We start from the raw sequence: 115,343 nt of genomic DNA, 5'->3' as shown, positions 1-115,343 counted from the left end.
ACCCCGCGTGAAATTTGCGAGGAACTGGATATTGCTGAAAGCACATTGCGGGATTGGTTGCAGATAGATGTTCCCCACCAAAGAGACAACCGTAACAGGATCTGGATCAACGGGGAAGAGTTTGCCAGATGGGTCAACAACCAACGCAAGCCAAAAGCAGCTAAAAAGCTAACCGAAGATGAAGCCTATTGTTTGCGTTGTAACCAGGCATCCAAATTACTTTCTCCTCAGATTCAACCAATCAAGGGAAACCTTGTCCTAATCAAGGGCACATGTGCAAACTGTGGAGCCGTTATTAATCGTGGAGCCCATCGTGATCGAACGCCAGAACTATCTTAAAGTCAAAGAACATCTCAAGTACCTCGAGGAAGTTCTGCAGTTGAACCAAGCCTCCGTTGAACGCTATCGATTCTATTTGCGTCATCTACTGCTTTGGGCGGACGATCAGAATTTCCGCCAGGCGCAGACGATTCGCCCGACCCTACCGTCCTATCTGGCTTCATTACCAGGTAAGGAGGGAAAAGGAACCCTGGCCAGCGCATCCCAAAAGAAGATCATTGACTCAAGTAAACGCTTTTTCCGTTGGGCGAAGGTTACATATCCTCGTGAAATGAACAATCTTCCTATTTCGTGGATTGATACTTTGCGCCGACCTCGCCAACCGCAGTTATCTTCGGAGAATGTTTTTGTTTCTCTGGATGAGGTACAAAAATTAATCAATACCCCTGTACCCGAAAATAACCTGGCCTTATTACGCGACAAGGCAGCTGCTGCCATGCTCTTCCTTTCAGGCATGCGTGCCAGCGCTTTTACTACATTACCAATAGAAGCTGTTGATCTTGATAATCTCAGACTTCGCCAATGGCCAGAACTGGGCGTTCATACCAAGAATGGAAAGAAGGCGACTACTTTCCTATTGAACATTCCGGATATTCTTGCGCCAGTCCGCCAGTGGGATGCTATTGTTCGAAAGTCACTTCCAGGTTCAAGTCACTGGTATGCACCGATCGCGCATTCCTGGGGAGATCAGTTTCTTTCCCAGGATGAACCTGGAAAGACACGTTCTCAGGCGCTTCAAAAACGCCTGGAGTTGTTGTTTTCCATAGCAAACCTTGATTTCAAATCACCACACAAATTCCGGCATGGACACGCCGTCTACGGGTTACTTCATGCCCAGACTATGGCGGATTACAAAGCGGTTTCCATGAACCTGATGCACGAGAGTATCGAGATCACTGACAGCACTTACGCTCCTATGCTTTCTTCTGATGTTCAAGAGCGTATTGCCGGGCTGTCAGGGAAGGCGACGTCCACGCCGGGTGATGAGCTTGAGGTCTTCCTTAATAATCTTGATAGAGAAAGCCAGAAAAAGGCATTGATGTTTATCGCAGGAAAATTGGCTCAATGAAGATTTCTTGGTTACAGACGCATGTTATCGGCTGGACTGGCTTTACGATGCGCTTGTTCCACATCTACTTCGGCTATCTGGGCATAATGGCGTACCATATCAAGCGATCCATGACCCAGAAGCGATTGGAGGGTAAAAACATCTCCTCCAGAGCGAAGATAGGTGATGGCGAAGGTATGCCTGAATTTATGCGGATATGCTTTCTTGATTTCTGCCCGGTCTCCCAACCGGTTGATCAAGACACGCAAGCTGTCCTTGTTGAAAGCTCGATCCGCATGGCTGATGAAGAGGGGGGCGTCGGGATCGTCCCCATCTTCTCGGCTGGCAAGATAACGCCAAACCGCTTTTCGCGCAACCTTACCCAGGTACACCGTGCGTCCTTTACCGCCTTTTGCTCCACCTGCCACTCCGTGACGAATGGTGACCTTTCCGGTCTTGAGATCCACATCGTTGATGATCAAAGAACACAACTCAGTTGCTCGCAATCCAGTGTCCAGCAACATCAATACAATCGCCTGGTCGCGGTTGGAACTCGGCCGGCGCATTACAAACTTCTTCCTTTCCTCAGTCTGCGATTCGCGGGAATAGACACACGCCTTCAGGATTTTTTCAACGTCTTCTTTGGAAAATGTTTCAACAGGATGTTTTTGAAACTTGGGTGCTGTGATTTCTTTTGCAGGATTGGGGAACTTAAATTCAATTTGCAGCCATCCGAAAAAGGATCGAAACGTTACCCACACATTTCGGATCGATTTGGCGGACAGCGGCTCGGAGCTTCCGTTCCACCGTCTCGGTTTATATTCGGTTCTCAACCAGGCCAAGTAGCCGGTCAGGTCGGAAGATTGAATATCCGATACCTCTCGATCTCCGATGTATTTCAACCAATGACCAAGAGTGAACTCATAGGAGGTAATTGTGCGTTGGCTTAATCCCTCTGCTGTTTTAAATTTTAGGAAGCCGTCGATGGCTTTGGCTAAGGAAAGTGAAACTTTGGATTTTGACGTACCCGGCGAACTGCGGTTCATAAGAAATTCCTCCATTTTTGGAAAAATGTCTACCGCTGTGCGCCAGGCTAACGAAAAACCAGAGCCCGACGGACTCTGGTTCTCTCTCAGTAGCGGGGACACGATTCGAACGTATGACCTCCGGGTTATGAGCCCGACGAGCTGCCACTGCTCTACCCCGCATCAACTTCCATAATCATATACCCGAATGACGAAAATGTCAATCTCTCGGCATATTTCTTTATGACATTGTGCCGAGCGATCTGAGCCGCCAGCTTCATCATCAAGAGATTACTCAGAAGAGTGAATATTGCTCCGGATCGGAAGACTGGCCACCGATCGAATTCGCATCCTCCCGGTCTGTATTTGAAGGAGCCGGTGGAACCACAGCATCCTCAAGATCATTATCTTTATGCTTCTTCACTTTGGTAGCCGTTTCTGGCTCCTCGTCAGGTTCTGTTCCTTTCTCTGCCTTTTCAAGTAACACTAATGAGAGTCCCATCACATTCTGATTGACCATCTTGATGGTTGATTCGAGTTGTCTGGCACGCTTGATCTGTTTTACCGTTGTCAGGCGGATCGGACGAGTCTTTCCCTTTCCATAATGGAGCAAAAGCAATGTTTTTCCGGATTCCAGTTTAACCGCTCCAGCGATGGAATCATCATCCGCCATCCGTATCGCAATGACTCCCTGTCCGTAGCGTCCTTGTTTCGGAAATTCATTGACCGCAATTTTCCCCAATCCCCAGCTGCTGGATACAAAACAGCAATAATCCGTTTCAGTGACCAGGAGCGCTGCAGCAAGTCGATCATCTTCCTTCAGTTTCATCCCGTTGACTCCGGTGGCGATCAGTCCCATCGGGCGCAGGTCCGTCTGATCAAAACGAATCGCCATACCTTTCCGGCTGACCAGCATTATATTACTGGAATTTTCTTCACTGACAAGAACCGTCAGCAGACGATCTCCCGGATTAACCTTGCATAGTGTAAAAGATTGCGTCGAAGCAAACGGTAGCTCCGCAGTAGATGTTTTCTTCAGGATTGCATTTTCTGTTATGGTGATAACAGCTGATTCATCCCCGTTTTTTTCATTTGCCGAAAGCGTGAAGATGGCGCTGATTTTTTCTTCGCTGCTCCAGCCTGAGATCGATCCGAAATCGATGCCGTCTGCAAAAGCATCCACCTTAGGCAGCGTCTCAACGTAAATACCAAAAGCTTTGCCTGTATCGGAGACAATATACACCGTTTTTTGTGTATCGCTGCGAACTATCCAGGGCGGAATGGCAAAATCTTTCTCAGCAGCTTTTGCAGCCTCGCAGCGTCCAATCTTTCCATCTGGCGTCAATCCCACAAAGACTTCATCTGCTTCCACCAGCGTGTTAGCAGTCAGTAGCTCTTTTGAAGATATGCCTTCACCCAACACTGCGATTTGTGTACGGCGTGGATCCGAAAATTTTTTCCTGACATCCAGAAGCTCTTTTTCTAACATCTCTCGCATACGCTCCGGAGAAGCCAGTAAATCCTTCATTTCGGTAATCGACTTTTCCAGTTCAGTATATTCTTCTTGCAGTTTTGAATTCTCTAAATGTGTCAGACGTTTCAACGGCATATCCAAAATCGCCTGTGCCTGTTCTTCATCCAGTTGAAATTTCTGTATGATTTCCGATCGTGCCTGTTTTTCGTCATCGGCATTGCGAATGATGCTAATAATTTCATCCAAATGCTGAATGGCAATCAACAGTCCTGCCAAAATATGTGCACGACGCTCCGCTTTTTCAAGCTCGAAAGTTACTTTTCGACGGATTACTTCTAATTGATGATCAATAAAAACTTTTAATGCTTGCTTCAGATTTAAAACACGCGGACTGTTATCCACCAGCGCCAGTAAAATAATTCCAAACGTCGTCTGAAGCGGAGTATGTTTGTATAATTTGCGCAGAATTTTCTCAGGTTCTCCGGTTTTCGCAATTTCGATGACAATTCGCATACCCTGACGGTCGGATTCATCCCGCAGATCCGATATTCCCTCAATGACATTATCCCGTACCAATTGAGCTATCCGTTCAATCAGTCCGCTTTTATTGACCTGATACGGTATTTCCGTAATGATGAGACGGGAGCGTCCTTTGCCCATATCTTCCAGATGTACCCGCCCACGAACCATCAGCCTTCCACGTCCGGTGGCATAAGCAGAAACGAGCTCATTGCGCGCGTCCTCCAAAACAATAATGCCACCTGTTGGAAAATCCGGCCCTTTGACAAATTTCATCAAATCATCCACGCCAATTTCGCTGTATTCATCCCATTGATGGAGAATGTAGATGATTGCGTCAATCACTTCGCCAAGATTATGCGGGGGAATATTGGTCGCCATACCCACAGCTATACCGCTGGCGCCATTAACCAGCAGATTGGGGATAATTGACGGCAGCACAACCGGTTCGCTCAGTGTGTCATCAAAGTTGCGGGAAAAATCAACTGTATTCTGATCGATATGCTCCAGCATCTCCATCGAAAATTTATCAAGTTTCGCCTCGGTATAACGCATCGCAGCAGGAGAATCACCATCAACACTGCCGAAATTCCCCTGACCATCAACCAGCGGATAACGAATGGTAAAATCCTGTGCCAGCCTCGCCATGGCATCATAGACAGCCGTATCGCCGTGTGGATGATATTTTCCCAAAACCTCACCAACAATTCTGGCTGATTTCTTATAATCAGAATCTGGACGGATTCCCATATCGTACATGGCGTAGAGAATTCTGCGCTGTACCGGTTTTAATCCATCGCGTGCGTCCGGTATTGCGCGAGAAATGATCACACTCATAGCATAATCCAAATAGGATTGCTGCATTTCGTGTTCGATGTCGATTGGTTTTGTCTCTTGTTTATTCATTTAGATTTCCTCCGATTTTTATGTCCGTTGGAATCAGTCCGTCTTTCCATAATTCCGAAATGAGGATTATAGCATTATTTTTTCGCCAGCAATATTCATCCAATGTCATCTCAGTAATTTCAAACAGGAAAATGATTTTTGTTTTTGTATAGTTTTTGTGTGCAGTGTAATAAATCAAAACAACAAGTTTTTCTCGTTAGATTCGAAAAGTAAGTCAATATTTCGATTTATTGCACCCGTTGTGATCAAACTGCAAAAAAAAGAATCGATGATTATAATCATAATCAACTTTTCTGCTGCTTTGCAGAACACAGCGACAGCGATTCGAAATATGGAGAGGATCATTTGTTGATGTGTTGGTACTGGGTAAATCGCAAAACCAACACGTCACCTGCTTTCTCGATTGATTTATATGGTTTGTTATTGTTTCGAATTATCAGAATTTCGAAGTGTAGAGCAACCTTTCAAATAGAGAGAGGAAGATTTATCAAAGAAGGGAAAAATTCTGTGATCACAAATCGCGTTATTTGGATTGTATTGGACAGTGTCGGTATGGGACCCATGCCAGATTCACATGCGTTTGGCGACGAAGAACCGAACACGCTCGGACACATTGCGCAGGCTATCCCCGGATTTTCATTACCGGTTATGGAATCGATCGGTTTAGGAAACATTGATGGAATGGTCGGTTATCAACCGGTTGCAAATCCAAGCGGAGCTTTTGCCAGAATGGCGGAGTTTTCCGCTGGAAAGGATACTACAATCGGACATTGGGAAATGGCCGGAATTCAGACGACAAAACCGCTGCCGACATATCCCAATGGATTTGGTCCAGAGATTATACAGGAATTTGAAGCCCGCATCGGACGTGGGACGCTCGGAAACAAACCTGCATCCGGAACAGCGATCATTGCAGAATTGGGAGATGAGCATGTCGCTACCGGGAAACCAATCATTTACACATCCGCAGATAGTGTCTTTCAAATTGCTGCGCATGAAACAGTCATCCCGCTAATGGAACTCTATCACATGTGCCAGATTGCCAGAGATATGCTGACAGGTGAAAATGGCGTCGCCCGCGTTATTGCACGTCCCTTTGTCGGAACTTCCGGTACGTATGTACGGACTGCTAACCGACGTGATTTTTCACTAAAGCCGGATACAACAGTACTGGATTTGCTGAAAGCTGCCGGTCATTCTGTCGCAGCTGTTGGAAAAATTGAGGATATCTTTGCCGGACAGGGCATTACATTTGCCGTGCATACCCAATCCAATTTGGACGGGATGCAGCAGACAGAAGCATGTATGGAAAAATTTGAAAATGGCTTGATTTTCGTCAATCTGGTAGATTTTGATATGAAATATGGTCACCGGCGAGATGCAGCAGCCTATGCAGCGGGATTGTCTGAGTTTGATCACTGGCTGGGTACGTTTCTCCCCAAACTGAAACCGTCTGATTTGCTGCTCATCACGGCTGATCATGGTTGTGATCCGACGCATAAAGGAACCGATCATACCCGAGAGTATGTTCCGTTGCTCATGTATGGAAAAGATGTTACACCAGGCACAAATTACGGGACGCGCTCGACTTTTGCGGACATTGGTCAGACGGTTGCGAAAGTTTTCAATGTCGGACCGCTGAAAGCCGGAATTGCCTTATTGCCAAAGTAAGGGCGAGGAGGGTGCCAGCCCGACGAGGCAATCTCGTTTTATATGACAATGTTCTCTTAATGGGGTAGGGAGATTGCCATGCCCTTACGGTGTAATAACAATGACAAATGTCATTCATATGAGGCTTTAATGGCAATCTGTCGTTGTGAGAAGAGCAGCTGAATTTCTACCTTTTCTCATAAATAGGTATAGCAGTGAGTCGAAATATAAGTTTTTTTGATAATGTCTTATTAAAAAAAATCGCACAATGAAATGTGCGATTTTTTATCTCCAAAATATTTTATTTATTCGGACGGCAGATTCGAAATAATCGTGCTCTGATCAATTTCGTCTTCAAAAGCAAAACGTCCTGGGATAAAACCCGTTCCAGCCGGAATCAATTTGCCGATAATGACGTTTTCTTTGAGCCCAAACAGCGGGTCTTTCGTTCCTGCAATGGCAGCGCTTGCCAGCACTTTGATAGTATGCTGGAAAGATGAAGCGGAAAGCCAGGAATCGGTGCTCAATGAAGCTTTAGTAACACCCAGTAAAACTTCAACAGCTTTGGCCGGAGTCTTACCTTCTGCTTCCAACTTTTGATTCATCTCACGGAAACGCAGCCGGTCTACGATATCCATCGGCAGATACGGGGAATCGCCGGATCGTGTTACCTGAACTTTGCCGAGAAGTTTTCGAATGATGACTTCAAAATGCTTGTCGTTGATATTCTGTCCTTGAGCTCGATAAACCCGTTGAATCTCGGTCAGAATGTACATCTGGCATGCATCACGTCCGTTCAGTTTCAGCACAGTATGCGGATTGAGAGATCCTTCGGTTAATGGCTGACCAACGGTCACATGTTGGTTATCTTTAATGATCAGGCGTGCTGTCGTCGGGATATCATATTCTTCGCTTTCCTGCTTTTCATAGGTAACGATTATTTTGTTTTCTTCAATTCTGATTTGTCCTGTATGAGCAGCCGTAATGGTAGTCTCGCCATTTTCTGCAAGCACATCGCCCAGATTTACCGACTGTTCGTCGGTAACTTTCCTGGTCCAGCCTTCAGGAATTTCATAAACATCCGAAACCAATTCACTGTGGTCAACACGGATTGTCCGCAAATCGGAATACTTGTCAGACTGGATGATTTTCGCTGTTCCTTCAAGCTGTGTAATGACTGCTTCACCCTTGGGTGTGCGGCGGGCTTCAAAGAGCTCTTCAACACGGGGCAGACCAGTGGTAATGTCGCCACCTTGTGCAACACCACCAGAATGGAAGGTACGCAATGTCAGCTGCGTTCCCGGTTCACCGATGGATTGTGCCGCAACAGTGCCGACTGCCTGTCCGAGTTCAACCATCTTGCCGCGACCTAAATCCAGACCATAGCATTTGGCACAGATTCCATGTTTCAATTCACAGGTCATTGGAGAGCGAACTTTTAATTCCTGAACATTGGAAGCATTGATTTTCTTGGCAAGGGCATGATCAACAATAGCACCCTTCTCAGCAATAATCTCGCCCGTGACAGGATCGACAACACGCTCTGCGGTCAAACGTCCGAATACACGTTCTGAATACGCCTGTTTGGCTACGTCATCCGCACGGCGAATCCAAATACCGTCTTCAGTGCCGCAATCTTCATCGTTGATAATCAAATCTTGTGCCACATCAACCAGACGACGGGTCAGATAACCGGCATCAGCTGTTCGCAGCGCCGTATCAGCCAGACCTTTACGGGCTCCATGTGTCGAAATGAAGTATTCCAACGCATCGAGACCTTCACGGAAGTTCGATTTAATCGGCAGCCGGATAATACGGCCAGATGGGTCTGCCATCAAACCGCGCATACCGGCAAGCTGTGCAATCGGGCCGAAACCACCTTTGGTCGCGCCGGAATTTGCCATCACTGCCATATTTCCCTGTGGATCCATATTGTTGCGAACTTCTTTTGCAATTTTTGCCGTAGTATCCTGCCAGACATCGATTGTACGGTCATTACGTTCCTGTTCGGTTAATAGACCACGCCGCCACTGTCGGTTAATTTGATCTACTTCGTTATCAGCATCCGCCAGCATGGTGTTCTTTGTTTCCGGGATCGTGATATCCGAAACGGCAATTGTTGCACCGGATCGCATGGAAAATTCAAATCCGATATCCTTGATGGAATCGGCAACTTCAGTTGTGACTTCCTGGTCACAGACTTGATAGACTTCAGATATTAAGTCTTTGATCGCTCCCTTATCCAGGATGACATTCTTAAAGCGCATCTCTGGAGGAAGAATATTATTGAAGATTACGCGGCCTACGGTAGTGTCTACCAATCGCATTTCAGGCTGCGGCAATCGTTTTCCGTCAGTGTCATAATATGTTTCAACCTGGAATTTTATCTTTGCATGCAGATCAACCAGACCCATATCATAGGAATACTGAACCTCGTCGATGGAATAAAATGCTCTTCCGTCGCCCTTATGGTCGCCATCCATATCCATAGTCAAGTAGAACACACCCAACACCATATCTTTGGAAGGACTGATAATCGGTTCACCATCTGCCGGTTTGAGAAGATTCTTGGATGCGAGCATTAAAGTTCTTGCTTCTTCCACTGCTTTTTCAGATAGCGGAACATGTACAGCCATCTGGTCGCCGTCAAAATCCGCGTTGAAAGCTGTACAAACCAATGGATGAAGTTGAATTGCATTTCCTTCAATCAGTACCGGTTCAAAAGCCTGAATTCCAAGACGGTGCAAGGTTGGAGCACGGTTCAATAAAACCGGACGTTCGCCAATCACATCTGCAAGCACTTCCCACACTTCCGGACGATTGCGTTCAATAATCCGATTGGCTCCTTTGACGTTGGTAGCATAGCCTTTTTCTACCAGTCGTGAAACGAGGAACGGATGGAAAAGCTCCAGCGCCATTGTTTTCGGCAGACCACATTGATATAACTTTAATTTTGCGCCAACAACGATCACCGAACGACCAGAGTAGTCAACACGTTTACCCAGAAGATTTCTGCGGAAACGACCTTTCTTGCCTTTCAGCATATCGCTTAATGATTTCAATTCGCGGCGTCCGCGGCGTGAAAGCGCTTTACCACGCTGAGAATTGTCGATCAGTGAATCAACCGCTTCCTGCAGCATACGTTTTTCATTACGAACAATCACATCCGGGGCACCCAATTCTAAAAGCCTCTTCAGACGGTTGTTACGGTTGATCACACGCCGGTACAGGTCATTCAGATCGGATGTGGCAAAACGTCCCCCATCCAATTGCACCATAGGCCGCAAATCCGGAGGAATAACGGGCAGCACTGTCAGGATCATCCATTCCGGATGATTCTTGGAAGCACGGAAAGATTCCACCACTTTCAAACGGGAAGTCGCTTTTTTCCGTTTCTGTTTGCTCTTGGTCGTTTTAACTTCATTCCATAAATCGGAAGATAATTGATCCAGATCGAGTCGTTTTAAGATATCATAAAAAGCTTCCGCACCCATATCGGCGCGAAATACCTGTCCCCAGCGTGACTTCAATTCACGGTAGGAGGATTCACTCAGAAAGGTGAAAGGCTGGAGATCCTGCAGTTCATCTCGAAGTTTCGAATTCTGGCTCTGTGATTCAGTGGATTGATCAGCAAGCTGGTTGCGAAGCGCTTCCATTTGCTCTTCCGCTTCAGCTCTCACCTGCTGTTTATCCATATCCAGCCGTTCAATATCACGTTGGAGCTGGCCTTTAAAATCACTTTCAATCGTTTCCAGTTTCTCTTTAACTGCTTTCTGGATTTTAGAAATATGCTGATTTCCGACAGACTCTCCTGCAGCGGCAATCTTAATATTCGCCGAATTGAAATAGACATCTGCCTTCAGAGTCTGACCAATTTTCTCTTGCAGATCTGCTTCCAGCCGTTGTCCTTCTTTCATGACAGGATCTAACTTCTGTGTGATCTGCTCCTCGGCATTTTCCATCAGCGCATTCCGCTGCTCCTGAATTTGAGCAATCTTTTTGTCTCTGCCGGCTTTAACGGCTAAAATTTTCTGGTTGATTTCTTGCGCAAATTCTTTTTCGGTTCCAGAAATTTCATCTTCAAGGCGGCTTAATGCCTTCTGACGGGCATCCTCATCGACATATGTCACAATATACTGCGCAAAGTAAAGAACGCGATCCAGATTTCTTCTGGAAATATCCAGAAGAAGTCCAAGGTAAGATGGAATCCGGCGGGTATACCAAATGTGCGCAATCGGGGTGGCCAATTCAATATGACCTAATCGTTCACGGCGTACTGCCGAGCGAGTTACTTCAACGCCGCATTTATCACAAATAATTCCCTTATAACGGGGATTTTTATATTTTCCACAATAGCATTGCCAGTCGCGTGTCGGACCGAAAATTGCTTCACAAAACAATCCGTCTTTTTCAGGTCGTAAACGGCGATAGTTTATCGTTTCGGGTTTTAATACCTCACCATGAGACCAACTTCTGATTGTCTCCGGTGAAGCCAAACTGATACCTAATGCAACTAAACCTTTGGTTTCCACGAAAATTCCTCCCGATTCTTTATGCTGTTACACTCAATCGATGCATTCAAGCGCATAAAGGATTTGATCCCATGCGCAAAACATAAGTTTCATACTTTTTTGACCCAAAAAGCAATCGAGCCAAACAATCATTATAACATAGAACTATGGTCGATTTTTCATCTTAGAAAAAAAATTACAGATATTAACAGAATAAGGAATCTCTTACCGTGTGGGAAGAAACGAACAATCTAATCATATCAAATTTCTTCAGTAAAATGCAAAATATCAGTATTCCGATTTAGAAATCATCGATTCGCATCGGCCTGTTCAAAAACACAAATCCGGTTTTTGCCTGTTTTCTTCGCCCGATACAGTGCAGAATCTGCTTCACGAAGTAATTTTTCAAGCGAAATCGCCTCCTGATTGTTACTACTGACTAATCCGAAACTTGCTGTTACCCGAACATCATCCGGTAATCCCACATAGGTTAAGTTTTCGAGAAGCCTCCGAAGACGTTCTGCAAGCTGCTTCCCTTTCTCCAGATCTGTCTCAGGCATTAATATTACAAATTCTTCTCCGCCGAACCGACCGACTGAATCGATTTTTCGGAGTTCTTCGAGACAGGTTGATGCAACCTTTTTCAGGACAATATCCCCTGCCAGGTGACCGTATACATCGTTTACTTCCTTAAACGAATCCAGATCAAAGATCATCAACGAGAAGTTTCCGCCATAACGCTCATAGCGGGCTATCTCCTGCTCCACAAGCCAGAAAAAATGATGGCGATTGAAAACGCCAGTCAGGTTATCATGGGAGGCTAAGATTTGCAGCTTGTCTAATAGCTTTTTCTCTTCTGTATAATGATAAAAAGTAATAATTTCTCCGACTGAATGATGATTTTGATCATTCAGATTGGTTTTTTTAACTCGATAAAATTCAGAATTTTCGCTCTCAAGGACTGTGATCTCATTCTGATTCTTTGCTGAATTTTTTATTATCTCCTGCATCATTGTCTGTTGAGAAAACTCATCCAAAGCCATTTTTCCAATCGATTGATTATTCAGATTAGGAAAAATTTTTCTAAGTTGACGGTTAAAATCGATGATCATTCCCAGTTTGTTCAGGACGAGTACTCCATCCCGCATTCCGTCAAAAATCACATCACGTGCTAATGGAACCAGCGTCAGCATGTTCTTTTTGAACAATCCGATAGAAACAATCAGTGCAGTGGCGATGCATCCAAAAGGGGTTAAATCCAGATGCATCGGGGATAATTTGAAGACATACATCAAGCCACTGATCCATGGGATAAAGGAACTTGCCCAAATCAGCATAGACTGCCGCCGCAGTTCTGCTGATGTATTTACAATCAACTTTGTAAATAATAAAGAACTGAAGAGCAAGAGTAAACTGAGATAAGCAATCGAAAGAATCATGAATATTGTTAAGTCATAGAAAAATATGGGGAATGGACCTATCCAGGAAAACCTCGGATTCTTATGCAGAAGATTCAAGCTGCCCAAGGTTTGTGCCGCAATAATTGACAGAACTGGAATGATATATAAAAGAGCAATTCTTCTTTTTGTGATCCATTTTCCATTTCCAGTTTGATGAAGAGAGAAAAGAAACCAGAATGGAGCTGCCAATTGAATTCCGATGTGCTCAAATCGAACCCAAAACATCATCTGAGGTAATGAATTGCTGGATAATTCCAATGCATATCCAAGGCTGTAAATAGTCAACGCCAACAGGCAACCTGATAGAAAATTTGCAGAATTTCCGCTGACTTTTCTGCGAGAATGCGTAATCGCCGCAAAAAAAGCCAGAATTATTGACGATATGATAAGAATAAATATCACAAAGAGCCGCATTATAAAAAAATGCCTTTCTGAACCAATTCTACAATAATTTGAAATATCGGTCGATTTTTTTTATAATCCATCTTTTTTACGCCTAACCTGAAACTTGATGGCTTATAAATAATCATTCCGCATTCAAAAGGTTAATCCAAATTTCGAATTGCTGCTATGCCATTCATTTCTTGAAAAATTCGGGTACAATTGCGTCCAGCTTCTTTTGCTTGATATAATGCCAGATCTGCCGATCGTAATATGTCTTCCAAATTTTCCGAAATCTGGTTTTCATTACTGACAACTCCAAAACTTGCCGTAACATGTAATCCTGTTTGAATTTCGCAAAAATTAATTTTTTCGATTGCCTTTCGTATTCTCTCAGCCATAAAATATCCGTTTTTAAGATTGGTTTCTGGCAGCAGGAAAATAAATTCTTCACCGCCGAATCGGCCAAAAAAGTCGTTTTTCCGTAAAGTTTTCTGACATTCGTTTACGACTCTTCTTAAAACGATATCTCCGTTAACATGTCCAAACTGGTCGTTTATCTTTTTAAAATGATCCAGATCGAAAATAATCAGCGAAAAATTACCGCCGTATCGTTTTATTCGTAATATTTCCTTTTCGGCATTTTGTAAAAAAGAACTGCGGTTGCAGATTCCGGTTAATTCATCGGTGTCAGCAAGTTCTTCTAATGCTTTATGCAAATTTTTTACTTCAGTATAGATTGTGAATTTAATAATTACGCCAACTGACTCATCTTTCGAGTTTTTTAAGATACTTTTTCTGACTTGATAATACTCAGTTTCCTTTTCTCGAACAACAGAAATTTCTGTATTGTCCTGATTTATATTCCCAAGGATTAATTTCATTTGGGGATTATCTTCAAACGTACTGATTGCAGATTTTCCGATAATCGTCTTCTTTTTCAGTGTTGGAAATATCTCAATTATCTGAGAATTCAAATCAATAATCGTTCCATCCCCATTTAATACAAGTACGCCATCTCGCATCCCCTCAAAAATTAAGTTGCGCGCCATTGGCACAATCGTCAAAATATTCAATTTCAGAAAACCATAGGACATCAGCAAAGAACTGATTGAAAAAGAAAAAGGTGTCAAATCCAGATTATATGGGGAATTGCCCGAATTATAAACGAGCCCTGATATGAATGGAATTAATATAGCAATCATAAAAACGATCGATTGTCGTCGTAAAACCGGTGTTGATCCAAACATCATCCGGATGATCAGGAATGCGCTGCCAATCAATAACAAATACAGATAGACTAATGCCAATTTCATCCAGATCGTTTGATGATAATGAAAAATTGGGAATTGTCCAACCCAGACGAAATAGGGATTCGCATGTAAAATATTCTGTTTTCCCAAAGTCATCGCAAAAATGATATTCATGACTGGGATTATAAAAATCAGAAACCGTTTCTTAGGGATCAATTTTTCATTATAAGTATGGTGTAATGTAAATAAGAACAGGAACGGAGCTATCATCTGGATTCCGATATGTTCAAAACGCACCCAAAACATGATTCCTTCCAACGTATTACTGGATAATTCCATCGCGTAACCCAGTGTGTAAATTGAAACCGATGACATACATAAAGAAAGATATATAGCAGAATTACCTGAAATTTTCCATTTGTTAAATGAAATAATCGATAGCCAGACCATGGTTAAAGAAAAAATCCATAGACAAATTATCACTATAAATCGCGTTGTATGCATAATTCACTCTTAGCCGGATACAACTTTTCTATCTGTCTTTTTTGGTTATGTAATGCCAATTTTTTGAATTACGGGGAGGACTATTTGTAGAAATTTCGTTTTTTACTTTATACAAAAGCGAAATTTCTACAATCTTTCTCTCTTCTTAATAATGTTTTACCAAATTTCTACGTATTATTCGTGAAATGCCAGCCAAAACGAACCTGGCATTATAAAAAATTTTGTTTGCTTATATCTGGAAATCTTAGCATAATCATAACACAATAACACGGTTACTGATTAATGTCAGTTATTCGAAATAAAGATTTACCTTTTAAATAAAAATTGGAAATTAATTGTTCCTATGATGTTGCACAATTTGCAAACATCATAGGAACAATTAAATCCTCCTTGAATTCCGCATGCTGGTAATTTGTGTTTTGAAATAAGGAAATGCGAAATTGTAATCATTCAGTGTTGCAAATTACTCTTCTCGACAGGACAAGAACATACGCGATTACGGCCTGTGAATTTCGCCTGATACAATGCCTGATCTGCCGCACGCAGCATTTCTTCCAATTCGATAGAATCCTGGCTCTCATAACTGGTAACGCCAAAACTGGCAGTAATGTTAGTATCAATTCCAAATTCCAGCAAAGAGAGGTTCTGAATGGCAGATCGCATCCGCTCTGCAAAAAACTGTCCATCATCTAAATTTGTTTCAGGAAGCAGGAAAACGAATTCTTCGCCCCCAAATCTTCCAAACACATCCGAGCTACGAAGTCCCTCCTGACAAGTACGTGCTACGGCCTTCAAAACGACATCCCCGGCGAGGTGTCCAAATCGATCATTAATTTGTTTAAAATGATCAAGATCGAAAAGAACCACTGCAAAAAATCGACAGTAGCGAATCGAACGCTTAATCTCAGTCTCAGCTAATTCAATAAATCGACGGCGGTTATTGACACCGGTTAATTGATCATGTGTAGCGAATTCCTCTAATTTATTTACGAGTTTCTTAATTTCTGTATAGAAATAAAATGTGACTACGTAGCCAACTTTATTTCCGCTGCGATCATTTAGCTCAGACTGATTTACCTGATAGAAATGAATGATTCCATTCTGATTTACTGATATCTCGATTTTCGAAATTTTATTACTTTCCAGCAGCGACTGAATTTCCGGATGAGAGGCAAACACATCTGAAGCAAGTTTTCCGACAGCATGATGGTTGACAAACGGGAATATTTTCGTCAGGCGATAATTAAAATCGATTATTTCGCCATTCAGGTTAAGAACAAGGGCTGCATCCCTCATTCCATCAAAAATCAGGCTTCTTGCTAAAGGAACAACTGTCAGAATATTGTATTTGAGAATTCCAATTGAAGCAATAATACCGCTAATGGTGAATGCTATTGGTGCAATGTCAAGATCATAAAGCGAAAAGCCAAAAAAATAAATAAGTTCAGAAATCCAAGGGATAAATGAGCCGATCCACAAGATCAGCGTCCGGGATTTTAACGCCGGTGCAGAATGAATCATGAGCATCGTTAATAACAGAAAACATGTTATTACAAGCAGACTCATATAAACGACTGCCATCGTCATAATTGGAGTAGCGTCGTAATCAAAAATTGGCATACCATGAACCCAATTAATTCTTGGATTCTTGTGCATCCAGTTAAGCCTGCCCAGTGTCTGACTGCAAAAATAGAAAAAAAAGGCTATTCCAAACAGAACCGTCTTGCTGTAGATATTAATCCATTTAGTATGAGCTGTCTGGTATAAAACGAAAATAAACCAGAATGGAGCGAGGAATTGAATTCCGATATGTTCAAACCGAACCCAAAAAATCACTTCTTCCTGGGAGTTGCTGGATAATTCCAGCCCATAACCAAAACAATAGAGCGATATAGCTGCCAGACAGCAAGCTAAATAAATCGCCGATTTCCCGACGATTTTTCGCTTCGAAATAGTAATGATTGCCAAGGAAACAAGAATAATTGTCGAGAGAAACAAAATGGATATCACTATCAAACGGATCATAACTTTATTCCTCTCTTTCTTAAGAATAACGTATCAGTCAGTGTAGAAAATCAGTTATTTGACGGGAAGATACTATGATATCCCTTTTTTATATGGATTAATAAATGGATTCAGCAACTGGTCGATTAATTTAGTAATAAGGAGCCTCGAATGTAAAAGTAGAGCCCTTTCCTAATTTACTTTCAATCTCCAATTTTCCTTTATGCAGCCTGGCAACATACTTTACAAATTGAATTCCATTAATAATGGTCGATTCAGATCCCTCCATAAAAGAAATCGGCTCCTCGGATATTTTTTGCATATCCAGAGGCGAAATTCCTATACCATCATCCTGAACGCTCAGTACCCAGGAATCGATCTGATACTTTAAATCGACTTTAATCGGTTTGCTTTCGGATTTTGAATAACGGATTGCGTTATCGACCAGATTATAAACAGCCATTGTAAGCAGCCAGGCATCCCCAATAATCTTGCCTTTCTGTGATCGGCTGCCTTCAATTTTATCAATTTCAAAAAGTATATCCAGCTTTTTCTTTTTTGCAATAGGTTTTAAGTCATAAATCACTTCTTTGACGATATCTCCAATCAGAATCGTTTCAAAGATCCCTTCTTGAGAATTCCGAAAATGACTGAAATGTTTTTTCTTATATCGTACAACGGTTGAAAGCCTTCTCAGTTCCATTTCTGCCATTCCCCGATAATTCGTTTGAACAAGATTCAATTCACCTGCAGTATTGAGTAAATCCAAAGTCCCGTTGACTTTCTGAATCAGCATCTCAATATATTCAAGTTCATTCGTATTAAATACAATTTGCGAAGTGGTATCTTCCTTTGGATGAAATAGAAAGAGTTTTCCAGTTTTTCCACCAGGGAACTTAATTTCCCGTAATTCACAGTGATACAAATCAAAGAGATCATCAAAGCCGGAATCCGTCGACAATCCTGAACGGATCATCTGGATTACTTTTTCCTTAAAATGCATCGCTTCAAAGAGAGGATTGGAAATGCTGATCTTGTCAGGTTGAATCACGATAAGTGCGGGAGTGTTTAATTGTTCCAAAAAATCAGAATATCGGCTGGCAATAATCTGAATCCCAAAATTATCCCTCAGATCATTGGTGATGATTTCGGTTATCCAGTCTTGGAAATTGCCAAACAAAATCTGTGTTCGTTCATTAAAATCCTTCTCTTCAAAACAAGCCCAAAAACAACCGCAATACCCGAACTCAGATCGAATAGGAGCAAATATTGCAGCCGATTTTTCCACTGCAAGGTTGGATAACAAACGGGATTGTTCCACAGAGGGAATTACGATCGTGGATTGACTTTTCATAATCCGATAAAACTGATAATCAGTCTCTAAAAAAGCCTCGTTATTCTTTCCGATAAACCAGGTCTTGATCTCTTCTTTATTGATCTGACCCGTCATTTCGTTCAAAATTAAACGCATAGAGATCGGGTTGAGAAATTGTGTTGTATCTAAAACAGCCTTTAACTTCTTATCCGTTTCTTTTTCCACGATTTTTTCCCATAGTATGGATTAAATTCTATTCCGGTTGTTCAATTATTGATAGGATTCTTTCAACAACTTGCTCCTGATTGATATAATCAGTGTCAATTAAAATTGCATCTTCGGCAGCTTTGAGCGGAGCAAGCACACGTGTCGAATCGATCTCATCCCGTTTCATTATATCCATCAAAATTTCATGGAAATCGGATGGAATTCCTTTTCTGAGGTTTTCCTGATATCGCCGCTCTGCCCGTTTTTCAGGTGACGCTAATAAATAGATTTTTAACGCTGCGTCCGGCATCACTACCGTTCCGATATCTCTGCCAACCATGACAACATTTCCCAGTAAACCGATTTTCCGCTGCTGTTCCGTCAGTGTTTGTCTGACACCGGGATAGGATGCAACGATTGACACATTTTTGTCAACCTGAGAGGAACGAATCGACTCATTGACCGGTTCTCCGCATAAAAGGACCTCTGTTTCATCATTCTCCGGATTAACCCGAAGCGCAATGTCCATTTCTTTTGTGATTCGTGTAACTTGGTCTTCATCCTCGACACTTCCCAGTTTTTGGAGTGCGACATAGGTAGCTAATCGATACATGACGCCAGTATCAAAAAAAAGATAATCTAATTTTTTTGCCAAAAGTTTTCCAACAGAAGTCTTTCCTGAAGCGGCAGGTCCATCAATTGCAATTTGCTGCGGTTTTCTCATAAAATCCATCCTTTCTATTCTTCTACAATCTCTGTAATCCAGCGAGGTTCCTGCCAGAAAGTCAGCATAAAATGGTTTTCTTTCACTTGACGATACAACATCCATTTTAACCAATCCGTCAATGTAAACGAATTCCATTCATCCTGCACTTTCCATACAAAAGGCGTTCCGATTAAATCCTTTGTAATATCATTGGTATCGATATCGGTTGTTATAACATAAGAAGGCAATTCTGTCTGGTGATTAAGCATGCCAGTCTCTTGTACAGCAGTATTTTTCCGCAATTCCCAGTCCATCATCGGTTCATCTAAATTCAGAATCAGACCTTTAGCGCTTTCTTTAAATCCACTTTGTTTCAAACCGATTTCTTGGATCTGATCCAGAATCATCGAATTCATTTGATGTATTTGCGCACCCAATGCCAATTCATGCCGATTGTGATTTTTACCTGAAGAAAGATCTTCTTGATTATACCGGAAACCTGCAGCTGACCAGGAATTCACCGTCAGACTGAATAACCAGATAAGCAGAATTCCCAAGCCGAAACTGGACCAGATTTTATTAGGGCTGAAATAATTCAGAAGATAAGGGAAAAAAACTCCAAAAATTATGAGACAAATCACAATAATGAATAAATAACCCTGAAATCGAGTTAATGAAAGGGTAATCAGTTGCTGATTCCATCGGAATGAAAGAGGCAGCGATAGATCGCCCATCTGTAATAACTCAGTGATTCGAAAAACAAGGAAGCAATACAGACAAGGCAAAGTTGCAATCGCTAAATATGAATACACACTCTTCTCAATTCGAATCTCATTCGATAATTGAACGAAGATGCCTGAGCAAAAATAAATGAGAGGAATACTGATCCAGGCAAGCACGAGGATTCCCTGTTGAAAAAGCCCCATTAATAGCGCGAAAGTCACAAAAGCTGCTGCCAGAAATACTTCTGATATCTGTTTTGATCGTATCGATTGGACAAATTTCAATAGGATGAGAAGCAACATGAATCCAAAATAATAGAGATAGCCAATCAAGATTGGAAGAAATCTGACTGCTTTCGGATCTCCTGTTTTGTTTACAGCAAAACCAGCCAGGAGACCTTGTCCGATTGTATGCAGTCCGTATGGAAATCGGAAGAATCCGATGCTGAACAGGATGAAACAGATTGTCAGAAGTATCAGATTTTTTACAGAAAAGATTTCTGTCAAATTATCGAAAATCGATTTTCTTCGGGATAATAATTGAAAGAATAAAAAAGATATCAAAATGGCTGCGGCAGGCGGCCAAAATCGTTCTCCGCCCGTCATCGCCAGCGCCAGCAGTATGATGCCAGGGATTGTGCGCTTTCGATAAAATGCAGTGATCGAAAAAAGGAATAGACAAATGACTGGAATTAACGAGTCTGCTGTCTTTGACCAGGCGATTCCAACCGGATCAATTGCCAGCAAAAAAACCAGCAGGCTTGTTTTCGGTAATCCGATTTGATGATGAAACAGAATTGGAAGACAGACTAAAAGCAATCCCATGATTGCCGGAAATACACGCGCAGTAAATTCGTTCGCATCAAAAAATGAAAAACATACCGATGTTATGAAAACATATAACGGTTGTCGAATTTGATAATCAGGTAATCCTTTCATTGCAGACCAAGATTGCATCGCCAGTCGTGCTTCAGATTCCGACAATGGCGCTGATCCAAGCCCGATGAATCGGAAAAAGAATGCTGCCATGAGGAGAAACGTGAGAATGAGAAGATATCTTTTTTGATCGATTGTATTCATTGTTTTGCTTTCAGATGATTCTTAATTAGATACTCGATAAATTCTGCAATCACCTGATTCAAAAACCAGATTCAGATGATTCATAAATTTTTTTTCTTGAATTTCGTAAGCGCTGCGCTCAGCGGATCCGATGAATATATAGCTGACATCATATTTTTCGAGCAGTAATTTCGTGTTTTCCCAACTGCGAGATTCATAAATCTGACGGACTTCATCTTCACGATTCCCAATTTCAATATATCCGCCTCTCCATTGTGATTCATGATTGGTCGGTCCAAGAATTGCCGGAAGCCCCGAAAATGTACTGACGGAATTATCGGATGTATAACTGGCGCCAACTTTTTCGACGACAACGCCAAATTCTGCCTTTTGCAGCCATGTAATTCCAGCCCAGTCATTGGGTCTGCTGCGTTCTAAAAATTCAGCTCCATTCAATGTCAGATGCTGCAAACCTCCTTCGGAGATTGCTTTTTGCTGAAGGGTTTCCAACCTGGTCAGAATACCCCAAAAAGGATAGACGAGTGAGCATAATACCAGGACCATAATTGGAATGAAAATGAGTCGTTTTACTCCGTTCGTCACAATTTGATGAAGTCGAGCCAGAAAATAAGCTGCGGCGATCCCTAATAATATCCAAACCTGATAATAGAATTTGAAAATGGTATTCATACGGGTGCCAAAAAAATCCCGCAAATAAATAAATTCAGGCAGAATAATGAGTCCAAAAGCGATCAATAACACCAAACAACCAAATGCGTCCATGGGATTGACACCGCCAGGATGCAAGTTTTGGTTAATATCAAACGCTTGTTCCGTTTCTTTGATTTTTTTTCGCAGCCCGAAGAGTACAGCCAGCATACATCCAACAGCGCCAAATAAAATGATCATGGAGGGCAGCGTCTGCATTCTTCGGATGAAGAACTGTATCATCGGTGATTCAACCCCAGTAAAACCCTGCACAGCAGCATAAGAGGAACCGGTTAATACCATAGCGCTGCCGATAGCTGAGAGTGATGAATTTGAAGATCCTTGCCAAATCTGACCAATATTTTTCAACAGAACCAAAATACCGAATATCAGAGATTCCAGGAGGAACAGGCAAAGGAAACCGATCACAGCAAATTGAAAACTTTTGAAAATACTTTTCCAATCCTGTCTGCGGACTGCATAAAACAGCCAGGCAAAAAGGATCAGGAAAAAACTCCCAAACATAATCAATAAATGGATAGTTCGAGTCGAAAACACTCCGCTTGGAATCACTCCGCCTGCCTGGGAGGAGAGCCCAATCAGGAAAATTCCGTACAGAAAAACACACGCTATCCCGGAAAAAACCGCAGTGCCCAAAAATACCTGGATGGTTTTCCGATTCCAGCCATTATATCGAAAATATGCCCAAAAAACTGCAATAAGAAACAGGAAAAAATAGAATGGGAAATCCCAAGTATTCATAAAAATGAGAGCGCCAAGACAGAGCGAAAGGATCCAGAAATCTGCATTGTGTAAAAAACGAAATGGGAAGAATTTCAGCTTCAAAGAGTGAATTTCTGCAAATTGAATACCCCAGAAAGGATCATCGGCCTTTTGCTGCAGCAACTGAAGATAAACGTTGAGCGCAATTGCCACAGCCAAAATTACAAAGGGGATACCCAAAACATGCGGATGAAGATCTCCCAGGAAAAAAGAGAAAAATGGGAACTCATCGATAATCTCTTTGGTACTCCCATCCAACCCAAGATCCGATAAGACGCGTGATGCCCTCCACCACCAGATTCCAGGCCGAAAAGTAGGATTCCAGGAGGACAGTGATGCAGGTGGAGTGGTTAATTCTTTTAAGTTGATCCAATTCCAAAAACCGGATGTACCGTCAGGATTCCAAAACAGCCCTTTTGCATAAAGCATTTCAAAAAAACCCTCCAGATTCCCGGCAACCAGTACAAATAGTGGAGAAAAAAAAGATCCAAACCTGATTTTAACTTTTTCAGTGAGTCCTGAATGCCGAAATTCAAGGAGATCATTCACAACGCAAAGAGCGCCGATCGCAGCCATTGCATAAACCGTTGCCAGCATTAAGTTAAATCCTGATTCAGCTGCAACACCGGACAGTTTAATAAGAAGAGCTGTCAAAATATAACCAAAATAATAATAGGAAATTCCATATCCGGAAAGCCAGGAATCGTGCGGAGGAAAACTCTCAGAGCGCAGAATTCCATTGATAAAGGTCATCTCCATCGGTTTCTCAGTGCCAGAGATATTGGGATCAGCCAGACGAAACAAAACGATCAGAGCGAAAGAAATCAGGAAAAGCGATCCGTTTCCCAAAGAGAAATGCCAGTTCAATCGATTCCAGGATCGAATTTCCTGCAAATACTTCTTCCAATAATATGCTGAGAAAGCCGTCCCGAAAACCAGAACGGTAATAATCCCTCCGGAATCATTGCTGATCAAACCCAGGCTGCATAGAATCCAATAAAGATAACCGATAATGATGAAACCTACCGGTAAGGAAAAGCTGAAACCTCTGCTTGGCAAAAAACGCAAAAATCGAAAACAAACAGGATATCCCAGAAAACTCACATATAATAAAACAATCAGCCATTTTAGTATTTCAAATATCCAGTTATACGCCATTTTTTTATCTTCTTACCTGATACAGGATCGTATCGCCATTTTGATAAACTTCATCCCACAAAATTCCATCCATCCGCTCAAATTTATAAAGCCCTTCATAAGCATACATTCCCTCTTCCATCTGCCCGACGACGATATAGCTGACGTTATACTTTTTCAGGAATGCTTTGGCTTCGTCAATATTGATTGTATTATAAAAAGCTTCAATCGCATTTACTCGTTCCCAAACCTGATCAGAGCTGGCACCGCGCTGCTGACGCTGATGGTAATTCCATCCAACCACACCTGGTAATCCGGTGTAAATCGTGTATCGATTACCCCATTTATATTCGGTCGCATTTGCTTCAACAATTACCGGTGACCCTTTAACATGATCCTGAATCCACTGGATTGCAAGATAATCCTGAGAAAGATCCATTAGAAATCCATCCTGGTAATACTCGGAGGTCTTCATAAAATCCATACCATCCAGTGAATGGGGAGCAATGGAAGACATACGGTCGGTGATCTTATCAATAGATGCGGTAACCGTAAATGAAAGTGTACCGATCACAAAAAAGATCAGGAAGCCTCTCCAGATACGCTTAATTCGGGAACGACCTTCGTTTGAAATAAAATGCTCAAGACAGACAGTCAGCGCCCCTGCAGCGGCTATCGATAACAACACCCAGGCTTGTAAATACAGTTTGAAAACCATATTCATACGCCCCAGATCTCCGCGTAGACAAGTCATTTCCACAAAAAGTGTTATGAAAATACCAGTCCCTGTTAAAAACAGCAAAAACCGTTTCCCCGGTGAATTGCCCTTGCGGAACAACAGGAGCGCTGACCAGCACATCATTGGTAGAGCAGTCCAGGCAACTGTCACTTTTTTGATACTGAAAAAAATCATCACAAAGACAAGCAGAAGCGTAGTAACCGCCAGCAGACTCTTTTTTGCACGAAGAAATCCTCTGAAAACAGAAAGTTTTACAGCGGCCATCCAATGGATGGTTTCGATGGTGTAATAACTGATCAATGCAAACAAGAAAAAGCCCCAATGCATCCAATAAGACCAAAGCGGTGTTCGATTCCCCTGCCAAATATCAATGGCTGAATCACGAAAATTCGTTTTTAGATATGGCAAAAACAACAAGAACACAGAGGCACAGAGCAATACTGGAACGAGAAACAAGGAAAGTATTTTCCCCTTTTGCTGATGTTGATCTGAATTTCCCTTCACTAAACCGAAAATCGGAGTATTTAATCCCAAACTTGTCAGCACAATACAAGCAATCAGCAGATAGGTAGGCATATCCCATGTATTGGAAGGGATCAGAGATCCGATGATTAAACCACCGGATAAAATGACAAAGAAGGATACGCCTATACGCATCTTTTTCTGGCTCCGAGTATGGCGAATGACTGCCAGCAGCCAAACCAGTGCCAATACAGTAATAGGCAGCGCAAAAAGATGGGCGTGCGGATCCCCGTATAAAAAGGTAAAAAAGGGAAATTCAGTGATCGGTTCTCCTGGAATTGCTCTGCTGGGAAGCCAATACCAGTCTCCCCGATACATCTGGAAATGCTGTCCTTGAAGCAATTTTATGATTCCAGAAGAAAACCATAGGATGTTTTGAAATCTGGATCCTGCCGCTCCGGCAGCTCCTAATTCCGTCGTTTCGGTTAGAAGTATTTTGATAGTGCCTAAGTTTCCGATTACCTGAAGCATAAAAATTGTCAGAATCCCGCTGAAATTTGCCCATTTTTCAGATTTTTCATCGACAGCGTCAGGTTTCAGCATCGCATAAATTGCTGTTCCGGCTGAATACGCTCCAATTGCCAGGAAGCCGTACCAGGTCGGCAGAATCAGGTTATAGGCAATACTTGGAATCATGCCGATCAGTTTAACCAGTAACCCGGAAAGGAAAAAACCATAGTAGTAATAATTCAAATATCCACCGGCAAACCAGGGGTCGTATGGCGGGAAGATCGTGCTTTTTAAAACAGCATTGAAATATGAAAAATCCATCGGTTTTTCTCCGCCTTTTGCCGGATGCCAGAGATCGGGATTTCCAAGTCGAATTAATAAAAAGAATATAAAAAAAGATAAAAAGATCAGTTCTGAACGGAGCAGAATTGGAAAGTTATTACGGATTTCCTGAGAAATCTTTACTCGGTCAGCCTTAAATAGGATCAGATTAAGCAGCATAAAGGCGCCAATAACCATGATGATCAACTGCCTTGTATATGGAATTCCCATAAATCCGCAGATCCAGACGATATAGCCGATACATAAAATTCCAAAAAACTTTGAAACACCGAATCCTTTGTCACGCAGGGGACCAAATATAATCCGAGTCATCGGGTAAAATATCCACCCGACAGATATGAGGATTAGCAGCCAAACGATGACGCCAAAAAGCTGATTTTCATTGATCCAGGCTGACCGATGGAATAATTCAGACCATGTTCCCCCGGATTGCTGGATTGCAGCTTGCTCTGCAGTTAATAAAAGAGATAGTGATTTTTGCATATTTCTGTATTCTACCGGATTTTTGTTAGATATCTGAGACAAATTCACCGCATTCAATTTTTCTTTGAACACTGATATGTCAAACGATTCCGCTTTTTGAAGAATGATCACCTTCGGATGATCATAAACGGTAAAAGCTTCCTCGGCTGATTGGGTGTTGAATATCGTACCAAAAAACTCAGGTTCTGATTCAAATATGGCTGCAATCTTAAAAAAGCTTCCCGATTGCAGATCATCAGCTGACAATTTAGCGAAACATTCCGTAACAGTCTCTGATTCCGGACAATTGACAAGCTGACGATAAAGAGCTTCCAGCAGTGGGAATTTTTCCCGAATCCTGGCAGCAGCACCATAAATCCGATTGGAACTGATCACCCAATAATCCGCCGCTTCGATTTTTGCGAGAAGTTTCTCTCGCTGCAAAATGTTCTCATCGGCAAACAAATCCAGGTCGATACTGTTCCCATAATATCCGGATGTCACATCATAAGGAAGACGTCCGGTTTCTGACAGCGGAAGTACATCATCCCAACTGGATTCCGAGGCAATCGACGGAGCAGACAATGCAACAACGGAATCAGTATCTGTAGTGGATATCGTGATTCCAATCGTATCACCCTGCTGCATAAAAACCGGAGATTGTGAAAATGCGACAATCATTTCGGAACCGGTCAAAGGATGCGGCAATGGTTTCATTTGGATAGATGAAACAGAAGTATCGCCGCGATCATAATTCGTCGCTTCCACAACCAGGTGCGATGGAGAAGGGATACCGGTTATCACTCGAAAACCGCTCAGCACCAGTTTATCTAAATATCCATCTGCAGCCGATTTGAAATATGCTTCAAGCGGTTCGCCTTCCCGAATCTGGCTGGATAATCCGTTATAAAAAAGATAAGACGATTTCTGTTCTTGAATCTGATAAAGATCATACTGACTGCTGATGCGAAAAGAACAATCGGTACCAGAAGCTGATAATTGCAGAAAAGCAAATTTATTGTGCGAATTGATCACCGCGGGTTTAGGAAAATAGAAAGTCACATCGGATTTACTGGCATCCTTTGAAAGATAAGATTCATCCAAAGGACCGACAGAATCAATCACGTCATTGCAATCCGCATCCGCACATAGCGCAACTTCCAATGAACAGTGATTGCCGGATAATTTCCTTATGGATTGGAATGATACCATTTGAATATCTGCCCCATATTTTGCCTCAAATGGCAACAGAATTGGTTTCGAGTCGGATTTCACTTTTTGAAAAGTGGGAACTCCGACTGATTGCGAAACAGATCCGTTCTCTGTTTTGACGATCGCCTGCAGCGCCGAAGGAATATTCTGATAAATCCATTCGCTGGCTTGCAAACGTGTATGTTTTGAACGGTAGATCGATGAAAAAGCTATGCTCCAACATACTGCAGCGAGGAAGAGAATCACAATGAGAACTTGTTTAATTCTGTCAACTTTTTCAGGTTTCAACGAAATACTGAAAATGGCTCCGGAGATTAGAAACAAAAGGGGAAAAATTGGCAGAAAATACCGCATCATCTTGGAAAATTGCGTCAACTGCCAGATACAGAAAACAAATACACAGAGCATCGCAATAATAAGAAACATCGTCCGGGACGGCAAATCATCCACTCTGTCTTCATTCTTTTGTGATGGATGTTCTGGTGAAATGGATCGGGACATATTGCAAAAAGGAAAACTTTCTTTGAGCAACTCCTCCGCTTTATCCCGTCGTCCAACACCTGATTTTTTGATGAATGAGAAGGAAAAAAACAATCCGGATATCAGAATCAAAGATAATGCAATTCCTGATCCATAGAAGAAAAGATTCCTTAGCGCATAATCAAAAGGCCGGTCTGCCCATTGCCAGGCAGGCGGAAAAGCAACAGAACCGCTGCTCTGCAGGCTAAGTTCTTTCATACTGGCTAGCCAGTTCGCATTCATTGTAAAATTCAGCAAATTTGGTACTTGAAATGCATAGGGTTGAAAAACACGGAAAGTAAGCGCAAACGAAATCAAAAAACAAATAAATCCGAACAAAACGACAAATCGGTTCAGCTTCTTTGTCCATGGGAATTGGATGAAAAGCGCGACAAACAGGAGAAACGGGAAAAGCAGGAAAATGACCGCGCTGATTTTACTGGCAGCAGCGCATCCCATCAAGAAGCCAGTCAGAACGGATTGAAAGATAAAAACCGGGGGACGTTTTTCAATCGACATCAAAAGGACAGATAAGGTTGATATCGAGATCAGGAAGACAACTGTTGTATCAAATGTATAGAAATGGGATTGCTGGATAGCAGCCGTTAATATCGCATATCCTCCCATGGAAAGGAGGACTGATTTTTTATTTTTCCAAAGGATATGACTGGTAATTCCGATGCAACAAACCGTTAGAATGTCAAATAAAGCACTCAGAAAACGTCCGATTTGAACGACAATCTGAGAATTATTCTGAACCCCGAGCAGCGAAGCCGCAGCTTTGTTTATAAATAATGGCAGTGTACCGTAAACAAAAAAATGGAATCCGTAATTCGCCGGATTCAATCTGGATGATGCCGGATTAATCCATTCATCAAAAGAATTCGGTAGCGATCCGGCTTCGGTTACCTGGGTTAAAAATCGTTCGTCTGGATTTAATAAGCGGAAATCATCCCAGTCAAATCCCGAAAAACGAAAACAGATTGCAATGATCACCGGAAGGATCCAATAGAATTTTTGCAGATATTTCATGGAAGTCCTTTTTTTCATTGCAGAAATAGCGATGCGAAATATTGACTTGTTATTTGAATAAAAGGAGAAAAACTTGTTACTGTGATGTTTTTGCGCAGAATATAAAGCCATCACAACAACATAGAATTCTTCCCATATTTATGATTTCTTTTACAGAAAGCGAAAGAACAACGATCCGAAATATTCTCTCTGATCGAAAAAGGTTTTTGAATAATTCGAATTTTTCCCTATTTCGGTCCTTTTAAACAGTTTTTTTATGGCACCAGGAAGCTGTAAAAACTTTTCCCTGGATAAATACTTTCCTGTAAAATTGCTTTTCCATCAGGATAAAGCTGATTGAGAGATTTTGCGGTATCCAGATCATCTTCCTTATAGATAAACAACAGCGGATGTGCAGCATTTCCGACAGAGGAAATCATATCGCGTGCCAGTGCGTAATCCTTTCTGGGAACTCCGGCATTAATTCCCACCAATCGTGTATCAACCCAATACGGATACGGTATTACAAAGGCGCTTTCATAATCACCAACAGAATCCGCGAAACCTTTGATAACCGAACCAATCTGGCGGGTATTCAGCGCATTCCGGTCATAATTTACACGATAATCCTGAAAAACAAGATGGTAATTACTGATACAAATGCCTGTGGTAATCCCGACGACAAAAAGAATCGGAAGCAAAATGGATATTCCAGGACGTCTAATTTTTTCGATGATCGACTCAACCAGATAACAAAATCCGAAGGAAGAGATGATAAAAATCGGGATAACAGCCGCACCAGTACGGTTCAGACAAGGGTTTTCATCCGGAAAAGCAATGGACAGACTGGATGGGAGCATCAGAAAAGGAACACACAACAGCATACTCAAATCCTGCCATCGTTTATTTTTAAGATATCGGAAAAATACAAGGATCGATCCCAGAAAGAAAAGGGGAGCACTAAATACGTCTAAAGCAGGTCGGAAGAGTACGGAATGAACCCATATGCCGCCATTATTCCAAAAAGGCATTACCGCAGCTTTCCAGAAGTTAATCAGGAAAATTAAGATGGCCGGCTTTGTCAACGAAGTTTCAGTTTCTCCAATACGTGTCATGACACGATAGAAAACCGATTCCGGCATGTCCAGAAATACACGAAGAAGCGGAAGTCCTGAAAGAATTGTGAAAAACACCATAATTCCGAAACTGATCGCCATATCTTTCCGGTTGCCGTTGGAAGTTGGGAAAAGGCTCATCATAAAAATGATGGCAATGACAATCGGAACAATCCGCATAGCGCTATACCCTTGCAGTCCAATACCTAAAAAGATTCCACACAGGATGAAATCTTTCCGCGATTTTTGCATCAATCCTTTAAACAGATGGTACAAAGCAGGCGCGGTAAACATCGGATAAAATGCGAATCGCAAAGCGACTCGGCTGATCACATTCGGCCAATATGCCACTCCGCAAAATAACATGGCGAATAAACCGACCCAACGATTTCCAAAAAGTTTCCCGAGTAAATAAATATACGGTAGTGCGAACAATCCTGCCAATACAGTCCCAATTTTTAAACTTAAGAAACTAATTCCGGTTCCGAATAATTTAATGATTAATGCTGTCCAATAAAATTGGAATGCTTCACGGCCGGTGTTACGCACAAAAAAAATGGATGTCTTTCCATCCAGTACATCCATGACATCATAAAGTTTTTCGGCATGGTCGCTGAACATATCGCCTGGAATTTCGTTGATTTGAGAAAAACGGAAATAAACGCAGATACAAAAGACACAAAAAACCAGTATCTGCCAGGGAGAGAATCGAATTTTCAATGCTTGAAAATCCTTCAATCGCAGCCATAGTCTTCTAAAAAAGCGGGAAAGGGATACTCCTGGCAGAAATGAAATAATACCCAGTACGATCGATACAATCCAAAAAAAGAGGTTGAAAATTGTGAAACGGTTGCCGCCAAACAAGAGAAATGCAATGGAAGCTGAAATGGCCGAAGCGGCGAACCATTCCAGTCGAAAGAATCTCTGAACGGGTTCGGAGTTCTTGTCCACTTCTATCAATGAATTTTCATTCGATTCATTCTGAATGTTTGACGAAGGCTGATGCCGATGGTGGAAAAAATTCAATCCAAGGAGAATTACTGACAATCCATACAAGAGAATGGCGGGCAGAGGATTTCGTGTCCCGATAACAACATGCGGTTCCATCGATAATTGAGCCAGTAATGCTGACGTAAAAGCCAAAACCAGCATGATCGCAGAAGAGGCGCTGAATGTAAGCTGCTCTTCTGTTCTTAACATTTGTATTCGTTGAAAAAGAACTTCAACAAAAGAAGATTTTGGAGTATTTTGTTCCGCGAACGAGGTCGTTTCTGTCTGCAGTTCATCCAGTTCAGTGTCTTCGGGGAGAATCTCCCGATTCCAATTCTTCGGATTTAATTTAAATCGAAAATAATCCAAAACGGTTATCTCATCCATTGATATCAGCCTTTTTTACGGGAAATATAAAACGTATAAGATCCAAATTCCTGATTGGCATCTTCATCATAATACTTGCGGCAAATTTTTTCCACCAGCCACAAATTCCAATGATATGGGAACCATATCCACTTTCTGGTCAGAAAATGACAAATCAAGGATGGCAATCCAAAATAATGCCCCCACTCCAGTGTGTGGAAGGCGCCTGGAGAAAAATAATGCCAGTATCTTTCAATCTCAAAATTTGCTTTCTCCAGTCTCTCCTGCCAAATCTGGGGGCTGTCACAATGATGATGGCGTGAAATCGTATTAAAAAAACGTCGATACCAGTCTGCAGCAAAATGCAGATGAATTTTGTCAAAAAAAGCGGAAACAGAAAGGTTACCAAGGAACTGATGATTGGGAACACAAAACAAAAAGGTACCGCCAGGGCGCAGCACTCTGCCTGCTTCAATAATCACCGCATCGACATCGGGTATATGTTCCAAAACAGAATTACTGATGACAGTCTGAAAAGAGCCATCTGAAAAGGGCATTTCACTGCCGATACAGCGAAAAGTCTGCAGATAGGCACCGGATTGTGAGGCTTCTTTCAAAGGCCCAACCCATGGATCGATTCCGGCATCGATCGGGAAATCGAAGGTTCGACTGGCAAAATGTCCATCACCGCAACCCAGGTCCAATACAGGTCGTTCAATGGGGATGTCTTGATAAAACTTGGCTTCCACAGCGCGTAGTAATCCGCGAAAATAGGGCAGCTCCCGAATTTGAATCCGGAGAAAATCTTTTCGTTTCGTTTTTGTTGGTGAATTTTTTTGTTTTTTATTTGATTCCATGGGCTTTAAAGATTCGATCATATTCTGCGGCAATGAATGAAGGAGCATAAAATGTTCTAATTGCAGCAGTTTTTTCTTGATATGCCTGATGAAGGCCGATCTGGTGAATGATGGCATCAGCCAATTTTTGACTGTCACCGATCGGAACAATTTCACCCATACCATGGCGTTGTACAGGAATTCGGATTCCAGGTAAATTCGAGGCAACCACAGGTTTTCCATTCATCATCGCTTCAATTTGCACCAGACCAAACGCATCCGTCCGGTTCAAACTGGGCATCGTGAGAAGGTCGATTATTTGATAAAACTTTGTCATTTCCCAGGGGGAAAGACTGCCAAGAAATTTCCAATGACCGGAATCGATATAATTCTGTAAAATCGGTTTCAGACGCAGATAATACGCTTTTTCCCCCAGAACATCTTCATAAGGTCCGGCAAAGAAAACACAGCAATTTGGATAAATCCGAATAATTTCTGGTAAAGCTTCAAGCAATATTTCGACACCTTTATCCGCAGCAAAACGACATGCCATACCGATAATGGGATGCTTGCCTTCAGAATTTACCCTATTCAGAAATTCTGCGATTTCAGACGGATCAATTTCCGGTAATTCAACAGGAGGCTGAATAATCGATATCTTTTCAGCGAATTTTGGCAAGAAAAAAGAGTGTTTTGCATAATCTTCCGTATATGCAATAATTCTGTCACTGAATCGACCAGCGAGGTCATTCATCCATAAAATTGCTTTATTCGCTATGCGATTCACAAAACCGCCCGGCATTACCAGATCACAATGATAAGTCAGAATTGTGAATGTTTTTGTGATTTTACCAAGCCATGCAACCCATGCTGCATCGAACTGTGGTAAATGAAGATTGACCACATCAGCCCATTTTACAAGATGAATTGCTTTCATCCAAAAAACGGGCATGATGGAACCTTTACTGATACGGAATAATATCGGTGAACGAATTACACGTACGCCTTCAATAACTTCTTCCTTCGGCAAATCGGGAGTATGTTGAGAAGTCAGAACAACAACTTCATGCCCCTCCTTTACCCATGCTCTGGCAATCCGATCTGCGTAGATGGTTAATCCGCTGACATACGGTGTGTAGTATGTTAATGCAACAAGAATTTTCATCCGAAAAGATTCCGATTCGCTGAAGCCCACGAATATAATCGTGTAATTCCCTCTTTAGCAGAAATTGTCGGAGTCCAGCCTAATTCCTGCTTGATCTTCCGAATATCCGAAATATAAATTGCCTGATCGCCTGGACGCCAATCGCCATAAGCGACTTCAATCGGATGTCCGCACAACGATTCCAAAATGGGACCGAAATCTTTCCAGATTGATATGCAATTCTCCGGTCCGCCGCCGATATTATAAATTTTCCCTGCGGAAACCTCCGGATGATCAATCGCTGCGGAATAAGCGCGAACCAGATCTTCAATATACAGAAGATCTCGTACTTGTTTCCCATTGCCATAAATCGTTATTGGCTTGCCAGTCAGAACCGCTATAATAAACCAGGATACCCATCCCTGATCTTCTATTCCAAATTGATGCGGGCCATAGATTGCACTTTGTCGAAAGACTATTGTCGGAATACCATAGATTCGATGGTAATCCCGAACATATTGGTCTCCTGTTCCTTTGGAACAACCATATGGAGAGTGGAAATCGAGAAGCTGATTTTCTGATATACCTTGCGGAAAATCCAGATAGGCATAATCATTTTCACGTTCGATGACTCTGACATTTTCCATTCCGCCATAAACTTTATTGGTCGAAGTATACAAAACGATGGGGTGATTTTTAGATTTCCGAACTGCTTCCAGAACATTTAGTGTGCCCAAAGCATTCACTTCAAAATCCTCTTTGGGATTCATTACCGAGGTTGTAACTGCAACTTGTCCAGCAAAATGTGCAACAACATCCATTTTTTCCATTGCTTTATCCAGCGCATCTGAATCACGGACATCTCCTTCGATGAGTCGGAATGCATCCTGACCATATTGTTCGCGCAGCCAGGAAAGATTCATTTTGGAACCATTACGTGACAGGTTGTCGAAAATAACAACATTCTGATTTTTTTCCAACAAATGCGCAACGAAATTTGAACCAATAAAACCGGCTCCTCCGGTTATGAAATAGGTCTGCGTCATTTTTAATTGCCTTTTTCTGATAAATCTGTGTTTTGTAAGCCTTTGAACACTTCGGAAAATTTCTGCCCCTGGATACTGAAACCGATGATTCCCCAAATCATCGGAGTCAAAATACCAATTGCATGCATGAGTAATCCGAAAGCAAGAGCGCGTGATTGATTGATATTAAACAGACTGAGTGCAAATACATAAGCGCCTTCAACGACACCTAAGCCGGCTGGTGCAGATGGAATCGCACCTCCCAATGCTCCGATGCTTTGCGTGAAAAAGCTTGCCCAAATCGGGAGTTGAGGAAAGAAAAACCGCATTCCAATGATTAATGTGAGCCACCAGCAACACCAGGTCATGAAAATCCAGAAAAGCCATTTATAGAATTTGCGTGGATTCGAAAGAATTTCCATTCCACCTAATAAGGATTGGATTTTCGGCAGCACAAATAAACCAATTTTTGAATCCGGTTTCAAGATTCTGGATAAAAGTTTCAAAAAACTTGCCTGGTTTCTGGTGATCAGAAAAACAACGACTAAGCCAATCAGAATCACAGCAAAAAGAATGTAATATGTCGAAACAGAAAACGAACTGCCAGACAATAAAGGGACGGTTGAAATCAGCATAATCAATGTGATGATGACATCAAACAATCGTTCTAACAGAACCGTTGAAAAAACATAAAAAGGACTTCTACGAACAATTCCGCCCATAATGACAGCTCTTCCAAGTTCTCCGAGCCGCAACGGCAGGAGATTTAAAAGATACCCTTCCGTAATCGTCCAAAAACCTTGTGCAAGAGAGGGTTCACCATCTAAAATCACACGCCAAGCCAGACTGCGAAAAACAAAAGCAATGCTTTGCAAGAGGAATATTTCAACAAGGAGAATCGCAGAGACATTACGAAACGAAGTCAATAATTCGTCAAAATCAACAAAATAAAGTAAAACTCCGATGATGATCAGACTGACAAGAATTCCCGGTAAACTCTTTTTGATCATACTGCCTTTTTGCGAAGTGGAATCAATAGCGAAAGATCCAGTTTTTTTCATAATCCTACTCATCATCCAATTGTAGAATTGCCATAAAGGCTTCCTGCGGAATTTCAACATTACCAACCATCTTCATCCGTTTTTTTCCGCGTTTTTGCTTTTCGAGCAATTTCTTTTTGCGAGTAATATCGCCACCGTAACATTTGGAGAGAACATCTTTCCGCAAGGCTTTTACATTGGCACGTGAAATGACTCTGCCGGACGCGCTGGCTTGAATTGGAACTTCAAATAATTGTCTTGGGATCAGCGCCTTCAGTTTCGTCACAAGCAATTGGCCTTTGTGGTACGCGTCTTCTTTATGAACAATCGTTGCAAGCGCATCCACCGCTTCTCCGCCAACCAGAACTTCAACTTTCACCAGATTGCCAGGTCGATAATCCGCTATCTGGTAATCCATCGAAGCATATCCCTTCGTCCGGGATTTCAATTCATCGAAGAAGTTAACAATAATTTCTGCCAGCGGAATCTCAAAATTCAATTGTACTCGATCCGGCGCAGGATAATCCTGCCCAATGAAAATTCCTCTTCGTTTTCGGATCAACTCCATAATCGTGCCGTAATACTCCGTCGGAGAAAAAATCTGAAGGTGCATCCATGGCTCGTAGATTTCATTTATCAACCCCTCGTCAGGCAATTGCACCGGAGAATCAATGAAAATTTTTGATCCATTATTCAGAAGAACCTGGTATTCCACCGATGGAGCTGTAACCACAATATCCAGATTGTATTCTCTTTCCAAACGCTCCTGAATGATTTCCATATGAAACAGTCCAAGAAAACCGCAACGGAAGCCAAAATTCAATGCTTGTGATGTTTCAGGCTGATAATCTAAAGAAGCATCATTCAATTGAAGTTTTTCCAGAGCATCCCGCAGATCATCATAATCTTCCCCTTCAACCGGATAGATTCCGGCAAATACCATCGGTTTTGCTTTCTTATACCCTGGAAGCATTTCAGGAGCTGATTTTTCAGCGGTTGTAATCGTATCTCCAACCCTGCATTCTCTGACAGTTTTCAATCCTGTGGCAATATATCCGACTTCACCGGCAGATAATCGCTGAACCGGTTTCATCTCCGGAGAAAAAATTCCGATTTCAACCGGTTTTAAATCCGTATTGGTGGCCATCAAGCGTAAATTCGTATTTTGAGAAATGATTCCATCACGAACGCGGATATAAGCGATAACACCTTTGTAAGAATCATAAATGGAGTCGAAAATCAGAGCTCTGGTCGGCATAGAGTCATCGCCTGTCGGCGGCGGCACTAATTTCACTACTTTTTCCAGAACCTGATCAATATTGATTCCTTCTTTGGCAGAAATTCTGGGTATTTCATCTGCAGGAATACCAAGCAGGTTATTTAATTCTTCAGCGACTTCATCAGGGATCGCAGAAGGCAGATCAATCTTGTTGATTACTGGAATAATGACAAGATCAGATTCTAAAGCAAGATACAAATTGGCAAGTGTCTGGGCTTCAATTCCCTGTGTTGCATCCACAACCAGTAAAGCGCCTTCACAAGCAGCTAATGCACGGCTGACCTCGTAATTGAAGTCAACATGTCCCGGAGTGTCAATTAGATTCAGCTCATAAGTATTACCATCGGCTGCCTGGTAATTCATTCGGACAGCGGAGGATTTGATCGTCACGCCTTTTTCCCGTTCCAAATCCATACTGTCTAAAACTTGATTAACCATATCGCGATCGGAAATGGTACCAGTTATCTGCAGCAATCGATCTGCAAGTGTCGACTTGCCATGATCAACGTGAGCGATAATACAAAAGTTACGTATATTTTCTTTCATAATCGGAAAATAAGTATATCATCAATTCTCATATCTCGATTTTTCGTAAGAAATTCAGCAATTTCAAATATGGAAAGAATTCCTTGTTGTTGTGTCGTGTTTGCGCGCTGCGTAAACACGACACAACAACAAGCTTTTTCCCTTTATTGTATAAAGAATGTCCAAATTTCGAATAACTGCAATTTCTGACAGCTATTCAAAATATAAAATGACTTTTCAAATAATTTATTGTCATTTCCTGTAATTTTCCGTATTGACTTTATCACAGTAAAGTGATAACATGTTGTCATGGATGAAAAATTCAACCTTTGATACGATTTTTGAGGAGCATTACGATGAAAAAAAATTCTTTTGCCTTATTTGCACTGCTTTTAGCGGCTGTCGTCCTTTTCAGCTTTACATCCGTTTTTGCTGACGGAAAGACAACTTTCGTTGTGGGTTTTGATCAAGACTTCCCCCCTTACGGTTTTGTCGGTGAAGATGGCGAATTTACCGGTTATGATCTTGAAATGGCTGCAGCAGCTGCCGAGCTCATGGGACTGGAAGTCGTTTATCAGCCGATTGCATGGGACTCGAAGGACATGGAGCTTGATTCTGGTACTATTGATTGTATTTGGAATGGTTTCACAATTAACGGCCGTGAAGATAAATATGAATGGACGGAAGCTTATAAAGATGCAGGGCAGGTTATCCTGGTAAAAGCTGATTCGGATATCGAAAAATTAGAAGATCTTGCAGGAAAAATCGTTGCAGTTCAGACAGATTCCTCCGCTCTGGAAGCATTGGAATCCGATGACTATAAAGATTTAGTGGCTGAATTCAAAGATCTTTTGGTTGTTGCACAGTATAACACTGCATTCATGGATCTCGAAGCCGGCGCTGTTGACGCCATCGCAATGGACCTTGATGTAGCGAATTTCCAAATCCAGGGTAAAGAAGACCAATACCGGATTCTTGACGAAATGCTCCAGGCAGAACAATACGGAGTCGGATTCAAACTGGGTAACACAGAATTGCGCGATAAAGTTCAAAGTGCACTGGAAGATCTTGTTGAATCCGGAAAATTTGCTGAGATTTCAGAAAAATGGTTCCAATACGATTCCTGTGTATTGAGTGTCTGCAAGGATACAAAATAATTCATAAAACAAACATGAATAACAGTGAAACTGAGTGCCAATAAAGACTAAATAACAATAAACGCTGACACTCAATCACTACGAATCATATAATAGAAGAATGGCGGACAAAAGCGCTGGGGTGAAATGTAAATTTCTCAGCGCTTTATCCTTGAATAGGGATCAGTATTTCAAAAAAAAGGGAGAGAAGGTTATGAGTATTTCTGTGATGTTGAGCAAATTGGGCGAGGGAATGATAACTTCGGTTCTTATTTTTACACTGACGTTATTATTTTCGCTCCCGTTAGGTTTGATCGTAGCTCTGGCCAGAATGTCAAAAAACATCATTCTGAAAAATTTCACAAGGATTTATATCTCGATTATGCGCGGAACTCCCTTAATGCTCCAATTATTAGTCGTTTATTTTGGCCCTTATTATTTATTTGGAATCTCCATCTCCTCTGGTTATCGATTTTGGGCAGTCATCCTCGCATTCTCCATTAACTATGCCGCTTATTTTGCAGAAATCTATCGCGGGGGAATCGAATCTATGCCGCTTGGACAATATGAAGCAGCACGTGTCCTGGGTTATTCTGAATCACAGACTTTCATGAAAATCATCCTTCCGCAAGTCATTAAACGAATTATTCCGGCAATAACCAATGAAGTCATCACGTTAATTAAAGATACATCCCTGGCTTTTTCAATCGCGGTTACGGAAATGTTTACAGTAGCAAAAGCCATCGCATCATCAGAAAAAACTATGGTATCGTATGTGGCAGCCGGTATTTTTTACTACGTGTTTAATTTTGTGGTAGCTGTTGTAATGGAATCTATTGAGAAAAAACTTGATTATTACCGCTAAGGAGCGATGGAAATGGAAATCTTCAGTATTAAAAATGCAAAAAAAAGTTTTGAAAATAATCTGGACGTCTTGCAGGATATTTCCATATCAGTCGCTAAAGGAGAAGTAGCAGCCATCATCGGACCATCAGGGTCCGGAAAATCGACGTTGCTGCGATGTGCCACCTTACTGGAAAAAATGGACAGCGGTGAATTGTATTATTCAGGAGAAAAAGCTGCCTGGAATAACGAAGCGGGGAAGACTGTCTATGCAAGTCCTGAAAAACTGAGACAAATTAAGAGCAAATTCGGATTGGTATTTCAAAATTTTAATCTTTTTCCTCACTATTCCGTTTTAAAAAACATTACGGATGCGCCGATTTCTATACAAAAAAGAAAAAAAGATGAAGTAATACAAGAAGGGCTGGTATTACTGGAGAAGATGGGGCTAAGTGATAAAGCGGATGCGTACCCATTTCAGCTTTCGGGTGGACAACAGCAGCGTGTCTCGATTGCACGAGCCCTGGCGATGAAACCGGATATTTTATTTTTCGACGAACCGACCTCTGCCTTGGATCCGGAATTAACCGGTGAAATACTGCGTGTGATCCGCAGTCTGGCAGCAGAACACATGACCATGGTGATCGTTACGCATGAAATTGAGTTTGCCAGGAATGTCGCCGACAGAATTATTTTTATCGCCGGCGGAGTCATTGTAGAGGAGGGAAACGCCGAATCCTTAATCAGCGATCCGCAAAATGATCGAACAAAAGCCTTTTTAAACCGGCTTCAGCGGTAAAATTAGTAAAGAATGGAGGTCCGCATGTACGAAAGCAAAATACAAAATCCGGAAACCGATGAATTGTTTCAAGCCGTTCTCGCGCTGCAATCCGTCGAAGAATGTTACCGCTTCTTTGAGGATCTCTGCACGATTAAAGAAGTCAGCGAAATGGCACAGCGTCTTGAAGTGGCAAAAATGCTGCGTAATGGGATGACGTTTAACGCGATTGCAGAAGAAACAGGCGCCTCAACCGCGACAATCGCCCGCGTTAACAAATGCCTTTTGTATGGAGCAAAAGGCTATACCACAATTCTCAACCGAATCGATCCTAAAGAATAAGTCGAAAAAAATCTGCTAAATTTTAAGATCATTCAAATTATCATTAAGATTCTTTTTTTTTATTAATGATGATTAAGCCTTTGCAATTTCATTTTTTTCATTCCTAGCTATCCGACTTCCGGTTAGCAGATTAAATAATAATAATAATAATAATAATAATAATAATTTGTGTTTTACGAACAATCCGATGGATAAGTAAAAAAAGTAATTCAATAATAATCAAAGCAAATCAGAAATAGTAATTTCTTACTTATTTTTAAAGCAGACAAATTGGTTGAAACCACTTATTGTTACTAAAAGAAATAATGGGAAAGACTATTCATAATTTTTATGAATTGCTTCAATTACTCGCTCTTTAAAGTGTTGCCATTCTCTTTTTTTAAATCCAGAAAATTTTTCTGATATTTTTTCTAATGTGTTCAAAGGAAGTAAGGCGAGTTCAAAATCGCTGAAAGCAGAAAAATTTATAGGATAATAATCTGGCTGATGTTTCTCATCATTAATAATGGCGCATAATTTTCCAAGTAAATCTAATTTTTCAAACTCAGCAATTTTTCGAGCCCGTTCTTCTCTAACCAGAATTCTGTATTCAAGTTTTTTTTGTTTTTCAAGAACGCGTTGTTCACGCAAAATCTGCGATTTTGCTTTTCGCTCTTCTTCAATTAGCAGATTTTCTCTGCGCTTTTCATCTCGGTGCTTCTTTTGTTTTTCATATGCCTCCATTAGAGGATTATCACGTGGAATTTGAAATGGAAATACCCCTTCTGTGATGATTATTAATGGATCATACCATTCAAAAATTGGATGTTTGGCCAACTCATTCTCATTAACTGCGTCAATAATTTGTATCATTGTATCCAATCCAATGATTTGCCCACAAAGGTTGCGAAAAGGCATATTACCACAAGTGGTACAGTAAGGTCTAGTACACATTTCTGAAATTTTTGCATACTCAATCAATTCAAAAAACTCACCTGCTCCAACAAATGGTAATGTAATCATTATGGTACCTTCCACTTCATATTCAACAAAAATTTTTATTGACGTCCATACACGATTATCAATTATTTTTGTTTTTCCCTTAAAAATGAACCATAGACTAGTCAATTGAATAAAGAAAGTACATCAGTTTCATCACAGCAAGATCATATTACTTGCCGAACCCATGAATCAACATCCATGGCTTTGCCCGGATATTGAAACCATGCCAGAAATTCTACGTTTCCCTTTGGGCCAATCAGCGGTGATTTGATCAGACCCTTTGTTTCATAGTTCAAGTCATTTGCAGCGGATAACACTTCTGCCAGCACTTTCTGATGCACCTGAGTATCCCGGATAACTCCTGCGCCCTTTGCAGCTTCTTCCTTCCCAGCCTCGAATTGCGGTTTGATTAATGTGATCAGCGATCCTGTCTTTTCCTGATACCATTTTCGAATGACAGGCAGTAAAATTTTCAAAGAAATAAAGGACGCATCGACAACAACCAAATCGATTGGATCCGGTAGTAAGTTGACATCTCTTGCATTCGTCTTTTCCATTGAAATAACCTTCGGATGATTCCGCATTTTCCAATGCAATACGCCATAACCGACATCAATCGCATATACTTTTTCCGCGCCATGCTGCAAAAGACAATCGGTAAATCCGCCAGTTGAAGCGCCCACATCTGCACAAACCAATCCGCTCAGATCGGTCAAGCCAAACGCTTCTATTGCCCCCAGTAATTTTTCTCCGCCCCGAGATACAAATTGAGGGCCATGATCAATTGTAAAGACATCCTCATCACTGAATGTGGAAGAGGGTTTGATCACCATATTTCCGTTGACCCGCACTTGCCCTGCCATGATCATTTTCTGAGCGAGTGATCGGCTTTCGACAAGTCCTTTTTCCTGTAACAGGATATCCAATCTTTTTTTAATCATGCAATATTTCCATCAGTAATTCGAAATTTGGAAAAGCCTTTTGAGAAAAAAGAGAAAACGTGTTGTTCCGTTATTATTACGCTTCAAAAAAATCCGCGAGACATCAAGTTAGCTTTCTCATAATTCGAATTCGTGTTGTTTGATAAGATTTAAACACCAAAGATTATAATATAGAATTATGAGAAAAAATCCTTACATTCGAGCTCTCAGAATCCGTCAATGGCCGAAAAATGGTTTTATATTGGCGCCGCTGGTTTTTGATGGTCAGCTGACCAATTTTCCCGCACTTCTTAAAACATTCGCAGGATTATTGTTGTTGTGCATCATTTCCAGCGGAATTTATGTTTTCAACGATATTAACGATGTGGAATCAGATCGCGCTCATCCTCGAAAGAAATTTCGTCCCATTGCTGCCGGTGAAATTCCCATCCGAAAAGCCTGGGGTTATGCAGCGGCGCTGATTTTATTCTCACTGATTTGCGCCTGGATCTTGGACAGGGAATTTTTCCTGATATTATGTGCGATTATCCTGATTAATGTCATCTATACGCGTGCTGTCAAACATCTTCCAATTATCGATGTCATGACCATCGGACTTCTCTTCATTTTACGCGTTGCTGCGGGGGCATCTCTCGTCATTGTAAAAATTTTTTCCCCATGGATTTATATCATTACATTTATGCTGGCGTTATACCTTGGATTTGGAAAACGCCGCGCTGAACTGGCAATGCTCGCCGATCATGAAAACCTGACGCGACCCGTTTTAGATGGATACAGTTTGCCGCTTCTGGATCAACTAATTACGATTGTTTCCAGCGTGACCATTATCGGATATACGCTTTATACCTTTTCCGGTCCAACGCTCCCGGAAAACTATCAAATGATGATAACCATTCCTTTTGTAATCTACGGCATATTTCGATATCATTATCTGATTCAAATTAAACACACTGGAGGAGCGCCGGAGGAAGTGTTATTTTCTGATCGCCCGCTTCAAGTAACCATTTTCCTTTACGGTCTGACGGTAATTTATGCAATGTACTTATAAAAGGAAATAATCAAAAATGGGTAAAGGTATCGCACCTGCAAAAACGATCCTTTTTGGAGAACATGCTGTTGTTTACGGTGAACCCGGAATTGCCATTCCTTTATGGGGTATTACAACGACTGCATCGTTCCACCAGCTCCAAAATCTTAACCGTAAGCAGGAATTCCATATCAGCTCTCCATTAATCGGTTTGGATGCGGATTTCTCAGAAATTTCAGTCAACCTTCCACTGAAAAAATTAATCATTTTATTGAAGGACATGCTGCATTTAACTGAACTTCCCACTAAAACCCTTCAAATCGAAACAACCATACCGATCGCATCCGGTCTGGGATCCGGTGCAGCCTGCTCTGTCGCTGTTATCCGTGCATTTTTCGATGAATACCAGTGCGATTTCGATGATGCAGAAGTTTCGGCAATTGCATTTGAGATTGAGAAATACTATCATGGTTCTCCATCCGGTTTGGATAATACGACCATCAGTTTTGGTAAACCTGTCTATTTTCAAAAAGAAATGGGGTTCGAAATTCTTCAATTAGGCACAAAACTGAACTTAATCGTAGCGGATACCGGCATTCAGAGTGTTACTTCGGTAGTAGTGCAAGATGTCAAAACGAATTATTTAAAAAATCAACGATATCTTAAAGAAATTGGACAAATCGCAAAAAAAGCGCGTCCGGCTATTGAGAAGGGCAATATATCCGAAATTGGTCTGTTAATGAATGAGAATCATGAATTACTAAAAAAGATCGATGTGTCTTGTTACGAATTGGATTTAGCAGTAGAGACTGCAAGAAAAAACGGCGCTCTTGGAGCGAAATTGACCGGCGCAGGCCGAGGCGGAAATTTTATCGCTCTGGCAGAAAACCCATCCGACATGGCCAGAATCAAAGAATCATTGAAACAAATAGGAGCAAAAATCATATTGTGATTACTTTTCTGAAACTTGGCGGATCGTTGATTACTGAGAAAGATAAAGCCCGTCATGCAAGACAAGCTACTATCAGACGTCTGGGAATGGAAATTCGCGAAGCAATGGAAGAACGGCCTGACCTTCAAATTATTCTCGGACACGGATCCGGATCTTTCGGTCATATTCCGGCGCATAAATTCAAGACAAGAGATGGCGTTTTTTCTCAAGATGAATGGCTTGGGTTCGCAGAAGTCCATCATGAAGCGCAATCTTTGAATCAGATCGTAATGGATATTTTTTTTGAATGCGGTCTTCCCTGTATTCCTATATCTCCGCTCAGCGCTGTTGAAGCGAAAAATGGCATTGCTGAAAAATGGGATATTTTTCCGATTATTGCCGCATTAAAAAACGGCATGATTCCCGTAGTATACGGTGATACTGTTTTCGATATCATTCGCGGAGGAACTATCCTGTCGACAGAAGATCTTTTCGTTTTCCTGGCAGCGAAAATAAAACAATCCGGCAGAGTCTTATTGGCTGGATGGGAAGAGGGTTTGTGGGAGGATTTTCCTGATCGGACAAAATTGATTTCCAAATTGGAAATTTCTAATTATCCTGATCAAAAAAAAGAATTTTTAAAAGGTTCGCTTTTTACGGATGTAACCGGAGGAATGGCTGAGAAAGTTCATTTAATGGCCAATCTAATTCAAAATGATATCATTCGTTCGGCGTTAATTTTTTCAGGTGAAAAACCTCTGAACTTAAGAAATGCGCTACTTGATCAAATACCCGGAACCCTGTTATATTCAAATAAAGAAGAATGAATTTTTTTTTGTTGATAGAACTATGAAATCGAATTCATCCATTTATTGTCTTCCATCCAAAATTTAGAGTTGATTTTCGGGAAAAGAGAAAAATTTTATTATTGTGATTTTGCGCATTGTGTAAAATCACAATAATAGCCAAAAACTCCTCTCCTATTTCGAATCGCTGGCTTATTGCATTATTAATCTGGAAATTCATTTTTCATTGAATTTCCATTTATTCCTGTTTATTCGGGAGCACAAAGGATGAAATTATGAATTACGCCTCAGCAATGAACACCTACCGCAAAGAAGAAATTGGGATTGCTCCTTATGGGATCCATTCTTCCAACAGCAAAGGACGTCGTTTTCCTGAAGCTGACCATGATTATCGATCCTGTTTCCAGCGTGATAAAGACAGGATTATTCATACTACCGCGTTTCGAAGGCTTGAGTATAAGACACAAGTTTTTATCAATGATGAGGGTGATTATTATCGTACGCGGCTGACTCATACATTGGAAGTCGTTCAGATCGGCAGAACACTCGCCCGAGCTCTCGGAGGAAATGAAGATCTCGTGGAGGCAATTTGTCTTGCCCATGACATGGGGCATCCACCGTTTGGCCATGCCGGTGAATCGACTCTGGCAAAGATTATGTCAGATCATGGTTCATTCAATCACAACCGACACACCATGCGAATCGTGACATTGCTTGAAAAACGTTATCCGGATTTTGATGGATTAAATCTTTGCTACGAAACATTGGAAGGAATTGCAAAACACGAAACCGAATATGACATCGTGGATGTGCAGGAATTCAGTCCAGATCTAAGAGGACACCTTGAAGCCCAAATTGCAAATGTCTCCGATGAAATTGCTTACGGTTCGCATGATCTTGACGATGGTTTACGGTCAGGCATGCTGACAGCAGATATGTGCCAGGATTTGTTAATCTGGAAATTGATTGCAGACGACTTACATTGGGTCGGTCCGCAATTATCTGATCTGGACAGGCACCGGTTTATCAGACAACTGACAAATCTTGAAGTCACAGATGCATTTTATACTGCTCAGGAAAAAATTTCTTCGAGTAAAATACAATCTGTAGATGACCTGCAGCGTTTGCCATACAATGTCGTTGTAAACAGCAGCTTATGGTTGTCTCAAAACCGGGAATTAAAGGATTTCTTATTTCACAAACTATATCGTCATTATCGTGTAGTTCGAATGAGTCTGAAAGCTGAAATGATCATATCCCGTTTGTTTGAAGCATTTCTTAAAGAACCGAGTTTGCTGCCGAACCATATACAAAAAAACATTGAGGAGAGAGGTCGGGAAGCTGCGATTTGTGATTATATCGCAGGAATGACAGACCGTTATGCGATTGATCAATACAACAAACTTTTTGAACCCTCACTCTTACCATAAAGGAGACAGAACAGAAAAATGTCAGATACAACCTATTTAACCGCGGAAGGTGCGGAGAAATTAAAAGAAGAATTAGCATACTTAAAAGGTCCAAAACGTGAAGAACTTGCCAAACGCCTGCGAACGGCGATTGAACAGGGTGATTTATCTGAAAATGCGGATTATTCTTCGGCAAAAGAAGATCAGGCATTTGTCGAAGGCAGAATTCTGGAAATTGAAAACATGCTGGCCAATGTGAAGATCATCGATAATCTGGAACGCGAACATGGCGTCGTCAATATCGGATCGATAGTAACCATCCAGGAAGGTTCCTATGAACCGGAGGAATACATGATTGTTGGTTCGGAGGAAGCAGATCCGTTTGACGGAAAAATCTCCTTTCGATCCCCGATAGGTTCTGCGCTGTATTTAAAACACGAAGGTGATTGCGTAACGGCAGACACACCCAACGGACAAATCAAGTTCAAGATTATCAGCATCCGATAACAAGCAAAAAAATTCCCGCTGTATAACGGCATGACATTCGATATTTTCAAAATGTTGCTCAGAATGAATCGCACGAATTACAGCGGGAATTTTTTTTATTTCTTTATTACACAAACATCAAACAATACTTTCGTAAAATAACTGTTTTTCTCAGCGCTTTCCGTACCGTATTCAACTGCATTGATCTTAACGGTCATTTGCAGAGATTGAGATTCCAAGAGGTATTCTTTCCCCTCTGAAATCTTATCAAATCCGCCTTTATTCTTCAGTCGCGAGACAATTTCATCGTTGGAATATGCAAAATCACTGAGCAGAAAATGGGTTGGAGTGTGAATATCTTCTCGATCAAAAAGCCACATTTCAAAAGCAGTCACAGCTTTTGGCTCGGTATTATTGATTGTTTCCGCAATACCGATCCCGCATTCTCCTAAGAAGCGATCATCTTGTTCATCCAACGAGAAGGTTTCATCAAAAAGGTCATCGCCAAGTTTATAAACAGTCTGATAATGAATCAGTAACGGCGATTCATTTAAATTTTTCTCCGGTGTTGAAATGTCTGTTTCTGGATGATCAGGAATCGGGATAGTGTCCGAAGCCTCCATTTCTTCCTCATTGTCATCGTTTATCTCAGCCAAATCATCATCATCCGATTGATTTTCGGATTCTGTTTCATCCATCTCATCCGTTTCATCCATCTCAGCATCATTGGTTTCAGGATCTTCGATATTCAGTTCTTTATTCGAGACCACATTCTCAGGAACGTCTGTTTCAGTTTCTTCATCATCATCAGTAATTTCTTTAAAACGATGATTGGAGAACTCAGCGGTAATCATTGAATCGGTTTCATCAAGAAAATCGGAAATCTCATTTTCTTCGGATGATAAATCGGTTTCTTCTGGGAATCGATTGATAATCGAGCCAATATCAAAATTTGAATCTTCACGGATTGCCCAGGATGTCGGTTCTTTATCATATTTCGTCCGGAAATTAAGAATTTTTGTCCAGAGTTTTTTCCCATTTTCAGAAATGCTGTATAAAAAAATCAGACAAAGGACAATTAGTCCAAAAAGTATAAAAAATATCATTCCGATGATGGGAATTCCACCGGACTTTTTTTCGGACTCATTTTTCGGTATCGCGGTGGGCGAGGAGACAGTTTCAGAAACTGTCTCCATCGATTTGGCGGATGAAATCGTTACAATCGATGAAAAGTTCAACAAAGCCATCGGATCCGTCAGCGGATCTTTCTTTAAAAGTTCCAGAAGGTAACTTCCATCCTTTCCAAGTTGATTAAATCGCCAGTTCGCACGTGCAGCATCCGGATCATTGATATTGTCTCGAATTGCCAGCCGAAGATAATCCTCGCGAATAATCTGTTCGACTTCGTCAAAACTACCAGCGGATCCTCCGGAAAGCAATTTTTGTACGCCTATGACGAGGAGGATGAAGATAATCCCGACAACGATTCCCGACAAGAAGGGATTCGTTACAACAAGCTTTTTGATCTTTTCTTTCATTTGAGCCTCCATCCGTCAAATTCTGTTTTCGTCAATAGAAAATGAAAATAGTTCAATCTTACGGTTTCCCTATTTAATAAATTCGCAGCCCATCACAATGAGAAAGTATCATTCATGATAATCGATATGAATAATTTGTATTATACACTGAAACAATTTTTCCTCCTTTTTGCCTCAGCAAAGAAGATGTGAATCAAATTAAATACTTCTGAAGTGGATTCGGTGATTCAAAAACAATTGTTACATAAGCTCCGGAGGAAAAGCCTATGGTGAACAATAATTATGATTCACATCGATGTTCAACTTTATTCGGGAAAACACCCCTGAGGACAGTATTATTGTCTTTTTCAAACCACGCGCGATGCATTTGATGACGGATCGCAATGCAGTTGCCATCGATAATTGCAGGGATCTATCGAAAGGGAATTTTTTAGTAATGGCTAACCAAAATTACGGTGGACAGATTTCTCAAAAAAATATCGATACATGCAGTATTGAGAAAAATTTAGTCTATGATAACCGAGAATTTTCTGTGTATGAGTTGATTAAATAATTCGTTGGTCATTCGAAATATGGAAAGGCTTATTTGTAGAACTTATGCTTTTCCGCTTCACGGAAAAGCATAAGTTCTTCTTCTTTCTCCACCAGGCTGTTGGAGACAATAAGATTGATGATGTCCGGAAATAATTGACACCATAAATCTTGTATCTTCCAAACTCAATCTTCCGGGTTTTCGATCTCGTGTTTGCAATTAGCGCACTGAATTTTATTTTTATTCATCTCCACCATCAAGCCGCCGCATTCAGGGCATCTGGTCTTGACCGGTTTTTTCCAGGAAACAAACTGACATTCCGGGTATGCAGAGCATCCATAAAATATCCTGCCATTCTTTGAACGCCTGACAACAATATCTTTTCCGCATATCGGACATGGAATTCCGATATTCTGAATGATCGGTTCTGTATATTTACAGCCTGGAAATCCGCTGCAGGATATAAATTTACCAAACCGTCCCTGACGAATAATTAAATCACGTCCGCATTCCGGGCAGGGACGTCCGACTTTTTCCGGTTCCGGTTTTGTTTTTGGCAGCTCGGCATTTGCCTGGTTCAGCGCCGGTTCAAACTCGGAATAAAATTCCCCGACAACCTTGCGCCAGTCTTTCTCACCTTCAGCAACCTTGTCCAACTCTTCTTCCAAAAAAGAAGTGAATTTCACATCGACAATGGAAGAAAAACCCTTTACCAGCAGATCATTGACGATAATGCCAATTTCTGTAGGAAATAATCTTTTTGATTCCCGGCTGACATATCCTCTTGTTTGAATAGTCGAAAGAATGGAGGCATAAGTGGATGGCCTCCCGATTCCATTCTCTTCCAGCGTCTTCACTAATGTCGCTTCAGTGTATCGGGCAGGCGGCTGCGTGAAGTGCTGTTCCGGAATATACTGCAGACATTTCTGCCGTTGTCCTTCAAACAATCCTTCAGGAAATTTTGTGTTCTCCATTTCGTCGAATTTAAAATCCTCATCCTGACTTTCTTCATATAACACCAAAAAACCCTGGAATTGGAGTTTTGAACCAGAAGACCGGAACAAGTATTGATTTTGGTAATTTGCAGCCACATCGATCGAAATCGTATCATAAACCGCATCTTCCATTTGGGAAGCTAAAAACCGCTGCCAGATCAGCTGATACAAACGGAATTGATCTCTTCCTAAAAATTCTTTCATCCGATCCGGAGTCCGATTGACATCCGTCGGTCGGATCGCTTCATGGGCTTCCTGCGCACCCTTTGATTTCGTCTTATATTGCGGTATTTTGCCAGGGGCAAAAGAAGAACCAAAGCGGTTAACAATAAACGCGCGCGCATCTTTTTGAGCAATTTCTGAAATGTTTGTCGAATCGGTTCGCATGTAGGTAATTAATCCGGTGCTGCCTTCTGATCCGATATCTACGCCCTCATAAAGCTGTTGAGCAAGCGCCATTGTTCGATTGGCAGTAAACCCGAGCCTCTTTGATGCTTCCTGTTGCAGTGTAGATGTCGTAAATGGAGCGGAAGGCTTCCTTCGGCGCGTACCTTTTTTAATACTCTGTATAAAAAAAGCTGCTTTTTTCAGATTTTCAAGATGTGTCTGAACAATACTTTCATCACCCAATTCAGGATCTTGTCCGTTGATTTTTTGCAGACGTGAGAAAAAGGTGCCCTTCACTCCTTCTGGCTGCAACTCCACAGTAATCGTCCAATATTCTTTCGGTTTGAAATTCTCAATTTCACGTTCACGATCAACAATGAGACGAACTGCAACAGATTGAACGCGGCCTGCAGAAAGATGACCTTGTACTTTTGCCCAAAGAAGCGGACTCAATTTATAGCCAACCAGACGATCCAGAATTCTCCTTGCCTGTTGTGCATCAACGAGGTTCATATCAATGGACCTTGGATTGTCAAATGCCGCTTTAATTGCCGGTTGAGTTATTTCATGGAAAACAACACGATCGACCCGTTCAGGATCAATCGCCGCTGATTCCAACAGATGCCAGGCAATTGCCTCCCCTTCGCGATCAGGGTCGGTTGCAAGGTAGATTTTTTTCGACTTTTTTGCCAGTTCAGTTAATTCTTTAACTAACTGCCTTTTTTCATTGGGAACGCGATATTCAGGTTCAAAATTATTTTCCACTGAAACAGATAATGTAGATTTTTTTAGATCGCGAACATGTCCGATAGAAGCTCTAACAGCATATCCGCGTCCTAAAAATCGTCCCACTGTTTTCGCTTTAGCAGGAGATTCAACAATGACAAGTTTCTGGTCTGATAGTCCTGATTTAACAGGTTTTTCTTCTTTCAAAGTCGTAGTATTTTGAGTTTTTACACTTTTTTTGCCGCCGGATCTGGTTGCTGCCGTTCTCTTTTTTGGATCTTTACTGATCGCCTTCTGTGGAACTGATGCAGTCGCAGAATCTGGTTTAGGAACTCCATCATGAGCGGTTGAATAGCCCAATAAACTCAGTTTTGAACCACACACACTGCAGAGGCCTTTTGTTACAGGAATTCCGTTTGATGTATATTCTGCGGAAGGTTTTTCAATTTCTCTTTTTTGTTTGCATTTCAGACAATATGCTTCCAAGCGTTCTCCTACAAATAGTTATCCAGATGATTTTCTTTTAGAAATGCGACAATATCTCTGACTGTCTGAGTTTTCTCTTTCGGACAAACCAGAACAGCATGATCCGTCTCAACAATGACAACGTTTTTCAACCCGACAGCAACAATCATTTTTTCTGAATTATCAGAACAGGTTAAAGTTCCCTCAGAATCTATATAATGAGACCTGCAATTGATCGTGATATTTCCGTTTGAATCCTGAGGAAGCACATCATAAATGGAATCCCAGGAACCTATGTCGCTCCATCCCAGCGAATTTGCGGGAAGGACAACAACTCGTTTTGCTTTTTCCATGATCCCGTAATCAATCGTAACCGGCTGAATCGTTGACCATACCTCTTTCATTGCAGTTTCATACGTTCCTGAATCCATCGCTTGGCTGATCCTGGTCAATTGTCCAAACAAATCCGGTATGTGAAGTGATATTTCCTCCAATACTCTGCTGGTTTTCCATAAGAACATACCGGAATTCCAGGCATATTTCCCGGACTCATAAAAACAGTCAGCCGTTTTTTGATCCGGCTTTTCAGTGAAACGTTTTACTTCGAAAAGGTCATGCGGGAAATTCGCCGGAATTTTATTTCCCTGCTCAATATAGCCCATACCTGTTGAAGGGAAGGTCGGTTTTATTCCCAAAGTAACCAAATAATCGTCTTCAGCCGCATTGAAGCCAAAATGAAGCAACTGTTGAAAATATGGGACATTCTGAATAATATGGTCGGCTGTTAATACTGCCATAACAGAATTTTTTGTCCGTTTTTCCAAATGGATAGCTGCCAGACCGATCACAGAAGCAGTTCCGCGTGGAATTGGTTCAATCAGATAGTTTTCCAGCGGAATCTTATCCGATAATTCTTTCAATTTTTCAGCCTGTTCATTCGTTGTCACAACAAGAATATGATCAGCATCAATTAGGCCTTCCAGACGGTCCAATGTTAATTCAAACATGGTTTTTTCACCGAAAATCTTTAACATTTGCTTCGGTTTTTCTTTCCGTGACCAGGGCCAAAGCCGTGTTCCTCCCCCGCCTGCCATGATAACAGCGAAAAATTCATTTTTTTCTTGAATATCCATTGCCATATCTCTTTTCGATAGTTTTCAGTATTGTATCAGCAAATCTTCAGAACAAAAAACAATAGATAAAATATAGAGAGAATTCTTTATTTTTCTTCTATCAATTTGCAATATGGGAAAGAATCATTCATATTGTTTGTATATACCTCTCTACGTGGATACAACACAAAATGAATTTTCTCCCTTCTCTCAAACAACATTCCCCAATTCCGAATTGTTGTCCGTTTTCACCAAGATTCAAGATGCTCGGCAGGAGTTTATTAAAATATCGAATGATTTTTTTGATAGGTTTGCGGGGCGACTTCGATTACGAATCCTTTTAATTCCAGCATCATCATGATTGAAGCAATTCTTCCAGGCTGCAAAGCTGTTTTTCGAGATATCTCATCAATATGGAGCGCCTCCAATTCGATAAGTGACAATATTTCTCTTTCCTGTGGATCTTCAAATGACATTTGTACTGGTTTTATCATGGAAACGGGATTTGAACAATGCCAGGATTGAATAAACTCCAGTAATTCTTCCTTATCACAGAGCGGTCTTGCACCATCGCGAATCAACCGATTTGAACCTTGTGATTGAGGAGCGTTAAAATTCCCCGGTATAACAAAAACTTCTCTGCCTTGTTCTGCGGCAAACCGAGCTGTAATAAGTGATCCGGATTTTTCACCGGCTTCAACAATAATACAACCCCCTGCCATTCCGGAAATGATACGGTTTCTGGGTGGAAAATTTATCCTGTCCGGAGGTGTCCCAGGCGGATAATCACTGAGAATTGCTCCGTTAGCAGTGATTTTTTCTGCCATGATGCGGTGCTCAGGAGGATAGATTTTATCCACTCCGCATCCCAAAACAGCGACAGTACACCCTCCGACATCCAGTGCAGCTTGATGAGCGATACCATCAATTCCGCGTGCCAATCCGGAAACGATCACCACTTGATGGGCTGCTAAGAAACTGCTGATCTCTCTTGCCATTTCCCGTCCATAACTCGTCATTCTCCGTGTACCCACCACAGCGATATATTTTGCCTGAGGATCAGGCAAAATTCCTTTGTAATAAAGGATTGGCGGAGGAGCAGAAATTTGTTTCAGGAGCGATGGATAATTCTCATCATTCCAAGAAATAACAGAAATTCCTTTACCAATAATGGACTGAAAAAGTTTCTCGGGATCTGTCTGATCACGAAATTTTTCGAAAAATTGGATACTCTTTTCCTGGATTCCAATCAATCGCAGTTCAATAGATGATGCAGACCACGCTTTCTCCAGTGTTCCAAATTTTTGCAACAATTGCCGAAACCGGACCGCTCCGATACCATTGACGTGATTAAATGCGACCCAAAATTGCAGCTCTTCTGCCAAAATCTTCCTATATCCACTCAGGCATTTTTATAACAATTTTCTTCTCTTCAATCAGGATTTCTTGTACAAATTGCGGAATTGCCGGAACCAACTCTTCTTTTCCGTTTTCACATTGGATAACATAGACATCATTCGCTCCCGTTTCTAAAATGTCGCGAAGTATTCCAATGTGATTATTTTCAGGAGACACTACATCCAAACCGATCAACTGATGGAAATAATACTCTCCATCAGGTAAATTCGGTAAGTCATGGATGGAGACATAAACGAACTTGTTTTTTGCCCACTCGATCTGAGTTTCATCAGAATATTGGTCAAAACGAATCAGTAAAAAAGGGGGCTTTTCACGCACGGATTTAACGACAGCAGGAATGTGTTCTTCGCCGATTAAAACTTTTTTTCCACGACGTATCCTTTCAGGAAAATCGGTCATCGGAAGAAAAACGACCTCTCCCTGAACTCCGTGAGTACGATGAATCTTACCGATACAAATGAAACAAGGCTCGTCTTTAACTGACGAGCCTTCAGAATTATCATCCTGTTTGTTTACATCACATTCGATCGATGGAGACATCTTCTTCGACTATGAATTTGGCTCAACCACGTCCAGCGTGACTTGTCGTCCATCTCTGGCAGAGGTAACGCGAAGAAGAACGCGAATAGCATTTGCTACCCGGCCACCTTTTCCGATAATCCTGCCCATATCTTCTTTCGCAACGTGCAGTTCCAAACGGATCCGGTTTCCATTTCTTTCCTGTGAAACCTGAACACTGCTCGGATCATCCACCAGCGAAAGTGCAATATATTCAACAAGATCTTTTACATAATCACTTTTGCCGGAAACATGTTTTTGCAATGGAGCACCTTCTTTTTGATGCATCACTATTTATGAGCAGCGATATGAGTACGAGGATTTACAGCCCGCTGTTCATAACTTGTTTTTGCTTCAGCCAGCAGTGTTTCAAGGGATTCACCCTTTTTGAACCGTTCGAATCGATCCAATAAACCAACGCTTTTGAAGAGTTTTTCAACAGATTCGCTGGGTTGAGCACCTTTGCTCAGCCAATCAAAAATTCTGTCTTCTTTCACATCAAAAGTAAAAGGTTCAGTCCGTGGATTGTAGCTTCCCAGAATTTCAAGAAAACGACCATCCCGCGGGCTCTCCTTATCTGCTGCGATAATACGATAGGTTATTTGGTTTTTCAGTCCATTACGTCGTAAGCGAATACGAACCATTTTTAATTTTTCTCCTGTTCCTTCTTTATGTTGAGTTGATTCGCTGACTTTTCTCTATTGATGAGGGTTACGCTGAAGGATGCGTATGGGTCTTAATTCATCAGAGATATTAAAATCAGCGGAACAGATTGGAAAGACCCCTTCCACCTGTTTTTTGCAGTGTTTTCATCATCTTTTGAGCATCACGATATTGTTTCAAAAGTTTATTCACATCCTGTACTTCAGTCCCGGAGCCGCTAGCAATCCGCCGCTTCCGGCTTGCATTGAGAAGATCGGGGTTCAGCCGTTCTTTTGCAGTCATAGAGCTTAAAATTGCTTCGGTCATTTTTAGACTTTTCTCAGCTTCATTTGGATCCACTTGTTTGGCAACTTTTCCAAGATTGCCCGGAAGCATCTCCAAAATTTGTCGCATCGGACCCATTTTTCGTACTTGTTTTAATTGATCTGCAAAATCTTCCAACGAAAAATGACCTGAAAGCATCTTGCCGGCTTGCTGCATCGATTTCTTTTCATCAAACGCAGCTTCAGCTCGCTCAATTAATCCAATGATATCACCCATTCCCAAAATTCGGGAGGATAATCGTGACGGATCATAAGATTCTAATGCATCAATTCCTTCTCCCGTGCCCAGAAATTTTATCGGAACTCCAGTGACACTTCGAATGGAAATTGCTGCTCCGCCTCTGGAATCGCCATCCATTTTTGAAAGGATGAGCCCGGTGATTTTCACTGTGTCCCGGAAGCCTTCAGCTACATGAAGCGCTTCCTGACCGATCATGGAATCGACGACCAGCAAAATTTCAACCGGATGAACGATTTTTTGAATTGCTCCAAGTTCATCCATCAATGCCTGGTCTAATTGCGATCGTCCGGCTGTGTCAATCATCATGACACTGAAACCGCCTTTTTGAGCATAGACAAAGGCTCGTTTGCATAATTCCGGAGGTGCGATTCCTTCCTGATAAAAAACTTCTACATCAATTCGCTGCCCCAACGTTTGAAGCTGCTTAACCGCTGCAGGCCGATAGGGATCAGCCGCTACCAGTAAAATTCTTTCTCCCTGACCGCGCAAAAATTTTGCTACTTTCGCAGTCTGTGTTGTTTTTCCGGATCCTTGCAAGCCGACAAACATAACCACACGCGGTTTTTCGCCGGTCAGATTTAATCGTTCCGAAGGTCCCAAGGTCTTAATCAATTCCTCATGGACAATCTTAATGACCTGCTGTCCGGGATTCAATGCTTCCGAAACTTCTACACCTACTGCCCGTTCTTTGACATTAGCAACAAAACTCTTCACAACTGAATAATGGACATCCGCTTCTAATAATGCGATACGGACTTCACGCATCGCAACATCAACATCCTCAGCGCTCAATTTTCCGCGTCGAGTTAATCCTGCGAATACTTTGTTCAGTCGTTCTGTCAGATTTTCAAACATTGATTTTGATAAACCTCATTGAACCATACAAAAAAATGACTTCCATCAATAGAAAGCCAGACATATTTTAGCGTAGATTATAAAATATGTAAAGGAACATCCAGCAATTGAATGGTTGAAGTGTGAGTGCGTGAATTGACAAAGTAAATGCAATCGAAAAATATCTGTAGGCAGGCTACATCCGCTTTGGCGACTTCCGATTATGTGGTCTTTTATCCTCGATCAACAATAGAATAACATCACTTAATCCTCTTATTAATTCAAATTGCTGATTCGTCAATTCAATTGTTCAATAAATATTTTTTATTCTTTCAAATGATTTCCTGTATAATTATGAAATGGAGGCATAAAAAAAAATGTACACGTCAAATTATTTTTTGTATGCAATTATTCCATTAATTCTTTCTCTTTGGGCTCAATTCAAAGTTAAAAATGCTTATAGTAAATATTCACAAATCAGAACAAAAACCGGATTAACAGGCGCCGAAGCAGCAAGAAAGATGCTGGATTATCACGGACTATCCAATGTCACAATCGAAAGAGTTGCTGGGACATTGACAGATCATTATGACCCGATGAATCAGGTTCTGCGGCTTAGTGAAGGTGTCTACAGTTCCAACAGCATTGCAGCGGTTGGTGTTGCATGCCATGAATCCGGACACGCTTACCAGCACGCAGACAGTTATAAATGGCTGAGTCTGAGAACAAATATTGTTCCGGTAGTAAATATCGGCAGCATGTTGGGTCCCATACTTTTTATGGTCGGGATGATTTTTTCAGGATTATTAGGGCATTTTGGATTGGTAATCGCCTATATCGGATTATTTATCTTTGGATTAACTGCTGTTTTCGCTGTAATCACGTTGCCCGTAGAATTCAATGCCAGTAATCGCGCAAAAGAATGGATTTCAAACACCGGATTGCTGTATCAGGATGAACAGGAAGGCGTTTCAGAAGTATTACAAGCCGCTGCCCTGACTTATATCGCTGCAGCGATACAGGCAATCATGAGTGTTCTATATTATGCAAGCATACTAAACAGAAGCAATAGACGCAGATAGAAATAATATGATAAAAACACAAATTCCCGATGTCATTGTTGGCAGATTGCCAAGATATCTTCGCGCACTGAAGATATTACGTGAAAATCACACGACAACAAATTCAAAAGAACTGGGTGAATTGCTTGGCTTTTCTGCTGCACAGATCCGGAAAGATCTTTCGCAATTCGGCGAATTTGGCAAACAAGGTACCGGTTATAACATTGACTTCCTGATTGAACGGTTGCAGAACATTCTGAATATCGATCAAGATTGGGGGATATTGTTAGTCGGTGTCGGAAAAATCGGCCGTGCAATTCTAAATTATCCCGGGTTTTCTGCAAATCGGTTCCATGTAAAAGCTGCAGTCGACTGTAACCCCGATGTCATCGGCGAAAGATTTGAGAAATGCACAGTCGAAGATATCAAGGATATCAAGAAAATCATCAAAGACAACCAGATTAAAATTGCAATGCTTGCAGTTCCTGCTGAGAATGCGCAAAAAATTGCTGAGGAATTGGTTGCAGATGGAATTCAGGCAATTCTTAACTACGCCCCTGCAATTCTGTCTCTGCCGCCGGAGATTAGAGTCGAATACTCTGATCCATTAGTTTCTCTTCAACATATGACATACTATCTCTAATTCGAAACAAATATTTCCGTACTTAGTTACCATTATTAGAAAGACCGGATTACTCTATAAAGTAATCCGGTCTTTGATTAGTAATAAACTGGTTTCCCCATGAGTTACTCACTTGTTGAAAATTGTCCTTTTCACATTCGAATTTGGAGGTTTCCGGGCACTACATCGAGATACTCGTGAGTACACACAAGGATAATTTGCCATTGCGAGGAGGGCATAAGCCCGATGAAGCAATCTCTTTTCGTATGGCAATCTTTACACTATGAAGCAGGGAGATTGCCAAGCCCCACGGGGTAAGAACAATGACAGGATTCTCACCGCTGTGAAGAGTCGGATGGTAATCTGTTATTACGAGGAAGACAGCTGATTTTCTCACTTAAAACAACAACCCCTTTCTAAGCTCAAATTTGGGATTCCAGGACACGAATGTGAGAAAAACAGGTTCTATAATGTAATACGGTCTTTGATAAAAACAAAACTGATCATCCCAAGGAATTCGAATTTTGGAAAGATTTATTTGTTGTTATGTTGTTTTTGCGTGGAGCTTAAAGACAACATAACAACATTTTATATTTTTTATTTGATGGTTTTCGAAATTTCAAATTACCGGATCACCCCAGTAAAATTGATCTTTTGTAAACTTCTCGCATGGAAACAACCTTTGCTGCTCCAAGTGCAGTGCAAATTGTTGGCTCATCGACCATATAAGCTGGAATCCCAAGCGTTTTCGTAAGGTATTTATCGATGCCTCTTAAAAGTGAAGTCCCGCCGCATAAAGCTACCCCGCGATCGATAATATCAGAAATCAATTCGGGAGGTGTCTTTTCAAGCACTTTCCGCGCAGTGCCGGAGATTTCAGAAAGGCAGTCTTGCAATGCGTCAATCACATCATCCGTGGTGATCACAACCGGTTTCGGCAGACCGGAAACCTGATCCTGTCCCTGAACTTCCATCGTCTGAATCTGATCCACCTGAACAGCAGATCCGATTCGAATTTTAATTTGTTCCGCAGTAGGTTGACCAATAATGACGCCGAATTTCTTTCTGACATACTGTTGAATTGCTTCATCCAGTTTCAAACCGGCAGTCTGTGAAGTTTCCGATGTTACGATACCGTTCATAGCCAATACAGCAGCCTGTGTTAATCCCCCGCCCAGACTGATGATCATATTTCCTGAGGGTGTTGATATCGGTAAATCTACACCAATAGCCGCAGCCAAAGGCTGCTCCATTAACATCACGTCTCGGCTGTTCGTACCAAGACCAACTTCATGAACCGCTCTGCGTTCGACACTGGTTATGCCGCATGGAATGGTAATCAGGATTCGTGGTCTGAAAACCAGCATCGATCCGCATACTTTTTGAATAGAAAAACGCAGTAAATTCTCTGTAATTTCATATTCTGCGATGACACCATTTCGCAACGGACGAACAACTTCGATTGATTCTGGAACACGGCCTACCATGTCTTTTGCTGCCTGACCCCATTCCACCATCTTCATCTCTTCAACAATGATGGCTGCAATGGTCGGTTCCTGCAACAGCAATTGACGTCCTTCGGCAATCACCAGATTTAATGTTCCTAAATCGATTCCTATCTCTCTTGAAAAAAGCGGCATACTTTTCTGGAAATCCTGTCCTCTAAAATTTTCACATCATACATACTATTATTCATCCAATAATTCGAAATGAGGAAAAAGCTTTTTTAGAAAAGAGAAAAGTTCGTTGAAGTTTATTTTATGCTTCGTATAAAAATTCTTTAACGAACAATTCTTCCTGTATTTCGAATTGCAATGATTCATCGGATCGGTAAACTATTTCCGTTTATCGGAAAAAGCGACCGGATTTTTCTGTTTAAATCTTTTTGCAGCCTTGATCCTCAAGCTCGACTTTCTGAATAACATCATTGCTTTCAAAAAATCTGGAGACTCTTTGGTAGGAGCTTGCTTCATTGCTTCCAATGCACGGTTCCTGGCAGCTTCCGCGCGCTCGAGATCGATCTCATCCACCACTTCAGATGCGTCCGCTAAAATTCGTATTTCATCAGTCGTTACCTGAACGAAACCGCCGGTTGCAGTAAATTCTTTCGTCTGATCCCCTACTTTTACGGTGATGATACCGTTTGTCATTTTGGTATACATCCGAATATGATGTGGAAGAATGCCAACTTGTCCATGAATGGTTGGGAGCATGACCGCATCTGCATTTCCATCATACACGATACCATAACGTGAAACTATTCTGCAGCGAATTGACATAGGATCCTTCTATTTTACTGTAATAGTCTGGCTTTTGCTTTTGCGTCTTCAATCGTACCAACCATATGAAATGCCTGTTCAGGCAGATCATCCAGTTTTCCAGTCAGTATCTGCTGAAAACCATCAATCGTGTCTGCAATCGGTACATAAGCGCCGGGAATTCCAGTAAATTTTTCTGCCACAAACATCGGTTGAGAAAAGAATTGCTCCACTTTCCGAGCACGACTGACGATAATTCGATCCTCCTCAGAAATTTCGTCGATTCCAAGAATTGCAATAATATCCTGTAAATCTTTGTAACGTTGTAAGACTCGTTGTACTTCCCGAGCTGTTTGATAATGTTCCTGTCCAACGATGTTCGGATCGAGAATACGAGATGCTGAATTGAGAGGATCTACAGCAGGATAAATCGCCTTTTCAGCAATGCTGCGTTCCAAAGCGATCGATGCATCCAGATGGGTAAAGGTCGTGACTGGAGCCGGATCAGAATAATCGTCAGCAGGAACATAAACTGCCTGCATCGATGTAATCGATCCGGTATTGGTGGACGTAATTCTTTCCTGCAATTCTCCCATCTCTGTCGCCAGTGTCGGTTGATAACCAACAGCTGAAGGCATCCGCCCTAATAGTGCGGAGACTTCAGAACCCGCCATCGAAAAGCGAAATATATTATCAATAAAGAGAAGAACATTCATCCCTTTATTTCGGAAATATTCTGCATTCGATAATCCAGCCAAAGCTACGCGAAGTCTTACACCCGGGGGTTCATTCATCTGGCCGTAGACCATGACCGTATCTTTCATGACGCCAGATTCTGTCATCTCCCGATATAATTCTGTTCCTTCCCGCGTTCGTTCTCCCACGCCAGCGAATACCGATAGCCCACGATGCACTGTGGCAATGTCGCGAATCAATTCCATGATCACAACAGTTTTTCCAACACCCGCGCCGCCAAATATTCCGGTTTTTCCGCCCTTGGTAAACGGAGCAATTAAATCAATAACCTTGATCCCCGTCTCAAGTAATTCCACTTTCGTTGACTGATGTTTAAAATCCGGGCCGGCATGATGCAATGGATAATACTCTTCAGACAGAATTTCCCCTTTGCCATCAATGGGCTTCCCGAGTACATTCATTACGCGGCCAAGTGCAGATTCACCTACCGGTACCATAATCGGAAATCGTGTCCGAATCACATCCATGCCCCGCATCATTCCATCTGTAGACCCCATCGAAACACAACGAACCGTGTTCTTCTCCATTAATTTTTGTACTTCCAGAACCAGATGATTCGTATCAGAAATTTCGATTTCTAATGCTTCAAAAATATCAGGAAGATCATTTTCTGGAAACTGAACATCCACTACACTGCCAATGATCTGAATGATTTTCCCGGACGCTTGTTTCATGAATACCTCTCGTTATTTTTTCGATTTTCTTCCATATCACGATTCTGACCTTCTGAACCGCTGACGATATCTAAAATATCATTTGTAATCGTTTGTTGTCTCATTTTGTTATACTGTAAAAGTAAATCGGCTAAAATCTCTTCGGAGTTCTCTGTCGCTTTGTTCATGGCAAGCATTCGGGCAGTATGTTCACTTGCTTTCGAAGAGATCACCGCATGAAACAATACCATCCGAATAATTCTTGAAACCATGGAATTCATAATCAGTTCAGGATCACCTTCAAAAATGCAGCCCGTCTTCCGCTTGTACTGCTGTTGTGTTGTCTCCATAAATTCCCGATAACTTTGGAAAAGCGGAACCAGCAATTTCGTCTTCGGACCAAAGTGCGCAATATTGGTATATTCCGTATAAACCAGGTATACCCATTCAAAATTTTCACTGTTAAATTCATCCACGATGATCCTGGACAACGCTTTCACATCATGGAAACTGGTCGCCGATGAAAGATCACTGAAATCAGCAATAATATTTTTCTTGCGCCGCATCAGCATCTCTCTGCCCTTTTTACCGACAGTAATGTATTTTACGGGCACATTCAGGCGTTTTTCCAGGTTATAAGCCTCTCGAAATACATTCATCGGAAAACTGCCCGCCAGACCGCGATCAGCACTGATAAAGACAATTAATGCAGAATTAATTTCCTTAGGCTCCAGAAAAGCTCGTGCACGTTGATAGAATTCATCCTCATGATACAGGTCAATCAAGACCTGCCATGCCAGATCCGAATAAGGGAGCGAATTATCGGCAATCTGTGTCGCCTGACGCACCTGGCTGGCGCTGACAGCTTGCAGCGCCCGCGTCAACTGTCCGATACTCTCAATGCTCTTTATATGCCCATGCATTTCACGAATTGATGGCATAATTCTCCGTTATTCCCAGGTCGATTGAAAATGCTGGATCGCTTTCTGCAAGGAAGCTTCATTTTCTTCAGTCAGGATTCCCTTTTGTTCAATCTCCGCACCTATTTTTGGATAATAGATTTTCATAAATTCTAAAAATGCCTTTTCCCAATCTGAGACGCGCTTGGAAGGAATACCATCCAAAAAGCCATGTGTCCCTGCGTAGATGGATAAGAATTCATCACCGGCAGTAAAAGGAGCGTATTGCGGCTGTTTCAACAACTCTTGTAAAATCTCCCCGCGTTCCAGTTGTTTCTTGGTTAACTTATCCAAATCAGATCCAAATTGTGCAAATGAAGCAATCTCATGATAGGCAGCCATATCCAGCCGTAATCCGCCTGCAATTTTTTTCATCGCTTTTGACTGTGCAGCTCCGCCGACGCGTGAGACAGATATTCCGACATTGACTGCCGGCCGAATTCCAGCATTAAATAATCCGCTTTCCAGGTATATTTGTCCATCAGTGATTGAAATGACATTCGTTGGAACATATGCAGAAACATCACCTAATAACGTTTCAATAATCGGAAGTGCTGTAGAGCTTCCTCCCGTTTTCTCAACTTGACAGATCTTAATCGACTCTTTATTCGGATGCGTTTCCAAAGCAGCACGGATATCATGGATTGCCATCGGCCCTTGATAGACGATCCCGTCAATTGCATCAGAGATTGAAGCCCTGCTCTTTTCAAAAGAAGATGGAACCAGCACATATTTGCGATCCAATTTCGCTGACCGTTCCAACAGTCTTGAATGAAGATAAAAGAGATCGCCAGGATATGCCTCTCTGCCGGGAGGTCTCCGCATTAATAATGATATTTGACGATACGCCCAGGCATGTTTGGTAAGATCATCGTAAATTACCAATGCATCACGCCCGGTCTCCATAAATTCTTCTGCCATAGCGCACCCGGCATAAGGAGCTATATACTGCAGAGAAGCATTTTCATCTGCACCCGCTACGATCACGATCGTATGCTTCATCGCATTTTTTTCTTCAAGTTTTGCAATGATTTGCGCGACAGTGGATTTTTTTTGACCGATTGCCACGTAGATACAGAAAACATCCTTATCTTTCTGATTGATAATCGTGTCAATCGCAATAGCAGTTTTTCCGGTCTGGCGGTCGCCGATAATCAATTCCCGTTGACCTCTGCCAATCGGAATCATTGAATCAATTGCTTTAATGCCTGTTAGCAGTGGTGTATCCACATCCGATCGCTCATAAATATCCGGTGCAATTCTTTCTAACGGACGGAAACCAGAATTTTTAATGGGTCCTTTCCCGTCGATTGGTTCCCCTAAAGGATTGATGACGCGTCCCAGAAAAAGATTACCTACAGGAATGGAGGCAATTCGATTTAATTTTCTGACAATGGATCCTTCTTTGATTGAAAAATAATCACCCAGAACGATTGCTCCGACTGTTTCCGCTTCAAGGTTAAAAGCAATCCCGATAGCACCGTTTTCAAACTCAATGAGTTCTTGACTTTTAACCGTAGCTAATCCACTGACACGGGCAATTCCATCACCAACTTCCAAAACAATTCCAATTTCTTCAACTTCGAGTTCACTTTTAAATTTTTCGATTTTATTAATCAAATCGGATGTTAGATCGTTGATTTTAAATTCATCCATAGCTCCTCAAATAAATACCACTTCAAAATTATTGGATGTTTCTTGCATCGCCTGCTCATGAATTTTTTTGGTGATTTCTATCCATTTATCGATAGTATCGTCTAAAAAAAGTCTTTTTATTTGCCTATGCGCATTATAATTGATTCTCACCAAATCATCCAATACGTTTATTATATGTGTATTTTCGAATTCAGGAATCAGCAATTCAGATTTTTAACCGTTTTTCGAATAAAAAGGAAGAATTGCTGTGTTGTTTTTTGTTTCATGTATTATCACAAGATCAGATCGGTAACTTCACGTATCAGCCATCCCTGTTTGAAATATGAGTAAAACAGTACTTTGAAAAGTAAATCCATATTTCAAATGGGGAAGGCCGAGAGTATTTGACCCCCTATGAAATTCCTGATAAAATAAAAAACATTGGCGTTGTACCCTTCGCCAAAATACTATTTAAATTGCTTGAAAGGGCTTGAAAAAATGAAAGTTTTATTATTACAAGATGTTTACAAGCTTGGGCATGCTGGTGACATCAAAAAAGTAGCAGACGGTTATGGACGTAATTATTTAATACCTCAAAAATTTGCTGTATTGGCAACTCCTTCTGCAATTAAGCAAATCGACAGTATTAAGAAGCAAGCTGATTCGATCCGATCTCAGTTAAATACGGAAATGCAATCTTTATCTGAGAAAATCAGCAATTCTTGGATTGCTTTCCCATGCAAAGCTGGGGAGACAGGTAAACTGTATGGTTCCATCACCACGCAGATGATTGCTGACGCAATCAGTGCGAAAATTGGCGCGACAATTGACAAACGTCAAATTGACGCACAACCGATCCGAACCTTAGGCGAACATAAAGTTTCCGTCCGTCTGACCGTTGACGTTATTCCTTCTTTCACCGTTATCACGCATCGCGAAGGTGAAAAACCGGTTGTTGAAGAAACAACGGAAGCATAAATATCCAAAAAAATAAATTTTTCCATTGGTACAGGCACCTTTGAAAAACAGCGAGTCGAAATTCAGATCGGCCATTCAAATAAAGAGGGAAATTCTTCCTGGTTTTAAAACATATTAAAAACAAGTTCCTCTCTTTTTTAGATACTGTTGAAAAGATCAGTCACAAAAGACTGATCTTTTTTCATTTATAATTACTCCATTATGTCAATTTACGTTGGAAGAGAATTAAGGAAAAAACGTGAAGAAAAAAATATCAGCCTGACGCAAGTATCGGAAGAGCTTCATATAAGGAGCACCTATCTTCAGGCAATAGAAAACGGAAGACCGGAAATTCTGCCATCTTCAGTACAGGGACGCGGTTTTGTCAGAATGTATTCCGATTTTCTCGGGTTTGATACCGATGCGATTCTGAAAGCATGGGATCATCCCGACACACCCTTTCCGTTAGAACAAAATGCAATACCCGCAGAAATTGAACATACACAACCCAGAAAACCCGAAAAAAAGCCCGGAAATCTAAATCCGCCAGAAATAGAAAACAGAGATGAACCTGAATTACCCAAAACAGAAAACGCTGTTTTCAAGGAAATCGGATCAGAACTTCGGAACCGAAGAGAGAGCCTTCGTCTGACTTTTGATGATGCAGAACTTCATACTTTAGTCAGAACTTACTATCTCAAAAAGATGGAAGAAGGCAGTTTTGAGGAACTTCCTTCATCAGTGCAAGCAAGAGGAATGCTGCATAATTACGCCTCTTTTTTAAATCTGAATGTCGATGATATAATGCTCCGCTTCGCTGAAGCAATTCAGCAGCTTTCAGAAAAAAAGAAAGAAACACTGCCAGGTTTCAAAGAAAGGAAAACTGGTCCGCACCAAAAACCTGTAAAAAAGGTCGGCAAGCTAAAACAATTTCTCACACCGGATTTATTTGTTGGCTTAACCGTATTGGCAGGAATGGCAGCGATTATTATCTACAGTGCAATAACCATTTCCGAATATCGTTCAAAAAATGTTATCAACACACCTGATTTTCGCAGCGAATTTATCGAACAGTTAAAACAAGAGGAAAACGAAATCATGACCCCATCTCCGATAGTCAGTGAGACACCGATGATCAATGCGGCGCTAACCGCAGAAGTCGAAACAGGCGCCACACCGGAAGGAGAAGAATTGCTGACAGGTGCAATTCAAGTCCGCATTGATGCAAATCAGTGCTCATTTTTAAAAGTCAAAACTGACGGAAAAGAAGTGTTTAAAGGTAGGACGCTCCCCGGTAATTCTTATCCCTTTGATGCCAGTGAGCTCATTGAAATTACTACAGGCAATGCTGCCGCGATCAGTATCACCTACAATCAGCAACGATTGGGTATCATGGGTGAAATCGGTGAAAATCTGACTTTACAGTTTTCCGCCGGATTGCCTCCGGTTACACCGACTCCGTTGAACAGTCCTACTCCAACAGCGACATTTGAGCCAACCTATACGTCCCAACCGGCGACCCAAACACCCACCGTCACCATCACACCTTATATTCCATAACAGGACGCAATGAAGAAAAACTCCTTTCATTTAGTTTCACTTGGATGTGCAAAAAATACAGTCGACTCTACTTCAATGGGAGTCAGGTTAGTTCAAGCCGGATATTCTTTCACGGACAATCCGAAACAGGCTGAAGTATTGATTGTAAATACATGCGGTTTTATCAAGCCTGCCAGAGACGAAGCAATTCAAACGCTGCAGCAGTTGTCGGACATTAAAAAGAGCGGACAATACTTGATTGCAGCAGGATGTATGGCAGAACGATTCAGTGATCAGATCATGTCATCCTGTCCAAAAGTGGATGGTATTTTAGGCACTCGCCACATTACAGATATTATGACGTTGATTGATAGTCTGAAGAAACGAGTCAACCCGCCAAGTCCGATGATGACGAAGAATATTGCGCAAAATTTTAGCCAGTATGCTGTTAATGGTGCCAGCGCGTATCTGAAGATCGCGGATGGCTGCAGCCGTCGATGTGCCTTTTGTTCAATTCCATTAATTAAAGGCAATTGGAAAAGCCGCCCTGTTGAGGAAATCTTGAAGGATGCCGAATTGCTTCAAAATATGGGCATGCGGGAATTGATTCTGATTGCACAGGATACTACGGCTTATGGGCAGGATCGGGGAGAAAAGGATGCGCTGCCAGGATTAATTGAAAAAATCTTGCAGGCTGCTCCGGAAATCAACTGGCTTAGAATTTTATACGCGTTTCCAGGATTTGTTACCGATCGGCTCATCGATCTGATGGCTTCCAATCCAACTGTTCTTCCATATTTGGACATTCCGCTGCAGCATGCGCATCCGGCAGTATTAAAACGAATGCACCGGCCGGATGATATGGGCTGGGTCAGAGAAACCATTTGCAAAATGCGGGAGCGAATCCCCGGAATCGCAATCCGCTCTACCTTTATCGCCGGATTCCCCGAAGAAACCGACGAAGAGTTTATGTCGCTCTATGATTTTCTGACTGAGATGAAATTTGATCGCGTCGGTGTTTTTCCTTATTATCTGGAGGAAGGTACTTCCAGTGCAGCCTATGGAGATACCGTTCCGGAAGAAATTAAAACGCAACGCGTTGATTTGCTTATGCGCCACCAGCAGGAAATTTCTCATAAGGTCAATCGCTCTTTCATCGGAAAGAAGATGGATGTCCTGATTGAAGGCAGGCAGGACGATCGTTTCATGGTCGGCCGAAGTTATCGGGATGCGCCGGAAATTGACGGGGTTGTCCTGGTTGAAGGATTCGCTGAGGTCGGGAGTATTGTTCCGGTCATGATTCATAACGCCATGGAATATGATTTAATGGGAACTCGACTGTAGTTTATTTCTTATAAAAGTTTATAAAAAAAAGGAGCCATGAAAAGCTCCTTTTTTTTCTTATCTCAATAAATAAATCAGTCTTATTTACCCAGCGGAGTAGGTTCGACAAACGGAGTTTCCGTTGAAAGCTCAAGCGGCATTGTCGGAGCAATGTCCGAAGGAACATCAGGAGCACTGGTCGCAGCCGGGGGGTAACAAGCCAGATAAGCAGCGGTTGCTGTCGGTGCAATCGCATCATTGGCACCGATGGAATATCCCTGATCATAATAGGTGATCGAACCGCAAAAATCGGAGGATGCCACCAACTGATTAGCATATTCAAAAGAAGCTTCAGCATAACGCTGCTGGGCAGTATATCCGGAGGATTGGTCGTACATATTCGGCGCATTCAGATAAGCATTACTGTAGTATTCAAGCGCTTTCGCCCAGTTGATCTCCCAGAAGCCTGCACCGGCCAGATAACTACGGGCGGCGATACGCTGATTGTTCGCCACGCTGTCGATCGGTCCAAACGCTTCAGCTAATGTGATTTTGTAAATTCCCGATTCGAGGTATCCCTGGTTAATCAGATTGATGCCCCAATTGCGTAGCGCAATATAATACAGCCCGTCAATCTCCATCGATCGGTATTCAAGGTTTTTATCTCTGAGAGCATCCATATTCCGGATTGCCGTCTCCCATTCAGAAGCAGCCATATTGGCGGTGATTGTATTATACATTTCTTCCTCACCGCGTGTGTCCGGTGTGGCGGATGGGGCAGGAGTAGCTGTATAAAATGGAGTTGGAGTCTCTTTCGGGTATAACTGGATGACTAATTCCGTATATTTTTCGGTTGCACCCGGATAATTCGGATCGACGCTCAGTACATATTCCAGCCTGGTTTTTGCATTTTCCAGTTTTCCGTTAATAATATCAGTTAAAGCAAATTGATATTGTTCGGATGCGGCTTGCACCGACATCTTATTAAAGGCAGATTTTCGTTCCCGAATCGCCGTATTGTAGCCCAGAATTGCGCCTCCGACGATCATCACTAACATAATCAATATACCGAGCCAAACCCATCCAGCGTTGCTCGGTTTTCGTGGTTTCATTTTTTTTGGCGCTGTGTTCTTTTGACCTTTTGCCTGGTTTTTTCCGGCAGGAGATTGCCCCATCGGAGGAAATCCTTGCGGCTGTCCAGGAGGGAATCCAGGCTGTTGTGGAAAATTTTGATTCGGTACTTGAGGATATCCGCCGTATGGATTCATCGGACTTGGATTTCCCTGATTGAATTCACCGCCCGGATTGTTCGGATTATTTTGATTCATGATTTGCTCCAAAATGACTAACAGTTTTCTTGACAGCAATTTGAAATATGGATTGACTATTCGAATAAAGAAAGGAATTTGTTGTTCTTTTAATTATATGTTTTGCGCAAAGCCCAATAAGCAACAAGTATCTTTTTCATATTTCGAATCGCTGTATTCTTTGATCATCCTTTGTTCTAAAAGTGACGTAGTATTTTTATTTCCGGTAAGATAAATGGAATATAAATAATGATCGCCAGCGTCATTCCAAATACTGATTTTACCAGAATATTCAGATTCTCAATATGACTGCTCATCAGCATATAACAGACAAATCCGCTGAATAAAGCCCCAATTCCGGATCGAAGAATCGTATTTCCAAAAATCACCTTTGCTGCCATTTGGATAGAATGAGCAGAACGCTCTCCTTGGATCCAGCGCCAAAATCGTCCTCGACTTTGTACCCAACGCAGCCGAGTCTCGGGCGGCATTTTCAGCAAGCATAAAAGAAATACTGATTGCAGCGTAAATGCAATGGAATCCGTCAGACTGATTCCGGGAGCATCCAAGCGCCGAAAGAGCATCGATCCGATCAGAATATAAAGAACAAGGTTTAAAAATGTTCCAATCAGTGGCAGCAGCGCTTCCTGCTGGGCATAGAAAGCCCGATTCACCGTTTCCAGCAGACAATGCCCCGCCAAACCGAGAAGAAAACCGCGCAGCGTCCACATAAGTAAAGAAGTCTGTGCAGTATCGAAATGAAAAGCGAATTGGATCAACGGTTGCAATCCGATTCCCAATATCACCGCACTGCCAAAGGATAAACCGATACATAATTGGCATGCCTTCTGAATTGTCGTTTCATAGTTTGCTCTCTCGCCTTTTGAAATGAAAACCGACAGTGTCGGAAGGATTGCCGTACCGAGAACAGTACCAATCAATGTCTCGGGAAGCTGTTGGAACATATACCCATAACTGAGCGCTGTAACAGCACCAGTGGAAAGACGCGAAGCAAGATTATCCCGCACAATAAAAATAAGTTGGACAAAAAAAACCGATAGAATTCTCGGTCCCATGATTCGTAAAAGTTTTCGGACGGATTCGTCATGAAAAGCAATCACCGGAGACCAGCGAAATTGGAATCGAATCAGCGCTGGAATCTGAATCAGGAGGTGCAGTAAAGCGCCTAAAATTACGCCGGTTGCCAGTCCGTGTACGCCCATTCCTAAACAAGGCAAGCGAAAACTCCCGATCCAATAGGGTTTCGATGGTGCCAGTATCAATGCGCCAAAAATTTGTCCTATATTATATAGAATGGGCGCGAGCGCCGGCATTAAAAAATGTTTATTCGCTTGCAATCCGCCCATGATTAATCCGCTGATCGAAAAAATCATGGTGGCAATCAGATTCATGCGCATCAATTCAGCCACAGTCCTTTTCTGTTCTGCACTGAATCCCGGGGCAATACCAATTTCTGATGCCACAATAGGTTCTGCCAGGATCGCAATAATTACTGCAAAAAAAAGGGAACAAAGGAAAGCCAGATTTGCCACAGATGAGAATAACCGCCAAGCTGCCATTCTTCCATCTTTGATGATGACTTCCGTCATGACAGGAATCAATACCAGGGACATCGCTCCGCCACTGATGAGGATAAAAAGCATATCGGGAAGATTATTCGCAATATTGAAGACGTCCAATTCAGATGACAAACCAAACTGTCTGGCAATAATTAACTGCCGGATAATCGCAGTAATCTTATCAATACCAAAACAGAAGAAGAGCAATAATGCAGTTTTTGTTAATGAGGATGCTTTCATTCCATTATTTTATCATCCGCCTTGAACAAGATTAACGATTCAAATTGTAAAAAGAATTTGTGTTGCAGTGGTGTTTTTGCGCTTTACGTATAAACATAACAATGACTTATATCTTCTATCAATTCGATAAGCATGTCTCTATTTTGAGTTGCTGATTCAGACAATTATATGAACATGAAAATGATAGAATTACATCATGAATACGAAAAATGCACTCTATATTGTTTCCACGCCCATTGGAAATCCCGATGATATTACACTCCGTGCCATTAAAACGCTGAAAACAGTGGATGCGCTGATCTGCGAAGAATTTCGCAACGGAAGCAAATTACTCAAGAAAAACGGGATTGAAGAAAAAGAAATTATCGCTCTGAACGAGCATAATGAATCTGGTCAGATCGAAAACATACTGATCCGTCTGGCTCAAGGGCAAAATCTGGCGTTAGTTTCGGATTGCGGGACTCCGCTCTTTTCTGATCCGGGTCATTTGCTGATCGAGGCAGTTATCGATGCCGGTTTTACAATCATTCCGATTCCCGGTGTTTCAGCTTTAACTACCGCAATTTCTGTAACTCCCCTGCATATGAAAAATTTTGTTTTTGGAGGATTCCTTCCCCGTGATCCAGAGGAGCGCCTGCGGCAATTGAAAAATTATAAGCAAATGCGCATGCCGATTATTCTCATGGATACGCCATACCGATTAACCAATCTGCTTTCTGATATCAGCAAAGTGTTCGGGAAAAATCAGCGGATCACGCTGACCCTCAACCTGACGCTGCCTAACGAATGGATATTGACAGGGGCATGTGATGAGCTGATTCAGAAAATTGGTCCGATGAAAGCTGAATTTATGCTGATTATCCATCAAGTACAACAAGCCGCTCGCAATGAAAAATGAGAGCTTCAGCAATTTCAGGAGTTCAGTTCACACGATTCAAACAAAATGAGTTAACAAAGTAAATGCAACCTTCTCTTTGTCAGACTTAGTGCAACCTGGATTTCCCTTTTTCATCTTCCCAAGTTGCATTTACTTTGTCAATTCACGGTTTTATTTCGTATTATTGACTTAATCATAATTACCTTGACGGAACAGAATTATCCTGCTAAAATTCTCTCCGTTAAACAATAAAGAGCCTCCATCGTCTAGGGGACTAGGACACAACCCTTTCAAGGTTAAAACAAGAGTTCGAATCTCTTTGGAGGTGCAAAAAACATCCCTCATCAGGATGTTTTTTTATTTGAACTTTTTCCTAAATATCGAATACCATCCAATTCCGTTAGGATTCCCAAAAAAAAGAAATAAAGTATCCGAAGGAATCTATCAATTAATCGAATTTCCGAATCATCAGATAATTGTAAATTTACGATTTTTCCTAAAATAAATGGTAAACTTTTTTGCGTTTGTTTTACTGGACAATTATGCAAAAAGAATTTTCGAAATATTGAATTTTTATGCTGAGATTATGCCAGTTTTTCGAAGATTTTTTTTACGGATTTTGACTTTTTATTTTGATTATGCTATTCTATATTCAAGTATTTTTATATACTTTTATGGCGATTGCGTTCTTTGACGAGAGGATCTAAAGAGTTATGCAGCGAGAGCGAGTCTCTGAAAATATTTACTGGTTTCAAAGTGATGTTTATGCGCAAGTTACAGCCGGAGTCATTGTGGGTCCCCAATGGGCAATCGTTGTTGATACACTGGCTGTTCCCGAAGAATCTCAGGCAATACAAAAGTTCATTACAGAAGAAATCGGCTTACCTGTCCGATATTTGATTAACACACATTCCCATTCTGATCATACCTGGGGAAATTGCTTTTTCCCTGGCGCTACGATTATTGCCCACACAAAATGTGCGGAATTCATGCGAAATCAGGGAATTGAAGAACTTGAATCTACAAAAAAACAGAATCCGGCATTTCAGAATTCTAAAATCATCCTTCCCCATCTGACTTTTTCCTATGGAGAATTGACGCTGAAAGTCGGAAAAAAGAATTTGATTATCTTCTTAACCCCTGGCCACACAGAAGATGGTATTTCAGTATTTGTTGAGGAAGATCGTGTCCTTTTTGCAGGAGATGCGTTTTTACCAGTACCGCAGTTGACAGATGGTCGTTATAAAGACACGCTTGCATTTATGAAAAAGATTGGTTCCATGGGACTTGAAAATATCATCCAGGGACATGGCGACATCATCTTGCGAGGTGAAATAGATGATGCAATACAGGAAAACGTGAACTATATTGAAAATCTGCATGAAGTAGCTCAAAAAGCAATCAAAAAAAGGAATCCGGCAGAATTCTTGAACAATATCACCATCGAATCCTGCGGGAAAAGCAGAGTTTATCTTGCAGGTCTCGCAGAACAGCTACATAAGCGAAACTTAGTATGGATGTTTAAACAAGTCGCTTCCGAAGAAGGACTGCCGAAATCCGATGATGAATATGAAGAAGAACCGCTGGAAGATGATTTCGATGATCTGAACTTTGATGAAGAATATACTCCGGATAACGATCTTGATCACGAAGAACCGGATGATTTCTATGATGAAGACGAAGACTTTGACGAAGATGATGAATTCTAAGAAAGAAGCCGGTAATTTTTAAGCCGGCTTCCTTTTTTAACAAACCGGCAGAGAGCATTTCAACAATTCAAATTTTGTAAATGCTTATGGAGAAGTGAGAAGAAACGTATTATTGTGTTGATGTTTTTGTGCTTCGCGCAAATCATCAACACATTTTTTTCCAAAAATCGAATTTACTGGTTAATTTACGGTTTCAGTTAAAATCCATAAGAGGAACAATATAACCAGCGGGATGATTTGCTTCTTTTTTATTTCCGAATTTGAATAACCTCTTGACACCAGAATCATACTATTAACCAGCACATAGAAACAAAGAAACATCAAAACGCTATAGGATAAGGAATTTATTGGCCAGTAATGGAATGCAGTTGCAGTTTGGATCACGAAAATTGCGACCCAGATAGCCCATTTTTCCTGTTTCACTCCGGAAATTCGAAGAAATAATAAACGCAACGCAATCAGAAATGCAACCAATGCAAGGACTGGAAGCTCAAGAATTAGGCGGGACAAATTGACGCGAACAGCGATGGAAGTAATCAAAAAAGTTGAATAAGCCAATCCAGTCAGAACGATTTCTGCAATGACTCTTCGAGAATCATTTGGATCAACCATGATCGTCTCTGCTGTAAAAACCAGAAATAATAATAATCCCCCAAAAAACAACATCATCCACCAGCTAAATCCGACAGTTGTATTTCTCAACACTACACCAAGAGAAAAAGCGGATGTAAAAGGAATAATGCCATGAACGAGTAACTCTTTATTCATGAAAGAGCCTCTTTCATGAATAATTTGCAACAAGCCTAAGCTGCTCAACAATCCTGCTGCCGGAGCAACAATGTCAATCATCTTCCAATTGATATCCAGAGAAAATCCAGATATTCGAATCGGGAAGATTACAATGCTCCGATCAATAAAGATCGTCAACACATAAACCATTAATAAGATCCCCGTCAGGGTTGTAATCTCATTCTGAATCTTCCGATTTTCCATAATTTGTATTATATCGAACAAATGAATGACAGAATCAGTAATTCGAAATATGAGAAATGCTTTTTGATGTTGTGTTGTTTTTGCGCTAAGCGCAAAAACAACACAACATCAATTTGTCTTCCCTTTTTCAAATGTTAATTTTTTGTTTCGAACAAACGTATCCTGCTACGAAATCAGAAAATTTTATGAGTTATTTTATCGAAATTAAGTATAATTTCTTTGGGATCACTCTTCAGACTCAGGAAATAACGCCTGTGGTAAAATTAAGGAGTTATGTCAACAAACGAAAAATTCATTAAAATAAGCTTTCCAAGCATAACCAGAGTGTTAGGCGAAGGATTTAATAAAACAGCTGAAAACTTATATCTGCTGGTCTTGCCGGTCATGATAGATTTGCTAATCTGGCTAGGACCAAGACTCAGGATTTATGAGCTTTTCCATAATGAAATCGATGCAATCTTCACCGAACTCAATAAGAATGCACCTCAGGAACTGAGTATGCAGATAGGCTCGCTGTATGATTCCATGGTATTGCTCATCCGGGATTTGAATCTGACGAGCATGCTGGGATCGATTCCTTTCAGCATTCCGGCTTTGTTTGGTGGAATGATTTTACCAGGGAGTCCGCTCCCGGGAATGAGAACCATTGAAATTAACTCATTTTTCACAGGATTAATTCTGGTCATCATATTAGGAATCATCGGGTTGGTTTTAGGAATTTTTTATTATTCAATCATCGGACAAACCTGTGCGTATTCACGCGGAAAACTGACCTTCCGAAAATTTCTAAAAAATGCATCGAATATTGTGTTAATGCTTCTTGCCCTTTTTGCGGCAGGGCTCGTGTTATTACTGCCGGTTTCATGTCTTTTTACATTATTAGCATTTATTTCAATTTCTGTTGCACAAGTCATCTCGTTGATTCTGTTTTTGGGTTTAGCTTGGCTTATCATCCCCTTATTCTTTACACCGCATGCGATCCTCTTAAGCGACTTTAGGCTTATGGATGCAATAAAACTAAGCTGGCGTATGTCCCGATGGTTATCCGGCCCAACGAGCTTCTTTATTATCGCATGCGTAATTCTCTTTCAGGGGCTCAACCTGATCTGGACAATACCATCCTCAGATTCCTGGCTGCTGCTCATTGGAATTTTTGGACACGCGTTTATTTCAACGGCTCTTATCTGCGCCAGTTTTATACTTTATCAGCAAAATTTGAAATGGCTGGTCGAAAATGCAGAAATCATTAAAAAAGGATTTTTCCGAAAATGACTGAAAATACGAATGCATCTTCTCACTACGACGCATCAAACATACAAGTCCTTGATGGACTGGAAGCAGTACGGAAACGACCGGGTATGTATGTGGGAGGAACTGACTCAAAAGCACTGCATCATCTGGTTTATGAAGTAGTCGACAATGCTGTAGACGAAGCATTAGCCGGTTTTTGTACCCAAATCGATATTACGCTGCATGAAGATCATAGTGTGACCGTTCTGGATAATGGACGCGGTATTCCAGTAGATATCCATCCAACGATGAAAATATCTGCGCTTGAAGTTGTTTTGACAACGCTTCATGCGGGCGGAAAATTCGGCGGATCCACATCCTCTTACAAAGTATCGGGGGGTCTGCATGGGGTCGGATCATCGGCTGTGAACGCCCTGTCAGAATGGCTGGAAGCACGCGTCTATCGTGATGGGAAAGTATATTTTCAACGCTACCGTTGTGGAAAACCCGAAGCGCGTGTTCAAATCATCGGTGATTGTCCTGAAGACAAAACAGGCACAGAAATTACTTTTCGATTTGATCAAAGTATCTTTAAAGAAGAGACTGGTTATCGCTATGAAACACTGGTAAACCGTTTCCGTGAAATGGCGTTTGTTACGAAAAAGACGAAGATTCACCTTTTAGATGAGCGGACAAACAAAGAAATGACGTTTTACTTTCAAGGCGGGATCACCTCCTTTGTTCATTATTTGAATAAAGACAAAGAACCGTTGCATGCGATTGTTCACGCTGATAAGGAAATCGAGAACATCGGAATTGAATTCGCTCTTCAATACACTGACGTTTATAACGAGACCGTTTATTCCTTTGCAAATACGATCAATACCATTGACGGCGGATCCCATATGACTGGTCTTCGAACTGCGATCACAAGAGTGATTAATGATTATGCTCGCAGCGCCAATCTGCTGAAAGAATCTGATCCGAATTTTTCCGGTGATGACACCAGAGAAGGTTTGACGGCTGTGGTGAGTGTAAAGCATCCGGATCCACAATTCGAAAGTCAGACGAAAGTCAAACTGATGAACACAGAAGTAGCAACATACGTTCAGCAGGTCGTTGGAGAAAGTTTTAAGGATTTTCTGGAAAACAATCCCGCAGCCGGGAAAGCGATTGTCAGCAAGTGTCTGACATCCTCCCGAGCAAGAGATGCAGCGAAAAAAGCCCGCGATTTAGTCATCCGAAAATCTGCTTTGGAAAGCATGACACTGCCGGGAAAACTTGCAGATTGCTCTGGACGGAATCCTGAAAAGACAGAAATGTACATCGTTGAAGGTGATTCCGCAGGCGGTTCCGCAAAACAAGGCCGTGATCGCAGCTTCCAGGCGATTTTACCTCTGCGAGGAAAAATTCTGAACACAGAACGTGCTCGTTTAGATAAAATGCTGGCGAACAATGAAATTAAAGCCATGGTGTCCGCGATCGGCTGCGGTATTGGAGAAAATTTCAATATTAAAGGTCTCCGTTATGGCAGAATTATTATCATGACCGATGCTGATGTCGATGGTGCTCATATTCGGACGCTCCTCTTAACTTTTTTCTTCCGCTATATGCCGGCATTGATTGAAGAAGGGCATGTTTTTATTGCACAACCGCCCCTCTATCGAATCGCATACCGCTCGAATGTTCAATATGCTTATTCAGATGACGAAAGGGACGCGCTACTGAAAAAACTTGGCGCCGGTGCAGAAAAAGCAGCGATCCAACGTTACAAAGGTCTGGGCGAAATGAATGCGGAACAGCTCTGGGATACAACCATGAATCCGGAATTCCGCACACTGCTTCAGGTAACGGTTGAAGACTCAGCTACTGCATCAAAAACATTTGATATGCTCATGGGTCAGGAAGTTCCGCCCCGAACCCGATTCATTCAGACACATGCACATGAAGTCCGCAATCTGGATATTTAGCGGCCAAAGATTGGGGTTCGAAATCATAAAAAAATAAACCAGCCATTCAATACAAGAGAAAGAATGCTGGAAAAGATGCAGTAATTCGAAATAGAAAGAGAATTCATTATCGTTCTTTAATCAAAATTTTATCCAAATTTCGAATTACTGCAGAAGATGTTACAACCTTGAATTTTTTATCGAATCAAGTATAATCAAAACCAATAAGCGATGATCGGGACAAAGCGTCAGGAAATTTCGCACAGAGAGCTGGATGAAGTAGTGAGAATCCGACCGAAAATCTGATGAAAACCACCCGTGAGCTGCAGCCGAAACAATAAGGCGCCGGACAAGCATCCCGATATCGATCTGCAGAGTGGATATCTCATTTTTTGAGTTATCAATCTGGGTGGAACCACGAGATATTTTAAGCCTCGCCCCAGTAACATGGAGCGAGGCTATTTTTATTTGGAGGAATGATGGCAGCAAAACATAATGCAGAGTACGAGGCTTCTGAGCTTTACAAGATCCGGCATTCCGCCGCTCATGTCATGGCTGAAGCCGTCCTGGAAAAATTTCCCAATGGAAAAGTTGCGATTGGCCCGGCAATTGCTGATGGCTTTTATTACGATTTTGATCTTCCAAGAACCCTTACACCGGAGGACCTGGATGAAATTGAAAATCGGATGAAAGAAATCATTAAAGGAAAATTCGATTTCACCCGTAAAGCCGTAACAGCAGCAGAAGCTAAAAGCGTTTTTGCAGACCAGCCTTACAAACTGGAATTAATCGAAGGGCTGGAAAAAGGCGGACTGGACGAGGATGGCAATCCAACTGACGAAAAGCCGGAAATCAGTCTTTATTATCAGAACAATTTTGTGGATCTCTGCCGTGGTCCTCACGTTGCCAATACTGGTGAAATTAATCCGAAGGCGATCAAATTAATGAACGTGTCCGGCGCATACTGGCGCGGAGACGAAAAACGCCCGATGCTGCAGCGAATCTATGGAACAGCCTTTGAAAAACCGGAAGAATTAAAAGAATATCTGTGGAAACTTGAGGAAGCCAAGAAACGCGATCACAGAAAGCTCGGGAAAGAACTGGATCTGTTCAGTATCAGCGAAGAAGTCGGACAAGGGCTGATCCTTTGGCATCCCAAAGGAGCAAAAATTCGCAAATTGATCGAAAACTTTTGGAGTGAGGAACATGAAAAATGGGGTTACGATTTCGTTTTTACACCTCATATCGGGAAATCACAATTATGGGAGACATCAGGACATTTAGGGTTCTACAATGAAAATATGTATTCCCCGATTGATATTGAAGGGACGAAATATTACATTAAACCGATGAACTGCCCATTCCATCTTTATATATATAAGAGCAATACTCGATCCTACAGGGATCTGCCAATTCGCTATGCGGAAGAAGGTACGGTTTATCGGTATGAACGCAGCGGAGTCCTGCACGGATTAACACGCGTGCGCGGTTTCACACAGGATGATGCCCATCATTTTTGCAGACCGGACCAAATGCCGGGAGAAATTGATTTTACGGTTGAATTTTCACTCCACATGCTTCACTCATTTGGATTCCAGCAGATTCAGGCATACCTGAGCACAAAACCAGAAAAATCAGTGGGCGATCCCGAGCGCTGGGCAGCCGCGGAAGCAGCCTTGGAAGCCTCCTTGAAACGCCACAATCTGCCGTATGAAGTAGATGCAGGTGGCGGCGCCTTCTATGGTCCGAAGATTGATTTTAAAGTGAATGATGCAATCGGCCGCGAATGGCAGCTTTCAACGATTCAATTTGATTTCAATGAACCGGAACGTTTTGACATTAATTACATCGGTGAAGATGGACAACCAAACCGCCCGTATATGATTCACCGTGCGTTACTGGGCAGTCTGGAACGATTCTTCGGTGTTCTGATTGAACATTACGGTGGTGCATTCCCGAGCTGGCTGGCGCCAATTCAGGCTGAATTGATCCCGATCGCAGATCGACACGTCGATTATGCAAACGAAGTCGCTGCACAACTGAAACGGGAAGGAATCCGAGTGCATGTCGATTCCCGATCAGACAGGATGAACGCAAAAATTCGGGACGCTCAAAAGCAAAAAGTTCCTTACATGTTAGTGATTGGTGATAAGGAGATGGAGAACGGTGAAGTGGCTCTTCGAAAACGATCCGGTGAGAATCCAGGTCCCATGAAGATCAATGAATTTGTCGCATTATGCAAAGATGAGGTTGCTCGGAAGATTTAACAGATCAAAAATCGACAGATTTAATAAAAGCAGCAATTCGAAATATCGATTTTTTCATATTTCGAATTGTTGTTTTAAAGAGACAAAATAATAATATAAGTTGCTTTTTTTATACTTCGTATAACAACACATCCTGATAACTGATGATCAAGACTATATGTTGTATCGCTGAGAAAGAAACGGAAGTTGTTTATCCGACTGGCTGTGCAAATACAACTCTGCGATATGCATACCCGCCTGATTCCATTTCCTGTTCACATGTAACCAGGATTAAAGATCCTTTACAGGATTCAGCAACTTCTTTAACTTTGGAAAATGCATCAGGTTCAACCAGCAAGTTTTCAAAAACCGAATATTGCCGCATAATTCCCTCACGATCGGTAATAAAAATTCGATCATTCTCCTTCAAATCTTTGATCAACAGGAAAGGTCCGATTTCAGCCGTATTTAGATGATTATGAGCTGCAATATAAATCGGCTCATTTTCTCGAATCTCACTTCCGTTGAACAAACCTGCTTGATTTCCCAGCCATTTGACTTCCCATTTTCCTTCATTTATCGGAATTGATACGATATCGGTTGTTACGTTAAGAATCGGAATTTCCAGTGTAAATCCGGTTGTTTTATAAAGGAGACCTGCAGGTTGCTCACTTAATGGCGCTTTTCGGTTTGCGGGGAATCCTGTTTCCGGAAGAAATGGAATATCAAATCCTGAGGTTGGTGTAGGCAGATTGGGTGGCGTTGTAATCGGCTGCGGCTGTGTAGGCTGAATGGGATAATTATGGATCGGTCGTCCATTGACAAGCACCGTTTGATCTGGCATAGACAATTCCACAGTCCAAATCCGATTTGACCCAATGTATCCATTGGGCGCTGCGGTTTCCCGCACCCAATATGTTCCCAACGGCAATAAATTCGATAAGGCAAATCCATCAGGATCTGTAGTGATTGTCTCCATAGGATTCGCTAACCGAAAATCAGAATAGATTGTAAAACTGGCGCCAGCCAATGCAGAACCATTTTGATCAGTCTTCTCTATTCGAATTCTGCCATATGAAACAGCAGCCTGCTGGCTGATTCGGACGCCCACCTTTGTCGGTTCCGGAACGTACACAATTTGATCGGAAATTTCCTGATAAGCATAACCGAATGTATTCCAGGCTGTTTCTCCTGACCGGGCATCATCCCCAATGATTGCATGATATTGAATCATCAGGCTTTGCCGTTCTTGTAATCTTACACTCTCGTCAAATACAATACGAAAACCGGTATCGCGGTTTGGATCGTAATCGGCATGGAAATTGTGGCTGTCTTGTCCGCTCCACTCCGATTTGGTAAACGCAGTGTTTGCTGTAAATTCAACACGGAAATGAGACGGATCAATCGTCACAATCGGTTTTGAACCTGTGTCAACAGCATCAATTACCGAAACCGTAACTGGATTTGTTACATCCATCAGGACTGAGAAGTCGCTGCCGCGACGGCTTTGCAGATTGATGTTGCCGAAATCTCCAGCCGCCGGTAATTTATTGATCACAACCAGATTTTTGAATTCTCTCGAACTGCTGTTCGAAATATTCATCGTATATTCAATAGGAGCGCCCGGTCCTTTTGTCTCAATCGCATTATGCTCGGCGTCATACCCATACCCGCTGCCTGAATTCATTTCAGAAAGGTCTGTCACCATCATGTACGAAAAAGACTGATAAGCGCCCCGGAAAAAGACTGTGTCAAAGGCAGAAATTGTCTTCCCATCCGCAAGAACGGTCCCAATGTTTACATGATTTTTATTGAATTCCTGTGAAAAAGTAATTTCAACGGTATTTGTAAAACTGCCAGTTTCCTGAACAGGGCTATGATAGATTGTCCAAAAAGAGATTTCCGCATAATATCCATCAGGAATTTCGTAATCATCACCATTCAGCATCCATTGGATCGTAGGAACTTGAAGTGATAAAGTTTCACTGCCGGCCTCTTCAACAACGGTACGATACGTAACCGTTTGAGCTGACTCCGGGATGATAATCGATTTGACTAAGGATCCGGATGAATCAAAAAGAGAAAATATAGGGATGAATCCGCCGGGGTAATTTTCTGAAACGGTTGGAATTGAATATGGAACCGGGATAATATCCTTGACAACATAATTTTCAATCGGCAGATTCATTAAATTCTGATGTGTTGCAAAATTGGATATTGTAATTTTCCACTGCACATCAGCCTGTGCTTCAATCTGACGATCATTGCCAATTTCTGTTTCTTCCACGAAAGAGGCTGCGCTGCCACCATGTCGCTGCATGATCGCTTCTTTTTTCACACCGGGCAGAATCATAGCCGGCGCGACCGAAACGGAAGTTTCATACCAGATCAGATCGGAATTTCCTGAGACTTCAGCATAAAGGCTTGATTCTGCGATAGATAATTTTTTAGCATTTTCACTGATGTTGGAAGGCAATGAATCTCTTGTAATTATAAATACAGCCTGATCTGAAATTTCTGGAAATAAAGAACCATCTTGAGTCGGATTGAACCCGAAGGCAATATGGTTTTGAGATGACAGATTATTCGCCTGTTCCTTTTCAATCTGGCAAATGATTCCAAATTCAATACATTGCCCAGGTTCCAGGAATACCTTTTCGCCAGATAAACCTTGTACAGAAAACAAGATCGCTCTTTCTTCAACACGATAATCGGCATGGATGACCGCTGAGATTCGGGAAAAAGCTTTCTCAGATTGTACCGGATAATTCGGTTCCGACTCCGCATTGGTTGTAACGGAATCAGCGCCAATTTTTGAATCTGTTACCCGTGTGATCCCTCGGTATTGGAAACCTTCCGGCAGCCAATCAATCAGCAGATCAACGGGAAGAAGCTTCGTGCTTTCTGTGTCATTCCACAGGAAAACATCGAAGAGGATACCGTCGTCAACACCGGATTGATATTGAAACAAGCTGCTTTTAAAGTTTTCCAATTGCTGATTTTCTTCATTAATCGTGCCAATCGCTAAAACGCTTTTTTGAAGAGAAAGTGATAATTTTTGATTCTGGTTTCCAGGATTCTGACCGTCCTGATTTTCGAAACCAATTGGATTAACTTTGTAAATGACCTCGGATGTGGTTCTGTCCTCTTCATTCGTATCGTCATAAATGATTGCTTCATTATTTACGACCGAACCATCCTGCAAAAAATCGTCATTTTTCAAGTGAACCTGCACTATCAGATTGACAATATTTGTGCCAGAACGAGATCCTGGGATATTCAGGTTTTCCCAAATTACTGTATGAGTCAAAGAATCATAAACAGGATCACTCCCAATGAAAACCTTCTCTCCATTCAAATTCATCCAATAAGCTTTATCTGCACTGACGAAATCGAAACAATCCGGAAGTGGATCAGCCACTTTCCGGTTGACGGCATCCTCAACTCCGAAATTATGGATTTCGATCTGATAAGAAAAGAGCGAGGGAATTTGACTTTCATGGATCGATGAAATCTCTTTCCCCTCTTGATCGATTGCTTTTTTATTGAGACGGATATCGGGTTCAACCTGGGCAAATTTATGCGAAACAGTATTCGATCGTAATTTCTCATCGGAATCGGTTATCACATAAGCGAAATTATCAACCTGCGCGAGATTCGATCCCTGTTGTGTTACTTGAACATAGAAAATAAAATGTCGGATTTCTCCTGCAGCAAACGTCTGATCAGACCAGACTACATTGAGGGATTGATCACCATCCGTCAGCAGTTTGCCAATTGAATCTCCTTCTTCAAATTTTGAAAAAACGGTATAAAACGGGATTGAATCAACCACATCCACCGTACCGGCTATGGCGCCCTTGTTTTCCACAACGATATCATATCGAATGAAATCATGCAGAACGACTGTTTGAACATCCGGTGAATAAGGTTCTTTTTGACTATCGTAAAGGCTGGCACTTTTCGTGATCTGGAAATCTGGAGCGGGCTCTGGAATCTCAGTTTCCTGAAAAACTGAGCTCACTGTTTCTACATCGAAAAAGGATGTTTCCAGGAAACGGACATCGCTGCGGATTATAGTTGGCTGATCCGCCTGAAAAGAATCAGGATCCAGTCCTAATCGTTCTGTATACAAAATCATTTTAATATCCGGATTCGAAATTTCCTGTTTATTGTTTTCGGCATTCAACGACAGATTTTGCATATCGCATTGGACAACCAGGTGCCTGGAATCGGTGAGTTCAAAACTGGCATCGGAACAATTTGTTTCAATAAATGGTAATTCCGCCAGAAAATATATACCGTCCTTCGTTGAAGCCTCTCCATCCGGCAGTGAAATACCCTGTGGAAATGTAAGAATATTTTCGATTGACCAATGTTTCGTAAAAATAATACCGGATTCGACAGTATTTAAGGAAGCCGCATGAATCGAATAGGTTATTGCCTCTGGTAATTTCTGAGAAGCATTCATTTTCAAAATTGAATGAGAAACAGATTCTTCAACCGGATCCCATTGATGAATTGCATTCCACGTCATGACAACTTTTCTTGTAATGTTTACATTAGAAGCATCTGTAATTTCATTTCCTGCAGCATCATATGCAAAAGTCGATAAAGTGGCAGAAATACCATTTCGAGATATTCCGTTTGGAACAGTAAAAAAGATTTGTGCATTGACCGATTCGCCAGCCTGAATATCAAATGTGATATATCGAACACCGGATTCCGGATCGGTTTTTAATAGTATTTCTGATCCGTTAGAAAACATTTTCCCGCTTGCCAAAGTCGGCATTTGGATCTCATTTTCATCCACGTAAATTTTAACAGTAGCCGAACTTGCGGAACCGATCGTAGTCTCTGAAAGGGAAGCCGAAAGCAATAACAGCACATCATCGCCGGTTTTTCCGGAGAAGTTAACAGGATCAGGTGAGTTTAATTGAAGATTGACAGTCAGAAAATTGTCAACAATTGCATCAGATCCAGGATCAGCCGCATATCCTGCAGCATCGATAAACACTAAGGAGAAAACTGTAATCACAATCAACAAAAGTGTCCAAAACAAAGTTTTTTTGTCAGATCGTCTCATTATTTTCCCCTTTCGTTGAGAAGAATTTTTCTTTTTCAAAAAAAGCGAAGAATCATTGATTCTTGTGTAATTATTATGCTTAACAAAAAAAATGAAAAAACATATTTCTTTCTTTTTGCAAAGGTTTTTCCAAATTTCAAAAGAATGACCTTGAATTCAAGTGACTATAATCGTTCCTCTCGTGCTGGTTCCGGTTGAATCTGCCCTTGATAGCGATTAATCCTTTGCGAATAATCTCTCTCGGGAATCATCTCAAGTCGGTTAAATTGAATTTGAACGACTCTTGCTCCATAGGGAAGAATGATGCTGTGCTTTCCTTCATTTTTAAGTTCAAGCGTAATTGTTCCTTCGAAACCGGCATCGATCACCCCTGCCATCATGTGATTGATAAAAACACGGCCTAAACTGGATTTTGTAAACACTTGTCCGCACACATCTCTGGGAATTCGCAGAAATTCTCGTGAGCATCCCAGAAAAATATCCCCTGGTTCCAATAATATACCGTGTTGAGGATCAATTTTCCGCAGTTCCCAGAATTCATCAGCAGCATAAGGTTTTCCAAAAACGACCGGATTTTGAGAATTCCGTGGCCAACGCACAAATTGTCCAAGTGACAGATCCATAGTGTTGGGATTTACTTGCGATCGCAATGTAATTGGATCAATTTCAGAGCGGCTAAAATCAACTAATCCTTCATCGATCATTTGCAATATTCCAATATCACATATAACGCTCATTGCGTCCTCTTTTCAAAATAACCGCAAGATTGGAATTCATGGCAAGCGCCGCGATAAACACAATCGGGTACCATAAAATCGTGCATAACAGGATTAACTTTAAGAATTTCAGAAGCGATTTCTTCCATGATTTCGCGAGTTTTTGGATCAGCTTTGTAACAAAGCCGTTTACGGCTGATATTGATTAAAGCTTGTGCATTCAGATCCATTACATGATTGACCGGCGAATCCTGTCGATCCTCTCCGCGATTTGGATTCACACGTTGGCTCTTTACATAATGTTCAACACCGAACTTATGTCTCACAAAATGAACACTGGCAAAATAAGGGATTTGCCACATCGCAATTGTGTACATTAACGTTCGAATTGGAGAATGTTCAGCCGATATGATTTTCCTTTTCCACTCTTCAGAGGGTGTAATCATACCGTCTTTTCCTTGTGTAACGCGCGCCAAAAACAAGCAACGCGCCCAGTCAACATCCGTTGGAAAGCGAAGAATTTCAATTTCCATGAAAATTCCTTGTTAGATCGAGATTTTAACCGGCAGCAATACATGCCCTGCTGCACTTTAGCGATTCGAAATATGAGAAGAATTGATTGTTATTGAGTTGTTTTTGCGCGAAGCATGATGTTAACAAATTTGATATATGAACTCCGCTTTTTTCGAATTACTACATTTTCTTATTATAAAGGAAATTCTTTATTTTTTTATTCAATTTTCAGTAATTCGAAAGATGGGCAAGCAATTCGAATGATGCAAAAAAACATTGGTTGTTGTGTTGATTTTTGTGCTTTGTGCCAAAGATTTATAAGATAAGTCATTCATGGATTGATCTGTCATTGCGAGGAGGGTGTCAGCCCGATGAGCAACCGATTCTCGTATGTGTTATGAGATTGCGTTCCCCCAACGGACTCGCCTCTACAGGGTAATAACAAAAACGGGTTTCATCTAAACCATTTGCCTTGCTTTCCAATAATTTCATATAAAACATCATTTATTAAAGTTAAAGTCTTTTTTAGGACAATACATATTTGTTTCTCACAATTTTCATATTTTGAATTGCTGTATATGCTGTAATCCATGATAATAATAATTTCTTTTGGGTTATCTTAGTACTGTATTGTTTTTAAATAATCCATACATGAAAACGAGAAAACAGGATAAAATATAGACTGGTTAATTTGGGCTGTTTGCATTGTATTTGTTGTTAGACAATTATCAGCCGGTCCTGCAATTAATTCAATGACAGTCTAAATCCCCCCCAGGATCTCTGATTGTTGTATTTTCAGAATCCATCACAATCATATTAGGAGCGTAGTAATGAGTAATACTACTGGATGGTTAATTTTTGGTTTAGCCTGCGGCATCGTTTCTCTTGCAGTAGGTTTGTGGTTGTTCTTCTGGGTAAAGAAACAGGATGACGGTACTGATCGATCCAGAGAAGTTGCTGGCTGGATCCATGCCGGTGCCCGCGAATATCTGAAAAAACTTTACACAGCTTTAGTGATTGTCGCTGTTATTATGGCAGTAATTCTGGCAGTCGTTTATACCATTGACGGCAGCGGCCGAGGAATTCAGACAGCAATCTGTTACCTGATCGGTTCTGTTTGCTCTGCTCTTGCAGGATACCTTGGAATGGAAGTTGCTGTCCAGGCCAATGTACGTTCAGCCGTCGCATCCGGTATCAGCCTTCCAAAAGCTTTCAATATCGCTTTCCGTGGTGGAGCCGTCATGGGTTTTGCAGTAGTCGGCGTTGCCACAATCGGTATGTGCTCGGTTTATCTGCTCACCAATAATCCGCAGTTCGTTCTTGCATTCTCCCTTGGAGCTTCCTCTCTGGCATTACTTGCAAAAGCCGGCGGCGGTATCTACACAAAGACAGCAGACATTGCAGCCGACCTGGTTGGAAAAGTAGAAGTTGGTATTCCAGAAGATGATCCCCGAAATCCGGCCGTTGTCGCAGACAATGTGGGAGATAATGTGGGTGACGTCGCCGGAATGGGCGCCGATATTTTCGACAGCTATGTTGCTTCAGCGGTTGCAGCCATGCTGCTCGGTGCTTCAATGGGAAAAGTTCACTATATCGTCCTTCCATTACTCCTGTGCGCACTTGGTATCATTGCATCCTTGATTGGCGTTTACCTTGTCAAAGTTGGTGAAGGTGGCAAACCTGGGAAATCCCTTAACATGGGAACATTCATCACTTGCGGCGCTTTTGCAGTATTTATGGCGATCGTTATCTTCCTGATCCCCGAAATTGATAATCGGCTGATTTGGGCGATTCTGGTCGGTACTTCCGTCGGTGTCATTATTGGTCAAACGACTGAATTCTTTACTTCGGATGAGTTTTCACCAGTCAAAAAGACTGCTGAATATTCCGGATCAGGCGCAGCAATTACAATTATTAGCGGTTTCAGTTACGGCTTGATTTCGATCGTTCCATCCATTGTTGGAATTGTGATCGCCATGGTTATTTCTTTCTTCGTCTGCGGTGGACAAAGCAACTTTGACCTGAGTATTTACGCAGTCGGTATTTCTGCAGTAGGAATGCTTTCCGTTTCGGGTATGATCGTCTCAGCCGATGCTTATGGCCCGATTGTGGATAACGCCCGCGGTATCGCAGAAATGTCCGGTATGGATCAGGAAGTCATCGATCGTGCAGATGTGCTCGATTCTGCAGGCAATACGGCAAAAGCCATTACAAAAGGTTTTGCAGTCGCAGCCGCCGCATTAACCGTTCTGGCATTGTTCGCAGCTTTTGTCAGCGAAGTGAATATGGCAGTCAAACCTCTTGGCGGATCATTCTCTGCCGCGGATATTTCCATTCTGGATCCTTTGATTCTCGCCGGAATATTCCTGGGCGCAATGTGTCCTCCGCTTTTCAGCGCTTTGACAATGCTTTCCGTGACAAAGAATGCTTTCAAAATGATTGAAGAAATTCGTTCACAATTCAGAGCAGAGCCTGGAATTCTGAAGGGAACAGTCCTTCCGAATTACAATCGCTGCATCGCTTTAGCATCTTCCGGAGCATTGAAATCATTGATTCTTCCTGCAGCCATCGCGATTATTATGCCATTGCTGGTCGGAGGATTGCTCGGTCCAAAAGGTCTGACCGGATTTTTAGCCGGCGCGATCATTACCGGCGTCATCTTTGCTCTCTTCATGTCCAACGCAGGCGGTTTGTGGGATAATTCGAAGAAATACGTCGAAACAGGTATGTTTGGCGGAAAAGGTTCTGAAGCTCATAAAGCCGCTGTTATCGGCGACACCGTAGGAGATCCGTTCAAAGATACAGCCGGTCCTTCCTTAAATACATTAATCACCGTGATGTCGCTTGTTGCATCAACATTCGCACCGGTTATTGCAAAGCTGCATCTCTTCTAAACACAATTCGATTCAATTTTTTGAGACCGGTGCTGTTGTACCGGTCTCATTTTATTTATCGAACTTAGTATCTAAAGACAACAATTCGAAGTATGGGGATGATTCTTTGTTATCGTGATGTTTTTTGCGCTTTGCGCAAAAAACATCACGATATCTAATTTTTCCCGATTGATGCGAACATCAAGCTATACTTCGAATCGCTGCCACAAAGAAGTATTGTATAATTTTCTGTTCTGGAAACATCAATTTATATGAGATAAGAGGTATTCGCTTGAAAAGCTCTGAAAAAATCATCGATTACGATTTGACATCAGCCAGATCAAAAAGAAAGCTCGTGAATTTATGGTACTGCATGAGCGGATACCGTGTGCGCTATCTTTTTGCAATCCTTTCCCAGGGACTTTCAACCGTCTGCAAAACCAGTGTCTATTTACTGCTTTCCTGGTTTATTGATAACTGGTTGATTCTGAAGATTCGCACTTTTCCAATTGCAGTCATTGCTGCAGGTTTGCTTCTGCTGGCAGTTTTGGAAGGAATGTTTTCATATTTTGCAAATAGTACGGCTAACTACACAGCGGAACGCATAGCCCTTCGAATTCGTAATAATTTGTTTAACCATATTCAGAGACTGTCATTTGCATATCATGCAAAAGTTGACACAGGGGATCTTATCCAGCGATCGACTTCTGACGTGGATGCGATCCGTCGATTCTTTTCTGAAGAAGCCATTGGAATCGGTAGAATTCTATTTCTTTTTATCATCAACTTTACAGCGATTTATCGCATTCACCCAACATTGGCTTTTTCGACATTAATCATCGTTCCGCTGGTTTTCCTGGTAGCGGTTGGCTTTTTTCGAAATATTTCAAAAAAATACGATGCGTATCAAAATCAGGATGCTGTGATTTCATCCTTGCTGCAAGAAAACCTTACTGGTGTCAGAGTTGTCAAAGCATTTGCGCGCCAGGAATTTGAAATTCGGAAATACGAACAGGAAAACTGGAAAAAATATCAATTAGGCAAACGGCTGCTGCGAATGGAAGCATTTTTCTGGCCATCGACTGACCTGTTATGCGGAGCACAGATGGCTATCAGTTTCATCATTGGCGCTTTCTTCGCGATTGATGGGAAAATTTCGGTTGGAAATTTCGTCGCATTTCTTTCACTGATTATCTGGATCATCTGGCCAATCCGAAATATGGGCAGAATTATTGTCCACATGTCACGTGCCCTGATCAGTTTTCAGCGCGTGATGGATATTTTTAAAGAAGATCAGGAGCCTTTGGACAAAGGCAGCTACCTTCCGCAAAAGGATCCAAAGGGCTATATCACACTGGATCACGTTTGTTTTGCCTATCAAAATGAGGAAGAAATCCTAAAAGATATTTCGTTCTCCGTTATGCCAGGGCAAGTAGTTGCCATCATCGGATCAACCGGTTCCGGAAAATCCACACTGATGAACTTGCTTCCGCGATTTTATGAATACACTTCCGGCAGTATTAAGTTAGATGAAATTGAGCTAAACGAGCTTCCTCGCAGTTATCTACGGAAACATATCGGGATTGTTGAACAGGAGCCATTCCTGTTCTCCCGTACAATCGGTGAAAATATCGCGTATGGCGTCAGCGAAAAAAAATCGCAGTCAGAAATTGAAGAAGCAGCAAAAGCTGCATCCATTCACGAAAATATTCTTTCTTTCAAGAAAGGGTATAACACAATGGTCGGAGAACGCGGAGTTACACTTTCCGGAGGGCAGAAACAAAGGATTGCAATTGCACGGACACTGCTGAAAAATCCGCGCATTTTAATTATGGATGATGCCACATCCTCTGTGGATGCAGACACAGAATCAGATATTCAGAGTGCACTTAAGAACTTAATGCGGAATCGAACAACTTTTATTATCGCTCATCGAATTCAAACCATACAGGAAGCGGATTTAATTTTAGTCATGGACAAAGGCAGAATCATCCAATCCGGAACGCATCAGGATCTTATAAACCAGGAAGGGCTTTATCAGAAAATCTTCAAAATTCAGACAAGAATTGAAGAAGAATTGGAGAAGGAGATGTGCTGTGACTGAAGATTTTTTTGATGAAGAAGATTTCCAGGGGAAAATTGACCGCAATATTATTAAACGGATTTTTCAGTTTGCAATTCCGTATCGCAATTGGTTTTTCGCCTTTATTTGCTTCACACTGCTCACGACCCTGATGGACTCCATCCAGGTCATTCTTAATAAATTCTTGATAGACCAGGCAATTCTTACTGGCAGCAAATCCGAAGCCGTGCGGATTGTGCGATATTATGGTTTGACTATCCTCGTTCAGGCAGTCAGCGTATTTGGATTTGTTTATATCGCAGGGATGATTGGCGAACGAATCTGGTATGATCTGCGGCAAAAAATGTTCACGCATTTACAAAAATTATCATTATCCTACTTTTCCGTCACGCCAGTCGGTTGGATCATGTCCCGTGTCAATTCAGACAGTTATCGCATATCCGACCTGGTCACTTGGGGATTGGTCGATTCGTCTTTCGCAATTGTCAATATTCTGGTCTCTCTCGGTTTCATGCTGGCGATAAACTGGCAGATGGCGTTGATCGTCCTTGCCATTACACCGATCATGATCGTCACAGCATGGCAGTTTCGATTAAGAATCTTGAAAGAATATCGCAATGTCCGGCGATTAAATTCAAAAGTGACCGGATCATATAATGAGAATATATCGGGAATACGTGTTATTAAAGGATTGCTGCGCGAGCAGGAAAATTTGCGCGAATTCAACGAGTTAACCTCTCCGATGTTCCAATCTGCATATCGCGCAGCCCGCCTAAATGCGCTCTTCCTCCCGTGTATTCAAATCCTTTCCGCAGTTGCTCTGGCATCCATCATTTTACTCAGTCAGAAGAAAATTGATTCTGGAATGATCACAATAGGCGGAATTCAAGCATTTATCAATTATGTCACTTCCATGCTGTGGCCAGTTCAAGATCTTGCCAGAGTTTACGGCGAAATGCAGCAATCCATTGCTTCCGGCGAACGAATTTTTACGCTATTGGACACAGAACCTGTAATCAGAGATTCAGCGGATGCATACGAACCGGAAAGCATCGCCGGTGATATTGAATTTGATCATGTCAGTTTTTATTACGATGACGGCGATGGAACGCCTGTTCTGGAAGATTTCTCTTTAAAGGTCAGGCAGGGTGAGGTTATCGCGTTAGTCGGATCAACCGGTGGTGGGAAATCGACCATAGTGAATCTCCTGTGCAGATTCTATGAACCAAAAAAAGGTGTCATACGAATTAACGGAAATGATTATAAAACGTATAAAATGGAAAGTATTCAATCGCGGATCGGGATGGTTCTGCAGGTACCACATCTGTTTTCAGGTACGATCCGCGAAAATTTGCAGTATGGAAATCTGAATGCCTCCGATGATCAACTGCACGAAGCAGCGAAAGCTGCCGGAGCGGATGAATTTATTCAGAGGCTGCCCAACGGATATGATGAACAAGTTGGAGAAAATGGAAATTTGCTTTCCGTTGGCCAGAAACAGTTGATCAGTCTGGCAAGAGCCATATTAGCCAATCCGGAATTGTTCATCATGGATGAAGCAACCAGTTCAGTCGATACAATAACGGAGAATTTAATACAGAAGGGTATGGAGCAATTAATGAAAGGACGGACCAGCTTTATCATTGCCCACCGCCTTTCCACGATCAAACGAGCTGACAGAATTATCGTCATCGAAGATGGAAGAATTATTGAAGAAGGAACCCATAACGGGTTATTAAAACAAAAAGGGAAATATTATCATCTCTATACACAACAATTCCGTCAGGAAAAGGAAAAGGACTATGCATTACAGTTATAAAACGAAAGGAACATGTTCACGGTTGATTGAGTTTGACGTCATTGATAACACCGTACATAATGTAAAATTTATCTGCGGGTGTGACGGAAATTTAACCGGCATCGGACGATTAGTGGAAGGTATGATTCTGGATGATGTAATCCATAAACTGGAAGGCATCAGCTGTGACGGGAAACCGACATCCTGTCCGGATCAATTGAGCAAAGCCTTGAAATCAGTGAAAATCGAGGGTTGATTAGCCAATGATCAATTCTCAAGAATCCGAAAATTTTGAATAACGAAATATTGAATTCTCTTTATAAAGACAGACTTATCTATCAATAAGTCTGTCTTTATAATAATTACGGATAATCGAAAAAACCAATTTTTATCGGTGCAGTTCAATTCATCAGAAAAGCGTCACCAATTTCATCATCAATTTCTGAATAGTATCTTGTATATTAATAAATCTCAGTTATAATAATATGTATTATTATACGGGACAGCGTCCCTTATAAAGGGACAGTTAAGGATCGATGAAAACAGGCCAAGACAGTCATATTAATCGTATTTTTTCACTCCTGGATTGTTTTTCGATTAAACAACCAGAATTAGGAGTCCGGGAAGCAGCCCGACTGCTGGGGATCTCCAGCAGCGCCTCAGGGCGTTTATTGTCCTCTCTCCGAAATGAAGGCGTACTGATACAAAATCCTGAGAGTCGGACTTATAGTCTTGGCGGGCGCGTTATTCGATGGGCGGGGATCTACAATTCAACATCGGATCTCAGCGTATTTGCATTACCGTATATGAAAAAAATTCTGGATGAAACGAACGAGACTGTAAGTCTCTATGTCGTCGAAGGAAACGAACGAATCTGTATTGAACGGCTTGAAAGCCGCCAAAATGTCAGAATTGTCGAAATGATTGGTCAACGTTTAAAACTGTATGCCGGTTCAGGAGGGCGTGCCATTCTTGCTTTCATGGAAAAATCAGAAATCGAAAGAATTCTTAAAGTGGCAGCGGATGAAATGGATCCCAAACAGTCCGAGTATAAAATTGAACAAATTCGACAACAATTGGAAATCGTTCGTCAGACGGGTTATGCAATCAGTCATGGAGAATGGCTGTCTGAAGCTTCCGGCATAGCCAGCCCGGTATTCAACGATAAAGGCTGCCCGATTGGATCAGTCTCGATTTCCGGTCCTTCGCAACGCTTTCAGGATGAGGAAAAACTGCATGAATACGCAGGGTTGCTACGAAAATATATGCTGGAGATATCTCATGATTTGGGATATGCTCAGAATAATTTAGGCTGATTGTTGTAAAGCAACTTCGATGAACAGATCACAACAGTGATTCAAAAAGCAAGACCTTTTTTTGAATTGCTGAGGTAGCAGCGGAAATCGTCAGAGAATTCAGGAAGAACCTGTTGATCAATCATTTTCACTGCAATTACCAGATACGCTGCAAAAAATAATTTATACGATATTGTTCGGATTAACCTATATCAAATCTGAACATAGGAGAAAAAATGATACTCGAAGATAGAATTGAAGCCAATGTATCGGTTTGGCGTGAACGTGTTGCGCGGATGATTAAGGAATATGGCGATTTTGTTATTTCCAACGTCACAGTCCAGCAAATTTACTCCGGAATCCGAGGAGTGCCGATTCAGGTAAGCGATATTTCTTTCGTCGATCCAGACCATGGAATTCGATATCGTGATTATTCTATCAATGAAATTTTGAAATTATTGCCCAAAGCTCCAGGTTCGAAATATCCAATGGTTGGCGGATTGTATTATCTTCTGATGGATAATGAATTACCCACTTTATCAAAAGCAAAAGAAGTTGAAGAAGAATGGAAAAAACGGGCAACAGTACCGGATTATGTATTCAAAATCATCGATTCATTTCCGGATGACGGATCTGCCATGGCGATGTTATCGGCCGGCGTTTTATCGATGTCCTGTGATTCAAAATTTTCAAAAGCTTATCACGAATCTGTCGGGAAAAATGATTATTGGAAATCCACACTTGATGACAGCATCGACTTGACTGCCAGGATGCCCCAAATTGCAGCGTACATTTATAACAAGAAATACCGCAATAATCAACAAATCGATCCGGATCCCAAATTGGACTATGCAGCCAATTTTGCTCATATGATCGGCAAAGGTGATGATCCGCTCTACAGTGAATTAATGCGCTTGTTTATCCTCCTTCATGCGGATCATGAAAATGCCAATGTCAGCGCACATACCGCGCATCTGGTCGGTTCAGCGTTGTCTGATATCTATCTTTCCTGTTCAGCCGGATTAAATGGTCTTGCCGGTCCTTTACATGGTCTTGCCAATCAGGAATGCTGCAACTGGCTGCTGGATCTATATCACTTCTACCAGGGTATACCATCCAAAGAACAAATCGAAGAGTATGCAAGAAAAACTTTGGAGGATGGAAAAGTGATTCCGGGATACGGTCACGCGGTTCTGCGTTGTACTGATCCGCGCTTTACTGCTGAAATGGAATTTGCGAAAGCCCATTTCCCGGATGATGAATTGTTCCGCACAGCTATGGCCGTTTTTGAGGTAGTTCCCGGTATTCTGATGGAAACCGGAAAAGTAAAGAATCCGTGGCCGAATGTGGATGCTCTCAATGGCGCTTTGCAATATCATTTTGGCGTTACGGAAACTGATTACTACACCGTTCTTTTTGGCTTGAGCCGGATGTTGGGAATTACTTCTCACGTGGTATTCGCCCGTGCTGTCAATAAACCGATTGAACGGCCAAAAGCGCTGACAACCAGAATGCTGGAATCGATGATTTCTGAACAAAATTAAATCTGTAGTTATAAAAATAACAAAAACCGGATCTTGAAGATCCGGTTTTTGTTATTTTTATAAGGATACCTCTAGCTTTTCTTCTGATTCATCAACCGTATGAAAACAAATATGACACCCAGGAAAAATAAACTGAAGGCGCTCAGAATAAGATAGGTTCTGAGCGATGCTTGTGGACGATGATTTTTTTCAATCTCTGGAACAATCGGTTGAAATGCCGGAGTCAGCGAAGGTTGTGCCGTTTCCGTTGGCAAAAGCGTCTGAGTCGCTGGATATGTACTCGTTACAGTCGGTGTGACCGTTGGTGTAACAGGAATGAGCAACTTCCATCCTAATTGCAAGGTAGAATCCTCTTTCAAACCATTCTTTTGTATGATTTCGTTGATGGTTGTCTTCCATAATTTTGCGATAGAAGACAGCGTATCCCCCTCGACAATCACATGACGGAATTCATGATTGCCATCCATCGTTGGCAGAATTGTCGCCGCAATGGTTGGTGTTTTTTGGAAAGAATCGCCTTTGGGTATTAACAATTTTTGTCCGAGTCTTAAAGAAGCTTTATCAGAAAGGTTGTTCCAGGCAGCAATCTCATCCTCGGATACTTGATAAGCTGATGCAATTCCCCACAAAGTCTGTCCGTTTTCAACAATATGATAAATATCGCCATTCGCATCCGCTGTTGCAATCTTAATGCTTTTGATAATTTGCGAGGCATCGATAACATTCTGATTCGGAATGGATCCGGAAGAAGAACCGGTTGAAGTCGTTTTCGATCCGGCTGAAGAAAAGCCACAGCCTGCCACATTTCCAGGATAAGCTGCCTGAATCACATAATACACTTTCCCATTCACCTCTGCTGAAACGCCAGCTCCGATATGGCAATACGATGCGCTGGTTACTGGAATCATGTGGTCGGCATCTGACCAATTCGATTGAATATTCGCCAATGTTGTCGGACCAATCATGAAATTCTCCGTCGCAAAAGCTTTATTGCCATTGTTGTAGCCAAATGTCGAAACCCTGCCGCTGACATCACCGATATGCCCGAACATTCCGTATTGCGCCATTGTATCCGCAGTATTTTGAGCGCATGCCATCAAACTGGAATCAACTGCCAATGCTCCCAGACCGTTTGCCGTCCGCATGCCATTAATCAGGTTGATCAGGTCGCCAGCCGTAACTGTATTGGGAGCTGCGCGTACTGATAAAATGTTGCCTGGGATACAAGCAACAGCCTGAACAAAAAAGTTCAGGCTGAATAATCCGATCAAAAAAATCAAAAAACGTTTGTGAAAAATCATGCTATGCTGTTACAAAATCGGCGCTTTATCCGTCAATCGTGGTACCTGAAATACAATTTCATCATCCTTGTCAGCCCCGCCGATCGCTTCTACTTCGAAAGTATACGTCAAATCCTGGTCATGATAACCGTAATCACTCAGTTGGACATTCCATTCTGTGACAAAGCCGTCATTAAATTCCTGTGATTCGGTTACAATCTGCGGTGTAAGCCCTTCCACTTGAACATATAACCTTACTTTTGCGTTGCATAAGGGCGCATTCGGCCTGCAGGAGATGGATGATCGCAGCCATGTGCCTCTGGGTACCCGCACAGGTCCAAAAGTAACGCTGGTTTTTCCTCCATCAATCAACGGAGGAGCTATAATGATTGCCGGTTGTCCGGCATAATTACTTTCAACAGTAGGATTGCTTTCATAAAAGGCAACACCACGTCCCGAAGTTTTATCCGATGAGCCGCAGTAAAAATAACCGGTATTATCCGAACAAATTGCCCCACTGAGATTATCATAGAAATTATATTGTGATCCGACATGAAAAACGGAAGAAAGCGGAATATTCTGCGCAGTACCGCCATTAAAAATTTCGCCGTCGTCGCTCTGTAATGACCAATAGGTTGTGTAATCATTGTTATGCCCTTCACCGGCATACAGTTTGACAGAAGCGATGATGGATTCCCCTGGTTTTGCGATCTTATCTGAAGTGAACAGCGGGAAAGATTTCGCTGTGCCGACATTGTCCCCCGAATAGTACACAACTTTATATTTTGAGTTCCAGGTACAAGTACCGGTATTTTGTATATACCATGATTTTGTAAACGTCGTGTAGGGCAGCGTCATCGATCCATCCGGAAACGTAACATCAGATACATATTCAAACCGGTTGGTACAACCGTCTTTTGAATTCGATGAAATCGAAAGTGTCGGTGTGACAGTCAGTTGTTCCATAGGCAAATTCACATCAGCAAGCTTTAATTCGGATATTGCATTATTGATCTTTTGGTCAATTTGGCTGGCAATTTGAGTATTTTGAACATTTTGAGAGTAATCCAAAATTTCCTGACGGACAAAATCTTTGTTGGCAGCTAACGCAGAAGAAACCGCTGACTCAACAGTTGCGTTTATGTCGATCTGTACCGGAATATTTCCGGTGCATCCAGATACAATCACAGTAATAAAAATGAACCAGAAGATTAGTTTTTTCATTTGACTTCCACCTTTACCCAAATTGCTTGATCACGGTTCGTCCCTGCTCCAAAAAGTTTTTGATCCGGACTCTTCATCAGCCAAAAACTGGCATAAGATCCTTTCTCTTTTGGAGCTGTCATGTAAACGGATATTTCAATTGTATCATCAGGAAGAACAATCGTTCCTTCCGGAAGATTTATTTCTTTCTTATCAGTCATCTGATCACCTTTTGAGAAAACCAGTTTATAGGAATCGGTCCAGGTGCAGGTGCCGTTATTCCTGATTTTCCATGTTTTTGTAAATGGTTTGCCTGCCTGAACAGTCGTTTTATCTGGAATGGTGATATCCGCGACAAATTTCAACTCATCCACACACGGAAACAACGTGGACATTTCTCCCGCCCGAGCGGTCATCAAACCGGATGGTACCGATGTAATTCCGGCCAAATCCGGAGTTATTGCCACAGTTTGAGAATATTTTTTGACTTCAGTAGTGGTTGTCAGCAGTTGATCAAAGCGCATATCCAGCTCATGCACGATCTGCGTCGAAACACGGGAGACAGCATCGTCCACCATCCAATAAAGCGTTGCATCCAGATCCGGCGTACGGACTGTTATCGGATTCCCGATAGCAGTGCATCCTGATAACAGCGCTGCCAGTAGAAAGCATAGAATATATCGTTTCAAGTTTTTATTTTTTATCATGAAGTAAATTTCCGATATGATAATTGTATCGAAAAAATGAGAATTGGTTTCTTCTCAGCAATGCGAAATATGGTTAAAAATCTTTGTTGTTGTGATTTTGTTGCGCTTCGCGAAGCGCAACAAAATCACAACAACAAGTTTTTCCCGATTGATTCAAATAGTAAATCGATATTTCGAATCACTGGCTTCTTCTGGAATGTCAGGTCGAAACGAACTGTCAAAGTCTTTTCATCGGACAGTTTTATCATCCTGTAAAAATATTACTTACTTCGTGTAATTTCCACTCCGACAGATTTCACAAATCGCACGGCAGAAGTTTTCTCGGTTCGGACTGTGACCGACACAACGCGCGGATGATCCAGGCACAGGCAGGCGATATCCGTCGTCAGCGCTTCCAGCGTACATCGTTCATTTCTTTCCACAAGTGAGAAGATTGCTTTTACCATTTCGCTGTAATCCACACAATCTTCGATGGAATCGGATACCGCAGCGTCGCGGATGTCCGTTTCCATCTCCACATTGACCAGAATATCCTGAGGTCTGGAGCGTTCCTTTTCAGATAAGCCAATGACACCGCGTGTCAATAAATCACAAATCAGAATTTTATCCATGTGCTATTTTTCAATTCCCTCATAAACAATCTTCGGATTCGTCATCCTGCAAAAATCCAGTTCATGCGTATCATACCGGGCAGAAGACATTTCATTGTCCTTCAAGGAAGCAACCGGCTCATAATCATTCCGGCATTTGACTTCAAATCGATACCCTTCCTGAATGGCCATGATTTTCAAATCGGTCGTCTTCAGGACGATGTCCATCCCCGGTTCAATATAAGCCAAACTTGGATTGATGCTGTTGACATGAACCGAAACCAGTCCTTTGCCCTCCTGCCAGATGCGCATGTTTCCATATCCATAAATATCGCTGAACTGCCGGCTTTGTCCTTCTCCGCTGGTGCTCGTGTTGCTGAGCGGATCGCCCAGCATAGTCACGTTGAGAATATAGATGGCATCGTCAATGTTGCTGCCCACCGATTTTAAGCTGTACCCGCTGTCGCTGATGCGGGTTTGACAGGCAGAAAGCAGCAGTGCCGCGGTCAAGACCGTCATGATCATGAAAATAATTCTTTTACCCATCATTGTTACCTCCAAAATAATCTCATCGATGACTTGATCCCTATTCCAATTATAGTTGATGTACTCCAAAAAATTTGTGATTCAAATCCGGCGATTCCAGATATGGAAAGAAACTTTTTTCAGATGTGCTGGTTTTAACTTTCGAATTGCCGGTTTGAAAACCGCTGTCAAACCCTGTAATATTAAAGAGAATCAACACTTATGATCCAAATTTCAGGAGGAATTATGATACTGAAGCTGATCTATACTTTTCTTATTGGAATCTTTCTGGCAGTATTTGTCGGTGTGGGCATTGCTGCATTCTATCCGGGGCCTAAATATCCAGAGCCGCCGGTAACGCTGAAATATTGCTCGCCCGAAACTGCCAAAAACGCCGCCGAGTATGAAGAATTCAAAAAAGACGCCGAAACTTTTGACAAAGAAGAAAAATTTTATCGGGAAAAATCCCAGCGCTATAACCGCAACGTATCCATTTTCTCGCTGGTAGCATCGATCATCATCGTGATTGCCAGTCTGACCTTCTTCAAAAAAATCCTGATTATCGCGGATGGTCTGCTCCTGGGAGGTCTGCTGACGCTGATCTATAGTGTCATGCGCGGTTTTGGTACAGAGGACAACATCTTCCGGTTCATTGTCGTGACGGTTGGTTTGATTATCTCGTTATTCCTGGGTTATGTAAAATTTATCCGACCCTCTGAGAAAAGCTCATCCGAATAGGATCGATTATTCTTCGTTAATATGGGACTAAAGAGTAACCATCTTCATGGTTCAAAACACACAAACAAGATGAAAATCCTATCCACCGAAAGAATTCCGATCAAATTCTGGCTGGATGACATTGACGGCGAAGTCCTCAAACAGGCAAGGAACCTGGCAAATCTGCAATATGCTTATAAGCATATTGCGATTATGCCTGACGCTCACGTGGGTTATGGGATGCCGATCGGCGGTGTGATGGCGACACGGGAGGTCATCGTTCCTAACGCGGTTGGAGTGGATATCGGCTGCGGAATGACAGCTGTCAAATCCGATATCCGGGAAATCCCTGAAACAGATTTGCGAAGACTTGTGATTGAATTCAAAAATGTCATCCCGCTCGGCTTCACGCATCACAAAGAAAAGCAATCCTGGGAAGGATTTCAGCGTGCTCCGGATATTGAAATCATCCAAAAAGAATTGGACAACGCCAAATACCAGTTGGGCACTTTAGGCGGGGGAAACCATTTCATCGAAATCCAGCAAGGCGACGATGGGTTTATCTGGATCATGATCCATTCCGGCAGCAGAAATTTCGGTCTCAAAACCGCCACGGATTTTCATCAAAAAGCAGTCAAATTCTGCGAGAAATATCATCAGGATATCCCGGATCGGGATTTGTCTTTTCTTCCGCTGGATTCAAAAGAGGGTATGAATTATTTCACTGCCATGAATTATGCGCTGGAGTTTTCCCGCGCCAACAGAAAATTGATGATGGAGCGCATCATTCAAATCATAGGAAAATCCCATTTTCCGGAAGAAATGATTCATGTTCAACATAATTATGCGAGCAAAGAAATCCACTTCGGCAGAGAGGTCATTGTCCATCGCAAAGGAGCGATCAAGGCAGCAGCCGGCATGACGGGTATCATTCCGGGTTCCATGGGGACGCGGAGTTATATCACGGAGGGATTGGGGAATGCAGAAAGTTTCCTGTCCTCCTCCCATGGAGCCGGAAGAAGACTTGGCAGAAGAGAGGCAATCCGCCATCTGAACCTGGATGAAGAGCAAAAGAAAATGGGCGGAATCATCGGAAAACCGCAAAAACAAAGTGAACTGGAGGAAGCGCCTGGGGCTTACAAACCGATCGATGTCGTCATGGCCAACCAGACCGACCTGGTCAGGATTCTCACGACGCTGCAGCCGCTGGCAAATATCAAGGGATAAGTGATTATGTGAACAACCATATGATTTTTGATTTCCGTTGCGATCGTGCTCTTGCAGAGTATGCTTTATCACTATAAAAGGGCTATAAAAGGGAGTATGAGACTTTCCAAACGAATCGTTAAGTGACTTACATTCAAAGAATTAAAAAAAACGAACCGTTTACCAGTTCAGATTTTAATTTTACGCGTTATTTAAGTGGTGGTCGAACCCACAACCCTCTGATCCACAGAAATAAGGTACAGCAATCAAATAAGAAATATGTATTAAATATGTATAACTGATCGAATAGAATCCCTAAATATTGTCAAATAATTCAATTAATTCTAAAGAAGATAATCGTGTAAACCTCAGTAAACACCACACATATTTACTCATAGTTTACGCCAATAATTATTCCTCCCGAGACGTTTTCTTCTTTATTACCAAAAATCATTTTTTCCAATTCCACTCTTTCATTATCTGTTTTATTATTGATCATATCCCTCATCAAAAGATGTTGCCGGCCACCAAATTCAAAGATACCAATAAATATCATAATAAACAACATTAACAAAAACCGCCTTAATCTCACAATTCATTTAACCACAAAATAAGAGTGATTACTATTTTAGTAGATGTATTTTAAAACTTCTGGGTTTGTTTCAACATTTGGTTTTAACAATCTATGTTCTAATAAACTTGGTACTTTATCTTTTTCAATCCACTCTTTCACCAGTTTCATATTTTCATCATATTGATTAGCAAAAGCATCATACCACAAACTTATCCCTACAGGAAATTTATAACCTGTAACATTATGAACTAAACCAACAATCGGTACATTATAATCCGTTTCTTCAAACATCCATCTTCTATCGTTAGAAACAGTTGAAGATCCTACTTTTTGGAATAAAAATATAAAACCTGTAGTTCCATCTGATGAATTATAAATCTGTATCGGATCAACGTAATTATATCCACATTCACCTTCAACCGTACAATCATTAATCTTATAATGACCAACCGACCTAATCGGTATTTGGTCAAAATCATCCAAAATCGCCTGTCTTTTTTCCCAAGTATCAATCTCCGAACCAAGTCCAAGCTGTATTCGGGTTCCATTCATAACAAAATTTCCATCTTTATATACTTTATGGGTAAAACGAGGTGAACTTATTTTTATCCATTCCAAGAATTTACCATTAACAAAATCATTAGCAGTTACCACCGTACATGGATTTCGCCAATTACTACAATCAGCTTCAGCAAATTTTTTAAATTTTTTTAAATTTGCTTCACTTATGTATTTTTTCCAATCACCTTCTTTTGTCAAAAACTGTTCCGCTTCTCCATCTAATTTTCTGATAAAAGTTGGTTCACCTTTGATTTCCATACACTCAAGTTCAAAACCGTTTCCATTATCACTCAAATCAATAATATTCGGACTCTTGGTTTCATTCTCTAAACTATCTTGGCTAAAAGCATAGGGCTTCAACTCTCCGGTCTGTTGATCTTTGACTAAAAATGCTGGAGAAAAACCAACTACTCCATCTTTATTGGTATCATCACTAAAATACAGACTTATTCCGGCAATTTCCTGCCCCTTCAATTCCGAGTTTTCTGCATTTTTCATCCGGTCAATTCCGGCCAAAAATGTTTCGATTCTTTTTTTCCCTTCCTCGCTATTTACTGCTTCGAGATCCTTTGAGTTGTTGCTTCGTTCCCTGATCGTATAGATCAGTATCTCTGTCGCATATTCCGTTTCCATTTGTACCAATCCGGCAGTTTCTAATGCTTCTGCCAATGGGACAACCTGGATATCTTTTTTATCTTCTGCTTCAACCAATCCCTGTTGATTCGTTGAGTCAGATACTGCCGATTCCTTTTTGTTCTCCGCTTTGGTCGGATTCGATGTTGGTTGGATTGTCTGCCCCATAAGCGCATTGTCGTTTAGTGGAATGTAATTCCCGTTTGGAGCTTTGTAGAAACCGGAGAAAAACAGTGTTCCATCGGATCCCTCTACTCCAACTCGACCGGATGCGACCAATTCTGATTCCGTGTAACCGCCGGATTTCCGTTCCAATTCCTGGGTTGTCTGGAATCCACAGGAAAGCAATATGCCAATTAACAGAACGATAGACAGCAATATTTTTTTCATATCTGTTCTCCGATGAGAGTTTGTCAAAAACGATTTGTTGTTCTTATTTTTTACAAAGCAGAACGCAATGTATTGCAATAGGAAAGTATAACATTATTCAATATTATTTGAACAATTTTCTCGATCCATTATTGATAAGTATTCCAATCCGGATTTTCATTTTACGAGGGAGACTAATGGTGGTCGAACCCACAACCCGCTGTCTTTGTTAATTCCTGAAATGGAAATAGTAGGAATTGAGCTGAGAAAACTTATTGTTGAGTTGTTGCACTTTGCAAATAAAACACAACAACCAGGTATCCTATCAATAATGCGAATCGCTGATCGATACAATATAAACAGCTATTACTGCATCAGTTAAAAATCTAATAATGAATTCATGGCGTTATTTGCTGAGCAATTCGATAGCCTGAAAATAATAATAAAAAGCCTCAATCGATGATTTCTTTAACCTCTCCAAACGCTGCAAATCATTTCGGGCATCGATATGGAAGGAAGTAAGGTTAATGTTTCTGTCGAATCGGTTAATAGCGGATGTATGAGTGAGCGTAAGAGCTGCAAGATATGCTTCTTTTGTGCCAGCCACAATTGCATTTTCCGGAGAAAAGGCCCTTCATAAATATAGCTGCGTAGACTTTGTATACTTTTTTCTAATTCTTTGTATTCGCTTTGATTATTGTTATATCCTCGTATTCCCACCATTAAGAATGAATGCCATAATCATTCTCTCGGCCAATCCAACATCGAATTTTCCCTCGAGGTTTTCAATCCATTCCTTCGTATGAGTGCGAGGCGTAATCACATTGAATTCCCCCAGTAAACTCTAAGATTCAGATGGGTCTTGTAGGACGAACCACTTCAATTTATCTTGTGCAGTTCGTCTGCCGGCGTATCGCAGCATGGAGTCCTGGTTTATGATAAAAGTGTCAAATGCATTCTCAAAAATAGAACTTAATTCCTGCCCCTGGTACACGGAAAACTTACTCTCATCCACCCGAATATCTACAAGGATTTTTTCGAGTTTTGCATAGCTTATGGGACTTCCTTTTTGCCTTTTAGGGGACTGTGAGATTATCTTTGACACAAAGATGGGTTCATCCTGAGCTCTGACATATCGATCGATTGTCGTGGAATCTGGATTAAGGAATGTCGGTCTGATGCCAAGATTGAAAAAGTGGTTAAATACTGCGCTCTCTGAGTCTTTATCGGTTTCAACGATGATCATATTTGTTCGGGGCTGATGAGTCATCATGTCATGAAGTATTCTGGTTTCTCAAAAGATGCAATTCGAGTATGGAAATTGGTCTTTGAATGCTTCAATAACCTTCTCAGCTATGAGAGAAGGAACGGGGGTGAATCTTTTCTTAATCTTTAAGGGGAGAGAGGAGATAGGTTGGATTGAGTAGACGGCGCTTCCGGAAGAATAAATTACTCCTTGTTTTTCCAATCCATAGAGAATCCTGCGAAAGCCCTGGATTGTCAGATCTGGATTCTCTGCAGTAAAGTATTGCTTCAAATCATTTTTTGTGACTGAATTGGCTTTTGCGAATTTTTGATAGAAGTCGTCGATATTAAGGGTATCAAAATAGTTTTTCATTTCTACACTGTTTCATTTTCGTAACGGGTCAGTATTGAGTTAAAAATGACGGGTTACGAATTTATTAATGGTATACCAAGGAAATTTTAATACAGCAAATTCTTTCAGTTTTTCTGCAGCGGTATCGTAAATACAAACGAAAAGTGCGGCAATCCGCATTTTTAGCTTCCGAATGGCTCAAATCTAAAATCTGTAGCAATATCATATGCCAATCTGCATTGACAGTTGCTGACGAAGAAAAAAGAAAACAGGAAACAAACTCTCTGAATCGGATACCAGATTCGTTTAAAAAGATTGTCGTTGTCAGGGATGACATAATACCATGGCATGATGAACAGGGCATCCTCTATATTGGAATCGAACAATTTCTGCTGGATGAAACTGCCATGGATCTTTAAACAGGCATAACTGACCATTTGCGTGTGGTGAGAAATTGTCAGCCTAACACACTGGATTCAAACCCTACAAACACACCGTTTGCATCCTGAAATCCAATATAATAAAAAAATCCGAACCTTTTACCAGTTCGGATTTTCATTTTACGAGGGGAGGCTAGTGGGGGTCGAACCCACAACCCTCTGATCCACAGTCAGATGCTCCGCCATTGAGCCATAGCCTCCATAGAACGCAATTAGTATACCACAAATTATATGATTACATAGAAATTCAGCGAAATTGTAATTCGGATTACTTACCGCGCGTCACCGGCCCCCGCTTTTCGAATCGCTGTCTCGAATTTTCTGGATGAGCGAATCGTATGATTTATGGGATAATTTGATTTACAGTATCACGGTTTTCAATACACCGATCGGAACTGAGAAACCATGAGATTTTTCCGGATGGATTGAAAGCAATTCGATCAACCGATCGCGTATGACAAAAGTGTTTTTCGAAAATTTCGAGTTCTTATTCAGCTATAATGGAGAGACTTTATGTGGAAAAAACTTCTCTTATTCTTAGTGATTTTATATCTATGCGCAGGATGCAAGAGCTTTTACACGCAGGAAGATGTCAACGCGACAACTGTTGCAAAAATCAAAGAAATGGCAGCGCTGCAGCGCATTAACATCACGGTTGAAACTGTCATTGTGAAGGAATACGTCGTCGTCACAGCAACACCCGGACCGACACAATTCGTTCCGGTACCATTTTCGACGATGACACCGGTTGGATTTGCCCGTTTTTCAAAAGAACAAGTCTACAAAGCGCTTGCAGAAGGCGGTCTGAAAATCCGCCAGTATTTTTTTGAGCTGGGTGAGGATGAAATCAACGGACTGGCGAAACAGGTCACCTCAGCCACGAAATTTACCGTTGAATCTTCCATGGATGAACATTTTGGCAGATTGTATATCTTTGCCAAGGAAGAAACACTTAATGATGCGAAGATTTACCTGCAATCCGCCTTATATCCGGAACACGGCAATACTGTTCTGAGCAAAGAGAACATCCTGATTGAACTGGATGCCAATACCCCCGCGGAGACCGTCCATGCAGTCCAAAATATACTGGATACTATGCATTGATTTGTCACAGATGATGAAGAAAAAGATAACAGATCGTATAACCACCCTGTCATTCCTGTTTTTTGCAGCCGCATTGCTCCTTTTTTTCGGAGTCATGATTAAAACTTCTCCCTACCGGTTGCTGCGCCCCTACATTCCATGGATCGCCGCCAGGCAGCTCGACAGTACAACGTATCGTTTTTCTGATGATCGCTCTCATCTGGAGATTAAAATACCTGCCGCGGGCACCGTCGTACAAGAAGATTTCTGGATTGACCAAATTCCGGTGACCATCAAAGCCTATCATCAATGTGTCGCGGACGGCAACTGCAATCCGGCTCATTATCGCAATTATTTTCTGAAATATTACAATTCGCCAATCTATCAATGGCTGCCTGTAACGTTCGTTTCCTGGAAAGAAGCGCTGATTTTTTGTGAAGCGCAAGGCGGAAGACTTCCGACAGAAATGCAGTGGAACCTCGCCGCCGGTTATGCACAAAAAGATCTGTATCCCTGGGGAAATTCGGAACCATCGATCGATAAGGCAAATTATGACGGATATTACCAGGGATTAACACCGGCAGGTTGGCTTCCCAACGGTGCCAGCCGATTTGGTGTTCTCGATTTGGGCGGAAACGTGCGGGAATGGACACTTGATTTTTTGATTCGGGAGACCTATATTGACATAAGAATACCGGAAAAAATTTATCAGGACGCAATTCTTTCCGATGTGGCAGACCGGATCCTCAAAGGAGGCAGCTCCAGCGATTTTCCACAGACGATGGAAGTCAGAAATCATCTATGGCACGGGCAGAATTCACCCGGCTTTAATCGTGGCTTCCGTTGTGTTTATCCAATAAACTAACAAGCAGATCTGTCCGCTGAATAACGGGAAAAAATCGGAATCTCCTTATAGTCAAGATTCAATATATCGTAATGATTATTGGCTGTTGTGTCTTACACGATGTGTTTGGTGCTGTTCCGATCGAAACACATTGTACACAATCAAGGCTGCTCCCATCAGAAAAAAGATTTCCGTACTCCAGATATATCGTCGTTCCGGTTGGTTCATGATAGAAATCATGAGATGAAGATTATGCAGCGATATCAAAACAAATCCAGTCAATGAATAGCGGGAACAGCGAAATAGTGAGATAACGATGAAAACAGCGAGCAGATAGCTATAAGGCAACCGCGGAAGACTCAGTCGCGTTCGTTCCAATCCCAACTGCAGTTGGTCTCGATATGCAGCCAGGAGTTCCGTTTTGTGCACAGAAACCAGATCCCTTGAAACACGGTCAAAAAGCACATTGGCAGTCACCGGATCAAATCCCAGTTTTTTCGCCTGTTCCAAAGCAATATGAAAGACATAATCGTTCTGAGTAAGCGCTTTTCCTTCTGATTTCATCGCTTGGATTTGTTGGAAACTGGCTGTAAGGAATTCTCGTGCAACTTCATCTTTCGGCAGAGACAGATCAGTCTCATCCATGACAGCCAGTGTCTGTCCAATTGCCGCATATCCCTGATTCGGCATGAAAATTACCTGATGATACTGCCGGAAAATATTCACCGCCGGTATAAGAATAAAAAATCCGCAAATTCCAATCCCGGCAAGGATGGGTAACAAAGCTTTTTTTCGATCCTGAACAAACAGAAGAATTGCAGCCAACAATAATAATCCGAGAATGAACATGTTAGACGGTCGGATGATAATCGAAATACCGCAAAAAAAGCCCAGGAACGGGAATGACCATTTCATTCTTTTGCCCACCAGAAAGCAAAAGATGCCGCAGGAAAGCAAGAGGGCTGCCTGGGAAATCACTTCAGACATGACATAATTGTTATAAACCCCTAAAAATTGATTCGCGAGAACGAATTCGCCGAACAAAAATACAAAATGCGGCGGGATCAGAAAACACAACAACACAGTGGCAATGAGAAAACAAAGACCTAATACTGCTTTCTGAGCTCGAACAATTTGAACCAAGCCTCTGGAATCCCCGGAATGATCCTTGAAAAGCAATTCTTCACGCCTGGCAAGATCCTTCAATCCCTCCTCAGACCGCCAATAATCCAGGTCAGAACCGGAGAACAGCGTCATAACATCTTCAACAAATCGAGGGTAACCGGGAGTTCGGATCGAACCTGCATGATAAGACTGAATATATTCTGCTGAATCAGTCCGCACGCCATAATAATCCCGCTCCGGAATGAAATAGTAAGCCAGATTGATTACCAGAATCAATCCCATGAGCAACGCGATCCATTTTGATTTTCTCTTTGAGTAATACAAATACAGAACAGAAAATCCCAAAAGCAAAAACATGACTGCATTTCGCTGTATTAACGGCATGATCCAAAATGACTTTGTCAACGGGAACACAGGCGGAACAAAAAAGCTCTTCCAGGGCAACACCAACATTAAAAGGATCAGTATGCTGATGAAACCGGCAAAATTCTTCAAACAGCTCTTAAAACATTGAAGAGATACAACATCCTTTCTGATTTTTGCTGCCAAACCCATCAAGCCGGCGGTCATCATCAGCAGCAGAACAATTGCTAAAACAGGCAATAAATATCGCATGCGAATCACAACCGGAGACAAAACAGAATAAGCATGTACACCACTGGCTGGGTCGGAATGGTCAATCGAAGAGAAAATGATGTTGTTATTCGGAAGAAGCTGATATAGTCCTTTCCCGATTTCCTTAATATCCTTGACAAGATCCTGATTGACCGCAAGTACCGGTGTATCAATCAGCACGTTATCTTCAATAAGATAAATCGGAAGGTCAAGCTTCACAGCATTCTCATTGGGTATTCTCGCATAATATGCATATCCGGACTCGTACTGAATTGCGGAAAGGTCATCATTTTGCCAAAACAAAATGAAACATCCTGTTTTATTAAGAATTCCAAACAAAGCCGGAATAAAAAAAATTGTTAAAACCGTAAACAGAAATCTTAACCAAAATTTTGAGGAGGTTTTTTGTTGCATGATGTTATTGTACCTGAGTGTGTGAAATTCAATATCCGGCCAGCGATTCGAATTGTGGGAAGGATGATATGTTGTTTTGTTATTTTTGCGCAAAGCGCAAAAATAACAAAACAACAAGTTTCCTCTTTTTACTGGAGAGCTGATTCATATTTCGAATTGCTTTTATCCGGCAAAATACCAATGTGAAAAAAGGACTACAAAATAGGCCTGCAACGGCAAACTAATACCGATAATCAGGCGATCAACCCATAGCTTTTTCCCCCATAAAGCTAAAAGAATATAACATGGAACGAACACAATTACAAAACGCCGCATGGATAATATACTTCCGCTGAGCAGCGGTATCATAAACGAAAGAAGCGTGAATAAGCCATAGGAAGGGCGAAATTTTATAAATGTAATGATCACGATCGGGATAAAGACGATTGTAAAAAAAATATCAAGTTTTTGACTGTGATCCTGTAATATTCGTAAGAACCAATCAAAGCCAACCGATCTTCCCCAACTTCCCTGCACATGGAGAAACGCTAGCGGATCTCCAAATTCACGATATAAATAAGCCATATATGCAACAATTCCCGTTACAGAAAAAATTGAAGCAATGATTCCTTTTATTGTTTGAGGGAGAATACCAATATCTTTTCGAAGAAGATCAATTTGATTTCGAACGCTCCATGGCTTCGGTAAAAAACGGATTCCTTTTTGCCAGAAAGCTTCAAACAAAATAAAGACTCCTACTAAAACGCCAGTGATACGTGTTGCGGATGCCAGTGCACCGGCAATGCAAGCCAATCCCCATTTACGTTTCCGTGCATAATAAAAACCTGCTGTTACAAATAAAAGAAAAAGGCTTTCTGTATAGACAGTTGAGAAAAAAAAGGCGCTGGGTGCTGCTGCAATATAGAATACGGCTCTGCCAGCAGTATTATCATCATAATCCTGTTTTGTTATTGCGTACAAATAAAAGAGTGCAAGAAAAAAAGAAAGATTGGCGATCAGCAGCCCGGAAATGCTGCTACTTCCGGTAATTCTGTTCAGCATCCGCATCAGAATCGGGTAGAGGGGGAAAAAAGCGACAGATTTACTCGAATAACCATTTTGAACAATTCCTATATACCATCCGCTATCCCATCGGGTTAATCCATCCTGAATGAGGTTTTGCGTATCAAGACGCCATAATCCTTCACCGGACAACACCGGAAGCTGAATCATCGAAAACAGGACAACGATGCATACCATCACTCTGGTTATGATGAATGCAGTCAGCACTGCCCCGATACATTTCATATCAATTTTCCTGGAAATCTTATACGAAATACTTTCTATACTATTCTTAATAATATTGTTCATAAAATCAATCCTTGCTGATCAATGTGTTTAATAATATGACCGGGATTACTTTTCAAGTCTCTCAGGAATTTCGTAAACTATACAATTTTAATTCAGGAGTTCAAGATATAAACCTATTTTTCGAATCAATCGAGTAAGAGTGTTGCTATGTTGTTTTTGCATTCTTCGTAACAATAACACAACAACATGTAATTCTTCTCACATTTAAAGTTACTGAAAAAAAATCATCATATTTTTCGATTTTGCAAATTCAAGTTACTCGCCAATATTCCGAAATTTTAATGAGGCAGGATGGTCATCCGGATCCAGCGGCAGTGAGAATGAAAAAATCGCGCCTTCGCGGTCAGTCCGGTTTTCAACCCACATTTTTCCACCATGTCCTTCAACAATCGCATTGCACAGATAAAGGCCTAATCCCACACCTTTTGCTTTATCTGCAGTTTTTTTTGAACGAAAAAATCTTTCGAACAGATGCGGAAAATCATCTGATGAAATGCCCGGACCTTCATCCCGAATCGATATTTCAACAAAATCTCCCGCCCGACGTCCTGAAATTTGAATTTCGCCATCGGGTGCGTATTTCATCGCATTGGATACCAAATTTAGGATCACCTGCTCAATTCGATCAGCATCACCGAAAATGATTGGAAAATCACTCGGAAAACTACATATAATTTGATGTTTATCCGATTGACTCTGCATCCTGCGTGCCACATGAATTGAAATCTGTTCCAGATTTACATCCGATCGATTCAACACCAATGCACCTGAATACAATCTGGATGCATCCAGCAGATTATTGATCAAACCGGTGAGGCGATCCGCTTCCTCTTCGATGACCGACAGTGATTCTTCCAGGACTTTGCCGTCCCAAAAAGCATCTTTCAGTCGCATCGTCGATGCGTAGCCTTTTATTAATGAAACCGGCGTTTTTAATTCGTGGCTGATTGTTGAGATGAAAGTATTTTTTAGATCATCAGCCTCCCGAAATTTTGAAATATCCTTGACCATCGCAATAATATTGACCATGACGTTATCGGCATTCATCACCGGTGTATAGGTAATGCTGACAGGAAGTGGTTTTTCAGATAATTGCCCGTATACAAGATCCCCTTCAACATACAATTTGGAATCCCGATTGAAAGGCCAGCCACCGGCCTCCCCATCCTGCAATTCCATACCGCTGCTAATCTTTGAAAAAACGATCACATCATCATGATGGAATCCAATGATCGAATCTGCCGTGCTTCTCAATAATTTCAGTAATGCGGGATTGACTTGCTCGATTTTGTGTCCATGATCTAAAACCATGATTCCATCAGCAGCAGCATTAATGAGTGCATATAATCGATTCTTCTCGCGAATATTTTCTGTGTATAAATAGGCATTATGCACCGCAATGGAAGCCTGATCTGCAAATACTTTCAGCATCATCCGGTCATTTAAGGAAAAACTGGTGTGATAATTGCGAAATATTACGATGCATCCAAGAATTTTCCCGTGTTCAACCATAGGCAATCCAACGCCATCGGTAAATCCTAACTCCTGGATTTCCTGGATACGATCTATCAATAAATTTATATCCAGCAATGCCGATTCTGTGGTTTCAATAGATTCATTTTTAAATTTCGAGAGGTAGGTTTCAATGTACTTTAACCCGGCTTCCCCAATGCCACGCGTAATTCTTACCTGCCATTTTTCTGAATCAGAATACAAGGCAATAAATCCTGCCAAACCGCCAAGAAGATCCGATGAAATTCGCAGAATTTGCCACAGCAAGGTATCCAAATCTAATTGCTGTGTCAGAATCTGTGCCAGTTCAAGCAAAAAATCTCGTTGTCGAATCCGAATATCTTGAAGCATAAAAACATCCTTTGTGTAATTCGCGTTATGGATGATTATAATCGGTTCCTCTGAAGGTTTTACTTCAGCCGGCAATAACGACGTGAATCATAATTAATGTTACCCAAGAAGTATCGGAGAATCAAAATAAATTGTTACCATAAGCTGCGGAGGAAAGGCTGATGGGTAACAAAATGAGTAAGAAAAGCAGGCTGGAATTAGCAACGCAAATACAATCCCGATATCTAAAAGCGAACAAGGCGGCGAAAGAAAAAATTCTCGATGAATTTGTAGAGAGTACCGGTTACCACAGGAAGACGGCGATACGCTTATTGCATTCAGATCTTCGGCCAAAGACGTTCAAAAAGAGACCTGGGCGAAAAAAGAAGTATCCACGAGAGATAATCAAAAAGTTGGAACGGTTGTACGAGATCAGCAATTATATCTGCGGACAGCGATTACAGCCATACATTTCCGAGCTGATAGATATACTGGAGCGATGCAATGAAATGTACTTCACATCTGAGGAAAAACGTCTGCTAACCGAGATGAGTTCGGCAACGATCAATCGAAATCTGAGGGAATACAAGAAAAACCACCAAGGAAAAGGCAAAACCATGACGAAGCCCGGCGGATTACTCAAGAAACAGATTGCGATCCGGACGGGGATGGACTGGGATGATAATCGCCCAGGTTTTCTGGAGATAGACCTGGTTGCTCATTGCGGGCAATCGGAAGCAGGAGCTTTCTTTTACACATTGACAGCTACCGATGTATGCACTGGTTGGACAGATAACTTCATTCTCCGGAACAAATCAAAAGAAGCCGTTGTGGAAGCAATGACTTTGCTTGAATCCCTTTTACCTTATCCCATCCTTGGTATTGATTCTGATAATGGCTCCGAGTTCATCAATTATCTCCTTTTTGATTATTGCAACAATCGGGAAAGAAAGATAATCTTCACCCGATCAAGACCCTACAGGAAAAACGATCAAGCTCATGTTGAGCAAAAGAACTGGGCCGTAGTCAGACGGTTGCTTGGATATAACCGCTTCTATACTCCAGACCATTTTGTACTCATTCAGCGTATTTATCAGCTGAACCA

Annotated in this window: 84 protein-coding genes, 3 tRNA genes and 1 pseudogene (2 of these 88 running past the window's edge); 35 read left to right on the top strand and 53 right to left on the bottom strand. The window is 41.6% G+C overall.

Features of this window, described 5'->3' with window-relative positions; all coding sequences use genetic code 11:
• Together ATC1_RS09325 and ATC1_RS09320 are read left to right on the top strand one after the other, a co-directional pair.
• A protein-coding gene (locus ATC1_RS09325) for a helix-turn-helix domain-containing protein (protein ID WP_062280870.1) crosses the window boundary here: on the top strand, positions 1 to 339 show its 3' portion. 78 nt of this gene lie to the left of the window's left edge; the window shows 339 of its 417 coding nt (coding positions 79-417); the start codon falls outside the window, past its left edge; it ends in the stop codon at positions 337 to 339.
• A complete protein-coding gene (locus ATC1_RS09320) occupies positions 314 to 1,408 on the top strand; it encodes a tyrosine-type recombinase/integrase (protein WP_062280867.1) in 1,095 nt (364 codons plus the stop codon). Before ATC1_RS09325 ends, ATC1_RS09320 begins: the two co-directional genes overlap by 26 nt.
• Positions 1,409 to 1,419: 11 nt before the next feature.
• Here the strand turns inward: ATC1_RS09320 and ATC1_RS09315 are convergent, their stop codons facing one another.
• The 3 genes from ATC1_RS09315 to gyrA form a co-directional block, all read right to left on the bottom strand.
• Positions 1,420 to 2,433 carry a tyrosine-type recombinase/integrase gene (locus tag ATC1_RS09315; protein ID WP_062280865.1) on the bottom strand — a complete coding sequence of 338 codons (1,014 nt, stop codon included), beginning with the start codon at positions 2,431 to 2,433 and terminating at the stop codon, positions 1,420 to 1,422.
• Between the two features lie 90 nt (positions 2,434 to 2,523).
• Positions 2,524 to 2,595, bottom strand: a tRNA-Met gene (locus tag ATC1_RS09310).
• Positions 2,596 to 2,707: 112 nt separating this feature from the next.
• Positions 2,708 to 5,311, bottom strand: a complete 2,604-nt coding sequence (gyrA, locus tag ATC1_RS09305) for a DNA topoisomerase (ATP-hydrolyzing) subunit A (protein WP_062280862.1) — start codon at positions 5,309 to 5,311, stop codon at positions 2,708 to 2,710.
• Between the two features lie 510 nt (positions 5,312 to 5,821).
• Here gyrA and ATC1_RS09295 point away from each other — a divergent pair.
• Complete coding sequence (locus tag ATC1_RS09295; protein WP_152024339.1) at positions 5,822 to 6,982, top strand: phosphopentomutase; 1,161 nt, start codon at positions 5,822 to 5,824, stop codon at positions 6,980 to 6,982.
• A gap of 284 nt (positions 6,983 to 7,266) precedes the next feature.
• Here ATC1_RS09295 and rpoC read toward each other — a convergent pair whose 3' ends face one another.
• The 15 genes from rpoC to lepA all read right to left on the bottom strand — a co-directional run bounded on the left by rpoC (position 7,267) and on the right by lepA (position 37,309).
• Positions 7,267 to 11,439: a DNA-directed RNA polymerase subunit beta' gene (rpoC, locus tag ATC1_RS09290; protein ID WP_456236407.1), complete on the bottom strand. Its 4,173-nt coding sequence runs from the start codon at positions 11,437 to 11,439 to the stop codon at positions 7,267 to 7,269.
• A gap of 341 nt (positions 11,440 to 11,780) precedes the next feature.
• Positions 11,781 to 13,334, bottom strand: coding sequence for a histidine kinase N-terminal 7TM domain-containing diguanylate cyclase (locus tag ATC1_RS09285; protein ID WP_172667747.1), 1,554 nt, complete (start codon positions 13,332 to 13,334; stop codon positions 11,781 to 11,783).
• A 143-nt stretch (positions 13,335 to 13,477) separates the two neighbouring features.
• Positions 13,478 to 15,070, bottom strand: a complete 1,593-nt coding sequence (locus ATC1_RS09280) for a histidine kinase N-terminal 7TM domain-containing diguanylate cyclase (RefSeq protein WP_062280852.1) — start codon at positions 15,068 to 15,070, stop codon at positions 13,478 to 13,480.
• A gap of 450 nt (positions 15,071 to 15,520) precedes the next feature.
• Positions 15,521 to 17,095, bottom strand: coding sequence for a histidine kinase N-terminal 7TM domain-containing diguanylate cyclase (locus ATC1_RS09275; protein ID WP_062280850.1), 1,575 nt, complete (start codon positions 17,093 to 17,095; stop codon positions 15,521 to 15,523).
• 130 nt (positions 17,096 to 17,225) lie between these two features.
• Positions 17,226 to 18,614 carry a sensor histidine kinase gene (locus ATC1_RS09270; RefSeq protein WP_062280847.1) on the bottom strand — a complete coding sequence of 463 codons (1,389 nt, stop codon included), beginning with the start codon at positions 18,612 to 18,614 and terminating at the stop codon, positions 17,226 to 17,228.
• 28 nt (positions 18,615 to 18,642) lie between these two features.
• Complete coding sequence (gene cmk, locus ATC1_RS09265; protein WP_062280844.1) at positions 18,643 to 19,320, bottom strand: (d)CMP kinase; 678 nt, start codon at positions 19,318 to 19,320, stop codon at positions 18,643 to 18,645.
• Between the two features lie 14 nt (positions 19,321 to 19,334).
• Positions 19,335 to 21,104: a hypothetical protein gene (locus ATC1_RS09260; RefSeq protein WP_062280840.1), complete on the bottom strand. Its 1,770-nt coding sequence runs from the start codon at positions 21,102 to 21,104 to the stop codon at positions 19,335 to 19,337.
• Between the two features lie 21 nt (positions 21,105 to 21,125).
• Positions 21,126 to 23,732: a DUF2298 domain-containing protein gene (locus ATC1_RS09255; protein ID WP_062280837.1), complete on the bottom strand. Its 2,607-nt coding sequence runs from the start codon at positions 23,730 to 23,732 to the stop codon at positions 21,126 to 21,128.
• Between the two features lie 4 nt (positions 23,733 to 23,736).
• The gene (locus ATC1_RS09250) at positions 23,737 to 28,989 is read right to left on the bottom strand and encodes a DUF2298 domain-containing protein (protein ID WP_172667746.1); all 5,253 of its coding nucleotides are present in this window, start codon (positions 28,987 to 28,989) and stop codon (positions 23,737 to 23,739) included.
• A gap of 254 nt (positions 28,990 to 29,243) precedes the next feature.
• Positions 29,244 to 31,460 carry an ArnT family glycosyltransferase gene (locus ATC1_RS09245; RefSeq protein WP_062280829.1) on the bottom strand — a complete coding sequence of 739 codons (2,217 nt, stop codon included), beginning with the start codon at positions 31,458 to 31,460 and terminating at the stop codon, positions 29,244 to 29,246.
• Between the two features lie 5 nt (positions 31,461 to 31,465).
• On the bottom strand, positions 31,466 to 32,296 hold the full coding sequence (locus ATC1_RS09240) for a class I SAM-dependent methyltransferase (protein ID WP_062280826.1): 831 nt from the start codon (positions 32,294 to 32,296) through the stop codon (positions 31,466 to 31,468).
• Positions 32,283 to 33,440 carry a glycosyltransferase family 4 protein gene (locus ATC1_RS09235; RefSeq protein WP_062280823.1) on the bottom strand — a complete coding sequence of 386 codons (1,158 nt, stop codon included), beginning with the start codon at positions 33,438 to 33,440 and terminating at the stop codon, positions 32,283 to 32,285. Before ATC1_RS09235 ends, ATC1_RS09240 begins: the two co-directional genes overlap by 14 nt.
• Positions 33,437 to 34,465 carry a GDP-mannose 4,6-dehydratase gene (locus tag ATC1_RS09230; protein ID WP_062280819.1) on the bottom strand — a complete coding sequence of 343 codons (1,029 nt, stop codon included), beginning with the start codon at positions 34,463 to 34,465 and terminating at the stop codon, positions 33,437 to 33,439. The genes ATC1_RS09235 and ATC1_RS09230 overlap by 4 nt, the downstream gene beginning before the upstream one ends.
• Positions 34,466 to 34,467: 2 nt before the next feature.
• Entirely contained in the window at positions 34,468 to 35,505 is a 1,038-nt protein-coding gene (locus ATC1_RS09225) for a lysylphosphatidylglycerol synthase transmembrane domain-containing protein (protein ID WP_062280816.1), read from the bottom strand.
• Positions 35,506 to 35,509: 4 nt separating this feature from the next.
• The gene (gene lepA, locus ATC1_RS09220; protein WP_062280812.1) at positions 35,510 to 37,309 is read right to left on the bottom strand and encodes a translation elongation factor 4; all 1,800 of its coding nucleotides are present in this window, start codon (positions 37,307 to 37,309) and stop codon (positions 35,510 to 35,512) included.
• A gap of 335 nt (positions 37,310 to 37,644) precedes the next feature.
• Between lepA and ATC1_RS09215 the strand changes: the two genes are divergently transcribed.
• The 4 genes from ATC1_RS09215 to ATC1_RS09200 all read left to right on the top strand — a co-directional run bounded on the left by ATC1_RS09215 (position 37,645) and on the right by ATC1_RS09200 (position 40,387).
• Positions 37,645 to 38,445, top strand: coding sequence for a transporter substrate-binding domain-containing protein (locus ATC1_RS09215; protein WP_062280809.1), 801 nt, complete (start codon positions 37,645 to 37,647; stop codon positions 38,443 to 38,445).
• A gap of 193 nt (positions 38,446 to 38,638) precedes the next feature.
• Positions 38,639 to 39,289, top strand: a complete 651-nt coding sequence (locus ATC1_RS09210) for an amino acid ABC transporter permease (RefSeq protein ID WP_062280807.1) — start codon at positions 38,639 to 38,641, stop codon at positions 39,287 to 39,289.
• Between the two features lie 12 nt (positions 39,290 to 39,301).
• Entirely contained in the window at positions 39,302 to 40,066 is a 765-nt protein-coding gene (locus tag ATC1_RS09205; RefSeq protein ID WP_062284058.1) for an amino acid ABC transporter ATP-binding protein, read from the top strand.
• Positions 40,067 to 40,090: 24 nt separating this feature from the next.
• Positions 40,091 to 40,387 carry a YerC/YecD family TrpR-related protein gene (locus tag ATC1_RS09200; protein ID WP_062280804.1) on the top strand — a complete coding sequence of 99 codons (297 nt, stop codon included), beginning with the start codon at positions 40,091 to 40,093 and terminating at the stop codon, positions 40,385 to 40,387.
• 315 nt (positions 40,388 to 40,702) lie between these two features.
• Here the strand turns inward: ATC1_RS09200 and ATC1_RS09195 are convergent, their stop codons facing one another.
• Together ATC1_RS09195 and ATC1_RS09190 are read right to left on the bottom strand one after the other, a co-directional pair.
• Positions 40,703 to 41,389, bottom strand: a complete 687-nt coding sequence (locus ATC1_RS09195) for a hypothetical protein (protein ID WP_062280801.1) — start codon at positions 41,387 to 41,389, stop codon at positions 40,703 to 40,705.
• Positions 41,390 to 41,532: 143 nt separating this feature from the next.
• Positions 41,533 to 42,309, bottom strand: coding sequence for a TlyA family RNA methyltransferase (locus ATC1_RS09190; RefSeq protein ID WP_062280796.1), 777 nt, complete (start codon positions 42,307 to 42,309; stop codon positions 41,533 to 41,535).
• A 178-nt stretch (positions 42,310 to 42,487) separates the two neighbouring features.
• Here ATC1_RS09190 and ATC1_RS09185 point away from each other — a divergent pair, with 178 nt between their 5' ends.
• The 5 genes from ATC1_RS09185 (at position 42,488) to greA (ending at position 46,989) form a co-directional block, all read left to right on the top strand.
• Positions 42,488 to 43,357 carry a decaprenyl-phosphate phosphoribosyltransferase gene (locus ATC1_RS09185; RefSeq protein ID WP_062280793.1) on the top strand — a complete coding sequence of 290 codons (870 nt, stop codon included), beginning with the start codon at positions 42,488 to 42,490 and terminating at the stop codon, positions 43,355 to 43,357.
• A gap of 16 nt (positions 43,358 to 43,373) precedes the next feature.
• Positions 43,374 to 44,288, top strand: coding sequence for a mevalonate kinase (gene mvk / locus ATC1_RS09180; protein WP_062280790.1), 915 nt, complete (start codon positions 43,374 to 43,376; stop codon positions 44,286 to 44,288).
• The gene (locus ATC1_RS09175) at positions 44,285 to 45,094 is read left to right on the top strand and encodes an isopentenyl phosphate kinase (RefSeq protein WP_062280787.1); all 810 of its coding nucleotides are present in this window, start codon (positions 44,285 to 44,287) and stop codon (positions 45,092 to 45,094) included. The genes mvk and ATC1_RS09175 overlap by 4 nt, the downstream gene beginning before the upstream one ends.
• 254 nt (positions 45,095 to 45,348) lie before the next feature.
• Complete coding sequence (locus ATC1_RS09170; RefSeq protein WP_082174728.1) at positions 45,349 to 46,503, top strand: deoxyguanosinetriphosphate triphosphohydrolase; 1,155 nt, start codon at positions 45,349 to 45,351, stop codon at positions 46,501 to 46,503.
• An 18-nt stretch (positions 46,504 to 46,521) separates the two neighbouring features.
• Positions 46,522 to 46,989, top strand: a complete 468-nt coding sequence (greA, locus tag ATC1_RS09165; protein ID WP_062280784.1) for a transcription elongation factor GreA — start codon at positions 46,522 to 46,524, stop codon at positions 46,987 to 46,989.
• A 95-nt stretch (positions 46,990 to 47,084) separates the two neighbouring features.
• Here the strand turns inward: greA and ATC1_RS09160 are convergent, their stop codons facing one another.
• On the bottom strand, positions 47,085 to 48,506 hold the full coding sequence (locus tag ATC1_RS09160) for a hypothetical protein (protein ID WP_062280781.1): 1,422 nt from the start codon (positions 48,504 to 48,506) through the stop codon (positions 47,085 to 47,087).
• Positions 48,507 to 48,801: 295 nt separating this feature from the next.
• On the opposite strand from ATC1_RS09160, the gene ATC1_RS09155 reads away from it, so the two are divergent.
• Positions 48,802 to 49,059 (top strand): hypothetical protein, encoded by a 258-nt coding sequence (locus ATC1_RS09155; protein ID WP_062280778.1) that lies wholly within the window; start codon positions 48,802 to 48,804, stop codon positions 49,057 to 49,059.
• Between the two features lie 164 nt (positions 49,060 to 49,223).
• Here ATC1_RS09155 and topA read toward each other — a convergent pair whose 3' ends face one another.
• The 7 genes and pseudogenes from topA to ffh all read right to left on the bottom strand — a co-directional run bounded on the left by topA (position 49,224) and on the right by ffh (position 56,782).
• On the bottom strand, positions 49,224 to 51,632 hold the full coding sequence (topA, locus tag ATC1_RS09150; protein ID WP_236688126.1) for a type I DNA topoisomerase: 2,409 nt from the start codon (positions 51,630 to 51,632) through the stop codon (positions 49,224 to 49,226).
• A gap of 8 nt (positions 51,633 to 51,640) precedes the next feature.
• Positions 51,641 to 52,744 (bottom strand): mannose-1-phosphate guanylyltransferase, encoded by a 1,104-nt coding sequence (locus ATC1_RS09145; protein WP_062280775.1) that lies wholly within the window; start codon positions 52,742 to 52,744, stop codon positions 51,641 to 51,643.
• A 260-nt stretch (positions 52,745 to 53,004) separates the two neighbouring features.
• Complete coding sequence (gene dprA, locus ATC1_RS09140; protein ID WP_062280772.1) at positions 53,005 to 54,108, bottom strand: DNA-processing protein DprA; 1,104 nt, start codon at positions 54,106 to 54,108, stop codon at positions 53,005 to 53,007.
• 7 nt (positions 54,109 to 54,115) lie between these two features.
• A complete protein-coding gene (gene rimM, locus ATC1_RS09135) occupies positions 54,116 to 54,682 on the bottom strand; it encodes a ribosome maturation factor RimM (RefSeq protein WP_062280769.1) in 567 nt (188 codons plus the stop codon).
• 9 nt (positions 54,683 to 54,691) lie between these two features.
• Positions 54,692 to 54,964, bottom strand: coding sequence for a KH domain-containing protein (locus tag ATC1_RS09130; protein WP_236688125.1), 273 nt, complete (start codon positions 54,962 to 54,964; stop codon positions 54,692 to 54,694).
• Between the two features lie 122 nt (positions 54,965 to 55,086).
• Positions 55,087 to 55,344: pseudogene (rpsP, locus tag ATC1_RS09125) on the bottom strand (30S ribosomal protein S16); the annotation flags it as partial.
• Between the two features lie 115 nt (positions 55,345 to 55,459).
• Positions 55,460 to 56,782, bottom strand: coding sequence for a signal recognition particle protein (ffh, locus tag ATC1_RS09120; protein WP_062280762.1), 1,323 nt, complete (start codon positions 56,780 to 56,782; stop codon positions 55,460 to 55,462).
• 356 nt (positions 56,783 to 57,138) lie between these two features.
• Between ffh and ATC1_RS09115 the strand changes: the two genes are divergently transcribed.
• The gene (locus ATC1_RS09115; RefSeq protein ID WP_062280759.1) at positions 57,139 to 57,843 is read left to right on the top strand and encodes a zinc metallopeptidase; all 705 of its coding nucleotides are present in this window, start codon (positions 57,139 to 57,141) and stop codon (positions 57,841 to 57,843) included.
• Between the two features lie 7 nt (positions 57,844 to 57,850).
• The gene (locus tag ATC1_RS09110; RefSeq protein WP_062280746.1) at positions 57,851 to 58,465 is read left to right on the top strand and encodes a redox-sensing transcriptional repressor Rex; all 615 of its coding nucleotides are present in this window, start codon (positions 57,851 to 57,853) and stop codon (positions 58,463 to 58,465) included.
• A 611-nt stretch (positions 58,466 to 59,076) separates the two neighbouring features.
• Here the strand turns inward: ATC1_RS09110 and mreB are convergent.
• The 5 genes from mreB to atpA form a co-directional block, all read right to left on the bottom strand.
• Positions 59,077 to 60,084, bottom strand: a complete 1,008-nt coding sequence (gene mreB / locus ATC1_RS09105; protein ID WP_062280743.1) for a rod shape-determining protein — start codon at positions 60,082 to 60,084, stop codon at positions 59,077 to 59,079.
• 195 nt (positions 60,085 to 60,279) lie between these two features.
• Positions 60,280 to 60,723: an ATP synthase F1 subunit epsilon gene (gene atpC, locus ATC1_RS09100; protein ID WP_062280741.1), complete on the bottom strand. Its 444-nt coding sequence runs from the start codon at positions 60,721 to 60,723 to the stop codon at positions 60,280 to 60,282.
• Positions 60,724 to 60,737: 14 nt separating this feature from the next.
• Complete coding sequence (gene atpD / locus ATC1_RS09095) at positions 60,738 to 62,132, bottom strand: F0F1 ATP synthase subunit beta (protein WP_062280738.1); 1,395 nt, start codon at positions 62,130 to 62,132, stop codon at positions 60,738 to 60,740.
• A complete protein-coding gene (gene atpG, locus ATC1_RS09090; protein WP_062280735.1) occupies positions 62,129 to 63,052 on the bottom strand; it encodes an ATP synthase F1 subunit gamma in 924 nt (307 codons plus the stop codon). Before atpG ends, atpD begins: the two co-directional genes overlap by 4 nt.
• Before the next feature lie 9 nt (positions 63,053 to 63,061).
• On the bottom strand, positions 63,062 to 64,726 hold the full coding sequence (gene atpA / locus ATC1_RS09085) for a F0F1 ATP synthase subunit alpha (RefSeq protein WP_062280732.1): 1,665 nt from the start codon (positions 64,724 to 64,726) through the stop codon (positions 63,062 to 63,064).
• A 477-nt stretch (positions 64,727 to 65,203) separates the two neighbouring features.
• On the opposite strand from atpA, the gene rplI reads away from it, so the two are divergent.
• The 3 genes from rplI (at position 65,204) to rimO (ending at position 68,545) form a co-directional block, all read left to right on the top strand.
• A complete protein-coding gene (gene rplI / locus ATC1_RS09080) occupies positions 65,204 to 65,683 on the top strand; it encodes a 50S ribosomal protein L9 (RefSeq protein WP_062280729.1) in 480 nt (159 codons plus the stop codon).
• Between the two features lie 201 nt (positions 65,684 to 65,884).
• Positions 65,885 to 67,222: a helix-turn-helix domain-containing protein gene (locus ATC1_RS09075; protein ID WP_062280726.1), complete on the top strand. Its 1,338-nt coding sequence runs from the start codon at positions 65,885 to 65,887 to the stop codon at positions 67,220 to 67,222.
• A gap of 9 nt (positions 67,223 to 67,231) precedes the next feature.
• Positions 67,232 to 68,545: a 30S ribosomal protein S12 methylthiotransferase RimO gene (rimO, locus tag ATC1_RS09070; RefSeq protein ID WP_082174725.1), complete on the top strand. Its 1,314-nt coding sequence runs from the start codon at positions 67,232 to 67,234 to the stop codon at positions 68,543 to 68,545.
• An 80-nt stretch (positions 68,546 to 68,625) separates the two neighbouring features.
• Here rimO and ATC1_RS09065 read toward each other — a convergent pair whose 3' ends face one another.
• Both ATC1_RS09065 and murJ read right to left on the bottom strand, forming a co-directional pair.
• Complete coding sequence (locus ATC1_RS09065; protein WP_062280720.1) at positions 68,626 to 69,852, bottom strand: hypothetical protein; 1,227 nt, start codon at positions 69,850 to 69,852, stop codon at positions 68,626 to 68,628.
• 176 nt (positions 69,853 to 70,028) lie between these two features.
• Positions 70,029 to 71,651 (bottom strand): murein biosynthesis integral membrane protein MurJ, encoded by a 1,623-nt coding sequence (murJ, locus tag ATC1_RS09060; protein WP_062280717.1) that lies wholly within the window; start codon positions 71,649 to 71,651, stop codon positions 70,029 to 70,031.
• A 196-nt stretch (positions 71,652 to 71,847) separates the two neighbouring features.
• On the opposite strand from murJ, the gene rsmI reads away from it, so the two are divergent.
• The 3 genes from rsmI (at position 71,848) to ATC1_RS09040 (ending at position 74,237) form a co-directional block, all read left to right on the top strand.
• A complete protein-coding gene (gene rsmI, locus ATC1_RS09055) occupies positions 71,848 to 72,549 on the top strand; it encodes a 16S rRNA (cytidine(1402)-2'-O)-methyltransferase (protein WP_062280715.1) in 702 nt (233 codons plus the stop codon).
• Positions 72,550 to 72,783: 234 nt separating this feature from the next.
• A tRNA-Glu gene (locus ATC1_RS09050) sits at positions 72,784 to 72,856 on the top strand.
• Between the two features lie 385 nt (positions 72,857 to 73,241).
• Positions 73,242 to 74,237 (top strand): MBL fold metallo-hydrolase, encoded by a 996-nt coding sequence (locus ATC1_RS09040; protein ID WP_062280709.1) that lies wholly within the window; start codon positions 73,242 to 73,244, stop codon positions 74,235 to 74,237.
• 180 nt (positions 74,238 to 74,417) lie between these two features.
• On the opposite strand, the gene ATC1_RS09035 is transcribed toward ATC1_RS09040, so the two are convergent.
• On the bottom strand, positions 74,418 to 75,230 hold the full coding sequence (locus ATC1_RS09035; protein ID WP_062280705.1) for a DUF5656 family protein: 813 nt from the start codon (positions 75,228 to 75,230) through the stop codon (positions 74,418 to 74,420).
• Positions 75,231 to 75,503: 273 nt separating this feature from the next.
• Between ATC1_RS09035 and ATC1_RS09030 the strand changes: the two genes are divergently transcribed.
• From ATC1_RS09030 to thrS, 3 genes are all read left to right on the top strand, one after another.
• Positions 75,504 to 76,502 (top strand): hypothetical protein, encoded by a 999-nt coding sequence (locus ATC1_RS09030; RefSeq protein WP_062280702.1) that lies wholly within the window; start codon positions 75,504 to 75,506, stop codon positions 76,500 to 76,502.
• The gene (gyrB, locus tag ATC1_RS09025; protein ID WP_062280699.1) at positions 76,499 to 78,430 is read left to right on the top strand and encodes a DNA topoisomerase (ATP-hydrolyzing) subunit B; all 1,932 of its coding nucleotides are present in this window, start codon (positions 76,499 to 76,501) and stop codon (positions 78,428 to 78,430) included. The genes ATC1_RS09030 and gyrB overlap by 4 nt, the downstream gene beginning before the upstream one ends.
• A 455-nt stretch (positions 78,431 to 78,885) precedes the next feature.
• A complete protein-coding gene (thrS, locus tag ATC1_RS09020; RefSeq protein WP_201777271.1) occupies positions 78,886 to 80,676 on the top strand; it encodes a threonine--tRNA ligase in 1,791 nt (596 codons plus the stop codon).
• A gap of 190 nt (positions 80,677 to 80,866) precedes the next feature.
• Here the strand turns inward: thrS and ATC1_RS09015 are convergent, their stop codons facing one another.
• The 3 genes from ATC1_RS09015 to ATC1_RS09005 all read right to left on the bottom strand — a co-directional run bounded on the left by ATC1_RS09015 (position 80,867) and on the right by ATC1_RS09005 (position 86,990).
• Positions 80,867 to 85,741 carry a SpaA isopeptide-forming pilin-related protein gene (locus ATC1_RS09015; protein ID WP_062280693.1) on the bottom strand — a complete coding sequence of 1,625 codons (4,875 nt, stop codon included), beginning with the start codon at positions 85,739 to 85,741 and terminating at the stop codon, positions 80,867 to 80,869.
• Positions 85,742 to 85,905: 164 nt separating this feature from the next.
• A complete protein-coding gene (gene dcd, locus ATC1_RS09010; protein ID WP_062280690.1) occupies positions 85,906 to 86,478 on the bottom strand; it encodes a dCTP deaminase in 573 nt (190 codons plus the stop codon).
• The gene (locus ATC1_RS09005; RefSeq protein WP_062280687.1) at positions 86,475 to 86,990 is read right to left on the bottom strand and encodes an FAD-dependent thymidylate synthase; all 516 of its coding nucleotides are present in this window, start codon (positions 86,988 to 86,990) and stop codon (positions 86,475 to 86,477) included. The genes dcd and ATC1_RS09005 overlap by 4 nt, the downstream gene beginning before the upstream one ends.
• An 810-nt stretch (positions 86,991 to 87,800) precedes the next feature.
• Between ATC1_RS09005 and ATC1_RS09000 the strand changes: the two genes are divergently transcribed.
• The 6 genes from ATC1_RS09000 (at position 87,801) to ATC1_RS08975 (ending at position 96,563) form a co-directional block, all read left to right on the top strand.
• Positions 87,801 to 89,864 carry a sodium-translocating pyrophosphatase gene (locus ATC1_RS09000; RefSeq protein WP_062280684.1) on the top strand — a complete coding sequence of 688 codons (2,064 nt, stop codon included), beginning with the start codon at positions 87,801 to 87,803 and terminating at the stop codon, positions 89,862 to 89,864.
• Between the two features lie 271 nt (positions 89,865 to 90,135).
• Positions 90,136 to 91,947, top strand: a complete 1,812-nt coding sequence (locus ATC1_RS08995; protein ID WP_062280681.1) for an ABC transporter ATP-binding protein — start codon at positions 90,136 to 90,138, stop codon at positions 91,945 to 91,947.
• Positions 91,940 to 93,745: an ABC transporter ATP-binding protein gene (locus ATC1_RS08990; RefSeq protein ID WP_062280678.1), complete on the top strand. Its 1,806-nt coding sequence runs from the start codon at positions 91,940 to 91,942 to the stop codon at positions 93,743 to 93,745. Before ATC1_RS08995 ends, ATC1_RS08990 begins: the two co-directional genes overlap by 8 nt.
• On the top strand, positions 93,729 to 93,980 hold the full coding sequence (locus tag ATC1_RS08985; RefSeq protein ID WP_062280675.1) for a TIGR03905 family TSCPD domain-containing protein: 252 nt from the start codon (positions 93,729 to 93,731) through the stop codon (positions 93,978 to 93,980). Before ATC1_RS08990 ends, ATC1_RS08985 begins: the two co-directional genes overlap by 17 nt.
• A gap of 280 nt (positions 93,981 to 94,260) precedes the next feature.
• Positions 94,261 to 95,040 carry an IclR family transcriptional regulator gene (locus ATC1_RS08980; protein ID WP_062280672.1) on the top strand — a complete coding sequence of 260 codons (780 nt, stop codon included), beginning with the start codon at positions 94,261 to 94,263 and terminating at the stop codon, positions 95,038 to 95,040.
• Positions 95,041 to 95,255: 215 nt separating this feature from the next.
• A complete protein-coding gene (locus ATC1_RS08975; RefSeq protein ID WP_062280669.1) occupies positions 95,256 to 96,563 on the top strand; it encodes a citrate (Si)-synthase in 1,308 nt (435 codons plus the stop codon).
• Positions 96,564 to 96,634: 71 nt separating this feature from the next.
• On the opposite strand, the gene ATC1_RS08970 is transcribed toward ATC1_RS08975, so the two are convergent.
• From ATC1_RS08970 to ATC1_RS08950, 5 genes are all read right to left on the bottom strand, one after another.
• Positions 96,635 to 97,864, bottom strand: a complete 1,230-nt coding sequence (locus tag ATC1_RS08970) for a LysM peptidoglycan-binding domain-containing protein (protein WP_062280666.1) — start codon at positions 97,862 to 97,864, stop codon at positions 96,635 to 96,637.
• Positions 97,865 to 97,873: 9 nt separating this feature from the next.
• Positions 97,874 to 99,067, bottom strand: a complete 1,194-nt coding sequence (locus ATC1_RS08965; protein WP_062280663.1) for an NBR1-Ig-like domain-containing protein — start codon at positions 99,065 to 99,067, stop codon at positions 97,874 to 97,876.
• Complete coding sequence (locus ATC1_RS08960; RefSeq protein WP_062280660.1) at positions 99,064 to 99,753, bottom strand: NBR1-Ig-like domain-containing protein; 690 nt, start codon at positions 99,751 to 99,753, stop codon at positions 99,064 to 99,066. The genes ATC1_RS08965 and ATC1_RS08960 overlap by 4 nt, the downstream gene beginning before the upstream one ends.
• 260 nt (positions 99,754 to 100,013) lie before the next feature.
• Positions 100,014 to 100,364 carry a dihydroneopterin aldolase gene (locus ATC1_RS08955; protein WP_062280656.1) on the bottom strand — a complete coding sequence of 117 codons (351 nt, stop codon included), beginning with the start codon at positions 100,362 to 100,364 and terminating at the stop codon, positions 100,014 to 100,016.
• Between the two features lie 3 nt (positions 100,365 to 100,367).
• The gene (locus tag ATC1_RS08950; RefSeq protein ID WP_062280652.1) at positions 100,368 to 100,892 is read right to left on the bottom strand and encodes a hypothetical protein; all 525 of its coding nucleotides are present in this window, start codon (positions 100,890 to 100,892) and stop codon (positions 100,368 to 100,370) included.
• A 222-nt stretch (positions 100,893 to 101,114) separates the two neighbouring features.
• On the opposite strand from ATC1_RS08950, the gene ATC1_RS08945 reads away from it, so the two are divergent.
• Together ATC1_RS08945 and ATC1_RS08940 are read left to right on the top strand one after the other, a co-directional pair.
• Positions 101,115 to 101,606: a hypothetical protein gene (locus ATC1_RS08945; RefSeq protein WP_152024279.1), complete on the top strand. Its 492-nt coding sequence runs from the start codon at positions 101,115 to 101,117 to the stop codon at positions 101,604 to 101,606.
• 69 nt (positions 101,607 to 101,675) lie between these two features.
• Positions 101,676 to 102,812, top strand: a complete 1,137-nt coding sequence (locus ATC1_RS08940; protein ID WP_062280646.1) for an RtcB family protein — start codon at positions 101,676 to 101,678, stop codon at positions 102,810 to 102,812.
• 367 nt (positions 102,813 to 103,179) lie between these two features.
• Here ATC1_RS08940 and ATC1_RS08935 read toward each other — a convergent pair whose 3' ends face one another.
• The 6 genes from ATC1_RS08935 to ATC1_RS08905 form a co-directional block, all read right to left on the bottom strand.
• Positions 103,180 to 103,359 (bottom strand): hypothetical protein, encoded by a 180-nt coding sequence (locus ATC1_RS08935; protein WP_062280643.1) that lies wholly within the window; start codon positions 103,357 to 103,359, stop codon positions 103,180 to 103,182.
• Positions 103,360 to 103,419: 60 nt separating this feature from the next.
• Positions 103,420 to 104,949, bottom strand: a complete 1,530-nt coding sequence (locus ATC1_RS08930) for a hypothetical protein (protein ID WP_062280640.1) — start codon at positions 104,947 to 104,949, stop codon at positions 103,420 to 103,422.
• A 385-nt stretch (positions 104,950 to 105,334) separates the two neighbouring features.
• Positions 105,335 to 105,535: a hypothetical protein gene (locus tag ATC1_RS08925; RefSeq protein ID WP_062280637.1), complete on the bottom strand. Its 201-nt coding sequence runs from the start codon at positions 105,533 to 105,535 to the stop codon at positions 105,335 to 105,337.
• A gap of 237 nt (positions 105,536 to 105,772) precedes the next feature.
• Positions 105,773 to 106,213, bottom strand: coding sequence for a DUF6577 family protein (locus tag ATC1_RS08920; protein WP_330218455.1), 441 nt, complete (start codon positions 106,211 to 106,213; stop codon positions 105,773 to 105,775).
• Between the two features lie 9 nt (positions 106,214 to 106,222).
• Positions 106,223 to 106,546, bottom strand: coding sequence for a hypothetical protein (locus ATC1_RS08915; RefSeq protein ID WP_062280631.1), 324 nt, complete (start codon positions 106,544 to 106,546; stop codon positions 106,223 to 106,225).
• 547 nt (positions 106,547 to 107,093) lie between these two features.
• Positions 107,094 to 107,165 (bottom strand) — tRNA-His (locus tag ATC1_RS08905).
• Positions 107,166 to 107,478: 313 nt separating this feature from the next.
• Between ATC1_RS08905 and ATC1_RS08900 the strand changes: the two genes are divergently transcribed.
• Positions 107,479 to 108,069 carry a hypothetical protein gene (locus ATC1_RS08900; protein ID WP_062280625.1) on the top strand — a complete coding sequence of 197 codons (591 nt, stop codon included), beginning with the start codon at positions 107,479 to 107,481 and terminating at the stop codon, positions 108,067 to 108,069.
• A complete protein-coding gene (locus ATC1_RS08895; protein WP_062280622.1) occupies positions 108,035 to 108,913 on the top strand; it encodes a formylglycine-generating enzyme family protein in 879 nt (292 codons plus the stop codon). Before ATC1_RS08900 ends, ATC1_RS08895 begins: the two co-directional genes overlap by 35 nt.
• A gap of 75 nt (positions 108,914 to 108,988) precedes the next feature.
• On the opposite strand, the gene ATC1_RS08890 is transcribed toward ATC1_RS08895, so the two are convergent.
• The 3 genes from ATC1_RS08890 to ATC1_RS08880 form a co-directional block, all read right to left on the bottom strand.
• Positions 108,989 to 110,935 (bottom strand): hypothetical protein, encoded by a 1,947-nt coding sequence (locus ATC1_RS08890; RefSeq protein WP_152024276.1) that lies wholly within the window; start codon positions 110,933 to 110,935, stop codon positions 108,989 to 108,991.
• A gap of 273 nt (positions 110,936 to 111,208) precedes the next feature.
• Positions 111,209 to 112,333 (bottom strand): glycosyltransferase family 39 protein, encoded by a 1,125-nt coding sequence (locus ATC1_RS08885; protein WP_062280617.1) that lies wholly within the window; start codon positions 112,331 to 112,333, stop codon positions 111,209 to 111,211.
• A 318-nt stretch (positions 112,334 to 112,651) separates the two neighbouring features.
• Positions 112,652 to 114,259 (bottom strand): GAF domain-containing sensor histidine kinase, encoded by a 1,608-nt coding sequence (locus ATC1_RS08880; RefSeq protein ID WP_062280614.1) that lies wholly within the window; start codon positions 114,257 to 114,259, stop codon positions 112,652 to 112,654.
• 161 nt (positions 114,260 to 114,420) lie between these two features.
• On the opposite strand from ATC1_RS08880, the gene ATC1_RS08875 reads away from it, so the two are divergent.
• Positions 114,421 to 115,343, top strand: partial view of an integrase catalytic domain-containing protein gene (locus ATC1_RS08875; protein ID WP_062280610.1) — the 5' portion only. It continues 253 nt past the right edge of the window; the window shows 923 of its 1,176 coding nt (coding positions 1-923); the start codon lies at positions 114,421 to 114,423; its stop codon lies off the right edge, out of view.

Origin of the sequence: Flexilinea flocculi (genome assembly GCF_001192795.1) — a bacterium.
Classification (GTDB): Bacteria; Chloroflexota; Anaerolineae; order Anaerolineales; family Anaerolineaceae; genus Flexilinea; species Flexilinea flocculi.
The sequence above is the reverse complement of the archived record's forward strand: the minus strand, read 5'-3'. Positions and strand labels throughout refer to the sequence as shown.

What these genes read in the sequence shown, in the direction of transcription:
- ATC1_RS09315 (WP_062280865.1), bottom strand. Translation starts at nt 2,433, where the DNA reads ATGAACCGCAGTTCGCCGGGTACGTCAAAATCCAAAGTTTCACTTTCC.
- gyrA (WP_062280862.1), bottom strand. Translation starts at nt 5,311, where the DNA reads ATGAATAAACAAGAGACAAAACCAATCGACATCGAACACGAAATGCAG.
- ATC1_RS09280 (WP_062280852.1), bottom strand. Translation starts at nt 15,070, where the DNA reads ATGCATACAACGCGATTTATAGTGATAATTTGTCTATGGATTTTTTCT.
- ATC1_RS09275 (WP_062280850.1), bottom strand. Translation starts at nt 17,095, where the DNA reads ATGATCCGTTTGATAGTGATATCCATTTTGTTTCTCTCGACAATTATT.
- cmk (WP_062280844.1), bottom strand. Translation starts at nt 19,320, where the DNA reads ATGAGAAAACCGCAGCAAATTGCAATTGATGGACCTGCCGCTTCAGGA.
- ATC1_RS09260 (WP_062280840.1), bottom strand. Translation starts at nt 21,104, where the DNA reads ATGAATACAATCGATCAAAAAAGATATCTTCTCATTCTCACGTTTCTC.
- ATC1_RS09255 (WP_062280837.1), bottom strand. Translation starts at nt 23,732, where the DNA reads ATGGCGTATAACTGGATATTTGAAATACTAAAATGGCTGATTGTTTTA.
- ATC1_RS09250 (WP_172667746.1), bottom strand. Translation starts at nt 28,989, where the DNA reads ATGAAATATCTGCAAAAATTCTATTGGATCCTTCCGGTGATCATTGCA.
- ATC1_RS09245 (WP_062280829.1), bottom strand. Translation starts at nt 31,460, where the DNA reads ATGGATGAGATAACCGTTTTGGATTATTTTCGATTTAAATTAAATCCG.
- ATC1_RS09240 (WP_062280826.1), bottom strand. Translation starts at nt 32,296, where the DNA reads ATGGAATCAAATAAAAAACAAAAAAATTCACCAACAAAAACGAAACGA.
- ATC1_RS09235 (WP_062280823.1), bottom strand. Translation starts at nt 33,440, where the DNA reads ATGAAAATTCTTGTTGCATTAACATACTACACACCGTATGTCAGCGGA.
- ATC1_RS09230 (WP_062280819.1), bottom strand. Translation starts at nt 34,465, where the DNA reads ATGACGCAGACCTATTTCATAACCGGAGGAGCCGGTTTTATTGGTTCA.
- ATC1_RS09225 (WP_062280816.1), bottom strand. Translation starts at nt 35,505, where the DNA reads ATGAAAAAAACTGGATCTTTCGCTATTGATTCCACTTCGCAAAAAGGC.
- lepA (WP_062280812.1), bottom strand. Translation starts at nt 37,309, where the DNA reads ATGAAAGAAAATATACGTAACTTTTGTATTATCGCTCACGTTGATCAT.
- ATC1_RS09215 (WP_062280809.1), top strand. Translation starts at nt 37,645, where the DNA reads ATGAAAAAAAATTCTTTTGCCTTATTTGCACTGCTTTTAGCGGCTGTC.
- ATC1_RS09210 (WP_062280807.1), top strand. Translation starts at nt 38,639, where the DNA reads ATGAGTATTTCTGTGATGTTGAGCAAATTGGGCGAGGGAATGATAACT.
- ATC1_RS09205 (WP_062284058.1), top strand. Translation starts at nt 39,302, where the DNA reads ATGGAAATCTTCAGTATTAAAAATGCAAAAAAAAGTTTTGAAAATAAT.
- ATC1_RS09200 (WP_062280804.1), top strand. Translation starts at nt 40,091, where the DNA reads ATGTACGAAAGCAAAATACAAAATCCGGAAACCGATGAATTGTTTCAA.
- ATC1_RS09195 (WP_062280801.1), bottom strand. Translation starts at nt 41,389, where the DNA reads ATGATTACATTACCATTTGTTGGAGCAGGTGAGTTTTTTGAATTGATT.
- ATC1_RS09190 (WP_062280796.1), bottom strand. Translation starts at nt 42,309, where the DNA reads ATGATTAAAAAAAGATTGGATATCCTGTTACAGGAAAAAGGACTTGTC.
- ATC1_RS09185 (WP_062280793.1), top strand. Translation starts at nt 42,488, where the DNA reads ATGAGAAAAAATCCTTACATTCGAGCTCTCAGAATCCGTCAATGGCCG.
- mvk (WP_062280790.1), top strand. Translation starts at nt 43,374, where the DNA reads ATGGGTAAAGGTATCGCACCTGCAAAAACGATCCTTTTTGGAGAACAT.
- ATC1_RS09170 (WP_082174728.1), top strand. Translation starts at nt 45,349, where the DNA reads ATGAATTACGCCTCAGCAATGAACACCTACCGCAAAGAAGAAATTGGG.
- greA (WP_062280784.1), top strand. Translation starts at nt 46,522, where the DNA reads ATGTCAGATACAACCTATTTAACCGCGGAAGGTGCGGAGAAATTAAAA.
- ATC1_RS09160 (WP_062280781.1), bottom strand. Translation starts at nt 48,506, where the DNA reads ATGAAAGAAAAGATCAAAAAGCTTGTTGTAACGAATCCCTTCTTGTCG.
- ATC1_RS09155 (WP_062280778.1), top strand. Translation starts at nt 48,802, where the DNA reads ATGTTCAACTTTATTCGGGAAAACACCCCTGAGGACAGTATTATTGTC.
- ATC1_RS09145 (WP_062280775.1), bottom strand. Translation starts at nt 52,744, where the DNA reads ATGGATATTCAAGAAAAAAATGAATTTTTCGCTGTTATCATGGCAGGC.
- rimM (WP_062280769.1), bottom strand. Translation starts at nt 54,682, where the DNA reads ATGTCTCCATCGATCGAATGTGATGTAAACAAACAGGATGATAATTCT.
- ffh (WP_062280762.1), bottom strand. Translation starts at nt 56,782, where the DNA reads ATGTTTGAAAATCTGACAGAACGACTGAACAAAGTATTCGCAGGATTA.
- ATC1_RS09115 (WP_062280759.1), top strand. Translation starts at nt 57,139, where the DNA reads ATGTACACGTCAAATTATTTTTTGTATGCAATTATTCCATTAATTCTT.
- ATC1_RS09110 (WP_062280746.1), top strand. Translation starts at nt 57,851, where the DNA reads ATGATAAAAACACAAATTCCCGATGTCATTGTTGGCAGATTGCCAAGA.
- mreB (WP_062280743.1), bottom strand. Translation starts at nt 60,084, where the DNA reads ATGCCGCTTTTTTCAAGAGAGATAGGAATCGATTTAGGAACATTAAAT.
- atpC (WP_062280741.1), bottom strand. Translation starts at nt 60,723, where the DNA reads ATGTCAATTCGCTGCAGAATAGTTTCACGTTATGGTATCGTGTATGAT.
- atpD (WP_062280738.1), bottom strand. Translation starts at nt 62,132, where the DNA reads ATGAAACAAGCGTCCGGGAAAATCATTCAGATCATTGGCAGTGTAGTG.
- atpG (WP_062280735.1), bottom strand. Translation starts at nt 63,052, where the DNA reads ATGCCATCAATTCGTGAAATGCATGGGCATATAAAGAGCATTGAGAGT.
- atpA (WP_062280732.1), bottom strand. Translation starts at nt 64,726, where the DNA reads ATGGATGAATTTAAAATCAACGATCTAACATCCGATTTGATTAATAAA.
- rplI (WP_062280729.1), top strand. Translation starts at nt 65,204, where the DNA reads ATGAAAGTTTTATTATTACAAGATGTTTACAAGCTTGGGCATGCTGGT.
- ATC1_RS09075 (WP_062280726.1), top strand. Translation starts at nt 65,885, where the DNA reads ATGTCAATTTACGTTGGAAGAGAATTAAGGAAAAAACGTGAAGAAAAA.
- rimO (WP_082174725.1), top strand. Translation starts at nt 67,232, where the DNA reads ATGAAGAAAAACTCCTTTCATTTAGTTTCACTTGGATGTGCAAAAAAT.
- ATC1_RS09065 (WP_062280720.1), bottom strand. Translation starts at nt 69,852, where the DNA reads ATGAATCAAAATAATCCGAACAATCCGGGCGGTGAATTCAATCAGGGA.
- murJ (WP_062280717.1), bottom strand. Translation starts at nt 71,651, where the DNA reads ATGAAAGCATCCTCATTAACAAAAACTGCATTATTGCTCTTCTTCTGT.
- rsmI (WP_062280715.1), top strand. Translation starts at nt 71,848, where the DNA reads ATGAATACGAAAAATGCACTCTATATTGTTTCCACGCCCATTGGAAAT.
- ATC1_RS09040 (WP_062280709.1), top strand. Translation starts at nt 73,242, where the DNA reads ATGCAGCGAGAGCGAGTCTCTGAAAATATTTACTGGTTTCAAAGTGAT.
- ATC1_RS09035 (WP_062280705.1), bottom strand. Translation starts at nt 75,230, where the DNA reads ATGGAAAATCGGAAGATTCAGAATGAGATTACAACCCTGACGGGGATC.
- ATC1_RS09030 (WP_062280702.1), top strand. Translation starts at nt 75,504, where the DNA reads ATGTCAACAAACGAAAAATTCATTAAAATAAGCTTTCCAAGCATAACC.
- gyrB (WP_062280699.1), top strand. Translation starts at nt 76,499, where the DNA reads ATGACTGAAAATACGAATGCATCTTCTCACTACGACGCATCAAACATA.
- thrS (WP_201777271.1), top strand. Translation starts at nt 78,886, where the DNA reads ATGATGGCAGCAAAACATAATGCAGAGTACGAGGCTTCTGAGCTTTAC.
- ATC1_RS09015 (WP_062280693.1), bottom strand. Translation starts at nt 85,741, where the DNA reads ATGAGACGATCTGACAAAAAAACTTTGTTTTGGACACTTTTGTTGATT.
- dcd (WP_062280690.1), bottom strand. Translation starts at nt 86,478, where the DNA reads ATGAGCGTTATATGTGATATTGGAATATTGCAAATGATCGATGAAGGA.
- ATC1_RS09005 (WP_062280687.1), bottom strand. Translation starts at nt 86,990, where the DNA reads ATGGAAATTGAAATTCTTCGCTTTCCAACGGATGTTGACTGGGCGCGT.
- ATC1_RS09000 (WP_062280684.1), top strand. Translation starts at nt 87,801, where the DNA reads ATGAGTAATACTACTGGATGGTTAATTTTTGGTTTAGCCTGCGGCATC.
- ATC1_RS08985 (WP_062280675.1), top strand. Translation starts at nt 93,729, where the DNA reads ATGCATTACAGTTATAAAACGAAAGGAACATGTTCACGGTTGATTGAG.
- ATC1_RS08980 (WP_062280672.1), top strand. Translation starts at nt 94,261, where the DNA reads ATGAAAACAGGCCAAGACAGTCATATTAATCGTATTTTTTCACTCCTG.
- ATC1_RS08975 (WP_062280669.1), top strand. Translation starts at nt 95,256, where the DNA reads ATGATACTCGAAGATAGAATTGAAGCCAATGTATCGGTTTGGCGTGAA.
- ATC1_RS08970 (WP_062280666.1), bottom strand. Translation starts at nt 97,864, where the DNA reads ATGATTTTTCACAAACGTTTTTTGATTTTTTTGATCGGATTATTCAGC.
- ATC1_RS08965 (WP_062280663.1), bottom strand. Translation starts at nt 99,067, where the DNA reads ATGAAAAAACTAATCTTCTGGTTCATTTTTATTACTGTGATTGTATCT.
- ATC1_RS08960 (WP_062280660.1), bottom strand. Translation starts at nt 99,753, where the DNA reads ATGATAAAAAATAAAAACTTGAAACGATATATTCTATGCTTTCTACTG.
- ATC1_RS08955 (WP_062280656.1), bottom strand. Translation starts at nt 100,364, where the DNA reads ATGGATAAAATTCTGATTTGTGATTTATTGACACGCGGTGTCATTGGC.
- ATC1_RS08950 (WP_062280652.1), bottom strand. Translation starts at nt 100,892, where the DNA reads ATGATGGGTAAAAGAATTATTTTCATGATCATGACGGTCTTGACCGCG.
- ATC1_RS08945 (WP_152024279.1), top strand. Translation starts at nt 101,115, where the DNA reads ATGATACTGAAGCTGATCTATACTTTTCTTATTGGAATCTTTCTGGCA.
- ATC1_RS08940 (WP_062280646.1), top strand. Translation starts at nt 101,676, where the DNA reads ATGAAAATCCTATCCACCGAAAGAATTCCGATCAAATTCTGGCTGGAT.
- ATC1_RS08935 (WP_062280643.1), bottom strand. Translation starts at nt 103,359, where the DNA reads ATGTTGTTTATTATGATATTTATTGGTATCTTTGAATTTGGTGGCCGG.
- ATC1_RS08930 (WP_062280640.1), bottom strand. Translation starts at nt 104,949, where the DNA reads ATGAAAAAAATATTGCTGTCTATCGTTCTGTTAATTGGCATATTGCTT.
- ATC1_RS08915 (WP_062280631.1), bottom strand. Translation starts at nt 106,546, where the DNA reads ATGAAAAACTATTTTGATACCCTTAATATCGACGACTTCTATCAAAAA.
- ATC1_RS08900 (WP_062280625.1), top strand. Translation starts at nt 107,479, where the DNA reads ATGTGGAAAAAACTTCTCTTATTCTTAGTGATTTTATATCTATGCGCA.
- ATC1_RS08895 (WP_062280622.1), top strand. Translation starts at nt 108,035, where the DNA reads ATGCAGTCCAAAATATACTGGATACTATGCATTGATTTGTCACAGATG.
- ATC1_RS08885 (WP_062280617.1), bottom strand. Translation starts at nt 112,333, where the DNA reads ATGAAATGTATCGGGGCAGTGCTGACTGCATTCATCATAACCAGAGTG.
- ATC1_RS08880 (WP_062280614.1), bottom strand. Translation starts at nt 114,259, where the DNA reads ATGCTTCAAGATATTCGGATTCGACAACGAGATTTTTTGCTTGAACTG.